The sequence below is a fragment of the Alistipes sp. AM16-43 genome (genome assembly GCF_003435745.1).
In the GTDB taxonomy this organism is placed as follows: Bacteria; Bacteroidota; Bacteroidia; order Bacteroidales; family Rikenellaceae; genus Alistipes; species Alistipes onderdonkii.
Genome location: NZ_QTUQ01000002.1, coordinates 306,338 through 421,680 on the forward strand (window position 1 = coordinate 306,338; position 115,343 = coordinate 421,680).

Consider the following 115,343-nt stretch of genomic DNA (forward strand, 5'->3'; position numbering starts at 1 on the left):
CGGCCGAAGTGCCTGTGACGAACATCTACCGCGACGTGATCCTCGACGAAAAGGACTTCCCGGTGAAGATGACCGCCTATACCCCCTGCTTCCGCCGCGAAGCCGGTTCGTACGGCAAGGACGTGCGCGGACTGAACCGCCTGCACCAGTTCGACAAGGTCGAAATCGTGCAGCTGAGCCTGCCCGAAGCGTCGTACGAGGCGCTCGACGGCATGGTGGCCCACGTGGAGTCTATCGTCAGGTCGCTGGGGCTGCCCTACCGCATTCTGCGCCTGTGCGGCGGCGACATGTCGTTCACCTCGGCGCTGACCTACGATTTCGAGGTCTACTCCGAGGCGCAGAAACGCTGGCTGGAGGTCTCGTCGGTTTCCAACTTCGAGTCGTTCCAGGCCAACCGCCTGAAGCTCCGTTACCGTGACGCCGACAAGAAAACACAGCTGGCACATACGCTCAACGGCTCGTCGCTGGCGCTGCCGCGTATCGTGGCCGCCCTGCTGGAGAATTTCCAGACCCCCGACGGCATCCGGATTCCTGGGGCGCTGATCAACTATACGGGTTTTGATATTATCAAATAAGTTTCTATATTTGCTGACACAACACAACTTTTAACAATAAATTTCAACAAAAATGGCTTACAAAATCACTGATTCCTGCGTTGCCTGCGGCACCTGCATCGGCGAGTGCCCGACCGAAGCGATCTCGGCCGGCGATATCTATGTCATCGATCCCGATAAGTGCATCGACTGCGGTACCTGCGCCGGCGTTTGCCCGAGCGAGGCTATCATCGAAGGATAAGCAACACGGAAAAATCCGAAAAAAAGCACACCCCGAAAAGGTGTGCTTTTTTATCCTCTGCCAGCTTATGAAAAAACTCCTGCTCCTATGCCTGTCGGTTCTCACAGCGTCTTGCGATACGGCGACACGACAATTCGAATCCCGGCTGGACGAAATCCTATCGGGGCACAAAGCCTTCGTCGGGGTCGCCGTCCGCACGCCCGGCGGGGAAACAATTGCGCGCAACGACACCCTGTTACCGATGATGAGCGTTTTTAAATTTCCCGTGGCACTGGCCGTGCTCGACCGCATGCAGCGCGAAGGCATACCGCTCACGCAGCCGATCAGCATCACGCCCGACCTGCTCCTACCCGGCACATACAGCCCGATGCGCGATTCGCTGCCCGCAGGCGGCAGCACGCTGACGCTCGGGCAGTTACTCCGCTACACGGTGTCGGAGAGCGACAACATCGCCTGCGACATTCTGCTGCGGGAAGCAGGCGGCCCCGAAGCCGTAGAGGCCTACGTCCGTTCGCTGGGGATCGGCGGCATCCGCATCGCCGCCAGCGAGGAGGAGATGCACCGCGGCATCGGGAACCAGCGGGTCAACAAGGCACGTCCTTCGTCCGTCTGTACACTGTTCGACCTGTTCCTGCAGGGCAGGCTGCTCAAAGGGGAGTACAACGCTCTCCTGCAACGGTTGTTGTGCGGAACGACCACGGGCGCAAACAAACTGAAGGCCGGGCTGCCAGCCGGAATCGTGATCGGACACAAGACCGGCTCATCCGACCGCACGGCCGAAGGCATCCGCATTGCGGACAACGATGCCGGCTATGTGCTCCTGCCCGACGGACGCCGCTACTGCATCGCCGTATTCGTCACCGAATCGGAAGAAAACGACGCCGCGAATGCGGCTATCGCCGCCTCGGCATCCAGGGCGGCATACGAATATTTCAGCTCGGAATGAGCGGATTATACAACGCGACATAGCAGGAATCCCCGGCCCGGATTTTCGCTTCCGCCCGCTGTTGCCCACCGCCTGTGGCCGCATTGGCAAGCCTGCCCTCCCCTTCCCGGAGGAGAGTTAGCCACGCGGCACGGCAAACCCGGGAAATGCGTCCGACAGGGCATAGAAATAAACAACTACGAAAAATAAAATTATGGACGACCTTGAAAAGATGAAAACCGGCATGTGGCTCTACGCCCGCAAGCCGCAGATCAGGAAGGCACTGCAACGCTGCGAAGAACTGGTCTTCCGGTTCAACAGCCTGCCCCCGAGCCGCGAGGAGGAACGCAATGCGATCATCCGGCAGTTGTTCGGCCGCACGGGCGGCACATTCTGCATCCACAGCCCGTTCCACTGCGATTTCGGTTCGCAGATTTCAATCGGGGAGGACTTTACGGGGAATTTCAACCTCACGATCCTCGACGAAGCACCCGTGACCATCGGCGACCACGTATTCATCGGCCCCAACGTGGGCATCTACACCGTGACGCACGCCCTGCTGCCCGACCAGCGCAACGCGGGCGTCATGCGCTCACTTCCTATCACCATCGGCGACAACGTCTGGATCGGCGGCAACTGCGTGGTCATGCAGGGGGTAACGATAGGTGACGGTACGGTCATCGGCGCCGGCAGCGTCGTAACGCGCGACATCCCGGCCGGGGTCATCGCCTTCGGCAACCCGTGCCGGGTCATCCGGCCCGTCACTGAGGACGACCGGATCACGGAGGTCGTTTAACGAAAAAGCGTCCCTTTTGGGACGCTTTTATTCGGCCGACCCGACACCCCTGAAAAACTCCTCGCGGGAAATTCCGTAATAATCACAAAGACCGGAAAGCATAGAAACCGAAATATTTTGTCTGCCGGTTTCCGCCCTCGCCACATGGATGTCCGTGTTGCAAGGCAGGCGGCGTGCTCGGGCATGGGAAATTTTTCCGGACAGGCGTTGCAAGACCTACGGGGGAAAGAGTACCCGCACCCTTTCCCCCGTAAAGGGGAGGGCTGGCGGCGATCCGGCGGGGCGGCTGCAACGAAGCAGGCGTCACTATTTCCACGCCAAATCAAGCACCGGCCATCCCGCTTTCATCTGACAACCGCCCCGGATGATTCCGGGGCGGTTGTCAGATTATTCGTAAAGCAGGTAACGCCCGCGCAGCTTCCGGAAGCGCCGCACGTCGTCCGCCCAGCGGGCACGGATTTCGGCCTCCGAAGCTCCGGCAAGGATCATTTCACGGACATACCCCACGCCGATGAGCTTTTCGAACATCGGCGTAAAAAACTTATCGCCCAGTCCCAGGTTGCGGCAGGCTTCGATCACATATTTCAGGGTCAGGCCCTCCGCCCGGGCTTCGCCGAGCGGCATCCGGCTCAAATCGACGCCGTGGCAGCGCCTGCCTTCGAGCGGCGGATGTTTGGCTCCCGCAGTCAGACGGGGCGTAAACGAAAACAGGCAGCCGGTCATGTCGGGATGTCCGTAAACCTCGAACGGTTTATCCGTACCGCGCCCGAGGCTCACGACCGTACCTTCGAAGAGGCACACCGAAGGATAGAGGTAGACGGCCCGTTGCGTCGGCAGGTTGGGCGACGGGGCGACGGGCAACTCGTACGGAGTGTCGTGCGTATAATTGCGGCAACGCACGACTTGCAGGTCGCAGCTTGCGGCCCAGCCTTCGCCGACGGCCATCCGGGCGATTTCGCCCATCGTCAGGCCATGCAGCACGGGGATCGGCAACGCCCCGACGCCCGATTTGTATTTCATGTCCAGCACGGGGCCGTCGACGTGGTGCCCGTTGGGGTTGGGACGGTCGAGCACGATGACGCTGCGGCCGGATTCGGCACAAGCGTCCATCATACGGAGCATCGTGATATAGTAGGTATAGAACCGCAACCCCACGTCCTGCATGTCGACCACCAGTACGTCGAACGACCGCATGGCTTCGTCCGAAGGGCGCTTCGTATTCCCGTCGTAGAGCGAGCGGATCGGGATCCCGGTCGCGGCATCCACCGAACTTGCGACATGCTCGCCCGCGTCGGCCGTACCGCGAAACCCGTGCTCGGGGGAGAAAATGCCGGTCACGTCGAAGCCCCGCCCGTGCAGCAGGTCGACCAGGTGTATCGTCCCGTCGGACGCCGCCCCCGGCAGCCGAACCGCAGTGTCCGCCGCAGCTCCCGGCGCACCGGCGCAGAACCGCGCGACGGCCGTATGGTTGGCCAGCACCGCCACGCGCCGCCCTTCCAGCTGCGGGAAATAAGCCGTCGTGTCGGTCATACCGACCAATACCTGCGCCGTGGCCGCAGCGCAAAGGAAGATAACGGACAACAGGGAGATGACAAATTTCTTCATACGGCAAAGATAACAATTTATAACGCCCGGGCTTCCTGCCCGCCGGATATCGCCCCCCCCCGGCAGGGAATCCTCCGGCAGCCTGCCCTGCCTCCGCCCGGCAGCGGGTGCGGCGGGACACAAGGGCCGGCGGCACGGCAGAAGTGGACTGGGCAATAAGAACCGGGCACCCGATACAATACGGATCGTCCGACGGGAAATACCGGCCGTACGCGAACCGGTTGTCGGAACCGACCGCGGAGGAGCTACGCCTCGGCGCCGTATTCCATCAGGTAGGCCTTGATGAAGGCATCCAGGTCGCCGTCCATCACCGCCTCGACAGCCGAAGTCTGCACGCCCGTGCGATGGTCTTTCACACGCCGGTCGTCGAAGACATAGGAGCGGATCTGCGATCCCCACTCGATCTTCTTCTTCGAAGCCTCGAGCGCCTGCTGCGTGGCCATGCGTTTATCCAGTTCCCGCTGGTAGAGCTTCGAACGGAGGATGCGCATGGCATTCTCGCGGTTCATCAGCTGCGAACGGGTTTCCATATTCTCGATCAGGAACTCCACCGGCTCGCCCGTATCGGCGTCCTTGCCGTGGTAGCGCAGGCGCACGGCTGTCTCGACCTTGTTGACATTCTGCCCCCCGGCGCCGCTCGAACGGAACGTATCCCACTCGATGTCCGACGGGTTGACCGTAACCTCGATCGTATCGTCCACGGCAGGCGACACGAACACCGAGGCGAAAGTCGTCTGGCGTTTGTTATTGGCATTGAAAGGCGAAAGGCGCACCATGCGGTGCACGCCGTTTTCGCTCTTGAGGTACCCGTAGGCATACTCGCCCTCGAACTCCAGCGTACAGGATTTCACGCCCACCTCGTCGCCGGCCTGGTAGTCGAGCACCTTGACCTTGTAACCGTGCGCCTCGCCCCAGCGGGTGTACATGCGCAGGAGCATCGACGCCCAATCGAGCGCCTCGGTGCCCCCGGCCCCGGCGTTGATGTCCATGATCGCCCCAAGCTTGTCCTCTTCGCGGCGCAGCATGTTGCGCATTTCGAGCGTTTCGATGCGCTCGAGCGTCTGTGCGTAATGGTCGTCCAACTCCACCTCGCTCATGACCCCTTCCTTCACGAAATCGGGCATCAGCCCCAGGTCTTCGACATCCTTGGCCACGGCATCGTAGTCGTCGACCCATGCCTTGATGGCGGCGACCTTGCGCAACTGCTCGCGCGCCTTGTCGGGGGTGTCCCAGAAATCGGGTTCCTGGGTCTTTTCCTCCTCGTTGCGCAGGTCGATGCGTTTCTGGTCGATACCCAGGCATCGTTCCAAAGCCTCGCGGCGCTGCTCCAACTCCTTTATCTGATCTGCAAGTATCATAAGTTTACCGTATTGACAATTAAATCGCCCCGGGCTTCACACCCAGTTTGCGCTCCACGAACTCCAGCACGAAATCCACCGTGCCGTCGATCCCCAGCACGGACGAATCGACGCAGAGGTGGTAGGTCGAAGCCATGCCCCACGTACCGCTGCTGTAATAGTTGTAGTACGCCGCGCGCCGCGCATCCTCCCGATCCATCCGGGCCTCGGCCTCCCCGGGCGTAATGCCGCACTGGCGGCAGAGCCGCTCGCAACGGTCGGCACGGTCGGCCGCGACAAAGACATTCACCGCCCGCGGATGGTCGCGCAGGATGTAGTCGGCACAGCGGCCGACGAAAACACATGACTCGCGCGCGGCGATGTCGCGGATCACGTCGCTCTGGATCTTGAACAGGGCGTCGTTGCTGAGCACGTTGCTCCCGGCATATTCGCTTCCCACGAACGGCGAGCGCAGGTAAGCGACGAGCGTCGAAAAGAGGTTGCGCGACTCTTTTTCGTCGACCCGTTCGAACACCTCGGGACACAGGCCGCTCTGCTCGGCAGCCAGGTTGATGAGCTGCTTGTCGTAGACCCCGATCCCGAGCCTGCGTGCCACGGCCTCGCCGACGGCTTTGCCGCCGCTGCCCAGCTGGCGCCCGATGTTGATGACGAATTTATCTTCCATAATCGGCATTATTGGAGGTTCGTTGAACGGGCCGCATCCATCTGCGCCCGGAATTTTCGCAACTGGTATACCAGCATGAAGAAGGCTACGACCGACGCCATCAGGTCGGACAGCGGCATCGCGCACCATACGCCCCAACTGCCGTCCCAACGGGTATGGACGTCGAAGATATGGGGCAGGAAAATCAGTCCCGGCATCAGGAACAGCAGCTGGCGCGAAAGCGACAGGAAGATCGCCTTGCCGGCCATGCCGATGCTCATGAAGAAATTGGTCGCCACCATCTGGAACCCGATGATCGGGAAACAGACGAAGACGATGCGCATTCCCTCGACCGCCAGCCGGATCAGCTCGGGGTCGTTCGTGAAGGCCGACACCGCCAGCCGGGGCGCCAGTTCGCCCATCAGGAACCCGGCGCCCGTGACACACGTGGCGCCGATGACCGTCAGCCGCAGCACGCGCAGCACACGGTCGTACTGCCGCGCACCGAAGTTATAACCCGCAATGGGCTGCATCCCCTGGTTGATACCCATGACGATCATCACGAAGAAGAATGCCAGGCGGTTGACGATGCCGTAGGCCCCGATCATCAGGTCGCCGCCATATTGCTTGAGCCCCTTGTTTATCAGGATGACGATGAAACACGCCGCCAGGTTCATCAGGAACGGCGACATGCCGATGGCCAGGATGTCGCGCACGATCTTCCGGCGCAGGCGGTAGATGCCGCGCCGGAAATGGAGCAGTTCGCTCTTGTCCGAAAGAATGTGGAACTGCCAGATGAGCGCGATAATCTGCGCCAGCACCGTGGCGATGGCCGCGCCGCGGATACCCCACCCGAAGCCGTAGATGAACAGCGGGTCGAGCGCCGCGTTGATGACCACCGTATAGATGGTAGCGTACATCGACTTGCGCGGATGCCCCGAAGCCCGCAGCACGGAGTTCAGGCCCAGATACATGTGCGTGATGACGTTCCCCATGAGGATGATTGACATGTAGTCGCGGGCATAACCGATCGTCGCCTCGCTCGCCCCGAAGAAGTAGAGGATCGGATCGAGCAGCAGCAGCGTTGTGAAACCGAATGCCAGGCCGATGATGAGGTTCAGCACCACGACGTTGCCCAGGATGTTCTGCGCCGTTTGGTAGTCTCGCTGCCCGAGGCGCATGGACACCAGCGTCGCAGCACCCACACCCACCAGCGAACCGAAAGCCGCGGCGAGGTTCATCAGCGGGAAGGTCAGCGCAAGGCCCGAAATGGCCAATGGCCCTACCCCGTGGCCGATGAAGATACTGTCGACCATGTTGTAGAGCGAAGAAGCCGTCATGGCGATGATCGCCGGCACGGCATATTGCATGAGCAGCTTGCGGATACGCTCCGTTCCGAGCTCCGTCGCCGCCCCTTTTATCGTTGCAGACATATCATATATTATCAACTCTGTCCGGGCGAAAGCCGGACGAACTACCCAACTATTCCTTGATTACGGCACGCAGGCACCTCCGGAACGGGAGCGGGGACACGCCCGGCATACTGCACAAGGCCATCCCGCCACAGCGGCACACCCGCAGGGGCGCCCGCCCCGACCGTCCGCGCACGGCGGCGACAGTTCCGCCCGGGATCCGGGCTTTTCCGCGTCCCGTTTATTCCAGTTCCCAGTCGCTGCCGTCCTTGCGGTCTTTGACACGGATACCGGCTGCGGCCAGCCCGTCGCGGATGCGGTCGGAAGCCGCCCAGTCCTTTGCGGCACGGGCTTTCAGGCGCTCGTCGAGCAGCATCTCGACCAGCGGGGTCACATAATCGCGCCCCGAAGCCGCACCTGCGGCCTTCTCGTCGCGCAGGCCGAGGATATCGAACGTGTAACGGTAAACCGTGGCTTTCAACTCTTCGAGGTCGGCGGCCGTGATGCTTTGCTGCCCGTCGACCAGCTGGTTGATGATGCGCACCCAGTCGAACAGCGCCGAAATGGCCATCGGCGAGTTCAGGTCATCGTCCATCGCCGCGCGGCAACGGTTTTCCAACTCGGAAGGATCGATAGTCGACGTTTCGGCGGGCTTGACCTTCCCGAGCGCTTCGACGCCCTTCATCAGGCGGTCGAGCCCCTTCTCGGCGGCCTGCAAGGCCTCGTTCGAGAAATCGAGCGTCGAGCGGTACTGCGCCTGCAACACGAAGAAGCGGATGGTCATCGGCGAATAGGCCTGCGCCAGCAATTTATGGCTGCCCGTAAAGAGCTCCTCAAGGGTGATGAAGTTGCCCAGCGACTTGCCCATCTTCTGGCCGTTGATCGTGATCATGTTGTTGTGCACCCAGTAACGTGCCGAATCGTGCCCCAGCGCGGCGGTCGACTGCGCGATCTCGCACTCGTGGTGCGGGAACATCAGATCCATGCCGCCTCCGTGGATGTCGAAGCGTTCGCCCAGGTAACGGGTACTCATCGCCGAGCACTCCATATGCCAGCCGGGGAACCCCTCTCCCCACGGCGAAGGCCAGCGCATGATATGCTCGGGCGACGCCTTCTTCCACAGGGCGAAGTCATAGGAGTGGCGCTTGTCGCCCTGCCCGTCCAGCTCGCGAGTGTTGGCGATGATGTCGTCGAGGTTACGCCCCGACAGACGTCCGTAATTATATTTGGCATTGTACTTCTCCACGTCGAAATAGACCGAACCGTTCGACTCGTAGGCAAAGCCGTCGGCGAGGATCTTCTTGACGAACTCGATCTGCTCGATGATATGCCCCGAGGCATAGGGTTCGATCGACGGGGTCTCGACGTTGAGCGCATCCATCGCACGGTGGTAACGCTCCGTATAGTAATGCGCCACTTCCATCGGCTCCAGCTGCTCGAGGCGCGCCTTCTTGGCGATCTTGTCCTCCCCCTCGTCGGCGTCGTGCTCCAGGTGCCCCACATCCGTTATGTTACGCACGTAACGCACCTTGTAGCCGCAGGACTTCAGGTAGCGGAACATCAAGTCGAACGTCACCGCCGGCCGGGCGTGCCCCAGGTGCGGGTCGCCGTAGACCGTGGGGCCGCAGACATACATGCCCACGCGGCCGGGAGTCAGCGGTTCGAACACCTCCTTGCGGCGAGTGAGCGTATTGTAAAGTACGAGTTTCGATTCCATAAATTGCGAAAAATTATTGTGCAAAAATAAGAAATTTAATCGAGATGCACCAGAATCGCGGAATTAATCGTACCTTTGTGCCAATAATAGTGCGCGTTGGTCTGACGCTTCCCGTTTTTCCCTCCGTATATTATCAACACCGAATTATCCGGCGCACGACGCCGGGACAAAACCGATATGCAATGACATTCCAGGAACTGAACCTGATAGAACCACTCAAGCGTGCCGTGGCCGAAAAAGGCTACACGACCCCCACTCCGATCCAGCAACAAGCCATCCCGCCCGCACTCGAAGGCCGCGACCTGATGGGCTGCGCCCAGACCGGGACGGGCAAGACGGCGGCCTTCACGCTGCCGATCCTCCAATTGCTCGCGGCCGAGCCGCGCACCAAAGGGCGGCGCACGATCAAGGCGCTGGTGCTCACGCCGACGCGCGAACTGGCCGCCCAGATCGACGAATGCTGCCGCGACTATGCCCGCTACACGGACATCCGCCACTGCGTGATCTTCGGCGGCGTCAACCAGCGGCCGCAGGTCGATGCGCTGCAACGCGGCATCGACCTGCTGGTAGCCACGCCGGGACGCCTGCTCGACCTGATCGGCCAGGGTTACGTCTCGCTCGCCGACATCCGCTTCTTCGTCCTCGACGAAGCCGACCGGATGCTCGACATGGGTTTCATCCACGACATCCGGCGAATCCTCCCGCTGCTGCCCCGCGAGCGGCAAACGCTCTTCTTCTCGGCGACGATGCCCGACGACATCGTAAAACTGGCCAATACGATGCTCCGCAACCCGGCGCACGTCACCGTGACACCCCCGGCCTCGGTGGTCGAGACCATCCGCCAGAGCGTCCTGTTCGCCGAAAAGGCCGAAAAACGGACGCTGCTGGCCTCCCTGCTGCGCGAACGCCCCGAGAGCTCGGTGCTGGTATTTTCGCGCACCAAGCACGGCGCCGACCGCATCGCCCGTATCCTCACCAAAGCGGGCATCGAAGGACGCGCCATCCACGGAGACAAGTCGCAGGGCGCCCGCGAACGGGCCATGAACGACTTTCGCTCGGGAGCCTGCCGGGTGCTGATCGCCACCGACATCGCCGCGCGGGGAATCGACATCAGCGAACTGCCGCTGGTAATCAACTACGACCTGCCGGAAGTGCCCGAGACCTATGTCCACCGCATCGGCCGCACGGGACGCGCCGGGCGCGACGGACAGGCCATCGCCTTCTGCTCGGAGGAGGAACGCCCGCTGCTGAAAGACATCCTCAAACTGACCGGACTGGAACTCGACCCGGATTCCGGGGAACTGGCTCCCGCACAAAACAGCCGGAAAAAGCCCGCCGGGAAAAAACCGGATACAGCACAAACCGGAGGGCAGAAGCAAGCGGAGGAAAAGCGAGCCGCACAAAAACAGCCCGCACAAAGTCAGGCCGGACAGAGGCCGGGTAGGCGCAAGCCGCAGGGACAGGCACCCGGCGATCCGAAACCGCAGGGGCAACGAACTGGCGGCAAGCAGACCCCGGACGGGCAACAGCCGCAGGACAAGGACGCCGCGGCACGCCCGGCACGCCGCCGCAACCGTAACCGGGGCAGGCAAAAACCGGACAGGCAAAACGCAGCGGCCGCAAACACGGAACGGAGACAGGATGACCGAAAATCCGGAAGTCAGAAATCCGCCCGGGACAAACGGGAAGCGGTAAGCCCCGAGGCACCCCGAAAAGCGCAGGCGCCGGAGAAGAAAAAGTCCGGCATGGGCAGCTGGCTGTCCGGCATCCTCAGGCCGGGCCGCAAATAACCACCGGGCAGCGTGCCCGCCAGCCACACCACCATCTGGAAATGCCGGAGCGTCGCTCCGGCATTTCACATTTTTGCACATCGCGGCCCACCACCTTGTCCTGGCCAGCCATTCGAAAACGGCCACGCCACAAACCCGCACCGGCGCCAGCAGACACCACGGCAACCGGACGACGGGAAACCGGGGAATCCCGTCCGACTCCGAAAAGCCTTAAAAATAGCAACTTTCCGCCTTCGGCAGGTAATATTGATTGGATTTCGCCGTTAAATGATTACTTTTGCAGGACATAAAGCGAAACATACCGAAAAAATATGACATCCTTCAAACGCTGGAACAACATCGTCGGCTGGGCGGTTTTTGCCATCGCCGCACTGGTATACCTGATGACGATGGAACCGGTTTCGAGCCTCTGGGACTGCTCGGAATTCATTGCAACCTCCTATAAACTCGAAGTCGGGCACCCTCCCGGCGCCCCGCTGTTCATGATGCTGGCGCGCCTGGCGACGCTCTTCGCCGCCGGCAACCCGGACTTTGTGGGCATGGCGGTGAACGGCATGAACTCCATCGCCAGCGCATTCTGCATCCTGTTCCTGTTCTGGACGATCACACACCTGGCGCGGCGCCTCGTGACCCGCGACGGCAGCCAGCTCACCCGAGCCAACGTGTGGGCCATCCTGGGTGCAGGCATCGTGGGTGCCCTGGCCTACACCTTCACCGATACGTTCTGGTTCTCGGCCATCGAGGGTGAGGTCTACGCCCTCTCGTCGATGTTCACGGCGCTGGTCGTATGGCTGATGCTCAAATGGGAGGAGGAGGCCGACCAGCCCCACTCGTCGCGCTGGATCGTACTGATCGCCTACATGATGGGACTGTCGATCGGCGTGCACATCCTCAACCTGCTGACCATCCCGGCGCTGGTGTTCATCTACTATTTCCGCACGACGGAGAAGGTGACCTTCAAGGGCATCGTCTACGCCACGCTGATCGCGGGCGCCATCCTGATCTTCGTCAACAACATCATCATCCCCTACACGGTCTACGTCGGGGCGATGCTCGACCTTTTCTTCGTCAACACGCTGGGGCTGCCCGTCAACTCGGGCATGGTGCTCTTCGCACTGGCGCTGATCGGCGGCATGGGCTGGGCTTCGTGGTACACACACCGCAAAGGCAAGGTCGTGTGGAACATCGTCCTGCTCTCGACGACCATGATCCTCATCGGGTTCTCGTCCTACGCTTCGGTGACGATCCGTGCCGCCGCCAACCCGCCGATGAACAGCAACAACCCCAACAACCCCCACGCACTGATGTCGGTGCTCAACCGCGACCAGTACGGCGACCGGCCGCTGCTGTTCGGCGCTTACTACTCGGCCCCGCCCGAAGGGTACAAGGAAAAGCATTTCTACTACCTCGACGAGGACGGCAAGTACAAGCCCGCATCGGTCATCACGGGATATACCCACGCCCCGGAATTCATCCACTTCTTCCCCCGCATGTGGGATGCGCGCAAAGGAGAGAAGGAGTACAAGCAATGGGCCGCCTACCGCACCAAAACCGAGATCATGCGCGACGAAAAGGGCGAAATCGTCCGCGACTCGCAGGGACGCCCCATGCAGGGCGAAGTGCTCGACTTCGGCACCAAGAAGGTATACGACGACGGGTACGAACCGCGCACGATCGTCGAGCCGACGTTCCTCGAGAACCTCAACTATTTCTTCAACTACCAGCTATCGTACATGTACTGGCGCTATTTCCTGTGGAATTTCGTAGGGCGCCAGAGCGACATACAGCCGACCCGCGTGACGATCACCGACGGCAACTGGCTGTCGGGCATCAAGTGGATCGACGAGAAATACCTCGGGCCGCAGGACGACCTGCCGCGCGAAATCGCCGACAACAAAGGCCGCAACACCTACTATTTCCTGCCATTCCTGCTGGGGCTGATCGGACTGATCTACCAGCTCAACCGCGACCAGCGGAATTTCTCGATCGTCATGTGGCTCTTCATCATGACGGGTATCGCGCTGGTTTTCTATTTCAACACTTCGCCGGGCGAACCGCGTGAACGCGACTACGTCTACGCAGGGTCGTTCTACGCATTCTGCATATGGATCGGGTTCGGCGTACTGGCCATCCGCGACCTGGTCGCATGGCTCACCAGGCGCAACAACGTCACGGCCGCCGTGGCGGCGACGGTAGTCTGCATGGGCGTGCCGACGATCCTCGCGGCGCAGAACTGGGACGACCACGACCGTTCGCACCGTTACATGGCGCGCGATATCGGCTGGAACTACCTGATGTCGACGCTGCCCAACTCGATCATCCTCAACTACGGCGACAACGATACGTTCCCGCTCTGGAACAACCAGGAGATCTACGGCGTACGCCCCGACGTGCGTATCATGAACACCTCCTACCTGGGCGGCGAATGGTACATCGACGAGATGAAAACCAAGGCCAACGATGCCCCGGGCGTACCTTTCTCACTGCCCAAGAGCAAGTACACCTTCACCAACGACTGGGTGCCGGTGGACAACCGCTTCGACCGCGCGGTGGACATCAAGGACGTGATCGAATTCGTGCGCAGCGAAGACCCGCGCAGCAAGATCAAGCTCTCGGACGGGACGATGACCGACTACATCCCGACCAAACGCATCGCACTGCCGGTGAACAAGGAGAACGCCATCGCCTCGGGCATCGTCGCCGAGAAAGACCGCGCCCAGATGGTCGACACGGTCTACATCAACCTGCGGAAGAACTCGATCGACAAGACGCAGCTCATGATCCTCGACATGCTGGCCAACTTCGACTGGAAACGCCCGCTCTACATGACGCAGGTCTACATATTGCAGGATTTCGGACTGATGGATTACCTCCAGTTCGACGGCTACGCCTACCGTTTCGTGCCGATCCTCACTCCCGTGCAAAACCCCTGGGAAATCGGGCGCATCGACGCGGATTACGCGGCGCCGCTGCTCAAGGAGACATTCCGCTACGGGAATCTGGCCGACCCGAGGGTATATGCCGATTACTTCATCCAATACAACCTGAGCGCCTCACACGCCCGCGATGCCTTTGCCCGCGTGGCAAAGGAACTACTGCGGCAGGATCGCGCGCAGGAAGCCGTCGAACTGCTCGACATGGGGCTTGAGAAGCTGCCCCCGTCGCAGATACGCTTTACGGACTCCAACACCTATCCGTTCCTCGAAGCGTACTACGCCGCTTCGGCGATGGGCGTGGAGGATGCGGCCGACAAGGGCGACGCACTGCTGCGCGAATACGCCAGGACGCTGATCGAGTACATCGAATATTACCTGCGTTTCGACGGCGTGCAGGGCGACATGGTGTCGCCTATCATCGACGAGAAACTCGACCAGCTGGGCGACGTCTACTACCTGGCTGTATATGCCGGTCGCAAGGAAATCATCGGCGAGATCAACGCCTATTACCGTTCGCTCGGGGTCGAAGAGGAGAACCTCGTGGATGTGGGCGACAAGCCCCACCAGGTCGATACGACCCTTATCCCGCGCAAAGACACCGCGCAATAGCAACTACCACGGACAAAAGGCGAAAGCCCCTCCTTTGCGGAGGGGCTTTTCCCATATTACGGATCGGGGCTTCCGGGCGGAAACAGTGCAGCTGCAACAACCAAAACCGCCTCATCCCGTCCCCGGGCACCCGCCGTAAAAAGACAGGGAACCCCCGCCTCGGTGGGTTCCCTGCGGTCAAAACGGTATCGGCAGCAACGGGTACACATTTTCAGTGACGCCTCATCCCGCACAGTGAGTTGCCAAGCCGTTTTGGCGCGTTTCCTGTATGATGACAAAGATAGGCAAATTCCCCGATAATGATGTATAAATCATTATCAAATATTGGGGAGGTTTGTTTCTTTGTTAACATGAAACAACCTTGGCGGGACATAACATTACTGAAGGCGATCGCAGGTCGGCTCAGGGAACTGCGTGCAGAAAAAGGTGTTTCCCAGGAAACCGTCTACGAGGACACGGGCATCCATATCGGCAAGATCGAGACCGAGAAATACAATATCACGGTGAGCACCCTCGCTCGCCTCTGCCGCTATTACGGCATATCGCTCGGCGCATTCTTCGACCAGGTAGAAGACAGGTCTGACGCAGAATGACAAGACGCCCCTCCGCGGAGGGGCGTCTTGTCATTTGGTTTCGGGTTTTCCGGCAGGCTGTTCCCGCTGCGGTTTGTCGTTGTCTTTGCTCCTGTTGTACAGGAACCGTTTGATCTTGTGCGTCGGAGTCTTTGCGAAATCGTCCTTTTCCTCGACCACCTCCGAAATCCGCGAGAAGCGGTTGACCTTGGCATTCACGAAATCCATAATCTCCTTCTTGAGCTGCTCGGTCTTTGCCTCCCAGGCCTCCTTCTGGGTTTCCCACTCCTCACGCCAGTTGTCGACCATAGCCTCGATCTCGTCGCGGTTGAAATGCACCAGTGCCACGAGGCGCCCCTCCTGTTCGGTGACGATCGAATCGGCGATATATACGTGCGAATTGAGTACGGTTTCGATATCCTCAGGATAGATGTTCTCACCGCCGGGGCCTACGATCATGTTCTTCAGGCGGCCCTTGATATAAAGCCAGCCGTCCTTGTCGAATTCGCCCAGGTCGCCCGTGCGGAACCAGCCGTCGTCGGTAAAGACCTCCTTCGTCGCCTCGGGGTTCTTGAAATACCCGAGCATGACGCTGGGCGTCAGCGCCACGACCTCGCCCTGCCGGGTGTCGGGGTTGATATTCTCCAGGCGCAACTGTACGCCCGGCGCCTGGGGCCCGGTCGAACCGAGGCGCACCTGCGAAGGTGCGGCGCCCGCCAGCAGCGGCGCGGTCTCGGTAAGCCCGTAGCCGATGGCATAAGGGACTTTCGCCTCCAGCAGGAACTTTTCGGCACCGCCGTCGAGTTTGGCGCCCCCGATGCCGAGGAACCGCAGACGCCCGCCGAAGAGCTTGAGCAGTTTCTTGCCCGCGACGCGGTGGAGGTAGCGGCGCAAGAATCCCACCTTATAGAGCGTACGCCAGAAACCATTGGAATTGAATTTGGCCAGCACCTGGTGGCGGTAGATCTTCTCGATGATGAGCGGCACGATCAGCATGACCGAGGGACGCACGGCACGCAGCGCCGGCATCAGCGCCGAGGCCGTGGGCGGACGGTCGAGGTAAACCACCCTGGCGCCCATCGAGAAGGGATAGATCATGCCTATGGAACATTCGTAGGTGTGCGAAAGCGGCAGCACCGAGAGGAATACGTCGTCGGGCAGTACGGGAAAGATGCTCGACGAGATCCCGACCTGGGCGCAGAGTGCCGCGTGGGTCAGCATCACCCCCTTGGGTTTCGAGGTCGTACCCGACGTATAGATGATCACGGCCAGGTCATCGGGCTTCGGTACGGCCATGGAGCCCTCCCCCTTGACACGCTGAGCGATGACGCCCAGGTTCTTGGTGCGCACCACGACGTTCAGCCGTTCGATGGTCTGTTTCGAGAGTTTGGTAAAGAGCCGGTCGGAAACGAGCAGGGCCTTGGCTTCGGAATGCGCGATGATCATGTCGAGCTCCTCGCCCGAAAAATCGGGCAGGATCGGCACGGCGACCATGCCGGCCGAAGTGACGGCGAAATAGCATACACCCCAGTTGGGCATGTTGCTGCTGAGCAAGGCGACCTTGTCCCCGGCATGGAGCCCCGCACAGGTAAGTATCTCCTGCACTTTTTCGATACGCCGGCCCACCTCGGCATAAGTCACGTCGTCGCCTTCGAACATCGAAAATGCGACTTTCGACGCGAACTTCTCCACGCTGTTGCGGGCCAGTTCGTAAAGTGTATTGATGGTCATAATACGTTTCGTTTTAACTACGTTTCAATAACGCGAAAGTTTGGGGCGAAATTACTAATTTCCGGTTAAAAATCACTATTTTTGAACCAAAATAATAAAATGCTCGACCATCAGTACATCAAAAAACTTGCCGCCGATGCGGGGTTCGATCTATGCGGCCTGGCCCCGTGCCGGCACCTGGTCGAGAACGAGTCGATGCTGCGGGCATGGCTCGGCAAGGGCTACCAGTCGTCGCTGGCCTACATGGAGCGCAATGTCGAGAAGCGTGCCGACCCGCGCAAACTGGTAGAGGGCGCACGTACGGCCGTGGTCTGCGCCGTGAGTTACAAAAACCGCGCAGGCGAGGGCTACCCTCCCGGACACCGCACGAAAGTAGCGTCCTATGCCTGTGCGGCCGACTACCACACGACGATCAAGGGAATGCTCGGCCGGATGCTCGATGCACTCCGCGCCTCCCGCCCCGATCTGTCGGGGCGGGCGTTCGTCGACACGGCGCCGCTGCTCGAAAAACAGCTGGCCGTCGAAGCCGGGCTGGGCTGGATAGGCCGCCAGTCGCTACTGGTGACACCCCGTTTCGGCACCTATGTCCTGCTGGGCGAATTGTTGCTCACGGACGATGCCGACGTCTACGACCCGCCGTTCGAAGGGTCGCGCTGCGGACGCTGCCACAATTGCATCGAAAGCTGCCCGACGGGCGCCATCGTCGCCCCGAAGGTGATCGACACGGGACGCTGTATCTCCTGCCACACGATCGAGAAAGAGCCCACCGAAGGAATCGGCCTCGACGGCTGGATCTTCGGCTGCGACCGCTGCCAGAGTTGTTGCCCCCACAACCAGAAGGCCCCGATGCACACCAACCCGGCCTTCGACCCCGTGTTCGACCCGCTGGCGATGGACGCCGAGGCGTGGCTGGCGATGGACGAAGCGGAATTCGAAGCCCGCATGGGCAAGACACCGCTGACCCGCAGCGGACTGGCACGCATCCAAAGCAACATCGGCAGAGAATAACCCCGCCCCGGCAACATCGCTGGGAGCAGCACCGTCCCGGAGCAAAGCGACTCGGAAGCAATCCTCATCCCGGGGAGGATGGATCACTCCTTCATGCACCGCACGGGCAACCCGAACCCGCGCGGGTCGGAGTAGCGCTGGTAGATACTGGCGCCCGTAAGGCCGAACACCCATGCCCCGAATGTATCCGAGGGCGCCGGGGCGCTTGACCAGTAATATCCCGACGGCGTAAACGAGAAGGTACCGTATTCGTCGTAACGGTAACCCACACCGGGGTAATAGGTCGTATTCGTACCGTCGTAGACGAAATTCCACCCCTGGACGAAAGAGCCCGTAGTGTTCACGTCGCCGCTGGCCACCGTCGCAGTATTGCCTGTCTTGGTGAATGCACTGAAAACATAGGGGTGGGGCATCTTCCATCCCGGCGGACAGGGATCGAAGAGTGTTTTGGTCGTAGTCTGCCCCACGGTATAGCCCGTAGGGTTACCCCAGAGTTCATTGTTGCGGTAATCCGGCCCGTTGCCCTTGCCCCCTCCGTAATACCAGTCATAGGACGTCCCGGCCATGGTCGCGATAAAGAGGTCGGGATGCGCCGTGGCGTACCACGTATTGCCTACGTAGCCCACATACTGGCCGGGGGCACCCGTCGTTTGCACCGGACGCCATCCGTCGATGTAATTATGCGGTACGCTCTGCGCATCGAACACCACCAGCCCCCACGGGAAGGGGTCTTTGCGTCCCCACTGGTAGAGCGGCGCCCGGAACGACCGGGCGTAAGCGCCGTCCTCCTTGAAGATCGCCCCGAGGTTTCGATCCATCATGACGGCCGTTCCGGCTCCGTAAGCCTGTTCATAGGCCGGGTACATCGTATACGTTTCCGCCTGTGCGAGCAGCTCGTCATTGGTCTTGTCGGTAATCCAGATATGCCAGCTCCAGAGCGCCTCCGTAGCTGCGGCATCGGCGAAAAGCCCGATCACGGCATTTCCCCCGAGCGAAACGGGACGCCCCGAGAGGGAAAATCCGATTCTGCCGCCGGCATAGGAGATGCTTCCCGGTTCGATCAGATAGGGGTTGCTCTGCCACAGCAGGCGGGCCTCACCGCCAGAAAGCGAGGCCGAGAGCGTACGTCCCTCGAACTTCTGTACGGCCTGCAGCAAACCGTCGGTAATCACGCCGTTGCCGGCGACCGTCGCATCGAACGAATAGGCCTGCGAGGAAAGCGTGGCAATGTAGCAGTTGGCCGTCTTACCATCCGCCGTCAGGTCTATGACGGGTTGGCGCGCGGTTCCCGCGGCAATATCCTGTGTGATGACTTTCATCTGCCCGGAGCCGATGACCAGTCCCGGCCGCGAATAGGTCGCCGTATAACCGTCGGTCGTATTCACCACGACATAAACCCGGCCGTCGCCGCGCGAATAGTCGGCGGGATTCACCGTAAAATAAGTTTTTACGGGCGACGTCCCGAGTACGGGCGGCTCCGTAAAGGTCAGCCCGCACAGGTTGAGCTGCACGGACGGATAGGTATACGTCGCCGTATTGTTGCCCGCCGGCGCCGTCAGGTCGAACGAGAACCCGCCCGTCATATTGGCCATATCGGTCAGGGCACCGTTCGAGGCGACCGAAGCGGCGTCCGTATTGAAAAGCATTACCGAAGCGATGTTTTTTCCGGCCATTTCTCCCGATCCCGTCAGGTCTGCCTCGATGACGGCAAAAGCGTGCCTGAAAAGCAGGGCACCGAAATCCCCCGTGGCACTGGTCAAGGCACCGGCGACCAGGAAGTCGTAATCCCTCAGGTGCGACGAATCGCCCGTTGCCGCCTGCACCTGCTGCGACGCCAGCGTGAAACCCACGCCGGTCGCATCCGCGGACGTCTGTTCCGAATAGGGATAATAGGCATAGAGCGTGTACTCCGACGCCCCTTCCGCAAGGGTAATGTCTCCGCTGAAAAAACCTCCGGAAGCCGCTTCCTTCCCTTCGAAGGCCAAGGGGACATTCTCCGCAGTAAACGTGTCGCCGCTCTTGACATAGACGCCGATACGGTCGCCCGGCGACCAAAGCACATTATACCCGTCCGGCGCCAGTTCGGTGCGCGTCGACGGGACGCAAGCAGCGATCCGCACGTTGCGCGTCACCGTCCGCGACGGCAGTACATCCTGCAGGCCGTCGTCGGCGCAACCGCACAGCAGCACGCAATAGGCCGCCACAATCCACGTAAACCTATTCATCCCAGTCCTCCCGGTCGAAACCTTCGACCTTTCCCTCTACCGAAGCCGCGAAACCCAGCCCGACACTGACGTCGAGCACCTCGGTTTCGGGTCGCATATACGATTCTCGTCCCATAATAAAAAGCTGATTTGCGCAGGACAACGCATATTCCGTACCAAAAAGAAGCGGGCCCCTTCCGGAGCCCGCTTACGATCGGCACTTACCCTCTTACTTGGAAAGTTCGGCCAGGGCAGCCTTGGCATTCTCGGCAGCAGGGCCGTCGGTCACCTGCTTGAAGGCGGCGATAGCCTGCGGCTTCATCTCCTTGGCATTGTAAGCGGCGCCCAGCAGGTAGTACATCAGGCTCTTGTCGGCCGGATCGGTCTGTACATCGGCAGCAGCCTGTCCCAATTCGATGACCTTGGCATAGTCCTTCTTGTTGGCATAAGCCTGCAGGCGGACATTTTGCGCCAGTGCGCTCTGGGGATTCTTGGCCAGCAGGTCATCGGCCATCTTGATGATCCCGTCGAAATCGTTGGCAGCCTGCATCTTGGCAACCATATTGTTAGTATAGAGCGCCATATCCTCCTTGGCCTTGGCGGCATCTTCGGCATATTTGGGGTGCGTCTTGGCAGCAACGGCCTCGTAGATTTCCATACCCTTCTCGTACTGCGACATGTCGCCGCTGCTCATGGCCATTTCGCAATAGCTCATCGCCAGGTTGAGCGCCATGCCCGTGTTGTCGGGGTCGGCGGCATAGCCCTTGGCGAAGATCTCCGACGCGGTGGCATAGTCCTTATTGTTGAAAGCGTCGCCGCCCTGTATCTGGTAAATCTTGGCAACCCAGCCGTTCGACTTGGCCATCTGGTTCATGTCGCCGTAAAGCTCGGCCAACTCGGCCGACTTCTCGAAGTTCTTCAGCGCCTCGTCGTAATTCTTGGTCTTCAACGCACCGCCGCCCAGCATGAAATAGCATTTGGGCAGCGTCGATTTTGCCGTAGCCACCATCGAAGCGGCGCTCTCGTTGTCCATGCCCTGGTCGATGACCTGTTCGAACTTGGCAGCTGCCTCGGTGAAATTCTTTGCCCCGAATGCGGCGGCCGCCTCATTGTAAATTGCCGTGACATCCTGCGCCGAGAGCGATACGGCCCCGAACAGCGCAATTACCGATACTAATAATTTTTTCATTCTCCTATTCGTTTTTTAAGTTTTTCAGTTCATGTATCCCGGGTTGCGGATACGTTGGATGCAAAAGTATGTTTTTTTTCCTTTTTTTCAAAATCTAAATGCGGCCTAATCGCGTAACCCGGCGAAAAAAGAGGTCATCAATGCCTCGCATTCCCCGCCGAGGATGCCGCGCACGACCGTCGTTTTCGGATGGAAGACCGCCTCGGAATAACGTCTGTAACCTTTCTTGGGATCGTCGGCACCCCACACCACACGCCCTACCTGTGCCCAGCCGATGGCTCCGGCGCACATAATGCACGGCTCGACGGTGACATATAACGTACACCCTTGCAGGTATTTGCCGCCGAGGGTCGACGCCGCGGCCGTGAGGGCCTGCATCTCGGCATGGGCCGTAGGATCGGAGAGCGTTTCGACAAGGTTGTGGCCACGGCCCACCACCGCACCGTCGGCTACAACTACCGCACCGATCGGCACCTCTTGTTCATTTAACGCTTTGCGGGCCTCGTTTAGTGCGAGGCGCATGAATTTTTCGTCGGTTTTCCGCTGTTCTTCCATTTCGGGTATTTTCCGCAAAAATAGACAAACTTTTACAAACGGCCTCGTCGGGCGGCGGATTCTCCCGCGCAGTAGCCGCCGCGGCACGCCCCGCGCCAAATAAAAATCCCGGCCCGCGTTCCGTATTTCGCTTCTTTTATTTAACTTTGCGGGTTGCAAGGACAAAACAAACAAAAAATACAAACCCCTATGTACAGAACCCATACGTGCGGCTGCCTGAGAGCCGAAAACGTAAACCAGACCGTCACCCTCGCCGGATGGGTGCAGAAAGTGAGGAACCTCGGCGCCATGACCTTCATCGACCTGCGCGACCGCTACGGCATTACTCAGGTCGTCATCGAGGAGCACTCGCCCGCCGAAGCCCGCCAAACGGCATGCTGCGTGGGCCGCGAATGGGTCATCCAGGTGGTCGGCAAGGTCATCGAGCGGCAATCGAAAAATCCCAGGATGGCAACCGGCGACATCGAGGTCGCCGCCCAGAAGGTGACCATACTCCACGAAGCCGAAGTTCCCCCGTTCACGATCGAAGAGGTTTCGGACGGCGGCGACGACCTGCGCATGAAATACCGCTACCTCGACCTGCGCCGCCCGCCGTTGCAGCGCAACATGATCCTGCGGCACAAGATGGCGCAGGAAATCCGCCGCTTCCTCGACGCGGAAGGCTTCCTCGAGATCGAAACCCCCTATCTGGTCAACTCGACGCCCGAAGGCGCCCGCGACTTCGTCGTCCCCAGCCGCATGAACCCCAACCAGTTCTATGCCCTGCCCCAGTCGCCGCAGACCCTCAAACAGCTGCTGATGGTCGCCGGCTACGACAAGTATTTCCAGATCGTGCGCTGCTTCCGCGACGAAGACCTGCGCGCCGACCGCCAGCCCGAGTTCACACAGATCGACTGCGAGATGTCGTTCGTCGAGCAGGAAGACGTGCTGGAGATTTTCGAGCGCTGGGCCAAGCACATGTTCAGGGAGGTAATGGGCATCGAACTGGCTGAGCCGCTGCGCCGTATGCCGTGGATCGAGGCGATGGAGAAATACGGTTCGGACAAACCCGACCTGCGCTTCGGCATGGAGTTCGCCGACCTCACCGACCTTGCGAAAGGCCACGGCTTCCAGGTCTTCGACGACGCAGAATACGTCACGGGATTCGCCGCCACGGGCTGCGCCGCCTACACGCGCAAGCAGATCGACGCCCTCACGGAGTTCGTCAAGCGCCAGCAGATCGGCGCCAAGGGGCTGATCTGGATCCGCGTCGAACAGGAGGGCGTAAAATCGTCGGTCGACAAGTTCTACACGCCCGACGAGATCCGGGAGATGGCCGGCCGCTGCGGCGCCAAGGCCGGGGACATGGTCTTCATCCTCTGCGGCAAGAAGTTCAAAACGCTGACACAGCTCTGCGCCCTGCGTCTGGAAGTGGCCCAGCAGTTGGGACTGCGCGACCCGAAGAAGTTCGCGCCGCTCTGGATCGTAGACTTCCCGCTCTTCGAGTGGGATGACGAAACGCAGCGCTATTACGCCATGCACCACCCGTTCACCTCGCCCAAGCCGGAGGACGTACAGTATATCGACAGCGACCCCGGCCGCGTACGTGCCAACGCCTACGACTTCGTGTGCAACGGCACCGAAATCGGCGGCGGTTCGATCCGTATCCACGACTCGAAGCTGCAGGCCAAGATGTTCGAAGTGCTGGGCTTCACGGCCGAACAGGCACAGCTGCGCTTCGGGTTCCTGATGGACGCCTTCAAATACGGCGCACCGCCCCACGGGGGCCTTGCGTTCGGCTTCGACCGCCTGTGCTCGCTCTTCGGCGGCTCGGACTCGATCCGCGATTACATCGCCTTCCCGAAGAACAATGCGGGCCGCGACATGATGCTCGACGCCCCGGGCTGCATCGACCAGGCGCAGCTCGACGAGCTCTGCCTCTCACTGGTAAAGCCGGAAGAGTAACGCCCGGCCGGGTTCCGTGCGATACAGGGTGCCGCCTGACGGCGGCACCTTTTTTTGCCTGCATCCACGGCACCGCATTTGCCTGTTCCGGGAAAAATACCTATTTTTGGATCATAAAACAACACGGATCATGTCAGCTCCCTTAGCCGAAAGACTGCGCCCCCGCACGATAGACGAATATATCGGGCAGGAGCACCTCGTGGGTAAGAACGGCGTGTTCCGCAAGTTCTTCGAAACGGGCAACGTGCCGTCGTTCATACTCTGGGGCCCGCCGGGCGTGGGTAAAACCACGCTGGCGAAGATCGTCGCCACGCAGCTCGACCGTCCGTTCTTCACGCTCTCGGCCGTCACGTCGGGCGTCAAGGACGTGCGCGAAGTGATCGAGTCGGCCCGCAAACAGCGCTTTTTCGACGCCAAGCCGCCCTTCCTGTTCATCGACGAAATCCACCGTTTCAACAAAAGCCAGCAGGATTCGCTGCTGGGAGCCGTCGAGCAGGGCGTCGTGACACTCATAGGCGCCACGACCGAAAACCCTTCGTTCGAGGTGATCTCGCCGCTCCTGAGCCGTTGCCAGGTCTACATCCTCAAATCGCTGGAGGACAAAGACCTGCAAACGCTGCTCGACCGGGCGCTGACGACCGACACGGAACTGAAAGCACGCCAGATCGAAGTGAAGCAGACGGGTGCGTTGTTCAAATTCTCGGGCGGCGACGCCCGCAAGCTGCTCAATATCCTCGACATACTGGCCGGGGCGACGGAGGGCAAACTGACGATCACCGACCAGTACGTCACCGACTGCCTGCAACAGAACATCGCCCTCTACGACAAGAACGGCGAGCAGCACTACGACGTCATCTCGGCCTTCATCAAATCGGTGCGGGGCAGCGACCCCAATGCCGCGATCTACTATCTGGCGCGCATGCTGGCCGGGGGCGAGGAGCCACGCTTCCTCGCACGGCGGCTGGTGATCCTCGCCTCGGAGGACATCGGGCTGGCGAACCCCAACGCACTGCTGCTGGCCAACGCCTGTTTCGACACGGTACACAAGATCGGCATGCCCGAAGCGCGGATCACGCTGGCAGAAACGACGATCTACCTGGCCACCAGCCCCAAGAGCAACTCGGCCTACATGGCCATCAACAAGGCGATGTCGCTGGTCGAGCACGACACCACGAACCGCCCCGTGCCGCTGCACCTGCGCAACGCCCCGACCAAACTGATGGACAAGGCAGGCTACGGCAAAGGGTATAAATATGCACACGACTACGCGGGCAATTTCGCCGAGCAGGAGTTCCTGCCCGAAAGCCTCGCAGGGACGAAATTCTACGAACCCAACACCGGGAATGCCACCGAGGCGAAGATCGCCCAGCGCATGCAGGAGTTGTGGAAGGACAAGTATAAATAATACATCGAAGATTTCCGGCGGCACGCGCGGCATACGCACGATTCCCGGCCCGGCAATCCGCATCAAGACTATAAAATGAAACGCATCGGCATCATATCCGACACCCACGGGACATTCGACGACACGCTGCGCGAATTCCTCAAGGACGTGGACGAAATCTGGCATGCGGGCGACATCGGCTCGCTCGAACTGGCCGACACGATCGCGGCGTTCAAACCCCTGCGCGCCGTCTCGGGCAACATCGACGGAGGGCTCACACGCCGCGTCTACCCCGGCTTCCTCGCGTTCGAATGCGAGGGCGTGCGGGTGCTGATGACCCATATCGGCGGCTACCCGCGCCATTACGACCCGCGCGCAGCGGCAAAGATACAGGCGCTGCATCCCAAACTCTTCATCGCCGGGCATTCGCATATCCTCAAGGTGGTCTACGATCCGGTTTACGACCTGCTGCATGTCAACCCGGGCGCAGCCGGCGAATACGGTTTCCACAAAGTCCGCACGGCCGTGCGGCTGGTGATCGACGGCGCCGACATGCGCGACATGGAGGTCGGGGAGTGGCCGCGGAAATAATCCGCCCCGAAGACGTACCGAAGACGCCCGCCCGAAAATACGCCGGAGAATCCACGCCGGGGCTTCATCCGATTAAGGCGGGCGCCGCAAAATTGCGGCGCCTGCCTTAACACTCCCGGCCGCAGATTATTCGGCGATCTCGATCCGCACCGGGCCGAGTATTCCGGCCTTCGTATCGCCGCGGTAGACCGTCGGCGAAGAGAGGAAGATATTGGCCGTCGTATTGCAAACCCGGATTTCGATCCGGTTGGTACCTTCCTGCAACAGTCCGGTCACATCGAAACGCCAGGGCGACGTCAGCCTCAAACCGGCCTCACGACCGTTGACCAGCACCCGTGCCGTCGAGACGACCTCGCCCAGGTCGAGTGTCACACGACCCGCGGGTTTCTTCGTCAGCGTAAAGTCCCGGCCGTACCACGCCGCACCGGAATAAGTACGCAAGGCATCGTTACGGCACCAGTCGCCGACCGTATAGCGTCCCGCCCCGCAAACCAGCTTCACAGGGCCGTCTATCGCCGCACCGCCGGCATACCCGCGCTCTTCGGTAAGCGTCAGCGACACCTCCGCCGGAAGTTCGGCACGCCGGGGCAACACGGCACTGTAGGTTACGGCGCCGTCGCTGCGGCGTGCGACCTCGGCGACCCGGCATTTCCGGCCGTCGGCACGCACTTCGGGTTTCCGGCCGAAAGCCGTGAATTCCAGCGCCTCCAGCCCGGGCGCCGCCGTAAAGGTGAACCGCGCCCGCGTATCCGCCGTCTTCCGGCTGTCGAACGGCAGCAGCGCCCGGTCGCCGCGGAACTTCATCCGCAACGGGGCCTCGGCCAGCGTCTCGGGCGCGATGTCCGCCGCACCGTCGCGCAGGGCGAACCGCGCCGTGCCGAACGAATCGTAATGCAGCACGATCTCGTTGATGCCCTGCTTCAGGGCGACCTGCGGCGCAGGCTCCCGCCGTTCCCCGCCGACATAGAACCCCACGGGCTGCATCCCGCCCCATTCGGCGTCGTACAACCCGTCGCGCGGGGCATCCACGCAGGTGTAAAGGTAATAATCCTTCATTCCGGATGCCTCGGCCTTGCGAACCATGCCGTTGAAAGCCCGTTCGGTCGCACCCAGGCGGATGAAATCGTCGTACATCTCCGCCTTCAGGCCGTGCCAGCCCTGATGCCCGAAGTCGCCCTCGACGCCCCAGCGCCATGAGAACGCATAGGGCTGCCAGTCGTACCGCACGCCGGCTGCCTCCACGCCCGACGCCGTGCCGGGCAGGTTGTCCAGCACCGTCCGTTCATCCACCGAGGCGGGTACCGCTCCCAGAAGCATGAACCGCTCTCCGAAGGTGAACCGTCCGCGGCCTTTCCGAGCCTCGCCGCCGAGCCGTTCGTATTCGGCATCATAAATACAGGCACTGATCTTTTCGTCCGTCCCCGGCCACTGGTAATCGCCGAAATGGTTGTCCAGCAAGGGTTCCAGCCGGAAATCCCACTCCCCGCCGAGGTCGATCCGCTGCGTGCTCCCCGCGCCGGCGGATTCCGCCCCGACCTCCGCATCGCGGGAAGGGTCGAAGAGGATCAGCTGCATGTCCGTACGCTCCAGCGGCATCACCACCTCGGTTCCGGCATCCGTGACGGCGGCAACCCGCAGCGGGCGTTTCCCGCCCGTCCACGGATCCCACAGCTCCGCGGCTCCCCATGCACGGAAACGGCACGTTGCGCCCCGCCCGACGTTATAGACCGCAAAGAGGTCGCGGCCGCCGATGCGGCGGTGCATGACGTAAGGGGTCGGATCGCCCGTCTTTTGCTTGGCAGGATGCGCCCCGGCATCCGTTGCCGGGCGGAGCAGCGTGAAATCGCGCTGCGTATTGCGGCCGATGAGTGCGGTCGCATCCGCCGGATCGCCGATACGGAAAACCCGGTCGCGCCCGCCCCCGAAGAGATCCGCCACCAGTTCCGTCAACGCCCGGCCGCCGCGCCCCTCCTTTTCAGAGGCCTCCGGCAGCGGGCCGATATTGATGACCATGCCGCCGTCGCGAACGAAGTCGCGCAGTTTTTCGAGCGACGAGTGGCGGATCGCCCGCATGGCGGGAACCACGACCACGCCGAACGACTCCCCGGCCACATGCAACCGGCCGTCGCGCACCTCGGCGCGGCCGAGCGATTCGTAATCCATGTAGTCGAAGTCGATGCCGTCGCGGTAAATCGCCTCCCCAGCGGCAAAGGCGGCTTCGACAGCCTCGTTGCCGTACCCGGCCACCACCGGCTCGACGGGATAGAGGATCGCCACGTCGGCGACGTGGTATCCCTGCGACAGGATATAACTCAGGCGCTCGGTACACTCCAGCAACCCGTCCATCTCGTCCCAGTAAGGCTCGTGGAAATGGTTGCAGGGCGCCGCCCACTCCCACCAGCCCCCCATGGTCGTATAGTAAAGCCCGTGCAGGCTCAGCAGATTCTGCCCCATGGCGAAATTGGCGAAGATCGCATCGGTCAGCTGCGCCGAGTTGGTCGACCACTCGCTGCTGTGGAAACCTTCGAGCCAGACGCGCTGGCGTTCGTAGAGGTGCGAGATCGACGAGGCGACCTTGTTTTTAATAATGTCCTTCTGCAACATCGGCTGGTCGCAACCCGGAGCCTGGTTCCAACGCTGGGTACGGAAATAGTCGCCGAACTCGCCCACGTCGCGGCCACGGCCGCCGTGGTCGCATCCGAAGAGCAGCCCGCGCCGCTGGTGCCACTCATAGACGGGGATGAAGAAGTTTTCCTCGCTCAGCGCCACGCGCACGTCGTTATAGTCCATGCGTACCTTGACCGAACTGTCACCCAGGTCGACGAACAGCGCGTCGATCTGCGGCAGGATGTCGTATCCCTTGCGGCGCATGAACTCGTCGCGGAAAATATCGTTCCAGATATTGCCCTGCAGGTTGAAGTTCAGCTCATCGGAGAAAAAGAAATTGAGCCCCGTTTCCGATTCCCCGGGGAAACGGTCTGCAAAACGTTGGAAAAAGTGCCGCACGTAACTGTGCCCCGCACGAGGGTGCATCGGATCGAGCGAAGGCAGGCGCCGCTCGGCCTTCACTTCGGCCACGAGGGCCCGCGGCCAGGGGTTCTGCCACTCGACCCCGTCTGGCCCCATTTCCGGCAACAGGTCGACCGGCGCCCCGTCGATCCGGCCCCGGGCATCGAGCGGGTAAGCGTTCAGCGAAAGCGGCCGCTGCGCATAAGCCCGCGAGAAACGCTCCCCGCGGCCGAGTTCCAGGCTGTCGAAATGCAGTTCCGAACCGTTGAGCGTCGGGTCTTCGGCCAGCATCTCGTCCACATAGGAGCCCTGCCCCACGCCCAGCGTATAGTCGCTCAGGCTGACGGTCATACCGCGTTTGCCGGCCTCGGTCATGAACCACCCGAAAAGCTCCCACCACGCCGGAGTGAAGAGGTCGGGCTTCGAACGAAATGTCCTGCCGTAGGTGATGCCGCCCGTATCGGTGTGGCAATAGTTGATCTGCAGGCTGCTGATCCGTTTCCGTGCCAGCATGTCGAGCTGCCAGGCGAGATGTTCGCGCGTGAGCGTGTCGCCGATCCACCAATAGAAGGGCACCTCGCCGTAACCTGCCGGCGGGGTTCGGAACCCCCTTTCGAGGTCTATATTCCCCGAACGGTCAGGATAGCCCGGTGGCAGCGGGCGCGGCGGTTGTGCAAAGGTCATGGCGGCGGCGAGCGCCAGGAGAGGGATTAGGATCCGTTTCATATTCTTTTCGGGTTGAAGTCGGTTGTCAACAGCCCCGGACGGGCCTTTTCCACAAAAATACAAAATTAACAACACAAATAAACAAGACCGGCACAATAAAAACACACACACTCCGTTTTATACTTGTAATAATAATTGTTTTTCAGAGAGATAATACACTGGAAAAATCTACATCCGGTTTCGGCAGGGTATCGGTACGGCTTTCAGCCATCGTATCAAAAATAAAACATTCCGAATCATAATTGTATAACGGCAACTGACGCCCGGCACCGGCCGGCAACAGGCAACTAATCCCGGCGCAGTCGGTATATCCCGCACAAGAAGCCGTCCGGTACAGAGCCGCCCGGCACCGCAGGCAGCCCCGGTAACCAAAGCCGGCGAACCCCGCCCCCGCAAGAGCTCTTTCCGGCACCGGCCACAGGGAACCTATCCTGCCTCCGTATACCCTTTCCATAGTACCGGAACTACCCTTCCGGGGGAGCATCTTCTCCCTGCGAAAAAGTCCGGAAACCCGTTCAGAACACATCGAAGCCCGTTTCCAGCATCGCACACCGAGAATTTCAGCCGCACAATCCACTCAGGGACAATGCAATAAATACCGCTCAATAAGTTAACATAATATTTAACAATAACATGCCGTTAGATAGGCGAAGAATCAAAAGTTAGACTATTAAATTTCATGACGACGCAACATGCAAGTAAAAATTTCGAAGACGCTCGAGGGCATCATTGCCCGCGCGGCGTTTAATACGACCAAAGCAGGAATCGACCACTCGCTGAAGGATTTTCTCATGCTGGAGATGCTCCGCGAAGAAGGGTCGCTTGCCTACCAGCTTTTATCCTCCCGTCTGAAGGACTGGGAGCTCTACCAGGTACGCCTGCGCATCGAACGCGAGGTACTCGGGGCAGGGCGGCGCGAAAACACGGGCGCCGAAGAGTTTTACCGCGCCTTTACCGACGAACTGTGCGCCGTATCGGGCGCCGTGCGGAGCGTCTCTACGGCCCACGCACTGCGGGCCATCGTCGGCGACCGCTCGACCGCGACATCGCGCGTACTCGAAATGTACGGCATCACGGGTGAAGTCGTATCCGAGGACATCAAGAAATTCGCCGCCGGCGACGATTTCCGCACGGAGATACAGGTACACATGCTCGATTTCAGCGAGGAAAACAAACCCGAAGAGAAAAACACATCGCACGTGCTCGACAAGTTCGGCGTAAACCTCACGCAGATGGCCCGCGAGGGTAAAATCGACCCCGTCGTGGGGCGCGAGCAGGAGATCGAACGCGTAGTCCAGATACTCTCGCGCCGCAAGAAGAACAACCCGATCCTCATCGGCGAGGCGGGCGTGGGCAAGAGCGCCATCATCGAAGGGCTGGCTCTGCGCATCGCAGGCGGCGAGGTGCCCTACACCATCGCCGACAAGACGCTCTTCTCGCTCGACGTATCGTCGCTCGTGGCGGGCACGAAGTTCCGCGGCGAATTCGAGGAGCGCATGCAGCAACTGCTCGACGAACTGCGCAAAGCCAAGGACACGATCATATTCATCGACGAGATACACACCATCGTGGGTGCCGGTTCGACACAGGGCAGCCTCGACACGGCCAACATCCTCAAACCGGCACTCGCACGGGGCGAACTGCAGACCATCGGCGCCACGACGCTCGACGAATACCGCGAGAACATCGAAAGCGACTCGGCGCTCGAGCGCCGGTTCCAGAAGGTCGTCGTCGAGCCCACGACGCCCGAGCAGACGCTCCAGATCCTGCGCAACATCGCCCCCCACTACGAGCAGCACCACAAGGTACGCTATACGGAAGAGGCGCTGCAAGCCTGCGTGGAACTCACCGGGCGCTACATCACCGACCGCTTCTTCCCGGACAAGGCGATCGATGTGCTGGACGAGGCGGGCTCGCGCATACACCTGCAATCGGCGCGCGAACCGGCCGAACTCCGCCAGATGGAAAGCGCACTCGACCAAGTGCGGCGCGAACGCCGCGAGGCGGTCAAAGAGCTGGTCTACGAAAAGGCCGCCTCGGCACGCCTGCGCGAAATCGCACTCCGTTCGAAACTGGGCGAAAGCCGCAACGAATGGCAGCGGTCGCTCGAAACCAACCCCGTGGAGATCACGGCCGAGCATATCCAGCAGGTCATCACCTCGATGACGGGCATCCCCGCCGAGCGCATTTCGGGCGGAGAGATGACCCGCCTGCAAACCCTCTGCCAGCACCTTTCGCAGCGGGTCGTAGGGCAGCAGGAGGCCGTCGAGAAGATCTCGCGCACGATCCGCCGCTCGCGGGCCGGGCTCAAGGACGAGAACCGTCCGATCGGGGTATTCCTCTTCGTCGGCCCCACGGGGGTAGGCAAGACGCTGCTGGCCAAGGAGGTCTCGAAATGGCTCTTCGACGAACAGCGCGGACTGATCCGCATCGACATGAGCGAATACAGCGAGAAGCACAACGTCGCCCGGCTGATCGGCTCGCCACCGGGTTATGTCGGCTACGGCGAGGGCGGCCAGCTCACCGAGACGGTACGCCGCCAGCCCTATGCCGTGATCCTGTTCGACGAGATCGAGAAAGCGCACCCCGAGGTCTTCAACACGATGTTGCAGATCTTCGACGAGGGACACCTCACCGACGGCTCGGGCCGCAAGGTGGACTTCCGCAACACGATCATCATCATGACCTCGAACGTCGGGTCGCGCGACGTGGTCAAGAAATCGGTGCAGGTAGGTTACAGCACCGTATCGAAGAGTGCCACAGCCTCCGCGACGCCCCGGTGCGAATACCGCAAGGCACTCGAGCAGACCTTCGCCCCGGAGTTCCTGAACCGGATCGACGACATCGTATTGTTCCGCACGCTGGAACTGAGCGATGTGGAGCGGATCATCGAACTGGAATTGCAAGGGCTCTTCGAACGCACGCGCCGCCTGGGCTACAAGGTGAAGATCACCGACGGAGCCAAGCGTCGCCTGGCGGCCATGGGCTACGAATCGCGCTATGGAGTCCGCTCGCTCAAACGTACGCTGATGGACAACGTCGAGGAACCGCTTTCGACGCTGATCATCGACGGCAAACTCCACGAAGGCGACACGGTCGTCGTCGAGTCGGACAAATCGCACGGCGTAAAGCTGCGGGTGGCATGACTCCCGGACGGTTCAGACCCGTCCCGTTAAAAGAGACCGGCTTGCAACCGGTCTCTGTTTTTATGTTTGCTATTTTTTAAATGATAATTCCCCGAAAGATTTTTTTTCATAAATTTGTCCGAATTTAATATTGTTTCACGACACCGACATGCGTCAGATTCTCCTGAAAGCCCTTGCGTCAGGGCTAATTATGTCCTTGTTTCCGTACGCTGCAATATCGGCGCCCCCCAAGCCGGCACATGCCGACAGTTTGCTTACGCTCTTACCGAAAACACCCGATGCCGCCGGCCGGGAACGTATATACGTCCAACTTGCCGACCTGAGCGGCGACAGCCTCGAACTGGCCGCACCCTATTGGGAAGCGGCACTCGCCGAAGCGCACAAGGCCGGGGATACCTACGGATGCAAAGATGCGCTGGACTTTCTGGTTCGCAAATTCGCCGACCGCGACGCCCGGCGGGCCGAGAAATACATCGCCCTCGCAGACAGCATTCTCCCGGGTTCCCGTTACGCCCTGTTCCGTTCATCGCTTTACGCCTACTACCTCTGGAAACAGATGAACGACAACAATTCGATCGAAACGGTAACGCGTGCGGTGGAAGAACTCAAAGGCAAAAACTACGATCGGCTCTCGCCCGAGGAGCGCATCGAATGGGAATTCCTGACAGGCCTGGCCATCGACTTTTCGTCGGTCACGACCGAAGCCTACGACAACATCGCCAAGGCGATCCCCTATGTGGAGCGAGCGCTGGAAAACCTCAGGAAATACCCGCTCGAAGAGCGTCTCCACCTGGAAAAGATTTGCCACGACGAACTTTCCGATCTCTATATGCTCTGCAAGGACAAGCGCGCCGAAGAGCAGATCGGGCAATGTATCGACCTGCACCGCAAATGGCTGGCGATGGACGACCGCTTCGAACGGCCCCACCGCGACACGACGGGCTACATGATGCGCGCCTATGCCAAAATGGTATACCTGCGCGACCTGATCTCCCGAGATAAGCTGAACGAGTATTACCAAAAATGCATCGGGCTGGCCCGCGCCAGAGGCGACATGGCGGAAATATACAGCACGAGCGCCCGGTATTATCAGTGTACGGGGGATTACGAACGGGCCGTGGCTTACATCGACTCGACCATAACCGTCTACAAAAGCAAAGGCATAAAAGCGGACTTAGCCCCTATCTATGCCACCCAATCCTATCTGTACGAAGAAATGGGCGATTATAAAAACGCCCTCAAAGCGGTGCGAACAACCAATAACATCCGCTTCAACGAGCGGGTAGAAGAGGCGCAGAGCAGTCTTGCCGAAATGCAGACCTTGTTCGAGGTGGGCAGGCTGGAATTCGAAAAGTCCCGGCTGACCGGCCGCATACGATTCATCGCCCTGCTTGCGGGCGGCATTCTGGTGCTGCTGCTCATCGGCTGGAGCGTCTACCAGTACGTCATGGTTCGGCAGCTGAAGCAGATAAGGCGGCAACTGACCGATGCCAACGAAGAGATAACCCGCCAAAGCCGCCGCGCCATGGAGAGCGAAAAGATGAAAACGGCCTTCATCAACTCGATGTGTCACGAAATCCGCACGCCGCTCAACGCCATCAACGGGTTCTCGGATCTACTGCTCGAAGGCGACCACGACCACAATACGCGGCGCGAATTCCGCGAACAGATATGGGCGAGCACGACCGCGCTGACCACCCTGCTGGAAAACATGCTCGAATTGTCGAGCCTGGTCAGCTCCGAAGAGCCCTTGCCGCTCGCCGAAACCGATCTCGGCCTGCTGTGTGCCGAGCGGCTGCAAATCCAGCGTGAACTTTCCCAAAACCCGTCGGTAGAATACATCCTCAAGGGGGGGGGTCGCGGCACCTGCGTCATCCCGACCAATGAAACCTATATGACGCGCGTGATCGACAACCTGTTGCAGAACGCCGCCAAATTCACCGCTGCGGGTTCCGTCACGGTCTGCTGCGACAAGGACGACAGCACCCGCAAACTCCGCATCCGCGTAACCGACACCGGCATAGGCATCGCCCCGGACAAGCAGGAATGGGTATTCGACCGTTTCACCAAGGTAGATTCGTTCAAACCCGGGTCGGGCATCGGCCTGTACCTCTGCCGCCTGATCGTCACCCGGCTCGGGGGCGCAATCCGCGTATGCCCCGACTACCGCGCGGGCTGCTGCATCGAAATCACGCTCCCGTACTGACCTCCGGCATGGAATCCGCCCAGAAACGGGCGGATTTTTCATCCCGGGACAGCCCGAGGATTGCAATCCGGACATAAATGGCTATCTTTGCACCCTAATCCGGAAAACCGATGTACAGTTTCTCGAAATACAAAGACCAGTACAAATCCAACCTGCGGCTGGCCCTGCCCGTCGTACTGACGCAATTGGGACAAATCCTCACGCAGGTGGCCGACAACCTGATGGTCGGCCGCTACGGCGGCGACGATCCCGTGCCGCTGGCCGCCGTATCGTTCGGCGGGGCGGTGTTCTTCATCCTTTTCATCGCCGCCATCGGCATCGCGCTGGGCATGACGCCCCTCGTGGGCGAACTCTACGCGCAGGGCGACCGCGAGAAGTCGGCCGGGCTGCTGCAAAACGGCATCCTGTTCTACACGCTGCTCGGGTTCGCGATGGCCGCCGTACAATATGCGGTCATCCCGCTCATGTACGACCTCGGCCAGCCGGTCGAGGTCGTCGACATGGCCATCCCCTACTACAAGATGCTGGTATTCAGCATGCCGTTCGTCATGCTCTTCTTCGCATTCAAGCAATTTCTCGAAGGCGTGGGCAACACCAAGGTCGAGATGGTCGTGACGATCATCGCCAACATGGCCAACATCGGCTTCAACGCGGTGTTCATCTACGGCCGCTTCGGGCTCCCCGAAATGGGTGCCGAGGGTGCCGGGCTGGGTACGCTGCTCTCGCGCATCATCGCCCCGATCCTGATGATCGGCTACTTCTACAACCGCCACAAATACCGCGGCTACCTCGACGGGTTCTCGCCCCGCAACTATTCGTGGGCCACGGTGAAGAACCTGCTGCACATGGGGCTTCCGATCTCGATGCAGATGTTCCTCGAAGCCTCGGCGTTCGTCGGCACTGGCATCATGATGGGCTGGTTCGGCAAGGAGACCATGAGCGCCAACCAGATCGCCGTTACGATCGGCAACTGCGCCTTCATGATCGTCATGTCGATCGGTGCGGCCACCACCATCCGCGTGTCGCACTGCTACGGTGCCCGCAACATCGGGGAGCTGTCGCTGGCGGCCAAGGCGTCGTACCACCTGGTGCTCGCCTGGAACGCTTTTGCAGCGCTGGTCTTCATCACCATGCGCAACATCATCCCGACGTTCTTCTCGACCAACCCCGAGGTGATCGCCATCGCTTCGCAACTGCTGGTCTTCGCGGCGCTCTACCAGCTTTCGGACGGCATCCAGAATGTCTCGGTAGGCATCCTGCGCGGCATACAGGACGTGAAAATCATCATGCCGATCGCCTTCGTATCCTACTGGCTGCTGAACCTGCCGGTGGGTTACCTGTTCGGCTTCACGCTCGGCATGGGCCCGACGGGGCTTTTCCTCGGCTTCTCGTTCGGCTTGTCGGCCGCGGCCGTGATGATGATCGTCCGCATCCGGCGCAGCGTCCGCAAGCTCCGCCTGGGCAATTGAGGCAACGATTTAGGCAGAGTGGCCGCCGGATAAAAAAAATTTCGTATCTTTACGCAAATTATGCCCACAAATGGACACCGAAAAACAATATACGAAAAAGTGTAAACCCGAAATAGGCCGCGGATGCAGTTTCTGCGATTGCGGCGCAGAGTGCGAGGCGAAGCTCTGCGACGGGTGTTTCAAGCTTCACGAAACGGCGTGGCTCGAGGAGTACCCCGAGAATATCCCGACCGACATCGTGGAGGTGCGGTTCAAGAACACGCGCCGCTCGTTCTACCTGAACGCCAACAATCTGCAGCTCAAGCGGGGCGACATCGTGGCGGTCGAGGCATCGCCCGGACACGACATCGGCGTCGTTTCGCTCACGGGCGACCTGGTAGCACGCCAGATGCGCCGCACGGGATTCAACCCCTACAACGGCGAGTTCAAGAAAGTTTACCGCAAGGCCAAGCCCTACGACATCGAGAAATGGCAGGAGGCCATCGCCCTCGAACATGAAACGATGATCGCATCGCGCCAGATCGCCGCCGACATGGGACTCAACATGAAGATCGGCGACGTTGAGTACCAGGGGGACAAGATCAAGGCTATTTTCTACTATATCGCCGACGAGCGTGTCGATTTCCGCGAACTGATCAAGGTCTTCGCCGAGCGGTTCCACATCCGCATCGAAATGAAGCAGATCGGCGCACGCCAGGAAGCCGGGCGCATCGGCGGGCTGGGTGCCTGCGGGCGCGAGCTGTGCTGCGCATCGTGGATGTCGAGCTTCTCGAGCGTCACGACGGGTGCCGCCCGTGCACAGGAGATTTCGCTCAATCCCCAGAAACTGGCCGGGCAGTGCTCGAAGCTCAAATGCTGCATGATGTACGAATACGACACCTATGTCGACGCCCGCAAGGAGTTCCCGCGCCTGCGTGAGCCGTTGCAGGCCATCGACGGTGAATATTTCCTCGTCAAAAGCGACATTCTCGCCGGTACGATGACCTTCTCGTCAAGCAAGGACGCGATGGTCAATGTCACCACGCTGCCCGTGTCGCGCGTGCGCGAAATCATGGCGCTGAACCGTGCGGGCAAGAAGGTCGACCAGCTGCAGCACGCCGACGACATCCGCCCGATAGCCGAGGAGCCGACCTACCGCTCCGAAGAGGACAGCATCACCCGTTTCGACTCGGCCAAACGGCGCAACAAGCGCGGCCGCAACCGGGGCAAACAGAACGGGCAGGAGGGGCAGAACGGGCAGCCTTCCCAGGAAACAGGACAGGAGCGCCGCCAGGCTCAGCCGGGGCAGCAGCCCCAGCAGGAGCGCCCCGAACGCCGCCAGCGGCGCAGCGACCGTTCCCGCAACGGGGAGAACCGTAACGGGGAAGGCCGCAGCAACGAGAACCGGAACAACGGGGAGGGCCGCAACGGCGGTGACCGCCGCAACGGGAACCGCAATGAGGCAGCTCCCCGCAACAATGGCAACGGCAACAACGGAGGCAACAACGGCGCAGAGGGCAATACAAACGGCGGGGAACGCCGCGAAGGTGGCAACAGGCGCAACAACCGCAACCGCCGCCGTCCGGGAGGCGAACGCCGCGAAGGGGGCAGCGACAACGGCAGCGGAAGCAACGGGGGTTCAAACGAATAGACGGTGATACGGGCACGTGACATAGCGGCACGTCGCGCAGCAGCCGGAACGCTTCGGCAGACGGCCGGCATTCCGGGTAGCACTGCCACGCAGGCCGGCGCAATGCAGCCCTGTACAACACAACCCGGCACAACGTGGTTCCATACGCCAGGGTCGGGCAGGGCAGCGTCCGGCACAGCCGCATACCGGGATCGGACGGGCAGCGCATTCCGGAAAGTCCGTCGGGCAGTACTCCTTTCCACCGCGGCCTTTGCCGCAGGCTGCGTGTCACCCCACGGAGCCGCGGTGACCGATGTGGATGCCTCGGGCTGGGACACCCCCGCCGCCATCGTCTTCACCAACACCGATACGACGACGCTGCGTGACATGGATTTGTTCCTGCGCTACGACGACCGCATGGATGAAGACACGCTGACGGTACGCATAGCAGTCGTCACACCCGACTCGCTCCGGCACGAAGAGGCTTTCCGGCTCACACTCCCGGCCGCGCACACTCCGGCCGCTCTGTCGCGCGAGGCCGACCTCCCCTATCGCCGCCGCATCCGCTTCGCCCGCACGGGCGACTACTGCATAACCGTCACCCCCGGCCGCCCGGTGAAGGGCATCGAGGCCGTCGGCATCAATATCGTAAAAAGCGAATAAGAGACAACAATGGGCAAGGACAAGCTCCGCAAGTTCCGCGAGAACCTGACTTTCGACTGTTTCATACAACCCGAATTCGACGAGGTATTCCGTTGCGACCACCCGCTCAAAGGGCATTGGCGCAGCGACTTTTTCCATAACGACAACCCGATCGTACTCGAATTGGGCTGCGGCAAGGGCGAATATACCGTAGCGCTGGCCGAGCGCGACCCGTCGCGCAATTTCATCGGCATCGACATCAAGGGCGCACGCATGTGGCGGGGCGCCAAAACCGCCACCGACCGCAGGATGCCCAACGTGGGGTTCCTGCGCACGCGCATCGAGTTTATCAACGGCCTGTTCGCCGAGGGCGAGGTCGACGAGATATGGATCACCTTCCCCGACCCGCAACTCAAGAGCCGCCGGGCGAAGAAACGCCTCACCTCGCCGCTTTTCCTCGGATATTACGCCCGCATACTGTCCCCCGACGGATGGATCAACCTCAAGACCGATTCGAAGCATCTTTTCGGCTATACGAACGAGGTGGTGCGCCGCTACGGGCTGCCATGCGAAGTCTCGAACGCCGACATCTACGGCACGGGCTACGCCGACGAGGTGCTGTCGGTTAAGACCGCCTACGAGAAACGATTCCTCGAAATGGGGCTTCCGATCACCTACACCCGTTTTTCGCTCGCCGGGCGCCATGAATTCCCGTGGTTCGACTGGGAAGAGGACGAGAAGGCGGAGAAGGACAACGAAGAGGCACGGCTGGTCTGACTCCCTGAAGGGGCGTTCCGCCATCGCTGGCAGCCTCCCCCGTCCGGCAATCCGGCGGTTCGTTTGCGCCTGCGCACCCGGTTTTCCGGCAACAAACCTGCCCCGGCAGCCGGCCTTCGCGCCACAATGCAGACAGGGGACTCCCCGGAAATTCCCAAACAAGGTTACATCGCATATCGCATGTTAATATAGGTATTCTGCTTTTTGGGCGCTATCTACTAATTTTTTAGAAGAAATATTTGTTGATCTAAAAAATTAGTAGTAAACTTGTGTCGAGTTTAAATCATAATGCTCATGGAAAAGCGCATGTATATCGCCCTGATTTTTGTCGCAGCCTTCTTGTGCTCATACGCACAGCAAAGCGACAAGAGCACCTACCTCGCGCACATCCGCCAAGCCGACTCGCTCTACATGGCCGGCGACCCCGCCGGCGCGAGCCGGGCATTCGAAGCAGCCTTCTATCAGACAGAACACATACAACCCTATCATTTATACAATGCAGCTTGCGCTGCGGCTAAAGCCGGAGACAACGGGCTGGCTTTCGACCGGTTATTCAAACGCATAGCCCTTGAAAAGGAATGGTATTCCGATCGCATCGAAACCGACGGAGATCTACAACCGCTGCATGCCGACACACGTTGGCAGCTACTCCTCGACACGCTCACAGCGCGGCAACACCGCGCTGAACGCGACTTCGACATACCGTTGCGCAGGAAATTGCAGCAGATCGCCGCGAGCGACCAGCAGGTACGCACGGCCTATATCCGGGCCATAGAATCGGGTGCAAACGGCATCGTGACGGACTCGCTGATCGCAGAGATGCAGCGCACGGACAGTTTGAACCTGCGGGAAATCTCGTCTATTCTCGACAGTCGGGGCTGGGTAGGTAAAACGAAGGTCGGCGACGCATGCACGGCATTCTTCCTTGTCATCCAGCATTCCGATCCGGCAATACAGGAGCGTTACCTGCCCCTGCTGAGGCAGGGAGCGGTGCTGGGGGACATCCAGCCTTTGCAGGTCGCCATGCTCGAGGATCGCATAGCCGTCAGCAAAGGAGAACCGCAGCGTTACGGATCACAGGTGCTCCGGCATGGCGACGGCAGTTATTACATAGCCCCGTTGCTCGACGCGGAACGCGTGGACGAGTGGCGCAGAGAGGTCGGCATGGGGCCTGTCGCGGAATACCTCAAACGTTGGGGTATCCAATGGCCGGCGCCGGAGGGCTGCAACCGCGCTGGAAACTGAATGACATCGAAAACGAACTAAAAACCACTACCATGGAGAATAAACAACCGGAACTCACACGCGGCGAAGAGGAGATCATGCAGATACTCTGGAGGCTGGGCGATGCGGTGGTCAACGAGATCATCGCCCAGACAAAAGAACCCCGCCCGAAATACACCACAGTCGCGACCTTCCTCAAAATCCTCGAAAACAAAGGTTTCGTCAACCACACGCCCGAGGGCAAAAGCCACCGCTACTATCCGGCCGTAAGCCGCGAAGAGTACGCACGCGGGGTCATGTCGTCGGTACTGTCGTCCTATTTCGACGGCTCGCTGGCACAGATGGTCTCGTTCTTCTCGCGCCATGAGGACATCTCGGTCACGGAGATGGAGGAGATTCTCCAAATCATGCAGAACGCCCGCAAATAATCGCCCGCTCCGCCCCAAGCCCTTACGACCATGAAAACGCTGGCCATATATGCCCTCGAAGTCCTCGCATGCAGCGGCGTGCTGTTAGCGGCCTACACCATCCTGCTCGAACGCAGGGTGAAATTCCGTTGGTGCCGCCTGTACCTGCTTGCCTCGACGGCCGCAGCCGCACTGATCCCCCTGCTACGCATCCCCGTATGGCCGGGGCAGGTCATCGTGGCGACCCCGACCGTAACTGCGCCCGACCTCGCTGACTGGACGGCCGAAGTGCTGCCCGACGCCGAGGCGCACGCCATCACGCCCGGGCATCTGTGCCTGGGGCTTTACCTGGCGGGCGCAGCCCTGATCCTCGGCATCATGTTGTGGCAGGTATTCCGTATCCGGCGCCTCCGGCGCGGCGCGGAGGTCACCCGTACGGGCAAATACAAGATCGTGCGCACGCGGCAGGAGATCGCTTCGTTCTCGTTTTTCCGCACAATCTACATCTGGACCGCAACACCCGCCGCGGAGATGGGGGCGATCCTGGCCCATGAATCGAGCCACATAGCCCACCGCCACTCCCTCGAGCGGATCGTCATGGAAACCATGAAAGCCGCCCTGTGGTGGAACCCCTTCGTATGGATCGCCGCACGGCGGCTGACCGAGGCCGAGGAGTTCGAGGCCGACAGCGACGTACTCACGAGCGGCTACGACAGGGCCGAATACATGCAAACGATCTTCAAGCAGCTTTTCGGTTATAGTCCGGAAATAGCCAACGGGCTGCGTAACTCACTTACTAAAAAACGCTTTAAAATGATGACTACGCAGACAAAAAGCAGGCACAGCCTGCTCCGGCTGGCAGGTACGCTGCCAGCCCTGATCGGGCTCCTGTGCGCATTCTCTTTCACTACGCGCGCCGCAGTGATCGTCGCCCCGGCAACCGGCACCGGTATCGAAACCGCTCCCGGGCAGGAAACACAGCATGCCGGAGATGAAAAAAAGGACAAGACATGCAGGGTGTCGATAGATGTCCGGAACAAGGACAAAGGGGCACTCCCGGGCGCCATCGTACAGGTCGTAGGTACGACACAGGGCACCGTGACCAATGCGGACGGACATGCCGAGATCACCGTCCCGGACGGCAGCAAACTTTTGGTAAGCTATCCCGGCTACGAATCGGCAACGGTCGATACGAAGCGGCATAGCCAAAAGGAGGCCACCGTCGTCGTCTTGCAGCGAACTGAAAACAAGGCCGCAACAAGTTCGTCGGACGAAGGAGCGACCACCACCGAGAAACAGGTCGCCGTAACGGTACTAAAGGATGGCGAACCCCTGCCCGGAGCAGTGATAACGATAAAGGACACGCAAAAGGGCGTTGTCACCGATAAATCGGGACATGCGGAAATCTACGCTCCGCAGGGATCAATACTCACAGTCGCCTACGTCGGTTGCAAACCCCACCTGCTGGAGGTCGGAGAGGCAGCCCGGCAGTTTACCGGGATCACGCTGGAATCCGAAACCCCGGGGACACCGGTGCTTTCGGCCCAGACCGGCAAACCGCTCTGGGTGGTCGACGGAATCAAGGTAAACCCGGATTTCATAAACAAGCTCGATCCGAGCCGCATCGAAAACATAACGGTACTCAAAGACCAATCCGCCGTAGCGACCTACGGGCAGGAAGCCCGCAACGGCGTAGTAATCATAACGACCAAAGGTGATACGGCCCTGCCCACCCCGGGGGACGCCCGCCAGGAGACTGGAAACGCCACGACACAGGCCGAGTTTCAGGACGGCAGCATCCGCGAAACCGGGGAAACGGAGGACGACCAGCCGTTCCTGATCGCCGAGACCATGCCCTTGTTCCCGATGCAGGAGGGCGGCAACCCGGGATACGGTGACCTCAACACTTTTCGCGCATGGGTGCAGAAAAACATAAAATACCCCGCCGAGGCATTCAAGAACGGGGAACAGGGGCGTGTCGTCCTGTCGTTCGTCGTCGAAAAGGACGGCTCGGTAAGCAACATCCAGATTCTTCAAACCCCCGGCAAGGCATTCTCGGAAGAGACGCGGCGCGTCGTCGCAGCTTCGCCCAAATGGAAACCGGGCGAACAGCGCGGCGAAAAGGTGCGTGTGAGATATACGCTGCCCGTTGATTTCAGAATAACTGCTACGGCACAGGACACTAAGACCAGTGAAAACAAAAGTTCCGGGGAAGAACCGTTCCTGGTGGTGGATACCCCGCCGCAATTCAACGGCGGTGACATCAACGAATTCCGCCGGTGGGTACAAATGAACGTGAAATACCCGGCGGAAGCCCTCAGCAAAAACATTTACGGGAAAGTCCTGGTCACGTTCGTCATCGAGAAGGACGGCTCGGTGGGCAATGCCGAAATATTCAAATCGCCCGATAAATCCCTTGCGGACGAGGTACTGCGCGTCATCGGCAAATCCCCGAAATGGACGCCCGGCAAACAGCGCGGAGAGGCCGTACGCGTAAAATTCGGCATGCCGGTAGACTTCGCTGTCCAGACATCCGAAGGCATCCTTCACGACAAGGACACCGCACAGCGGGAAGGTGACATGGAAGAGATTTTAGTAGTCGGCTATGGCACCCAAAAAAAGTAGGCTTTCCGAAGCATCGCACCAACCATAAGCAGCAAACGGCGTCCACCCCGAGTTCAGTGGACGCCGTTTGTATTTAATACGGGGCGGAACCGGAGCCGTTTGCCGCCGGGCGGCGCAGCAATTCTCCGAAACAGCATCACCCGTGCAGGCAGGGCGTAATTCCCGGCCCCCGTTTACCGGACAATGGCATGACCTTCCGGTGGGGCCGCACCGGGCGCGCTGCACAAAAACGGCTACTCCTTCCCGAGCAGCGCCATGACCCGCCGGGCGAGTTGCGTGTTGTCCATTATCCCAGCAATATGCCCCGCACCCGTACCATAAAGGTAAACGGGGACGTAGGTCGCCGTGTGGCTTTTGGATCCGAAAACATATCGGATACCGCTCTCGGAGCGGGTAAAATCACCGTCGCAGCTCGGGATGGCGAGCCCCCCGGTTTCATGGTCGGCCGTCACTACGACCAGCGTCCCCGGCGTGCGGTCGGCAAAGTCCATCGCCGCAGCCACGGCACGCTCGAAATCGCGCATTTCGGCCAGTATCTTCTCCGCATCGTTACCATGCGACGCACCGTCGATTAGCGAGCCCTCGACCATCAGCACAAAGCCGCGGCCGACGGAATCGGCATTATGGGCGAGTATTTCCAGTGCCTTCTGCGTGGCGCAGCGCAGGTAATCTTCGCGCCGGATCGTCTTCGGGATATTTTCATCGGTCACGGCACACAGCAACCGTCCCGCACGAACCGGTTCCGCCTCTTCGAGCGAACCGGCGACCGCATAGCCGCGGCGGCCGAACGCATCGCGATACGAACCGCCCTCGGGGGACTCCTTTTCGAGCCGCCTGCCGGCACCTATGAGCACGTCGATATTGCTCGCCAGCAGGTCGCGCGTAATGGCCTTTTCGTCGCCCCGATCCGGGACATGCGCGTAAAATGCAGCAGGGGTGGCATGCTGGAGATGACATTTCACGGCAATCCCCGCAGGCATCCCTTCGGCCACCGCCCACTCGATGAGCGACTGCAGACGCCCGCCCCGGGGATCCAGCCCCAACGTACCGTTATTGGTCTTGCTCCCGCATGCCAGCGCCGTCCCCGCAGCCGCGGAATCCGTCACCCGGTTGTTGGCCGAATAGGTCGAGATCAGGGCAATACCTTGAGCCCGGTCGAAAGCCGTCGGGGCATAGCCGCCTTCGACGGCGAGCATCGAAACATGCGCCAGGCCCATGCCGTCGCCGATCATATAAATCACATTGCGGACACTGTCGGCGGGTTCCGCAGCCGCTGCGCGGCCTGCACCAAGCAGGCACAACGCCAGAAACAAAAATGCTTTCTTCATATCCTTGTGCAAAGATAACAGGAATCTGCCAACTTTTTACTACATTTACACCACTTTAACCACCTTGCAACATGGATGTAAAGATCGCCCCCGACTGGAAAGAACTGCTCTCTCCCGAATTCGAGAAACCTTATTTCGCCACCCTTACGCAATTCGTACGGCAGGAATATGCCACGCACCGCATCTACCCGCGCGGCAGCAATATCTTCCGGGCCTTCGACAAATGCCCCTTCGACAAACTGAAGGTCGTCATCATCGGCCAGGATCCCTACCACGGCCCCGGACAAGCCAACGGGCTCTGCTTCTCGGTAGGCGACGGCGTGCCGTTCCCGCCCTCGTTGCAAAACATCTTCAAGGAGGTTTCCGACGACACCGGGACACCCATCCCCCCGACGGGCAACCTCGACCGCTGGGCCGAGCAGGGAGTACTGCTCCTGAACGCCGTGCTGACCGTCCGCGCCCACGAGGCAGCCTCGCACGCCGGGCATGGGTGGGAAACCTTCACCGACGCCGTGGTACGCGCCATCGCCCAGCGCAAGCAGGGTATCGTCTACATGCTCTGGGGCAGCTATGCACAGAAAAAAGGCGCCATCGCCGACCCGCAGCGCAACTGCATACTCAAGGCCGTGCATCCCTCGCCGCTGTCGGTCTACCGCGGGTTCTTCGGCTGCCGCCATTTCTCGCGCGCCAACGAATACCTCCGCAGCGTGGGGCAGGAACCCATCGTGTGGTAAATCCGGGATAGCCCCGCGCCCACAAACCGAAACGATGACTACAAAAGAGATACGCACCGATTCCCTGCGGGCATGGCTGCTTGCGGCACGTCCCAAGACTCTGACCGGAGCCGCCGTCCCGGTGATGCTGGGCTGCGGCCTTGCGGCGGCGGACGGCGGGTTCGTCCTCTTGCCCGCGGTACTCTGCCTCGCATTCGCCTTGCTGATGCAGATCGACGCCAACCTGATAAACGACCTGTGGGATTACCTGAAAGGCTCCGACGGAGAAGACCGCCTGGGGCCTGAACGCGCCTGCGCCCAGAGGTGGATCACTCCGAAGTCCATGCGGCGGGGCATCGCCGCCACTACTCTCGCCGCCTGCGCCGCGGGCTGCGGGCTCATCGCCTACGGAGGCTGGTGGCTCATCGCCGTCGGCGCCGCCTGCGTCCTCTTCGCATTCCTCTACACGGCCGGGCCTTACCCGCTGGCCTACCACGGCTGGGGCGACATGCTCGTATTGCTTTTCTTCGGATTCGTCCCGGTCGGTTGCACGTACTACGTCCTCTGCGGCGGCTGGACATGGCAAGTGGCGGTCGTCGCGGCAGCCTGCGGCCTGGTGATCGACACTCTGCTGATGGTCAACAACTACCGTGACCGCGAACAGGATGCCCGCAGCGGCAAACGGACGCTCGTCGTCCGCCTGGGCGAACGGGCAGGACAACGGCTCTACCTGCTGTCGGGATTCGCGGCCGCAGCGCTCTGCCTCGGGCTTTGGGGCGACGGGCGGACATGGGCGGCACTCCTGCCGCTGCTCTACCTGCCGCCGCATGTCGCTGCATGGCGCCGCATGGTACGGATCGGCCGCGGCCGCGAACTGAACGCCATCCTGGGCGCCACGTCACGCAATATCCTGTTGTTCGGACTGCTGCTCACGCTCGGGTTGTTGCTGTAAAGGGAAGCGAAAGGCACAAAAAAATCCCGGACTAACTGATTTAGTCCGGGATTTTACGATCACAATACCGTTTACCCAAGGTAGGATTTCAGCAGTTTCGACCGCGACGAGTGGCGCAGGCGGCGGATCGCCTTCTCCTTGATCTGGCGCACGCGTTCGCGCGTCAGGTCGAATTTCTCGCCGATCTCCTCGAGGGTCATCTCCGACGTCCCGATACCGAAGAAATACTTGATGATGTCGCGCTCACGTTCCGTAAGGGTCTCGAGCGCACGGTCGACCTCGGTCGAAAGCGACTCGTTGATCAGCCCCCTGTCGGCATTGGGCGAATCGGGGTTCACCAGCACGTCGAGCAGCGAGTTGTCCTCGCCGTCGGCGAACGGGGCATCGACCGAGACGTGGCGGCCGGCGACACGCAGCGTGTCGGTGACCTTCTCCTTGGGGAGTTCCAGCTCCGTGGCCAGTTCCTCGGGCGACGGGGTGCGCTCATGCTCCTGCTCGAAGCGGGCGAATGCCTTGTTGATCTTGTTGAGCGACCCCACCTGGTTGAGCGGCAGGCGCACGATGCGCGACTGCTCGGCCAAAGCCTGAAGGATCGACTGGCGAATCCACCATACGGCATACGAGATGAACTTGAAGCCGCGGGTTTCGTCGAACTTCTCGGCAGCCTTGATAAGGCCCAGGTTACCTTCGTTGATCAGGTCGGGAAGGCTCAGTCCCTGGTTCTGGTATTGCTTGGCTACGGAGACCACGAAGCGCAGATTGGCTTTGGTCAGTTTCTCCAGGGCTTCCTGGTCTCCCTTCTTGATCCGTTGGGCGAGTTCCACCTCCTCTTCGACCGTGATGAGCTCCTCCTTGCCGATCTCCTGCAAGTACTTGTCCAGCGAAGCGCTCTCGCGGTTGGTGATGGACTTGGTAATCTTTAATTGACGCATGTTCTTATTTAACCTCCTAAAAAATTAGCTTCTCAAACAAAACCCGCCCGGGTCGTCCTGCTATTCCACAAGCACGTAGCTTGCAGCACGGCCGTTGGGATAGATGCCGTCGATCGAACGCACCTTGTCGGTCATGCGCTCCATGTCGGAGAGCGAATAGACCGGACGGTCGTTGATGTGGGTAATCACAAATCCCTGCTTAACGCGGGCGCGGGCCAGAATTCCGTCGGCCTTGATGCCGACCACCTGCACGCCGCCCTTGATATCGAGCTCACGGCAGAGTTTGGCGCCCGCATCGGCGAACTTACCTCCGAGAACCTCGACCATATCGACGTCTTCTTTGGTAATTAATTCCGTTTTACCTGCTTTATTACGCAATGTAACGTCAATTTGTTTCACCTTGCCGTCTCTTTTTACCGATAATTTAACCTTATCGTTGGGTCGGCGGCGTCCGATCTGCTCGGAGAGCGTCGCATTGTCGTTGATCTTCACGCCGTCGATGTCCAGGATGACGTCGCCCTTGCGGATGCCGGCCTCGGAGGCCGAACCGCCTTCGACGACGCTGCTGACATAGGCGCCGCCCAGCTCCTTGATACCGGTTTCCTCACCCATGTTGTCGATGAAGTCCTGATCGACGATGCCATACCGGATCCCCAGCAGCGCACGCTGCACGATGCCGTACTCCTTCAGATCGACGACCACCTTGCGGACGATCGACTCGGGGATGGCGAACGAATAACCCACGTAACTGCCCGTCTGCGACTTGATCAGGGTGTTGATACCCACCAGTTCGCCGTGTGTATTGACCAGCGCACCGCCCGAATTACCCGGGTTTACCGCAGCATCGGTCTGGATGAAAGCCTCGATGCTGAAATCGTTGGGGATCACGCCCAGGTTACGCGCCTTAGCGCTCACGATGCCGGCCGTGATGGTCGATTGCAGGTCGAAGGGCGAACCGATCGCCAGTACCCACTCACCCAGGCGCAGTGCGTCCGACGAACCGAACGGCACGGTCGGCAGGTCTGCGGCCTCGATTTTCAGCAGCGCGAGGTCGGTCGCCGAGTCCTTGCCGATGAGCTTGGCCTCGAACGTGCGGCCGTCGTTGAGTTTCACCTTGAGCTTCGAGGCCCCGTCCACGACGTGGTTGTTGGTGACGATATAACCGTCCTCGGAGATGATGACACCCGAACCGCCGGCACGCTGCTCGCGGAACTGCGGCCCTTCGTCATACCCCTGCGGGATGCCGAAGAACTCCAGGAACGGGTCGTAACCCCGGCGCCGGGGCATCTCTACCTGCTGTACGGCCTCGATGTTGACGACGGCTTTCACCGCGTTCTCGGCGGCGTACGTCAGGTCAGGGTACTGCTCGGCCTGGTATGACGTAAAATGTGTTCCCAGCGCGGGCGTACGTTCCACCTCACGCTCGATGTATTGCACCGAACCCTCGCGGGGCGCGGCAACTTTCCAAGCCGTAAATCCGCCCGCTGCGACCGACACGGCAACTACTCCTAAAATTAAAAATGCCTTTTTCATAATCACTAATTGGTTCAATAAATTAATCAGAGGCAACTTCCGCCATAGGCTATTAATTTTTTTATTTCGTAGGACAAACGAACTAAAACGTCCGGTTAGTATGCGGATATAGGCAAAAATCGGGACATCCGCGCCGAATGTCCCGATCTGCCGTATCCCGGAGCGTTACAGCCCGAACTCTTTACGGATGCAATCCACCGCGTCGAGCTTCTCCCATCCGAAATACTCGATCTCGCGTTCCACTTCGCGGCCGTTCTCCCAGACCTTCTCGACCTGCTTATAAGGACGGTTGCCGAAATGCCCGTAGGAAGCCGTAGCCTCGAAGATCGGGTTCTTCAGCCCGAAGCGTTTCACGATCGCGGCGGGGCGCAGGTCGAAAAGCCTGCCAATGCGGCGGGCGATTTCGCCGTCGGTCATCCCCTCCAGCGCCGCGGGGCGGGGCGAACGGTACGTGTCGACGTAGATCGACAGCGGCTGGGCGATGCCGATGGCGTAGGACAACTCGACGAGCACTTCGTCGGCGACGCCTGCCGCCACCAGGTTCTTGGCGATATGCCGGGCAGCATAGGCCGCCGAGCGGTCTACCTTCGACGAATCCTTGCCCGAGAAAGCGCCGCCGCCGTGTGCGCCGCGGCCGCCGTAGGTATCGACGATGATCTTGCGCCCCGTGAGGCCGGTATCGCCGTGGGGGCCGCCGATCACGAATTTGCCCGTGGGATTCACGTGCAGGATGTAATCGTCGCCGATCAGACCGGCCAGCTTGTCGCCGGCCCGCTCCAGGCGCGCCTTGACGCGCGGGATGAGGATCGTGCGCACATCCTCGCGGATGCGCTCCTGCATCCGCTCCTCGGCCTCTTTCTCCGTGAGGCCGTTGCCGGGCAGGATGAACTCGTCGTGCTGCGTCGACACCACGATGGTATGCACGCGCAGCGGTTTGTTCGTCCGCTCGTCGTACTCGATCGTCACCTGCGACTTCGAGTCGGGGCGCAGGTAAGTCATCACCTCGCCTTCACGGCGGATGACGGCCAGCTCCTTGAGGATGACGTGCGAGAGGATCAGCGTCGCAGGCATCATCTCGCGGGTCTCGTTGCAGGCATAGCCGAACATGATGCCCTGGTCGCCGGCGCCCTGGTCTTCCTCGGCGGCACGCACGACGCCCTGGTTGATGTCGGACGACTGCTCGTGGATGGCCGACAAGATACCGCACGAATTGCAGTCGAACTGATACTCGCTCTTCGTGTAGCCGATGCGGTTGATGACGCGGCGCGCCACGCCCTGCACGTCGACATACGCATCCGAGCGCACCTCACCCGCCACGACCACCAGTCCGGTGGTGCACAGCGTTTCGCAGGCGACCTTCGAATTGGCATCACGACGCAGGAATTCGTCGAGGATGGCGTCGGAAATCTGGTCTGAAACTTTATCGGGGTGCCCCTCGGACACCGACTCCGATGTAAACAAAAAGCCCATTTTCATACATTTTTAATGGTTAAACGTATAAAATGGGAAAAATTGGCTGTTGGAATAAAAAATAAGCTGTTTTAGCAATTTTTTACTGTGGTTGCAATCAGTCAAATCTTTCCACATTTTCCCGCTTGACAGACGGGACTGCAAAGATACGCAGGATTTTCACAATATGCAAAAAAAACATACCTTTGCATCCGACAATTCTTAACACACCGTATATGAAAAGATTTTTCCTCGCCGCACTGCTCCTGTGCGCCGCCGTGGCCTTCACGGGCTGCGACAACGATGACGACGACCTGTACGACACGCTCTCGGGAAGAGTCTGGGCGGGCGACCTGGGATTCTACCAGGACGGGCGCATCCCTCTGGACAGCTATGTCTATTTCGGGGCGGACGGCTTCGGCACCGACGAGCTCCGCTACGCCGACACGGGGCGCTACCTCGACACGCTCAACATCCAGTGGGACGCCTACGACGACAAAATCTACATCAGCTACGGGCGGGCCGATTACCCGCGCGAACTGCGCAACGTATACATCCGCCGGGGCAGGCTGACAGGCGAACTTTTCATCGACGGGCAATACTACGACCGGGTCACACTCTACATGCAATAGGGTCTTGCCCGGAAAAACCCGGACAGGCCACGATTCCGGGCTGCGCCCGACAGAAACGATCCCGGCAGGTTCCGGACTGCGGAATTCCGGTGCGACGACCGCCTTGCAAACAAGGCCCCGAATATGATTTCGGGGCCTTGTCCATTGTGTAATTCGGGCTCTCCGCACATTCGGGCGCGGGGAACCCGGGCGATTATTTACCGAGCAGCTTCTTGACCTCCGCAGCCACCGTGGCACCATTATAGCCGAACTTCTCGTCGAGCACCGTGTAGGGAGCCGACCAGCCGAAGTGGTCGAGGCCGTGGATCATACCCTTCTCGCCCACCAGCCCGAGCAGGTTCACGGGAAGCCCCGACGTCAGACCGTAGCGGACAACGCCGGCAGGCAGGATGCCCTCCTGATAGGATTTGGGCTGGTCACGGAACAAGCCCTCGCTCGGGACATTCACCACGCGCACCGAAATACCTTCGGCAGCCAGCAGTTCGGCCCCTTCGACAAGCGTAGCGACCTCCGAACCGGTAGCCACCATGACGACCTCGGGTTTGGCCGAATCCATCACCACGTAACCGCCCTTCGAAACCTGCGCGGCCTCTTCGCGGCGGCTCGTACCCAATGCCGGCAGCGTTTTGATGTTCTGGCGCGAGAGCACGAGCGCCACGGGGCGGTGCTCCTCGACGGCCAGTTTCCAGGCCATGACCGTCTCATCGCCGTCAGCAGGACGCAGCACAAGCATCGAACGCTCGTCGTGATGGTTCTTCAGATGCTCCATCAGGCGTATCTGCGCCTCATGTTCGACGGGCTGGTGCGTCGGGCCATCCTCGCCCACGCGGAACGAGTCGTGTGTCCAGACATAGATCACGTGCAGGCGCATCAGCGCCGAAAGGCGCACGGCGGGTTTCATGTAGTCCGAAAAGACGAAGAAGGTGCCGCAGGCCGGAATCACGCCGCCATGCAGCGCCATACCGTTGGCCACGCAGGCCATCGTCAGCTCCGAAACACCCGCCTGGAAGAACTTGCCGCTGAAGTCGCCCTTCGTGAAGGCCTTGGTCTTCTTGAGGAACCCGTCGGTCTTGTCCGAATTGGAGAGGTCGGCCGAAGCCACGATCATATTTTCGATCTTCTCGGCAAAGACGCCCAGCACCGTGGCCGATGCCGCCCGCGTCGCAACGCCGGCCTTTACCTCGATGGACTTATAGTCGATCTCGGGCAGGCGCCCCGAAAGGAACATGTCGAGCTTGCGGGCCAAGTCGCCGTGCTCGCCGCGCCACGTCTTCTCGACCCCGGCCTGGCGGGCAGCCCATGCACGGAGCGCTTCGCGGCGCTCGGCGAAGGCCTCGCGGCTCTCGTCGAACACGAAGAACGGGTTTTCGGGATCGCCCCCGAGGTTTTTCACCGTGGCGGCGAAATCGGCGCCAGCCGCCGTAAGCGGCTGCCCGTGGGTCGACACCTTGTCCTCGAAGCTTCCGCCGTCGGTAGCGCGGGCCCCCTTGCCCATGACCGTATGGCCGATGATGAGCGTCGGGCGTTCCGTTTCGGAGTTGGCCGCCACGAGCGCCTCGCGGATTTCATTGATATTGTGCCCGTCGACCGACAGTACGTTCCAGCCCCAGGCTTCGTATTTCATGGCCACGTTCTCGGTGTCCACCTCATCGACCTTGGTCGAGAGCTGGATGTTGTTCGAATCGTAGTACATGATGAAGTTGCTCAACCCCAGATGCCCTGCGATGCGTCCCACGCCCTGCGAGATTTCCTCTTCGACGGCGCCGTCGGAGATGTAGGCATAGGTCTTGTGCGCCATCCACTCGCCGAAGCGGGCCGCCATGAACCGCTCCGCGATGGCGGCGCCCAGCGCCATGGCATGTCCCTGCCCGAGCGGGCCGGAGGTATTCTCCACACCGCGCATCACGTCCACCTCGGGGTGGCCGGGCGTCACGCTGCCCCACTGGCGCAGCGATTGCAGGTCTTCGGTCGTATAGTATCCAGCCAGCGACAGCACCGAGTAGAGCATCGGCGACATATGCCCCGGATCGAGGAAGAAACGGTCACGGTAGGGGTAAGCCATGTTATCGGGGTCGTAACGCAGGAACTCGGTATAGAGCACCGTCACGAAGTCGGCACCGCCCATGGCGCCGCCGGGATGCCCCGATTTGGCTTTCTCGACCATGGCGGCCGAAAGGATACGGATATTGTCGGCCACACGGGTCAGTTTGGAATTGGTAGATGACATATCAGTCTGTGGTTTTATGGTTTTGTCTTAGGGTTCTCGCTGCAAAAGTAATAAAAAAGATATTATCCAACCTGTTTTAACTCCAAAATATTTGCTTTTTCTATCTTTTTCTTTGCATAAGGCAAAGTAACGGTAAATTTCCGCGCATCCGTCGAGGGAATGTCGAACATCGTATCCATCATGATCGCCTCGCAGATCGAGCGCAGGCCGCGGGCGCCGAGCTTGAATTCGACGGCCTTGTCGACGATGTAGTCCAGCACCGCCTCGTCGAACGAGAGCTTCACGCCGTCCAGCTCGAACAGGCGCTTGTACTGTTTGACGATGGCATTCTTCGGCTCGGTGAGGATCGAGCGCAGCGCCTCGCGCGAAAGCGGCTGCATGTAGGTCAGCACCGGGAGACGGCCCACCAGTTCGGGAATCAGCCCGAAGGACTTGAGATCCTGCGGCGTGATGTACTGCATCAGGTTGCCGCGGTCGATCCGGTCGGCATTCAGGCGCCCGTATCCCATGGCGCGGGTGTTCAGACGCTGGGCGATCTTCTTCTCCACGCCGTCGAACGCTCCGCCGCAGATGAAGAGGATATTGCGCGTGTCGACCTGGATGAACTTCTGCTCGGGGTGTTTGCGCCCGCCCTGGGGCGGTACGTTCACCACCGTCCCTTCGAGTATCTTCAGCAGCGCCTGCTGCACGCCTTCGCCCGAGACGTCGCGCGTGATGGAGGGATTGTCGCCCTTGCGCGCGATCTTGTCGATCTCGTCGATGAAAACGATGCCCCGCTCGGCCTGTGCCACGTCGTAGTCGGCAACCTGAAGCAGCCGCGAAAGGATGCTCTCGACATCCTCGCCCACATAGCCAGCCTCGGTCAGCACGGTGGCGTCGACGATCGTGAAAGGCACCTTGAGCAACCTGGCGATCGTGCGCGCCATGAGCGTCTTGCCCGTACCGGTGGGCCCCACGAGGATGATGTTCGACTTGTCGAGCTCGATGTCGTCGTCCTTGGGGGCGTAGAGCAGCCGTTTGTAGTGGTTGTAGACCGCTACCGACATATAACGCTTGGCGTCGTCCTGCCCGATGACATACTGGTCGAGGAACTCCTTGATCTGCGCCGGCTTGAGCAACTCCTCCATCTTGAAAGGTGCCGCAGCGGCACGCCGCTGCTCCGAGGCCACGTCGTTCTCAACGATGATCTTATAGCCGTTCTCGATACATTTGTTGCAGATATTGGCGCCGTCCACGCCCTGGAACATGATCTCCACATCCCCGCGCTTGGCACCGCAGAACGAGCAGCTGTCGCCGCCCGTTCCGCCCCGATGGTTATTGTTGTTCTTATTCTGTGCCATCACTTCACGCGTTTTGAAAGTACCTCGTCGATCAGCCCGTACTCCTTCGCCTCGCGGGCCGAAAGCCAGTAATCGCGGTCGGCGTCCTTTTCGATCTTCCTGACCGAGACGCCCGAATGCGCCGCGAGTATCTCGTACAGCTCACGCTTGGTTTTCATGATCTCGCGCGCCGTGATCTCGATGTCCGACGCCTGTCCCTGCGCCCCGCCCAGCGGCTGGTGGATCATCACCCGCGAATGGGGCAGCGCCGAGCGCTTGCCCTTGGCGCCGGCAGTCAGGAGCACGGCTCCCATCGAGGCCGCCAGCCCGGTGCAGATGGTCGCCACGTCGGAATTGACGAGCTGCATGGTGTCGTAAATACCCAATCCGGCCGAAACCGACCCGCCGGGTGAATTAATATATATCTGTATGTCCTTTTCGGGATCGACCGATTCGAGGAAAAGCAACTGTGCCTGGATGATATTGGCCGCGTCGTCGTAGATCGGCGCGCCGAGGAAGATGATGCGATCCATCATCAGGCGCGAAAAGACATCCATCGTTGCGATGTTCAGCTGACGCTCCTCGATGATCGTCGGCGACACATACGATGCGCTGACCGACTGGAAGTCATGCAGTTTCAGCGAACTGATACCGCAATGGTTCCGTGCGTATTTTTCAAATTCTGACATATTGTGAAGAGTTTTCATCAAACAAAAGGACTTTGCAAACATCACGCCTGCAAAGTCCAAAGATAAGATTTTTTCCGCAAATACTAAAGTGCCTGGGCCAATTTAGCGAAATCCTCCGCAGATACGGCCTTTTCCGTCACCTTGATCTTCGATTTCACATCTTCCACGACCTTCGTCTCGTAGAGTTTCTCGTAGATCTTCTGGCCCTGATCCTTGTCGGCGAGGATCTTCTCGGCATAGCCGGCGAGCATGTCCTCGGGCGCCGACGGCATGCCGTACTGCGCGAACTGCGCGGCGGCCAGCGACTTGGCCTCAGCAAGCGCCTCCTCCTTGCTCACGGAGAGGTTGTCCTGCTTGATGAAATGCTTCTGGAGGTAGTTCCACGTGAACATCTTGAGGAACTGGCCGAAATCCTTGTCGATATCCTCCATCGAGAACTTGCCTTCGTTGATGGTGAAGAGCCAGCGCTTGAGGAATTTCTCGGGCATCTTCAGCGCGGCCTTCTTCACGAGGTAGTCACGCAGCTGGAGCGTGAAGAGGTAATCGCTTTCGCGGCGGAGCTCCTGCCCGATTTGTGCGTCGATGAACTTATCCAGCCCGGCCTCGTCGGTAACCTCGCCTGCGGGGAAGGCCATCTTGAAGAACTCCTCGTTCAGCTCCGGTTCGGCGAACTTGCGGATCTTGGTGATCTCCAGCGAGAATTCGGGATTGATGCCCTCCAGCTCGTCCTCCTTGACCTGCAGCACGGCGGCGCGCTGCGACGGGTTCTTGTAAAGTTCGTTGACGTTGACCGTGGTCTTGAAGCCCACCTTCTTGCCGATGAACGGCTTGCGCTCTTCTTCCGACATCGAGATCAACCCGACATAAGCGTCGGCCACGTTCATCTCGCCGTTGTCGAGCGTTACGGACAGCGCCTCGTCCGAGGTCACCTCGTCGGCATCGGCCAGGCGGCCGAAACGGCGCAGGTAGTTGGCACGGTAGTCGTCGTGCATCTTCTTGTCGACCTTGATCTTGTGGTAGATCACCTTATCCTTGTCCGAAAGATCGAGTTTGATCTCGGGAGCCTCGCCGATCTCGAACACGAAATCGAACTCCTTGCCGTTTTCGAAATCGAAATCGCCCTGCTCCTCCGAAGGGATCACGTCGCCCAGATAGTCGATCTTCTCCTTCTGGAGATATTCGAACACGGCGTTCGACGCCGTGCGGTACGACTGTTCGGCCAGCACGCCCTTGCCGTACATCTTCTTGACAAGGCCCATGGGCACCATGCCGGGACGGAAACCGGGGATATTGGCCTTGCGCTTGTACTCGCGCAGCTCCTTCTCGACGGCCTGGCCGTAATCCTCCTCGCCCACCGTCACCCGGAGCAGCGAGTTGTTTTCTTCGCGTTGTTCTCTTACGATCTTCATAATGAATGGTTGCTATATTGTTGTTATCCTATTTTCCGTTCCGAAATCGGGTTGCAAAGATAGCGATTTTCACCGAGAAAGCAACAATTTTTTCTAAAATATATGTGTACCAGCCTATTCTGCGGCAGGCAGGTCGCGCTGCACGGTAACAGTATACCCGTCCATCTGGGCGAGGTAAGCTTCGATGCGTCCTGCGGCGAGCTCGCCCTGCGACGGTGCGACGACGGCACCGAGCCGTTGTTCAAACGGCGCCGCGAGCGACGGCAGCAACTGAGAGACGAAATAGCGGGCATCGGCGAGCGCCGCGTCGGTGTACTCGCGTTCGTAGACTGCCGTATACTTTTCGGCCAGCGCCGGAAGCCGGGGATTGAAATTCACGTTGACCAGCATCCCGCCGCCGCGCGGGGCACGCGCCAGCCCGACGATGTTGTCCGACAAAGGCTCCACGCCGCAATCGCCGCCGAGGCCGTCGACCAAAAGCGAAATATCGCGGAACCAAAAGCTTTCGTCCACGGGCATTTCGATTTCGAACGTCACCGTACGCCCCTCGGTGTCTTTGCGGATCCGGGCACCTTCGCGCATGGCGACATATTCGTAAACCTCGTCCCACGAAGCGACCCAGAGCGCGTCGCTGCCGGCTTTGCCATAAAGGCGGTAAACCTTTTCGAGCATCTCCGCATAGCTCCTGTCGCCGCGGTGGATCGTAAGTCCGACCCAATACGGGTTGCCGGAAACCGCCTGTTCGGCCAACTCGGCCAGTTTTTTATCGGGATCGGAATTGTTGCCGCCACCGTAGGTCTGCCCTTTGCGCAAATCGCCGCACGTGTGCAAATAAATGCGGGTCTGCCACGCGAGGGAGTTGCGGGTAAAATGGATCAGATCGGATTGCTGCGCCGCCTCGGCATAGGCCTCGTTACCGTCGGGAAGCCCCAGTACTTTCATCCGCAGCCCGAGTTTTTCACAGACTTTGTCGTAGTCGTCGCGGAAACCCTGCGCGATCAGCGCCGGGTCGGCCTTGCCGTAAACCCGCTCGTCGACGTTGTGGAAAAGCATCGAAACGCCGAAATCGGAGAGCAGGCGCAACTCTTCCCACGAAATATACATGCTGTTGGCACCTGTCCGGACAAGGTCTTTGACATAGGTATTGGCGGGATCATCCGCCCTGCCCCAGGTAGGCCAAACGGAACAGCTGAACCCGAAGCGGCGGTCGTTGCCGCAGCCGTCGGTCATCACAAGCGCATGGTCAGGGACATAACCCGAGGTGGGGATGCCGTCCAAATGGCGGAATTCCCGGTCGTCGATCCACCTGGCATTGATCAAGCTCCAGACGAGGGAGTAAGCCGTGACATAGGAATCGTCGCAGGTAAATGTAAACGCGAAATGTTTGTCGTATTTGAGGGGTGCGAAGCGCAGCGAAACGTCGTCCGGGGACACCCCGTCCGGAAGCGAGAACCGCAGCCGTACGATATTGCCGGCACCCCCGGCACGGCTCAGGCCGAGGGGGGGGGAATCGCCGCATTCGCGGAGGCACAGTCGATTCCGCCCGAAAAACCGACAGCATATACGTCCTGCCGGGGATAGTCGGCCTTTTTCCGGAACCTGACGTCGAGACGGGCACCGAAAGGGGCGGACACACCGACCTCTTTCGCCCACGGCAGCGAAGCGATCTGCTCGGTCTGTGTCCGTCCGTCGGCAGCGATATAAGATGCCTGAAGGGTGAACAGTGCGGTCAGGTCGGCACCGCCGTCGAAACGGTAAGTCAGCGGCGTGGTGTCGGGATCGGTCGTCTGCGGTTGTTTCGGGATACGGATACAAGCCACGATGAATGCAGCAGCGAGTAAAGGCAGAAAGAACCTGGGAAATATTTTACTCATAAGGGACGCAAGGTTTGTGCAAAGATAGGCAAAAAATTCGTCATATGCCGGGTTTTTCGTATCTTTGCATCCGATGTTCAAAAAGAGAAAATGAAAAAGTTCGCAAGCGTTCTGTTATTCGGCCTGCTGCTCGCGTCGTGCGGCGGAAATCAGGCCCGTGCCAAACGCCCCGAGGCTCCTGCCGCGCCGAAAGAATACACGTACAGCGTCCGCGCGGTATATCCTCACCCGACGACCAGTTATACGCAGGGGCTGCAATTCGCCGACGGCATGCTGTGGGAAGGCACCGGAGAGCACGGCGAATCGGTCGTGCAGACCCTCGACCTCGAAACCGGGCGCACGGAGGTGTTCGCACGGCTGCCGCAGGAGGATTTCGGCGAAGGGATCACGCTGCTCGACGGCAAGTTGTACCAGCTCACGTGGCAATCGAACAAAGCCTATGTCTACGACCTGAAAACAGGCAAGAAAATCAAGGAGTTCCGCTACCCCGGCGAAGGCTGGGGACTGACCACCGACGGGCAGAAGCTCTACATGTCGGACGGCACGGCCAATATCTACACGCTCGACCCTGCGACGTTCAAACGCGAGAAACGCACGACGGTGACGCTCAAAGGCATGGCGATCAATTTCCTCAACGAGCTGGAGTGGATCGACGGCAAGTTGTGGGCCAACGTCTACACGACCGACCAGATCGTCATCATCGACCCGACGACGGGCGTAGTCGAAGGGGTCGTAGACCTCACGGGACTGTTGCCCGACGAGGAGGTTACGCCCACGACCGACGTATTGAACGGCATCGCATACGATGCCGCCGGGAAGCGCATCTTCGTGACGGGCAAGAACTGGAGCAAACTCTTCGAAATAGAAATCATCGGAAAGTAAATGGCAAACAAGTTATACGAGGCGCTCGAATCCCGCATCCTGCTGCTCGACGGCGGCTTCGGCACCATGGTGCAGCAGTACGGATTCACGGAGGAGGATTACCGCGGCGAACGGTTCCGCGACTGGAACGTACTGCTCAAAGGCTGCAACGACCTGCTGGCGGTGACACGCCCCGGGGCGGTGCGCGAAATACACGTAAAATACCTGCAGGCGGGCGCCGACATCATCGAGACCGACTCTTTCAACGCCAACGCCGTGTCGCTGGCCGACTACGGGCTGGAGGCATACGCCTATGAGATTTCGCGTGCGGCGGCCGGGGTGGCACGCAGCGCAGCCGACGAATTCACGGCCCGCAACCCGCTCAAACCCCGTTTCGTGGCGGGCTCGATGGGCCCGACCAACCGCACGGCCTCGATGTCGGCCGACGTCGGAAACCCCGCAGCCCGCGAGGTGACCTTCACACAGCTGGCCGAAGCCTACACCGACCAGGCGCGCGGCCTCGTGGACGGCGGCGCGGATATCCTGCTGGTCGAAACCGTTTTCGACACGCTCAACGCCAAGGCCGCCCTCTACGCCATCGACACGCTGGCCGCACAGCTCGGACGCGCAATCCCCGTCATGGTCTCGGGCACGCTGGCCGACGCCAGCGGCCGCACCCTCTCGGGACAGACCGTCGAGGCTTTCTACGCCTCGGTATCGCATGCGCGGCTCCTCTCCGTCGGCTTCAACTGCGCCTATGGCGCCCGGCAGCTGATGCCCTACCTCGAACGGCTGGCCGCGGTGGCCGAATTCCGCATCTCGGCACACCCCAACGCCGGGCTCCCCAATGTCATGGGCGGCTACGACGAAACACCCGAGATGTTCGCCCGCGACGTCGGCGAATACATGCGCCGCGGGCTGGTAAACATCGTCGGCGGATGCTGCGGCACCACGCCGGCACATATCTTCGAGCTGGCGAAGATCGCAGGGAACTACGCCCCGCGCCCCGTGCCGGCACCCAAACATGTCACGACGCTGAGCGGCCTCGAACCGCTGCGCATCGTCCCCGAAGCCAATTTCGTGAACGTCGGCGAACGCACCAACGTCGCAGGCTCGGCCAAATTCGCGCGGCTGATCCGCGAGGGCAACTACGAGGAGGCGCTCTCCGTCGCCCGCGCCCAGGTCGACGCCGGGGCACAGATCGTCGACGTCTGCATGGACGACGGGCTGATCGACGGTGCGGAGGCCATGCGCACGTTCCTCAACCTGATGGCGTCGGAACCCGAGATAGCCCGCGTGCCGGCGATGATCGACTCGTCGAAATGGGAGGTGCTCGTGGCCGGGTTGCAGGTCACGCAGGGCAAGGCCGTCGTGAACTCCATCTCGCTCAAGGAGGGCGAGGCCGAATTCCTGCGCCGCGCACAGGAGATACACCGCTACGGCGCGGCCGCCGTGGTGATGCTCTTCGACGAGCGGGGACAGGCCGACACCTACGAACGTAAGACGGAGGTGGCCTCACGCGCCTACAAACTGCTCACCGATGCGGGATTCCCTACCGAGGACATCATCTTCGACCCCAACGTGCTGGCCGTGGCGACGGGAATCCCCGAGCACGACAGCTATGCCAAAGCCTTTATCGACGCCACGCGCTGGATCAAGCGGAACCTGCCCCATGCCAAGGTCTCGGGCGGCGTGTCGAACCTCTCGTTCGCCTTCCGCGGCAACAACGCCGTGCGCGAGGCGATGCACTCGGCGTTCCTCTACCACGCCATCCGCGCCGGGATGGACATGGGCATCGTCAACCCGCAGATGGTGCGGGTTTACAGCGAGATAGAGCCCGAACTGCTCGAACGGGTCGAGGACGTGATCCTCTGCCAGCGTCCGGACGCTGCCGAACGGCTCACCGAATATGCCCAGCAAGTGCGCACGGTTGCCCAGACGCAGCCCCAGGCTCCCGACGCATGGCGCGCGGGGACGCTCGGCGAGCGCATCGGCCACGCAATGCTCAAAGGCGTGGCGGATTTCATCGAGCAGGATGCGCTGGAGGGTTACGAAACCCTGGGCAGCCCGATGGCCGTGATCGACACGCTGCTGATGCCCGCCATGGAGCATGTCGGCACGCTCTTCGGCGAAGGCAAGATGTTCCTGCCGCAGGTGGTGAAAACCGCCCGCGTGATGAAGCGCGCCGTGGCGGCGCTTACGCCCTACATTGAGCAGGGGGCGGCCGGGGTGTCGAACCGCGCGGGCAAGGTGCTGATCGCCACCGTGAAAGGCGACGTGCACGACATCGGAAAGAATATCGTGGCGGTCGTGATGGCCTGCAACGGATACGAAATAAAGGATCTGGGGGTGATGGTCGAGTCGCAGCGCATCGTCGACGAGGCGGTGGCGTGGGGCGCCGACTGCATCTGCCTGAGCGGGCTGATCACCCCGTCGCTCGACGAGATGGCGCATGTCTGCGAGGAGCTGGAACGCCGCGCCCTGCGCATCCCGGTCATCATCGGCGGGGCGACGACCTCCGACCTGCACACGGCGGTGAAGATCGCCCCGGTCTACGCGGGCGTGGTTGTCCATTCGCCCAACGCCAGCCGCAACAGCCAGATACTGGCACAACTGCTGGGCCCCGACGGGGCGCTTTACGCCGACAAAGTCCGCACCGGACAGCAGGCTATGCGGAGCGAATACGAGCACGCCGAGCGCACGCGCAACCTGATCCCGATCGCCGAGGCGCGCAAAGCCCGCAAGGGCGCCACACCGCACCGTCCCGTCGTACCGGCGCACCCCGGACGGATGGTCTTCCCCGATTTCGACGTGGCCGATGCCGAGCCCTACATCGACTGGAACTTCTTTTTCCCGGCATGGGGGCTGAAAGGGCGTTACCCCGAGATCCTCGACCACCCCGAAAAGGGGGAGGAGGCCCGCAAGGTATTCGCCGACGCGCAGGCGCTGCTGGCACGTATCCGCGACGAGCGACTGCTCACGCTGCAGGCCGCCGTAGGCATCTTCCCGGCGCGTTCCGAGGGCGACGACATCTGGATCACAGACCCCAAGGGCCGCGAACACCGCCTGGCGATGCTCCGCAACCAGACCCGCGGGCAGGAAAACCTCTCGCTGGCGGACTTCATCGCCCCCAAAGGCGATTGGATCGGCTGCTTCGCCGTGACGGCGGGCATCGGGCTGAAGGAGCTGTGCGAAAAATTCCACGCTGCGGGCGACGACTACAACGCCATCATGGCCAAGCTGCTGGCTGACCGCCTGACCGAGGCGTTCGCCGAAGCCGTGCACTCGTTCGTGCGGCGGCAGATGTGGGGCTACGAAACCGGCGAAGCGCCCACTCCCCGGCAGGTCATCCGCGGCGAATACCGCGGCCGCAGGATGGCGTTCGGCTACCCGGCGTCACCCGACCATTCGCTCAAGCGCGAGGTCTTCGACCTGCTGGCGGCTGAGCTGACCACGGGCATGAAACTCACGGAAAATTACATGGTCGATCCCGGGGAGGCACTCTGCGGACTGCTGCTGGCCGACGCGGACTACTTCTCGGTCGGCACGGTCGACACCGAACAACTGCTCGACTATGCCCGGCGCCTCGGGCTTGATGTCGAACTGGTCAAAAAACTCATACCGCATAATATCTAAACCCCATGAATGTCGTAGACATCATCAATAAAGCCATTTCGGAACGCCGTACGCGCTTTGCCTTCGAACTGCTGCCGCCGCTCAAAGGAGACGGCTGCTGCGGCGTCTTCGGAAGCATCGACCGGCTGATCGGCTTCGACCCGGCCTACATCAACGTGACGTTCCACCGCGAAGGCATCAAGCAGGCGGTGCGCCCCGACGGCAGCGTCGAATGGCACGTCGTGCGCCGCCGCCCCGGCACGGTAGGCATCTCGGCCGCCATCCAGAAGAAATACGGCGTGGAAGTCGTGCCGCACCTGATCTGCGGCGGGCAGTCGAAATACGACATCGAGGATGCGCTGATCGACCTCGATTTCCTCGGCCTGCACAACGTACTGGCGCTGCGCGGCGACAAGTCGCAGAACGAAAAGTTCTTCATGCCCCACCCGCAGGGACATACGCATGCCGTTGACCTCGTGCGGCAGATCGCGGCCATGAACCGCGGCCAGTTCGTCGACGGCGAGGTCGAGGAGTGCCACCACTCGAAATTCTCGATCGGCGTGGCGGGTTACCCGGAGATGCACGAGGAAGCCGCCTCGCCCGAGGCCGACATCGCCTGCCTCAAGGCGAAGGTCGACGCCGGGGCGGAATACGTCGTCACGCAGCTCTTCTACGACAACGCGCGGTTCTTCGACTACGTGCGCCGGTGCCGTGAGGCCGGCATCACCGTCCCGATCATCCCGGGCATCAAGCCGTTATCGACGGTGCGCCACCTGACACTACTGCCCCAGACCTTCGGCTGCCATATCCCCGAGGAACTCGGGCGCGAGGTGCTGCGCCACAAGGACGACCCGAAGGCCGTCCGCGAAATCGGAACCGAGTGGGCTGTCGCCCAGAGCCGGGAGCTGGTCGAAGCGGGCGTCCCCGTCCTGCACTACTACCCGATGGGCAAGGCCGACAACATCATCAAGATTGCAAAAGCGATATTTTAAACGACACGAATGAATCCCACTGAATTCCGCCGCCACCTGCATGCACACCCCGAACTGTCGTTCAAGGAACACGACACGGCAGCCTTCATCGCCGACCGGCTCACGGAGCTGGGCATCGAGCACCGTCCCATCGCCCGAACGGGCGTGCTGGCCTGGATCGAAGGACGCGGGAAAGCCGATCCCAAACGCCGCGCCGTAGTACTGCGCGCCGACATCGACGCCCTGCCGATCACCGAACAGAACGACATCGGCTGGCGGTCATGCACCCCCGGCGTCATGCACGCCTGCGGCCACGACATGCACGCGGCGGTACTCTTCGGGGTATTGCAGCAGCTCGCCGCCGAACCCGACTTCCGCGGCACGCTCTTCGGGCTGTTCCAGCCGGGCGAAGAGTGCAACCCGGGCGGTGCGTCGCTGGTGCTGGCCGAAAACCCGTTCGACGGGTACGAGGTGCGTGCCGTGGTGGGCGAGCACGTCGAGCCGCAACTGGAGGTCGGGACGCTGGGATTCCGCGCCGGGAAATACATGGCCTCCAGCGACGAACTGCGCTTCTCGGTGCACGGTACGGGCGGGCACGGCGCCATGCGCCCGCAGTTGAAAGACCCCGTAGCGGCCGCCGCGGAGTTCGTGACGCGGCTCATCGCGCTCAACCACGAGGAGTGCGTGCTCTCGATCGGACGCATAGAGGCCGGAGGTGCCACGAACATCGTCCCCGACGAAGTCTACCTGGAGGGGACGCTGCGCACGTTCGACGAGCGTGAGCGCGAAATCATCCACCAGCGCATCCGTAACATCGCCGCCGAGATCGACAAGCGCCTGGGGGTGCGGATCGCCATCGACATCAGCCACGGTTACCCCTGCGTGGTCAACGACGAACACCTCGTGAAGCAGGCCGCGGCACTGGCACGCGAGGAGAAATTGCAGGTCGAGATGCTCCCGCTGCGCACCACGGCCGAAGATTTCGGCTTTTACTGTACCAAATACCCGTCGCTGTTCTATCGGCTGGGCGTAGGCGCCGCGGCAGGACGCCCCCACACGGCGACATTCAACCCCGACGAAGGGGCTATCAACGTGGGCATCGGCTTCATGAAGCGCCTTGCCCTGCAAATTCTGAAGAAATGAAAAAGCAAACACAAAAAAAGCACCCGGCAAAGGGTGCGAAGAACACCGACAGGGCGGCAGTCATCCTGAGCCTTTTCCGGGAGTTCCCCAACAATAAATTCTCGCTCAAACACCTGGCTTCGGCCTCGGGAGGCGCCACGAAAGAGGGGCGCCGCGAAACATTCGAAATTCTGGGACGGCTGCACGACGAAGGCATCGTCGAGGAGTGCGCACGCGAGAAATACCGCCTCACGCACAAGCACCTGCCCCACTTCGAAGGCGTGGCGGACATGACGGCCACGGGGTCGATCTACGTGCGGGTCGAAGGCGAGGAGAAAGATATCTTCGTCAACCAGCGCAACACGGCCAACGCCCTGAACGGCGACCGCGTGGAGGTGGTCGTCATGCACCGCGGCCGCGACGGGAAGATGGAGGGCGAAATCACGCGCATCGTCGAACGCAGCCGCAAACCCTATGTCGGCATCGCCGAAGTAGGGGCGCACCAGATATTCGTACGGGCGGATTCGCGCCGTATGCCTATGGACATCTACCTCTCCAAACGGCTGTACCCCGACGTGAAGGACGGCGAAAAGGTCGTCGTGCGCATCGCCGACTGGGCCGAAGGGAGCAAGAGCCCCGTGGGCGAGCTGATCGAGCGGCTGGGCATGGCGGGCAACAACGACACCGAGATGCACGCCATCCTGGCCGAATACGAGCTGCCCTACCGCTTCGAGCCCGAAGTCGAGCAGGCGGCGGAGGATATCGACGGCCGGATTACGGCCAAGGAGATCGCCCAGCGCCGCGATTTCCGCAATGTGACGACCTTCACGGTCGACCCGGCCGACGCCAAGGACTTCGACGACGCGCTTTCGGTACGCAAGGTCGGGGAAGGCGTATGGGAGATCGGTGTACATATCGCCGATGTGACGCACTACGTGCGCCTGCACTCGGTGATCGACGACGAGGCCGTAGAACGCGGCACGTCGGTCTACCTGGTAGACCGTACCGTCCCGATGCTGCCCGAGCGGTTGTCGAACGAGCTCTGCTCGCTGCGCCCGCACGAGGCGAGCCTCTGTTTCTCGGCGGTATTCACGATCAACGAAGGGCTGGAGATACTCGACGAATGGTTCGGCCGCACGGTCATCCATTCCGACCGCAGGTTCACTTATGCCGAGGCACAGGAGATCATCGAGACGGGACGGGGCGATTTCGCCGAAGAGGTGCTGACCCTCAACCGGCTGGCCCAGGCGCTGCGCAAGGAACGTTTTAAAAACGGGGCCATCAGCTTCGACCGCGAGGAGGTGAAATTCCAGCTCGACGAGGCTGGGAAGCCCATCGGCGTCTATTTCAAGGAACAGAAGGAGTCAAACCAGATGATCGAGGAGTTCATGCTGCTGGCAAACCGCCGCGTCGCCGAGTTCTGCGGCAAGCGCAAGACCGACAAGGGGCGCACCGTGGAACGCACGATGGTCTACCGCGTGCATGACAAGCCGAGCGAAGAGAAGCTCGACCGTTTCCGGCAGTTCATCCTGCGCTTCGGGCACATCTTCAAGGCCACGGGCGGGCGTGCCGTGGCCAAGGAGCTGAACAAGCTCTTCGCCCAGATCAAAGGTTCGACCGAGGAGAACGCCGTGTCGACGATGGCCGTGCGTTCGATGGCAAAAGCCTTTTACACGACCGACAACATCGGCCACTACGGCCTTGCATTCCCCTACTATACGCATTTCACGTCGCCCATCCGCCGCTATCCCGACATGATGGTGCACCGCCTGCTGGCGCGTTACCTCGCAGGCGAGAAGGCGGCAGACAAGACGACGCTCGAAGATCTGTGCGCCCGCGCTTCGGAACGCGAAGTGATCGCCTCCGAGGCCGAACGCGCCTCGATCAAGTACAAGATGGTCGAATTCATGAAGGAGCGCATCGGCGAGGAGTTCGACGGGCACATTTCGGGGCTCACCGAATGGGGCATCTATGTCGAGCTGGACGAAACCCACATCGAGGGCATGTCGTTCCTACGCGACATCGAAGGTGATTTCTTCCAGTTCGACGAAGCCAACTACGAGATCGTCGGCCGCTCGACAGGCCGCCGCATGACGCTGGGCGACGCCGTACGCATCCGCGTGAAACGTGCCGACCTGCAGAAGCGCCAGCTCGATTTCGAGCTGCTGATAGACAACGGCCGCCCCATGGCCCCCGCACCCCGCGAGGACGGCCCCAAGGTACGCCGCAGCACCCGCCGTAAAAACCGATAGCCGTGCAACGCATCTACGACAAATGCCGGCGAAGGGAGCCGCTCTCACGCGAGGAGGCCTACCGGCTCTACGACCAGGCCCCGTTGCAGGAGCTGGCGCTCGTGGCCGACGAGGTGCGCCGCGCCGTGGTTCCCGACCCGGAGGTGGTGACCTGGCAGATCGACCGCAATGTCAACATCACCAACGTCTGCATCTCGGGTTGCCGGTTCTGCAATTTCCACTGCAAGCCCCACCAGGCAGACCGGGCATTCGTCACCACGCTGGCCGAATACCGCGAGAAGATCGACCGTACGCTGGAGCTGGGCGGCGACCAGCTGCTGTTGCAGGGCGGCCTGCATCCGCAACTGCGCATCGATTTCTACGAACGGCTTTTCTCCGACCTGAAAGCGCTCTACCCCACGCTGCGGCTGCATGCGCTGGGTGCGCCCGAGGTGGCGCACATCGCCCGCATCAGCGGCCTGACGACCCTGGAGACCCTGCGCCGCCTGATGGCAGCCGGCCTCGACTCGCTTCCGGGCGCCGGCGCCGAGATCCTCGACCCCGTCGTACGCAGGGCCATATCGCCCGCCAAGCCGTCGGTCGAAAAGTGGCTCGACGTGATGCACGAGGCGCACTGCCTCGGCCTTCCGACCTCGGCAACAATGATGTACGGCCATGTCGAGACCCCGCACCAGCGTGTAGACCACCTGCTGCGTATCCGCGACCTGCAGGCCCGCTGCCCCGAAGGAAAGTACGGTTTCATCGCATTCATCCCGTGGATCTTCCGGTCGACGGACACCGAATTGGAACGCCAGGGGGTAACGACACGGTTCTCTCCGTTGGAATACCTGCGCATCATCGCCGTGAGCCGCCTTGTATTGTGCAATATCCGCAACATCCAGGCCTCGTGGCTCACCGTGGGCAAGGCCACGGCACAAGCCGCCCTGCACAGCGGCGCCAACGACATGGGGTCGATCATGATCGAGGAAAACGTCGTCTCCTCGGCCGGAGCGCACAACCGTTTCGACGCCGAGGGCATCCGCGGTGCCATCCGCGAGGCGGGTTTCACCCCTCGCCTGCGCGACCAGCTGTACGGGATGCGGGAATATGCCCCGCAGGCCTGAAACCCTCCCGGGCTCGCCAGGAAAAACACAGGAACGAAAAAACGAAAGGAAATGCGTTATTCGCACTTCCTTTCGTTTTTTACAGCAAATCCGGGCACTGTCCGCCTACCGATCGCGGATGGACTCCGGCCCGGGCACGCCTATTCGATTACGGCCGCCCAGCCGCCATTGCGAACCATGTCGATCTTCACGACGGTCGAAGCATCGACTTTCCGCTCACGTTTCTTGTAATCCATGGCCTGCAGGTCGGCATTCACACCGTCCTCGAACGAGGTCATCGTATAACTGCGCCCGGCAGGCAGGAAATCGAGCGCGACCTCGGTGGAATAGGGCTGGTTGTTGGTAATGCCCCCGATGAACCACCGGTCGCCCTTGCGGCGCGCCATGACGACCTGTTCGCCGCACCGTGCACGCAGCACGCGCAGCTCGTCCCAGGTCGTAGGCACCGAGGCGATGAACTCCGTGCAGGGATGTTCGCGGTAATAATAGACCGGGTTGTCGGCCATCATCTGCAACGGGCTTTCGAAGACGACGTAAAGTGCCAGTTGGTAGGCGCGCGTCCCCGAGGCCATCGGGTTCGAACCCGTCGAACGGTTATCCTCGGGCTGAGAGCAGAACATCCCGCCCGGCGTGAAGTCCATGGGGCCGACGGCATTGCGGATGAAAGGCAGGTAATTGCTGTTGTCGGGTTTGCAGCGGCCGCCCTGCTCCATGCCGAGCACCGCCTCGTAGGTCAGCAGGTTCGGGTAGGTGCGGAAAAGACCCTTGGGTGTATAGGAGCCGTGCCAGTCGACGAAGATATGGTGGTCGGCCGCACACTTGGTCACGCGCTCGTAATAGTTGACCATCCACTGGTCGCTGCGATCCATGAAGTCGATCTTCACGCCCGGGATGCCCCACTCTTCGAGCGTCGTGAAAAGGCGTTCCATGTCCTTCTCGACGGCGAGCCATGTCAGCCACAGCACGATCTGCACGTTGCGCTCCTTGCCGTAGGCGATCAGGCCGGGCAGGTCGAGGTCGGGATTGGGACGGAATACGTCGGTCGTCGATGCCGACCAGCCTTCGTCCATGATAATATAGGGAACGCCGTATTTGGCTGCGAAGTCGATGTAGTAACGGTAGGACTCCGTATTGCGCCCGGCACGGAAATCGACCCCCGACAGGCGCATGCCGTTCCACCAGTCCCAGCTCACCAGTCCGGGCTTCACCCACTCCCAGTCGGTATCGGCAGCGGGGGCGGCCAGCAGCCACACCAGCTCGTTTTCGATCAGGTCGGCATCCTCCCCGGCCACGACGGCAAGGCGCCACGGGAAAGTGCGCGTCCCCTGCGTCCGGGCAATATAGGGTTCTTCGGAGAGCACCTTCAGGCTGCGGTCGCCATCGGGGCCGTACTCCTTCGGCACGCGCGGGAAAAGCGATTCGAAACCGCCCCGTCCGTCGCTCCTGACGAACATGCAGGGGTAGTCCCGTACATCGGACTCAGCCAGCAGGAGCTTCTTGCCCCCCCGGCATCCCGACCAGCACGGGCAGGTAGCTCATCTTGTCCGAAGGGGCATACCCGGACATCGCCACACGGGTGTAGGGCTCCTCGTACATCGAACGGAAACCGTTCACCTCGGAGAGCCACGCCTCGCTTCCGGCGGGCAGTCCCAGCCGGCACTCTTCGCCGAGCACCTCGACCTCGCCGGGCAGCGAGGTGACGAAGCGGTAGGCCACACCGTCGTCGAAAAGGCGGAACTCCACCGCGTAGTCGCCGGCGAACCTGAGTTGCACGGCATTATAGCAGTTCCGGACGACGGCATCCTTGGTCGGGTTGCGGCGTTCGAGCATCTCGTCGGCCGAGGAGCGTTTCACGCTGCGCAAACGGGGAGCCTCGCCCAGCGTGCGGTCGTCCAGGGTCAGCGACAACGTACAGGCATCGAGGACTTTGTCCGCACCGCTCCAGACGGTATAACTGATCTTGTCAACCACCTCGATTTCCATGCGGAGGTTTCCGCCGGGCGACGTCGCACCGACGGTCTTGGCCGTAACGGCACCGCCCACAGCCAATGCGCAGCACAATGCCAGAAGTCGTTTCTTCATAATATAATAATTTAGGTCGGATACAAAGATAGCAAAAAAACGACAGGAGAGCCGCGATATTCCCGCGGCCCTCCTGAAAAAAACGAACCTGTTATTTTACCGTAATCGAGTTCAGCAGGTCGACCTTACCCTCGTTCACCAGCTTGAGGATCAGCTCGCCGAACAGCGTGTTCTGCCATGCGAACCACGAGCGGGTGAAATCCGTCGGGTCGTTCACATTGAACGACTCGTGCATGAAGCCCGTCCCGGCATCGGTGGTCATCAGCATCTCTACGCAGCGCTTGATCTCGGCATCGTCCTGCGAGGTAAAGGCCTTCATCATGATGCTCATCGGCCAGGCCATGTCGTAACCGACGTGCGGGCCGCCGATGCCTTCGCCAGCCGAACCGCGGAAGAAGTAGGGGTTCGCCTCGCTCCACACGAAGCGGCGGGTATTCTGGTAGATCGGATCGTTCACGTCCATGTCGCCCAGGTAGGGCATCGCCAGCAGGCTCGGCACGTTGGCGTCGTCCATCAGGAAGCGGTTGCCGTAACCGTCGACCTCGAAGGCGTAGATCGTTCCGTATTCGGGATGGTTGTAGGTAGCGTATTTCTTGAGTGCCGTCTCCACCTCGGCAGCCAGCTCGGTGCACTCGGCAGCCAGCGCGGCTTGTCCGTTGACTTTGGTCAGGATTTCGGCAGCCTTGCGCAGCGAAGTCACGGCAAAGAAATTCGAAGGCACGAGAAAGAGGAACGTCGTCGCATCGTCCGAGGGACGGAATACCGAAGCGATCAGCCCGACGGGATTCACCGGATTGCCCTTGCCCATGTTGCAGACCGTATCGAGCTGGCGGTCGGTCACACGCATGAACGTATAGGGGCCGACACCCTCCTTGCGCTGCTGTTCACGGAACGTCTTGAGAATGTTCCTGACGGCCGCCATCCAATGTTCGTCGAACACCGAATCGTCACCCGTCACCAGCCAGTATTCATAGGCCAGACGCAACGGATAACACAGCGAGTCGATCTCCCACTTGCGTTCGTGCAGTTCGGGGCGCATCTGGGTCTGGTCGCTCATCCACTGATGGTCGGGGTTCGGGTCGTAGGGGTCGAGGAACGCATTGGCATAGGGATCGAGCTCGATGCACTTGAACTGGCGGCGGATCACGCCGGCCAGCATACTGCGCAGGTGCTCGTCCTTGTTGGCCAGCTGGAGGTAGGGCCACACCTGCGCACCCGAGTCACGGAGCCACATGGCATGGATGTCGCCGGTATAAACCACCGTATCGTCCCTGCCGTTGTCGTCCTTGCGGTAGCGCACCGTCGTGTCGAGCGTGTTGGGAAAACAGTTCTCGAACATCCAGGCCAGCTTGGCATTGGAGAGCACGCCCTTGATACGCGCGATCTCGGCCTCGACGGCCTCGGAGCGGAACAGACGCTCGGCCTCGGCCGGACGGTTGGTCGGGGCATATTCTTTTACGATCTTCGCTTTGGGCCTGGCCATCCGCGTATTGTCCATAATCATAACCGCGGCTTCGGTTTCCGGAGCACTGCTGCGGAGCGCCGAGGCGTGTGCCGAAACCGTACCGGCCATGACAAGGGCCGCAGCAAGGCAAGCCCGGGAGATGTTTTTGTTTTTCATAGTCGTTTACAGAATTACTTTATTAAGGTTTTAAGTTATCAGTACAGGATTACGGGGCCGCGCAGGCCGAGCTCCTTGTTGAGCCGCTGCGCCCATTCCCAGCGGGCAGCCGTCGGAGTATCTGCGGCACGGGCCTTGGCATAGTTGGTCAGCACTGTGGTAACACGGATCGTCAGGACATTCGTGCCCTTACGGAGTTTGCCCGCTACGTCGAACGTACGTGCACCGTACCAGCGCACGCCCGCAGGCTCGCCGTTGACGAAAAGTTCGGTGATGCCGTTATGCGTAAGGCCGGCATCGAGCGTATGGTAGGCCGCCGGATCTTCGACATCGACCGTGCGGGTGTATTCGATGGTGCCGGCGAAGCTCTGCAACCAGGGGAACGGCAGGCTGTGCAGATCCACGAGGTCGGTCAGGGAGAATTCCCGGGTACTCTTATCCACATGGTGCGTGGCCCTGACATCCCAGATGCCGTTGAGGGCAATGGGGTTCGCGCTGCGGGGTGCAGGTGCGGGCAGCATTTGGCCGCCGCGGTCTTTCTCGAAGACGATGAATTTCGCCTCGGCAGGCGTCAGGCACAACTCCAGCGTACCGTTCCGCATGTCGAGCATATGCCGCACGCCCGTCTCGGCATCCCAGACCCAGGCCTGCTTGGCAGCTACCTCGGCGGGAAATTCGAGCCGGGTCTGCATGGAACGTTCGATCGAAGAGTTGACGACGAAATAGATATCCCTGTCGCCCGACTTGTAATAGTTCATCATCATAAAACGGTCGAGGTCGGAGATTTTCGCATAAGGGGTCAGGCCGTATTCCGCCTGCAAGGTGCGGTACCAGCCGAGCATATCCCCCTGCGGGGCATCGACACGGACAAAACGGTCGGGCCAGGTCGTCACGACACGGTCGATGATCGCCTTCACACGGGCATCCTTCGCCGCGGCATCGCGGAAGCCGAGCCCCTTGTGGGGCACCTTCCCGATGGCGATCACACGTCCGCCCGCTGCCACGAAGTCGGCGATGCGCGCAGCGGTCCGGGGTTCGAGGCTCTCGACCTCCATCAGCAACAGGGTCTTGTAGCTGCGCGAACCGAAGCGGAGCCGGCCGCCCGCGACGGACGACTGGCAGATGACCTTCTCGCTGACATAGTCGCAGCCGTTGCCGCTCTGCTGGACGGCCTCCCAGAGGTCGTTGGCATAGGCGGGATAGGTGACGCCAGGATAGGGGTCACGCTGCATGCCGTGGATCGACCAGAGGTCTTCGAGCGGCGGCAGGATGGCGATGTCGGCCTGATAGACGCTGTTCTGCAAAAGGGCGGAGACACGCGCCTTGTAATCCATCCACGGACGCACATAAGGCCACCACGTATTGTTCTCGTTGAAATAAGTACCGAACTGTATCCAGCCGAAGAAATCCTTCTGGCGGGGGCTGTAATTGAAGCCGTGGAGCATCGAGTGGTTGACGCCCGAAAGGTTGCTGCGGTCGCCCGTCACCTTGACCTCCTCGAGCGTGGTCTGGAAGATATTGCCCACGTTGGTCTGCTCTTCGCAGCTCACGATGTTGCGGTTGGCCAGAAACGCCCCCGAAGAGACGAACTTGTTGACCATGCTGTAACCGCGCCCCGAAAGGTACTGGTTGGGCTCCATCACCCGGCCGATGCCGTCGTGTATCCACGATTCGCATTCGGGGATGTCGAGATACATCGACGTTTCGATGGGATGGAGCTGGTGGCCGTAGGCCTGGATGCGCGACTTGAGCCCGTTGCGATGGCACCACGCATTGTATACGTCGATGAAGTTCTCCTTGAAGAGCTGCATCTGCACGTGCCAGAAATCGTGGCGGACACGCTCGATCACGTCGCGCGTCACTTCGGGCGAGAAACTGCAGCCGTAAGCCTCACGGACGGGTTCGCCCATGGCTCCGGTACGCTGGAACACATAGGGCAGGAACGGATAGAGCGAGTAACCCATACGCTTCTCGAACTCGGCGAACATGCCGGGCGTCCAGTTGTTGCCTTCCAGCTCGAAACTGTCGCAGAACGCCGCGCGGATTTCCCCCTTGAGTTTGCCGCGGGTGAAATGCATCGCATCGGAAAATTTATCGAGGTAACGCTCCACGGCCTTACCGTCGAGGTGGTTCACCACGGGCCCGCTGGCGCCCGGAGCCCCCAAGATAACACGCGAATAGCCGTTCAGCTTCACGAAAAAGTAGAGGACATGTTCGCCCTCGGGGACATCGACCGTGATGGTATCATTGCCGGCCTGTTCGTCGTACGAAACGCCCTCGGTGAAATGGGCGACATGCTTGGGCATCAGGCGGATGAACAGAAGCTCCTTGGTCGGGTTGCTGCGGGGATTGGCCACTTGGGCGTTGGCCATGCCCAGCACCTCGTCGCGGCCGATGGTAAACCGGCCGCCCTTGACATCGACCGTAACGGGATAGAGCATCTGCACCTGCTCCTCGGGCGCAAGGTATTCGGCGCCGAAGGGCCAGCCCGAGCCGACGATGATGTCGCAGACCATGCCGCGCTCACGGCAGCCGTCGGCAGCCACGTTGACCATGCGGATCCACTCGTCGCTCAGCCATGTCAGCGCGGCACAGCCTACCGTATCGGCGGTCTGGTCGGGGAACTGGATGGTGTTGATCTCCACGCCGCCGATCCCGGCCTTGTGCATCACGTCCAGCTCGCGCAGGATCTCCTGCTCGTTCACACGGGCGCCGTTCCACCACCAGCGCACATAGGGACGATGGCGCGCGTCGGGATTAGCGAATGTTTTATACAACTCTTTTTCGGGGCGGAAAGCCTTTGCCACGGGCAACTTTTCCGCAAAGGCGATCCCCGCGGCGAATACCGCGGCCAATAGTATGAAGAAGATTTTTCGTTTCATCAGGTTGCAGGTTTTGTGCGGTTTATTTCAGTCCGACGCCGGACATGCGGCCGTACATCTCGGCCATGGCACCCTGCGTGAGCAACCACTTCTCAGCCTGTTTGTCCGCGCCCGTAAAATCGGTTTCGAACAGCCCGCGCCCGTCGCGCGCATGATCCCAGGCATAGTCCAGACTGCGCTGCACGGCATCGACATAGGCGGCATTGCCGTCGATGCCATAGAGTTCGACGAGCCCGCGCACCATCACGGCCGAGAACCACACGTTGCCCTTGCGGATGATGCGGAATGCCTCACCGTCCGCGGGCGTGAATTCCTCGAAGAAATAGTCGTAGCATGCGGCGGCCGTGCGCTGCGCGTCTTTCAGGTAGCTTTCATCGCCCGTAGCCTTGTAAAGCAGCGCCCCCGCCTGTACCATCTGGCCGCTGTTGTAGGCAAACTTCGCACGGCCGATATTGCCGTCGAGCGACACGTTATCGAAATAGAGCCCGTCCCCGGTGTCGAGCAGGTGCTCCTTTGTCCAGGCATAGAGCCCTTTGCCCTGCTCGAGGTAGCGGCCGTCGCCCGTCGCGGCATAGAGTTTCAGCGCATAAACCGTTCCCGGAGCATTGGAGCAGGTATTCTTCGAATGTTTCTTCTGTTCGCACCAGTAGATACCACCGCCCAGCACGTCATCCGTGCCGCTCTCGATGAATTTCCAGATCATCTCGGCCTGGGCGAGGTATTTCTTGTCGCCCGTAGCCTCGTAGATATCGCAGAAGTCGATGCCCAGCCACACGTTGTCGTCGTAGAAACGATCCGACGCCGGAGCCGTATTGATATAGGAGGCATAAGCCGCCGGCATCCGCGTCGTGTCGAGGTACTCGGCCAACCCCGGCAGCACGCGGCCGTCGAGCACGCTGCGATAGGAGGCATCCTCCTCGAGGATCGTATTTACAGCCGAGAGCGTTCCCGAGAAGGGCCACAGGTAGGAATAGGGATTCGGACGCGCCTGGTCTTCGGAGGCGAGATAACCCGCCTTGTAATCGGCATTGAACGGATAGTTTTCGCGCAAGAGGCAGCGGTCGGCGACGCCATACGAGGCATAGACCGAATCGAGCGTAGCCTTGGCACGCTCGAGGTTGCGGGCCTGGCTCGGCGACGTCCGGTCACAGGCGGCAAAAGCACATGCGGCAACTGTCGCAGCGGTGAGGAGGAGTGTTTTCTTCATTATCTGTTATCGGTTATTCGTTGGGTATCGGGGTGGTATACCGCGCCTGCTTCGTACGGAGGGCCTTGTTGATCCCCTCGACGACCATCGGCTCCATGAGCGTGTAGCCGTACAGGGTCGGATGGCAGCCGTCTCGGGAGATCCGGGCGTCCAGGCCGCCGGAGCCGTTGTCCAGCGCCGCATGGTAATCCACATAGGGGATCTTATGTTCGGCGGCGTACCGTTTCAGCATCGTATTGAGCTCCGCGACGGCTGCCGCAGGTTTGATCTCGGGACGCCACGAAAACCGGTCGCAGGGCAGCACCGAGCAGAGCACCACGCGGATTCCGTTGAATTTAGCCAGTTCGCACATCGAGACGATGTTGCCGAAGACGTTTTCGAGTTTGATGGCGCCGTTGTTCTGAGCGATGTCGTTGATACCGGCAAGGATCACCACGGCCTTCGGGTTCAGGTCGATGACGTCGCGGCGGAAACGCGCGAGCATCTCGGCGGTCGTCTGGCCGCTGATACCCCGGTCGACGAAGCCGTTGCGGGCGAAGAAGTCGGGATCGGCCCCGATCCAGTTATCCGTGATGGAATTACCCATGAAGACCACTTCGACGGGTTCACCCGTCAGGGCGGCATTCTGCTGTTCGTAACGCCCGTACTGCGCCCAGTCGCGGGGTTGCTGGGCAAAGAGGGAAAACGCCGCGAAAACAGACAGCGACAGGAGTACGATTTTTTTCATAAAGCAATAAGGTTTTTAGGTTTTTCGCTAACAAAATTAGGAAACCCGGAACGATCGGCAGTCCGTATCCATGAAGAAATAGTACACATCCGTGCCAAACACAAAATATTCCGGTTTTTGCCACCTCCCACCGCCGGGACAGAGGCTCCAGAGGGGATTTCCCGGGGACAAAGATACGAAATATGTCTGTTTTCATGCCCAAAATGGCAATGGTTAGTCTGTTTTTACGAAAAAATTTGCATAAATTTGCACAACCAACATAAAATTTCCACAAACCGCAACCCTCCATGAAACGAATAATCTACCTGGTCTGTATACACCTGCTGTGCTGTGCGGCAGCACAAGCCAGCAACCTGCGGCAGATATCGAGCCGCGAAGGCATATCGAACAATGCCATCCTCTCGCTGGCACAGGATAAACACGGGTTCATCTGGGTCGGTTCGTGCGACGGGCTGAACATGTGGGACGGCGAACGCATGCGCCTCTTCCCGAACGACTGGGGCGAATATACCCCCCTGTCGGGCAACCTCATCGAGGAGATCGCCGTGACGACGGACTCGCTTTTCTGGATACGCACGAACTACGGGCTCGACCTGTTCGATCCGGACAGCAAGCACGTCGAACCGCACACCTGTTTCCAGGGTATGTACCGGGTCGTCACCCGCAGCAGCGACGAGGTGATCGTCATCACACAGGACAACAAATTCAGCTACTACGACCGCACGCGCCATGAATTCGCCCCCACAAGGCCGATGCAGCAAGGGCGGTATGCCGACATCCTGGAGATGGTGCTCGACGACGAGGGCAACCTGTGGAGCTTTTCACGCAAGGGTATTTTCTGTATGCCGGTGAAAATTCCCGCCGACGGGCAGGGGGACATCCAGTTCGGGGAAACACAACAGATAGCCCTGCCTTCGCTCCCGGAATTCGCGTTCCGCGAAGGGGACAGGGTTTATTTCATCGACCGGAACCATGTGTTCTACGAGTTCGACATCAAAAGCCGTCAGATCATATATATAAAGGATATGCGTGAGGAGCTGGCCGCCATGGGACAGGTGTCGCGCATCATCAGCGACGGGAACGATTACCTCGTGTCGTTCAGCACCAACGGCGTCATCCGCCTGAAAACCACCCCGCAGAACAGTGTAAAATACGCAACTGAACATATCAACATCACCTGCGGCGTCATGACACTGCTGCGCGATGCCCGGCAGGAAATCGTATGGATCGGCACCGACGGGCAGGGACTTTACCAGCACACACGCAACGCGGTGGCTTTCCGTTCGATCACCTTCAACGACCTGCCCTACAACCTTTCGAAACCAGTGCGTGCGCTCTACATCGACCACGAACGCAGCCTGTGGGTGGGCACCAAAGGCGAAGGATTGCTGCGTATCCCCAATTTCTACCACCGAAAAACCTTCGACGCATCCCATGTCGAACAGATTACCACGGCCAACAGCGACCTGCTGGACAACTCGGTCTACACTTTCGCCGCAAGCAGCCGCAACCTGCTGTGGATCGGCACCGACGGCGACGGGCTGAACTACTACTCCTATGCCGACCGGAGGGTTCACCGCCTCGGCGTCCCCGAGGAGATGCGGTTCATCCACACGCTGCGCGAGACGGCGCCTGACACGCTGTGGGTGGCCTCGGTAGGCTGCGGCATATTCCGCATCACGCTCGGCGGGTCACAGACCCGTCCCGAGATCCGCGAGGTCAAGCGGCTCCACTTCAACGAGGAACTGGAGGTCAAAAAGTTCTTCTTCGCCCTCTACGAACAGAACGATTCGATCATGTGGTTCGGCAACCGCGGAGGCGGGGCCGTACGCTACAACACGCATACGAATACGCACCAGATCGCCAAATTCGACCACAACCGCAGCGCCATCGTCAACGACATCTTCACGATCCACCAGACCCAGGACAAGAGCCTCTGGTTCGGCACGAGCGGCGGACTGATACAGGTCGCCCGCGACACGACGCTCATCCCGGGCATCACCAACACCGTGCACGGCATCCTCGACGACCGCAAGGGCGACCTCTGGCTGAGCACCAACCGCGGACTGGTGCAGTATACACCCCACACGGGTAACGTAGTGACCTACGGATACTCCTACGGCCTGAATACCATCGAATACAGCGACGGGGCCTACTTCACCGATCCGCAGACAGGGCTGCTCTTCTTCGGCGGCATCAACGGGCTGGTTACCGTCGAACAGACCGGCTTCGAGGAACAGTCGTTCAACCCGCCGATCCTCTTCCGCGACGTGCGCCTCAACGACGGAGTGCACAACATCGGCAACCTGCTCTCTGACAAGGGCGTGCTGACGCTGCGGCACGGACAGCGCATTTACGAGATCACGGTATCGGCACTCGACTACGTCAACGGCAGCAACTACACCTATTACACGCGGCTGGACGGGTTCAGCGACCAATGGACGAGCACTTCGTCGAAGCTGTCCTTCGCCGACCTGCCGCCCGGCACCTACCGGCTCGACGTGCGCTACCGCAACAACATCACCGGGGCCACAAGTCCAGTCTACTCACTGGAAATACGCCTCAAACCGGCCTGGTACGCCACATTTCTGGCAAAGCTGCTCTACATGCTGCTGGCGCTGGCCGCCGTCACCATGACCCTGCGCTATTACCTGCTCCGCTACCGGCAACGCAAGGCCGAACAACTGCAACGCCTCGAAAGCCGGCGCAAAGAGGAGGTCTACGAATCGAAAATGCGATTTTTCTCGAACATCACACAGGAGTTGTCCATGCCGCTGACGATGATCTCGGGGCCCTGCCAGCAGATCATTACCTACCGTAAATCGGACTCCTATATCCTCAAATACGCACAGACCATCCGGCAGAACGTGTCGAAGCTCCACGACCTGATCTACATGCTCCACGAGTTCCGCGGTATCCGCACCTCGCAAAACGATGAGAATGAAAACATCGAGCTGGTACCCGTGGCCGAAATCGCCCAGGGAATCGCGGAGACCTTCAGCGAATATTCCGAGCAGAACAGCATCCACTGCAAGCTGGACATCGAGCGCAACCTGGCATGGCCGAGCGACCGAGAAGGACTTTCGACGATCCTCAACACATTGTTGTCCAACGCATTCAAGCACACACCCTACAACGGTTCGGTGAACCTGACGATCCGCAACGACGACGGGGAACTGTTCATATCGGCCGCGAACGACAGCATCGGGGTCAACCTCGACGACATCGAGGCCATTTTCGACCGTTACCGCGTGCTGGATTATTTCGAGCGCAAGAGCGAACGGGGGCTTTCGTTCCAGGGCGACCTGCGGCTGGCGATCTGCCACAGCATCGTGACCCGCATGCACGGCCAGATCACGGTCGAAAGCACCCCCAATGCCCAGACGACGTTCACCGTGCGGCTGCCGCGGCTGAAAGTAACCGCCGAGAACACGTCCGTGAACGACAACATCGTGCCGATCGACACGAACTACGGGCTGCCGCTGCCGACCGTCACGCAACGCGAATTCACGTTCGACAAAAACCGCCGGACGATGTTCGTGGTCAACGACGATTCGGAGATCATGAATTTCGTGGCTGAGCTGTTCGCCCCGGATTACAATATCAAAATGCCCGACGGCCTGAACGCGATGATCGAACTGCTCAAACAGATGCACCCCGACATCATCATCTGCGATGCGCTCTCGGAGAAATCGGACTGCCTGTCGCTCATCAAGTTCATTAAGGAGGGCAAGCTGACCTCGCATATCCCGGTGATTCTGCTCTCGACGGCACAGCAGGTCGACGAACGCATCAAAGGCGTAGAATCCGGCGCCGACATCTGCCTGACGCTGCCCTTCAACGTCGAATACCTGAAGGCCGTGACCGAGCAGCTGCTCAAACGCAACCGCTCGCTCAAGGACTATTACAAATCGTCGATCAGCGCCTTCGAACTCTCCGACGGCAAGATGCTCCACCAGGACGACAAGGAATTCATCGACAAGATGCTGAAGATCATCAACGACAACATTTCCAACACGGAAATCTCTACGAAATTCATCGCCGACGAGATGGGTGTCAGCATCCGCAACCTCTACCGCCGCCTGGAAGGCATCCTGAACCAGACCCCGACCACCATCATCAAGGAGTACCGGCTGGCCAAGGCCGAGCAGCTGCTCACCTCGACCAAGCTCTCCATCGACGAGATCATCTACAAGGCGGGGTTCGTCAACCGGGGCACGTTCTTCAAGTGCTTTGCCGCCAAATACGGCTGCACCCCCAAGGTATACCGCAAGGAGAAGCTCTCCCAGATCAAACAGGAGGTCGACGAACTGCCTGAAGAGCCACAGGAAAAGGCATAGGCAATGTTACCGGCAATGCCGGAATCTCTGCCCGACCGGAGACGGCGTTCCCTTCGGTCAACCCACCAACAAACTCAAGCCCGGCTACTGATGCAGCCGGGCCTGAATCCCTAATTATACCACTTAAAAACTTGTAACTGTCCCATCCCGACGGAAAAACACTCATCCGGAATTTTCGAGTCATGCAAAATTACACATTTCCGGGTTTCGGCAAGTATCAATTCATGCAATATAAGTACAATTCAAGCCACACCCCTGAAAAAAGCAGGGCGGGACACCGGAATGTCCCGCCCTGCGGAGCGATTTGCCACGACGGCCGTTTAGATCGCGCCCGCGATCAGGAACACGGCAGCCACCGTAAGGATGGCGTACAGCTCGGGGAATGCGGCGAGGATAAGCGTCTTACCCATCACGTCGTGGCCGTTGCCGATTGCTGCGATACCGTTGGCACACACCTTCGACTGGAAATACGACGAGGCGAGGCAGACCAGACCCGTCAGCAGACCGGCGCCGAAGATGGCAGCTCCCTGCAACAGGGTCATCGAATCCGTAAGGAACCCTTTGATGATGAAGTAGCCCACGAAACCGTAAAGGCCCTGCGAACCGGGGATAGCCGACAGGATCATGTAGCTACCGAAAGCCCCTCCGTTTTTCTTCATGGCGCCTACCGATGCCATACCGGCGATCGAAGTACCGATACAGCTCGCTACGCCCGAAAGGCCTACCATCAGCGCTACGCCGAGATAGCCCAAAATAATTGCAGTTGTTGATTCCATAATTTTAATTTGTTTTAGTTGTTATTTGTTTTCCGAATTATCTATTTTCTGCAAGGGCTCGAACGAACGCATCGACATTTCGAAGCCCGCGTTTTTGTAGAACTCGACGAACGTCAGACGCATCGGGTGCACGAACGACGAAATGGTCGACATGAAGAGGTTGATGCCGTGGCCGATCAGCAGGATCGGGATCATGATCAGCAGCCGCACGACGATGCCCGAACCTTCAGGCACGAACCCGGCGGCAAGCGCATTGAACACCGTGGCGAGGATACCGCCCGAGAGGCCGATGGCGAACAGACGGATATATGACAACACGTCGGAGAGGATACCCGTGAGGTTATTATAGGTGTCCCACAATCCCAGCCCGAAATTCAGCAGCGGGTTCTTACCCGGCGAATTGAAGAACAGCATCAGCACCGCACCCACGCCGAGCGTCGCATAGAACGCAGGCGAGGAGGTGGTATAGAACGGGATCACCCACCCGGGGTTGAGCATCGGCAGTCCGGCGGCAAGGCTCCCGCCCAAAATGACCAGCAGCCACCCCAGCGAACCGAGCGAATAGCGGAACCCGACGGTGGAGGAGATCATGACGATCTTGAGCACCATGCCGAACATGATCTGCACGAGGCCGATGGCCAGCGCGATCGAGAAGAACTGGCCCTGGAAATCGAAGAAATGGATCGACGGGAACCATTTCGACATGCTGATGCCGAAGAACGAACCGCACAGCAGCCCGAAGAGGATCGTCGACACGCCGCACAGCGTGGCGAACCACGCGGCCTGGCGCATCATGCCGGGCTTGCGGTTCTTGGAGAGCATCCAGGCTCCCAGCAGCGCCAGGATAGCACCGTAGCCGGCATCGTTCAGGCAGATGCCGAAGAAAAGCACGTAGAACGGTGCGAAGAACGGCGTGAGATCCATCGTGCCGTATTTCGGCCGGGCATACATGTCGCCCACCAGTTCGAAAACGCGCGCGAACCGGTTATTCTTGAGCTTCACGGGCGTATCGTCCTCGGGCGTAGGGTCTCCCTTGAGATAAACGACATTGGGATACGCCTCCAGCAGGGCGTCGACCTTGTCGGAGGTCTCCTTCTCGGCCCAGCCCTCCATGACGACCAGCGTACCGTCGGCGGCCTGCTGCGCCGTGGCTTTCACGCGCACGCCCTGCAAGCGTTCCTTCAGCTGCGCAGCGTGTGCCGCGAGCAACTTCTCCGAAGCCGCCACGCGCGAGAATTCGGCGTCGAGAGCCCGCAATTCCTGCTTCGCCTCGGCGATACGGCGTTCCGCCTCGCGGACGTCCATCGAAGGAGCCTTCATCTCCTGCGCATCGAGCGTCACATCCTCGCCCGGGGCCGTCACGACGACGAAATAAGCCGTAGAATCGGTACGGTTGATCAGCGAAAGCGTATAGCGTTCCGACCATTCGGGCCCGAACTTGTCATAGTTGCTCTTCGGGGTGAAGAAATAGCGTAGCACGATGCCCTGCGAAGCCAGCGCCTTCGTACGCTCGGGCGAGAACTCGCCCCACGGCCGCAGCTCGTCGGCCGACTTCTCCAGGCGGGCGATCTCGGCGGCGAGCGCCGTGGCCTTCTGGTGTGCGGCGGCATAGTGCTCATAGGCCTCGGCACCCGAGGCGAAGGGTTTCGCACCGGCCTCGAAACGACCTTCCCCGGCACGGAAATTCCGCAGAAAGTCGGCGGCCTTCGTATGCCCCTCGATATCGAGCAGCAGTTGCCGGTCTTCCTCCGAAGGCTCCCAGCCCGTCGTCGTGATGTCGACAAGGCCCAGTTCGCGCAGCTTCTCGATAAAATCCTCACTTTGGGCCGCATAGAGCACAAAGTCGTATTTTGCCATTTTCGCTATCATAACATCGCGCCCTCCCCGGCCTGTTGCTGTTTGGTTTTCACGATCTTCTGGGCCGACTTGGAAAGGTTCTCCTCGTCTTCCATGAAGCGTTTGATCTTACGTATGGCGTCCTCGTACCCGGGTATCTGCACCTTTTCGTACAAGTTCACCTTCTGAGTGGTTTTACGGCGTGCGTGATCCAGCAACTCCATCTTGCGGTTATACACCTCGAATTCGATTCCCAGCTGCGCCATGCGCTTGAGGATATCGATTCCGTCGGCGAACCATACGGGCGACGAAAAGAGGTCGTAGGGCTTCTCCTCGAATTTCACGTCCTGCAAGACGGGTGTACGCACACCCGCGATCTTCTGTACCGAAAGTTCGACATCAGCGATGCGCAAGAGGTCACAATCAAACTCTCCCCAGAGCGATACCATGTAGTCGTACTCGGCCTTCAGGGCATCGAGCCGACGGCGGTAATCGCCCGCGGAGTCCTTCGCCTTCTTCACCTCGGAGCGCAGGGCCGACTCCTTACTTTTGATCGTAGGGAGCGCCTTCTGCCGCATTTTCAGCTGTTTGCCGAGGTCGCCGAGCGAGGTCTTGTTATATTGAAATTTGATTGCCATCGTGCCTTACGCTTCTTTCCAATACTTTTTGATGAGTTCCTCCTTGATCGCAACTTCCTCCTTGGAGAAATATTTGGCAAAGAGCCCCCATGCCGTGTCGAGCATCTCGGTGATGCCGATATTGACGTCGATCGAAAGGAGTTTCTCCGAATAGTCGAACGCGAATTTCAGCGTACGCTCGTCGTAGTCCGAGAGGTCGAAACCGTTCTCGAGCTTGGTCTTGGCATTGGCGGCATCGGCGTACAGACGCACGCAGGCGTTCATCACCTGCGGATGGTCTTCGCGGGTCTTCTTGCCGATCACGAGCTGCTTCAGACGCGAAAGCGAACGGAACGGGTCGACGATGACCTTGCCCGTGTCGGAATCGTTCCTCAGGAACAGCTGGCCTTCGGTGATGTAACCCGTGTTGTCGGGGATGGCGTGCGTGATGTCGCCGCCCGACAGGGTCGTCACGGCGATGATCGTGATCGAGCCGCCGTTGGGCAGCTGCACCGCCTTCTCGTAGATCTTGGCCAGGTCGGAGTAGAGCGAACCGGGCATCGAGTCCTTCGACGGGATCTGATCCATACGGTTCGACACGATGGCCAGCGCATCGGCATAGAGCGTCATGTCGGTCAGCAGGACAAGCACCTTCTCGCCCTTGTCCACCGCGAAGTACTCGGCGGCCGTAAGCGCCATGTCGGGGACGAGCAACCGCTCCACGGGCGGGTTCTCGGTCGTGTTGACGAACGACACGATACGGTCGAGCGCACCGGCATTCTCGAACACCGACTTGAAATAGAGGAAGTCGTCGTTGGAGAGTCCCATGCCGCCCAGGATGATCTTGTCGGCCTTGGCACGCAGCGCCACATTGGCCATTACGGCGTTATAGGGCTGGTCGGGGTCGGCGAAGAAAGGGATCTTCTGCCCCGTAACGATCGTGTTGTTCAGGTCGATACCGGCAATACCCGTGGCGATCAGCTCCGAAGGCTGGATACGGCGGAACGGGTTTACCGTCGGGCCGCCGATCTCGCGGGCTTCGCCCTCGACGATCTCACCGCCTTCGAGCGGTTCGCCGTAGGCGTTGAAGAAGCGTCCCGCGAGGTTGTCCGACACGCGCAGCTTGGGAGGTTCGCCGTGGAAGACCACTTCCGAGTCGGTAGCCAGCCCCTCGGTACCTGCGAAAACCTGCAACGTCACGTTCTCGCCCATGATTTTCACCACCTGCGCCAGCTTGCCGCCCACGGTGGCCAGCTCGTCGTTGCCGACGCCCTGCGCCCGCAGGGTCACGGTCGCCTTGGTGATGTTATCGATTTTGGTATATATTTTCTGAAAAGCTCGTGTTGTCATGGTCTAAAGCTTATTTTGTTTTTTCACTCACATACTCCTCGATCTGCTTCAGGTAGCCGTTGAACTTCTCCGACTGCCACTGCGAATAGTTCATCTGGCGGAAGAGGTTGATAAGACCCTTGAAGAACTGCGAGCACTCTTCGAAATCGGCGAAGGCGAAATCCTTCCGGCAGATGTCGAGCACCATTTTATACATCATCTTCTGGCGCTCGATCGGACAGTTGGCATCGATGTCGTCGAAAGCGTCCTGCTGGAGGATCACGAAGTCGATCAGCTCCGACTTCCAGAAACGTTCGTGGTACTCCACCGGCACGCCGTCGTCACCCAGGATGTTGATCTGGTCGTTGGCCTCCTTGCCGCGCTGCACGATGGTCTTGCCGGCATACACGAGGTCTACCCAGTCCTTCTCGATATGATCGTCGAGGTATTCGCGGATCTCGGGGTACTCGAGATATTTCGAGTAGGATTCCAGCGGGTCGATGGCCGGGTAGCGCTTCGAGTCGGCGCGCCCCTGCGAAAGGGCGTAGAAACAACGCGCCGCCTTCTTGGTGGATTCGGTCACCGGCTCCTTGAGGTTACCGCCCGCGGGCGACACCGTCCCAAGGAAGGTCACCGAACCGGTCTGGCCGTTGGTGAGTTTCACAAGGCCCGCACGCGAGTAGAAGTTCGAGATGATCGCCGAAAGATCCATCGGGAAGGCGTCCTGTCCGGGAAGCTCCTCCAGACGGTTCGACATCTCGCGCAGCGCCTGCGCCCAGCGCGACGTCGAGTCGGCCATCACGAGCACCTTGAGCCCCATGGCACGGTAGTATTCGCCGATCGCCATACCCGTATACACCGACGCCTCACGCGCCGCAACGGGCATGTTCGACGTATTGCAGACGATGATCGTACGCTCCATCAGGTTGTGCCCCGTCCGGGGGTCGATCAACTCGGGGAACTCCTTGAAAATCTCCACCACCTCGTTGGCACGCTCGCCGCACGCCACCATGATGATGATATCGGCATCGGCCTGCTTCGAAATAGCGTGCTGGAGCACTGTCTTGCCGGCGCCGAAAGGCCCGGGGATAAAACCCGTACCACCCTCGGCCATCGGATTGAAGGTGTCGATGGCACGGACGCCCGTCACCATCACACGCGAGGGGCGCGGCTTCTCGACGTAGCAGCGCACGGCCTGCTTGACCGGCCATTTCTGCACCATCGTGATCCCGTGCTCCCGGCCTTCGTCGTCGGTCACCACGGCAACCGTGTCCGTAACTTTGTATTTCCCGGCCGCAACGATGCTCTTGACCGTATAATTGCCGGTCATCGTGAAAGGCACCATGATCTTGTGGCTCACCCACTGCTCCTTGACCTCGCCCAGCCACGATGCGGCCGAGACCTTGTCGCCCGCCTTCGCCAGCGGGGCGAACTCCCATTGGGCCGAGAAATCGACCGGTTCGGTGATCGAACCGCGCGCGATGAACAGGCCTTCCATCTTTTCGAGGTCGTTCTGCAGACCGTCGTAGTTGCGCGACAAAAGGCCCGGAGCGAGCGTCACTTCGAGCATATGTCCCTCGAACTCGACCCTGTCGCCGATCTTCAGTCCCCGGGTGCTGTCAAAAACCTGGACATAGGCACTGTCGCCTACGACCTTGATGACCTCGGCCATCATTTTGGTATCCCCCGTATATACGTAGCATATCTCGTTCTGGCCCACGGCTCCGTTGGCCTTGACGATCACGATATTGGAGATGATACCATTTACACGTCCTGTAGTTTTCATGAATTATCCTATTGTTTATTTTCTATCAGCCCTTTGCCATCCAGCTCGGCCATCAGGCGCTCGAACATCTCGCGTCCGCGCACCGCATCGAGCTGCGTCCAGCGCGCCACGATGTTGACACGCGCCAGATACGACAGGATGGAATTAATGTCGAAATAGTCGAACGTCGCCAGTTCCACGGCTTCGTTCCAGCGGATCAGGTCGATCTTGTGCTCCTTCTCCACGAGGTTGGCCTCGTCGTTCACGGCAGCGATCATGGCGTCGATGTAGGGCAACTCGCCCCGCAATCCGAAATCGGCAGCCGAGCTGCGCTCCAACTGTTCGACCACATCGCCCCCGCCGACGGTCACCTCCTCGACGGGCCGCCCCGCCGCACGGGCCGTCACGGCGGCCGTCACATTGCGCAGGTTGCGGTCGAACTCCGACCATGCGCGGAGGAAACGGCTCCGGGAACGGCTGCAAGCCTCGTAGTAGGCTCCGAAGAGCGCACTCTCGAAGCGCCCGGCCGTATCGACCTCCTCGGCATCCTCGCCTTCGGGGTCGGCAAAGGCGCGCAACACGCGGGCTACGGGCGCCGGCAGGCGCCGGGGAGCCTTCACCTCCTCTTCCAGCTCCTCGCGTGTGAAGTTACCCAGCGGATTGTGCGCCGAGCGCCCCGCACGCAGCGAAGCGATATTCTCACAGTCGTAATAGCCGTACAACAGCCGCACCGCGTCGGCATCGGCCCCGTCCACCCCTTCGAGGATCTCCCCGACGATGGCCTTGGCATCGAAACCCTTGGTGTCGGCATCGAGCGAATACTCCTTCAGCCCGGCTACCAGACAATAATAATTCGTCGCGAACATAGCGTCACGCCTTAAAAAGCATGTCCGATACTTTCTCGCGCAGGTATTCGCCCAGCAAGGCGTCGAAATCGGCATCGGAGAACGAGATGTAGTAGCCGCCGTCCTTGGCACCTACCTTGAACCCGCTCTTCACCTCCTTCGAATAGCCCACTTCGATACCGGCGGCGAGCAGTTCCTGGGCGCTCTTGCCGAACGCCGCGTCGAGTTTAGTACGCTCCGCCTCGGGCAACAGGGCTTTCAACTCCACTTTGCCCGCATCGGCACCGTTCCAGTTCCTGGCCACGGCGAGCAGCATCTCCTTGATGAATGCGGGATCGAGCGCAGCCTCCTTCACCCCGGCCGCAGTGGCCTTGGCCACGATCATCGAAGCGATCTCCGACTTGATCTTCGCAGCGGCCTGCTTGCCCGCGAGTGCGATCTCGGTCATCGTGTTCTTCTCGACATCTTCGGCCTTGTCGCGGGCCTTCTTGACGATCTCCTCGGCCTGGGCACGGGCTTCGGCGACGATCTTCGCCGCCTCGTTCTTAGCCTCCCCGACCAGACGGTCGGCTTCGGCACGGCCTTTCTCCAGCCCCTCGTCGTAGAGCTTTTTGGTCAGCTCCTGAAGTTTGTTTTCCATAGTGTTATTTAGTTTTGATTATCGTTTTTCAAAATATGCACACAAATATATAAAAGATTATCAGAAAACTGAGGCACACTGCAATAATTTGTCCTTTTTTGACAAAATTCAAGAACAAAAAGAAGAAGTTTCGAAGCGAAATGAAGTGTCTTACGGCCGGGAAACCCGCCGCCCGCCGCAGGCTGCCCCGTAAAAGCCCACCGGCGCCGTAAAAAAACGGACGGCCCCGCGGGAAGGCGGCAGCCCCACAAAAAACGGACGCCGCTCACGCGGCATCCGCCTTATCGGGTTCGCACAGGGGTCACTGGTGCTGGGGACGCAGCAAATCCTGCACGACTTTCACGGGCGAGAAGGTCGTGATGGGCACATCCACGAAGATGGTGTTCCACCGCGACATCGTGCCGTTCCACAAACCGGGCAACTCCTGCGCACGCAATTCGCGGCCACCGCTCGACTTGGACGAGATAAAGCCCGTCGCAGGGTCGGTATAACGCCGCAGGTCGAACTTGCGCCCCTTGGAATCCCGGACGCCGCACACGAGGTCTACGGGATTGAAATGCGTCGCGGCCTTCATCAGCGGCTGGTCGGCGGGTGCGATCTGGCTCGACTCGGCGATCTGGAGCGACTGCGTGCCGTCGGCGTTCGAAGCCCAGAACGGGCCGCCTCCCGGTTCGCCTTCGTTGCGAACCATGCCGCAGACACGGATCGGACGGTCGAGCACGGCGCGCAACAGGGCAGAATCGTAGTCGGCGGGCAGTTTGACGCACAAACGCTGTTCGATGAACTCCACGATCGGCTCCAGCTCGGCACCGCCCACCTCGAGCGCTTTGAGGTACTCGAAAGCCCGATCCTGCAAATCCAGCAGGATGCCGGCCAATACCTTTTTATAGCGGATCGTATCGCCGCGCCGCGCATCGGTCGTCACGTTGTCGATGTTCTTGATGAACACCAGGTCGGCGTCGATTTCGTTCAGGTTCTCGACTAACGCGCCGTGCCCCGCCGGACGGAACAGCAGCGTGCCGTCGTCCTGCCGGAAAGGGGTGTTGTCGGGATTGACGGCAATCGTATCGGTCGAAGGTTTCTGCACCGAGAACGAGATGTCGTAACGGATGCCGAAACGCTGTTCGTACACGGGTACCTTTTCCGCCAGGAGGGTTTCGAAGCCCGCGATGTGCTCGGGCGACACGGTGAAATGGATCCGGGCCACGCCTCTGGCCGCGGCATAGACCGCGCCCTCCACCAGGTGCTCCTCGACCGCCTTGCGCGCCCCTTCGGGATAGGCATGGAAGGTCACCAGCCCCTTGGGCTTCTGCCCGTAGCCGAGCCCGTCCTTTACGATGGCACGCACGGTTGCCTTGTCGTCGGCATCGGGCGGCAGCACGGCCTTGAGTTCCGGCCAGAAGGCGAAGCGCCCGATATTGTCCAGCAACGTGTCGATGCCCTTGCCGCGCTTACCCTCGTTGACGAACTCGAACAACTCCTTGAACATACGGGTCGCGGCACCCGAGGCTGGCACGAATTTCACAATGCCCAGGCGGTCGGCCTCCCGTTCATAACGCGCCACGGCGGCGGCAGCCTCCGCGTCGCCCACGACCATCACCCCGTCGCCGGGCGATGCGGCGCGCACAACCTTCAGGAAGGGGAACCCGCGGCGGAAATTCTCCAGCTGGCGCTCGACCGCATCGGGGGTCAGCCCGTGTTTTTCGATCTGCTGTAAATCTTTTTCGGTAAACATGGTTCTATCGTCTTTAGTTTTTCGTCGGATCGGAATTATCTTCAAAGATAACGAAATAATTTCTAACTTTGCACATCATGATCCGAGAATTTCACCAAACCAGCCTGCGCGGACGCAACAGTTTCGGCGTCGAGCAGCACGCCGCCCGGCTCGCCGAATTCGAGACCGAGGAGGATCTGCACGCGATTTTCGGCGGCGGGATCCCCGACCGCTGGAGAGTCCTGAGCGGCGGCAACAACATACTTTTCACACGGGACTACGACGGGCTTCTGCTGACCCCCGTCTCGCAGCGGATCGCCCTGCTCGGCGAAGAGGAGGGCACGGTACACGTGCGCGCCGACGCCGGGGTCGAATGGGACGACCTGGTGGAGTGGGCCGTACAGCGCGGATTGTGGGGGCTCGAAAACCTCTCGCTGATCCCGGGCAAGGCCGGGGCGGCGCCCGTTCAGAACATCGGCGCCTACGGCTGCGAGGCGAAGGACGCGATCGAGCGGGTACACATGTTCTGTGTGGAAAACTGCAAATGCATGACGCTCGACGCCGCGCACTGCTGTTTCGGTTACCGCGAAAGCATCTTCAAGCACGACCTGCGGGGACGTGTCGTCATCACGGCGGTCGACATCCGCCTTTCGCGCACGCCGCAACCCCGGCTGGGGTACGGCGACGTGGAGCGCGAGGTCGAGGCCCGCGGCGGCACGACGCTGCGCAACATCCGCGAGGCAATCTGCGCCATCCGCCGCGCCAAACTACCCGACCCGAAGGTGACGGGCAATGCGGGGAGCTTCTTCAAAAACCCGGTCGTCGATGAATCCGTGGCGCAACAATTGCGGGCCAGCTGGCCCGACATGCCGCTCTACCCCGCCGCCCTTTCGGGCAAGGCCAAACTCGCCGCCGGGTGGCTCATCGACAAGGCGGGGCTGAAAGGCTGTCGAAGCGGACGGGTCGGCATCCATGAACGGCAGGCACTGGTATTGGTGAACCTGGGAGGCGCCACGGGCGGCGAGATACTCGATTTCGCCCGTATGGTACAGGCCCGCGTACACGAAAAGTTCGGCATAGAGATAGACACAGAAGTCAACATATTGTAATATGGCACTTTTAGAGGCTTTCCAGAGGTATGTCGCCGAGAATGACCTGGCGACGCACGACGACCGCATCCTGCTGACCGTTTCGGGGGGCGTGGATTCGATGGTCATGCTGTCGCTTTTCACCCGCAGCGGCTATTCGGTGGGCGTGGCGCACTGCAATTTCCAGCTGCGGGGCGCCGAGAGCGACGAGGACGAAGTGCTGGTGGAAGAAGAGGCGAAGAAATACGGCGTGGAATTCTACAACAAGCGGTTCGAAACCACGGCCGAAATGGAACGCACGGGCGAGTCGATGGAAATGGCGGCACGGCGCCTGCGCTATGCGTGGTTCGACACCCTGAGCCGCGGTCAGGGCTACACGGCCGTGGCGATCGCCCACCATGCCGACGACTCGATCGAGACGTTCTTCATCAACCTGCTGCGCGGCACGGGGCTGCGCGGGCTGACGGGCATCTCGACGCAGGTGGGCAGGATCATCCGTCCGCTGATGTTCGCCTCGCGCAAGGAGATCCTCGAATATGCCGTGGCCAACCGCATCCCGTTCCGTGAGGATTCGTCGAACCGCTCGACCAAATACCTGCGCAACAAGATCCGGCTCGGACTGATCCCCCGCATCCGGGAGATCAACCCCAAGTTCACGAGCCTCATGAGCCGCAACCTGGCACGCCTGACCGATGCCCAGCTGTTCATCAACCACGGCATCGAACGTATCCGCGGCGAGGCGGTGACTTCGGCGGACGGGTTCGACACGATCCACCTCGACCGCATCGACCCGGCATTCCCGCAGGAGTTCGTGATTTACGAGTTGCTGAGTTCGGCCTACGGGTTCAAGGGCGACGTCGTCGACTCGCTCTGCCATTCGCTCCGGCACGATATGACGGGGCGACGCTTCTACTCGCGCGAACGGGTGGCCTACGTCGACCGCGGCAAGATCGTCGTGGCGCCGATCACCCCCGACGACGCCTGCATGACGCAGGTGGAAAGGGGCGCACAGCGGAGCTACTGCGGCAATTCGGTGCTCTACTTCGAATATACGGACATCGACACGATCAAGAATTTCGGCGTGCCGGAGCATATCGCCCAGGTCGACGCCGACCGTTTGCAATTCCCGCTCACGCTGCGCCGCTGGCGCGAAGGCGACTCCTTCGTGCCGTTCGGCATGACGGGGCGCAAGAAAGTGAGCGATTTTTTGATCGACGCCAAGGTCTCGATGGCCGAAAAACAGCGGCAGTTCGTACTGCTGTCGGGCGGCGAGATCGTATGGCTCGTCGGCCGCCGCATCGACGACCGCTACCGCCTGACGCCCGACACGGAGAACGTGCTGCGTATCACCAAAGAAATCGTCTGACATGGCTAAAAGCGCACTGAAATTCAAGGATTCCGTCGCCGCATACGAACAACTCGCCGGCCAGATCGCCGCACGGCGGTTCGTCCCCATCTACCTGCTCATGGGCGAAGAGAGCTACTTCATCGACGCCATCGCCGAGCAGATAGCCACGACCGTGCTGGGCGAAGCCGAACGGGCTTTCAACCAGCTCACTGTCTACGGCAAGGACTCCGAGGCGGGGCAGGTCATCAACCTCTGCCGCCAGATGCCGATGATGGGCTCCTACCAGGTCGTCATCCTCAAGGAGGCGCAGCAGCTGCGCGGGCTGGACAAGCTCTCGCTCTACACCCAGAAGCCATCGCCGACGACGATCCTCGTAATCTGCCACAAGGAGAAAAACGCCGACAGGCGTTCGGCCTTCTACAAGGGTTGCGCCGCCAACGGCGCGGTGCTCGAGTCGGTGCGCCCGCGCGACTACGAGATCGCCTCGTGGCTCCAGCGATTCATCGCCGGGAAAGGGTTGGCCATTGACACGAAGGCGCTGTCGATGCTGACCGACCACCTGGGCACCGACATTTCGAAAATCTCGAACGAGCTGGGCAAACTGGTCGTCTCGCTGCCCGAAGGCACGAAGCGCATCACCGACGCCGACATCGAGGCCAACATCGGCATCTCGAAGGACTACAACAACTTCGAGCTGTGCAAGGCCGTGGCGACCCGGGACATGGCGCGGGCGCTGATGATCGCCGAGCATTTCGCCCGCAACCCCAAGGACAACCCGCTGCTGGTCACCGTACTGGCGCTTTTCGGGCAGTTCAAGGAGATGTTCGTCGTGAACTACCTCCGCTGGCTCTCGCGGCACAAGGGGGTCGCATTCCCGCCCGACACGGAGCTGATGCGCATCCTCAAGAAGAGCAACGTCTACGTCATCGGCGAGATCAAGCAGAACGCCGTCAACTGGGACAACCGCAAGGTATTCAACATCCTCGGCCTGCTGCGCGAATACGACGCCAAGAGCAAGGGCATGAACGCCGGAGGTGCATCGGACGGCGAACTGCTGCGCGAACTGCTGCTCAAAATCTTCATGCTCTGATGCGGGAAGTCTACCTATACCAGACCGTACATGTCCTCGACGGGGAGTGCCTCTGCCTGCGGGAACACCTGGCCGTACTCGACCGCTGGTCGCGCACGCTCTTCGGGTGCCCGGGGCCACACGACGCCCGGGAGGTCGGGACGGCCGTCGCGGCGGTGGCCGGACGGGAAGCCCCCGGCAGCGACCGTTCGAAATTCGTACGGCTCGTCCTGCCGGCATCGGGCATCCTGCGGCTGGAATTCGAAGGCGTTTCGCTCTACCGCGGCTACGATCTGCGCAGCCTGATGCCCGAAGCCGTGACGCTGCAATACGAACCGCCGCTGTTCGACGCCCCCACCTCGGCACGCGAGGCTGCCGTAGAGCTGGCACGGCAATATGCCGGGTTGCAGGGTGCGAGCGTCGCCGTACGCTGCGACCGCAACGGGACTCTCATGGCGGCCGACGAAGCGGCGCTGTTCGCCATCCGGGGCAAGCGGGTCTACGTCCCGCCGGGCGAAACGAGCATCGGGCGCAGCCTTGCAGTCAGGAGCATCCGCGCCGCCGGGCTGGAACTGGCCGCTTCGCCCGTCGGGCGCGACGACCTGCCGCGCATGGACGAACTTTTCTTCATCGACCACCGGGGCGTCACCGCCCTTTCCCGCTGCGACGGGCAGCCCTACATGGCCATCTTCGCCGAACGCATCGCCGGGGCGCTCCGCGGGCTGTTTCCGAATATGTAGAAACCCACCCGGGAGGGCACGCGCTATCTTCGCCGCAAAACCCGGAAACCATGAAAAAATACCTTTTCCTTTACGCCGTCCTCACAACGGCGCTGCTGGCATACGGCTATACCCGTTACCGCCACGAAACCCGCCGCCTCACACAGAACCAGAATGCCCTGGCCTCGGGCATCGAACACTACCGCACCCGGCTGGGACAGGAGGCAGCCTCGGTGCAGGCATTGCGTCTGCGCTGCGCCGAATTCGAACGCCTCCGCGCCGGGGATGCCGACACCATCCGCCGCCTCGGCATCAGGCTCCGGAGGCTGGAAGCCGTCGCCAAAACAGTCACCGCCACGAGCGTCGACCTGCGCACGCCCGTCCGCGACACCGTCGTCCTGCTCCGCCGGGACACGCTCCGAATCCGCGACACCCTGAAACTGTTCCGCTGGCGCGACGCCTGGGTTACGGTCGAAGGGCGTATCCGCACCGACTCGGTCGCCTGCCGCGTGCAGAGCACCGACACCCTGCGGCAGGTCGTGCACCGCGTCCCGCGGCGCTTCCTCTTCATCCGCTGGGGCACGAAGGCCCTGCGCCAGGAGATCGTATCGTCGAATCCGCATACGCGGATCATTTATTCGGACTATGTAAAGTTCGAACGGTAAATTAATTCGCATTTTTTAATCCGGTATTCCCAAATATTATTACCTTTGTCCGATATGGAAAGGTCTGCTATTTTCCCCGGGTCGTTCGACCCGTTCACCCGCGGCCATGCGGCATTGGTCGACGAGGCCCTCAACCTCTTCGACCGCGTAGTCATCGGCATCGGCAACAACACCTCGAAACAGGGTTTGCTGACCGTCGCCAACCGCAAACGGCTGATCGACGACCTCTATGCCGGGAATACGCGTGTCGAAGCCCGGATTTACACGGGGCTCACGGGCGAATTCGCCGAGGAGATGGGAGCCTGCGCCATTATCCGCGGCGTGCGGAACACAACCGACTTCGAATACGAACGCACGATGGAGGCCACCAACCACCGGATCTACCCCGACATCACGACCGTGATGCTGTTCACCCCGGCGCCCGTGGCCGACATTTCGTCGTCGACGGTACGCGAAGTGCTTTCGTTCGGCCGTTCGGTGGAAGAGTTCATGCCCGTGGGAGTAGATATTAACAAATACCTATAATTATTTTATGATGGAATTCACAGCCGAAATGATCGCCGGATTCCTGGGCGGTGAAATCGTCGGCAACAAAGAGGCGAAAGTACACACCGTATCTTCGATCGAGGAAGGCAAGGCCGGCTCGCTCAGCTATCTTACCAATCCCAAATACGAAGCCTATATTTACACTACCGGAGCGTCGGTCGTGCTGGTCAACCGCACGTTCGAACCCGTGCAGCCGCTTTCGGCGACGCTCATCAAGGTCGACGACGCAGGCGCCTGCGTCCTGAAACTCCTCGAAATGTACAATGCCGCAAAACCCCGCCGCAGCGGCATAAGCCCGCTGGCCTCGGTCTGCGCCGAAGCCCAGGTGGGCGAAGGGTGCTACATAGGCGACTTCGCGGTCGTCGAAGCCGGCGTGAAGATCGGCAACGGATGCCAGATCTATCCGCAGGTATACCTCGGAACGGGCGTAAGTGTGGGAGAAGGCACGATCCTCTATCCGGGGGTCAAGGTCTACGAAGGCTGCCTTATCGGCCGCAACTGCATCCTGCACGCGGGCGCCGTGATCGGCGCCGACGGATTCGGATTCATGCCCAATGCCGCAGGCGGGTTCGACAAGATCCCCCAGTTGGGCAACGTCGTGATCGAAGACGACGTGGAGATCGGCGCCAATACCTGCATCGACCGCGCCAAAACCGATTCGACGGTCATCCGGCGGGGCGTGAAACTGGACAACCTGATCCAGATCGGCCACAACGTGCAGGTCGGCGAGAACACCGTCTCGTCGGCACAGACCGGCATCGCAGGCACCTCGAAGGTGGGCAGCAACTGCTTCCTCGCGGGGCAGGTGGGCATCGCCGACCATGTCAACGTCGGCAACAATGTGAAGATCGGCTCGAAGAGCGGCCTGGACAAGGACGTGCCCGACGGTGAGATCCGTTTCGGCTACCCGGCGCTGCCCGGCATGCAGTACCACCGTTCGGCGACGGTCTTCAAACGGCTGCCCGAACTCGAAAAACGCGTGAACGAGCTGGAGAAGCAACTCGCAGCATCAAAAAAATAACCAATACCTTCGCATTATGAAAAAATTATTTCTATTCGCAACAGCCGCAGTCGTGCTGTGCAGTTGCAGCAACCAGCCCAAATACATCATCGACGGCGACATCGCCGGGCTCGAGGGAACGGTCTACCTGTACCAGGGCGACAGCCTGATCGACTCGGCAGCCGTCAAGGCCGGCAAGTTCCAGTTCCGGGGCAACGCCGGGGCGCCGGCCGTACATTACCTGCTCGACTCGCGCGAGGGACAGCCGCAGGCATTCGCCATGCAGTTCATCCTCGAACCGGGCAATATTTCGATCAAGAGCGACGCCGAGGACGCACAAGTCCGCCATACCACCGGAACGCCGGCCAACGACGCCAGCGACGCCTATTCGGCAGCCAGCCGCACCCTGATCAAGGAATACCGCGACCAGGCTACGACCGACGAACGCCGCGAGGCCATCGAAAAGGAGTTCGAGCAACTGACTCTTACGACAATCGACAACAACCGCGACAATTTCTTCGGCGTGGTACTGATGCCCAACCGGGCCTACGAACTTTCGGGACAGGAAACCCTGGACGAAATCGCCAAGTTCTCGCCCGAGATGCAGCAGACCAAGGAACTGACCGAGCTGAAAACCTCGGCCGAACAAAAGCTCAAGACCGACGTCGGCCAGCCCTACATCGACATCGTGCAGAACAACGCCGAAGGAGAGCCCGTATCGCTCAAGTCGGTGATCGACAACCCGGCCAACAAGTACACGCTCGTGGACTTCTGGGCTTCGTGGTGCGGCCCCTGCATGGGTGAGGTTCCCCACCTGAAGCAGACCTACGACAAGTTCCACAAAAAAGGCTTCGAAATCTACGGTGTCTCGTTCGACCGCGACCGCGACAAGTGGCTCGCCGCCGTCAAGGACAACGGCATGGAGTGGATTCATGTCAGCGAGCTGCAACGGTTTGACAACCAGGCTGCCAAAGACTATGCGGTACAGGGCATCCCGTCGAATTTCCTGATCGACGCCCAGGGCAAGATCGTAGCCAGAAACCTGCGCGGCGAAGACCTCTACAAGAAAGTGGAAGAGCTCCTCGGAAAGTAGCCCGTCCCGAATAAAAAGCCCCTCCGAGCCGCAAATGCCCCGGAGGGGCTTTTCGATAAAACCACCCCGTCTTATGAAAAAAACACTCCTTTTCGCATCGGCCGCAGTCCTGTTATGCGGTTGCGGCACCGGATCCAAATACGTCGTTGAAGGCCACATCGCCGGGCTCGAAGGCACCGTCTACATGTTCGAGGGCGACAGCCTGATCGACTCGGCCGTCGTCGAAGGCGGCAAGTTCCGCTTCGAAGGCCCGGCGGACATCACCGCCCGGCGCACCGTCACCGATTCCCGCGAAAGGGATGCACAGCGGTTCGGGACGATGTTTTTCCCCGAACCGGGGACAGTCTCGATCGAGGACAACCCCGACGCCCCGGCCGGGTCAACGCGTGTGACGGGCACTCCGGCAAACGATGCAAGCGCCGCTTTCCGGGCGTCGGCCATGACGCTGATGGATGAATACCACCGGGAAGGCACCTCCGAAGGACGTCGCCGGGAGATCGAAGACGAACTGGGCGGGCTCCCCCGCAAAACGGCGGAAGCCAACCGCGACAATGCGTTCGGAATCATGGCCCTGGAAGGGATGGCCCCCACGCTTTCGGGACAGGAGCTGCTCGACCGGATCGCCGAATTTTCGCCGGGGATGCAAAAGTCCCGGGAGTTAGCCGCGCTCAGGACGGTTGCGGCGCAACGCCTCAAGACCGACATCGGCCAGCCCTACATGAACATCATGCAGGGCGATGCCGACGGGCAGATCGTTACCCTGACCTCGGTGATCGACAACCCGGCCAACAAATACACGCTCGTGGACTTCTGGGCATCGTGGTGCGGCCCCTGCATGGAGGAGGTTCCCCATCTGAAGCAGGCTTACGACAAGTTCCACGGCCAGGGCTTCGAAATATACGGCGTATCGCTGGACAACGACAACGACAAATGGCTCGGCGCCATCCGCGAGCACGGCATGGGCTGGGTGCAGGTCAGCGACCTCAACGGCTTCGACAACCTCGCGGCGAAAGACTATGCCGTGCAAAGCATCCCGTCGAATTTCCTGATCGACGCCCAGGGCCGGATCGTCGCCAAGAACCTGCGCGGCGAAGACCTTTGCAGCAAAGTCGCCGAATTGCTCGCCGAGTAATCCGTCCTGCGCGGGGATACCCGTCCGCCTCCGCTCAGGGCCGCCGGAACGGTTCTTTGCAAAAAGCCGAAACGCCCCTGCCCGAAAACACGAGCACGGCCTTACGGACATCCATCGGCCCGAACACCATGCAACGCCGGAAATATATTCCAGCACGCAAATTCGGGATGCTTCCGACTACCGGATCTTCATCCGCTGCGGCGAGGCATCCCACATATTGAAATATCGGAAGAAGCGCCTGTCTTTATTCCGAATAACGAAAGGATAACAACCTGCTTAAAAAAATGCAACATCAGGAGACATACCGCATCATGGGCATCGACCCCGGCACCAATTACATGGGGTACGGGGTGCTGGAGATCGAGGGGCGCAACGTCCGTTCCGTCGTACTGGGAGACATCGACCTGCACAAACTGACCGATCCCTATGCCAAGCTACGTTATATCTTCGAGCGGGTCGGGGCGCTGATTGACCAGTACGCCCCGCGCGAAGTGGCGCTGGAATCGCCCTTCTTCGGCGAAAACGTGCAGTCGATGCTCAAACTCGGGCGGGCGCAGGGCGTGGCTATGGCAGCTGCGCTGAGCCGCGGCCTCGCCGTTTCGGAATACGCCCCGATGCGCATCAAGCAAAGCATCACGGGGCGCGGTTCCGCCGCCAAGGAACAGGTCGCCGCCATCGTCTGCCGTATCCTCTCGATAGATCAGCCCCCCAGACGGCTCGATGCCACGGACGGCATGGCCGTCGCCTTGTGCCACCACTTCACAACGGCCAGCCCGCTCAACACAGCTCTGGGCGACGAGCGCGTAAAAGGGCTGGGCGGCGGAAAAAAGGCAGCTTCGAAACGCGGCTCCCAGAGTTGGGAGAAATTCCTGAAAGACCATCCCGACCGGGAGATAAAATAGCCCCCGAATTACTAACCATGAAAATAATCACCGTCCTCCTGTCCGCCGCATTCCTGTTATGCAATTGCGGGGGTTCGAACTACACTGTCTCGGGCCATTACGGCCTCGCACCGGGCGACTCGGTATTCCTCTTCGCCAGCAACAAATCCATAATCGGCTCCGGCGTAATGGCTACCGACACGACGTTCAGGCTCAAGGGCAAGGTCGCCGGCACCGACATCGCCACTCTGAGCGACCGCGACCGGCTCCTGACGCCCACGCTTATCTTTCTGGAAGCGGGCGACATCCGGCTGGAACCCCGCGAAGAGGGCGTGTATGAAGCGACGGGCACACCTTTGAATGACAGCCTGCTGCTGCTAAACAGGAAACTGGAGGCGCTCCGCAACGAATACATCAAAATGACGCCGGCCACTCCGCACGAGGAAGTCGAAGCCATCTTCGCACGCTTTGAGGAGATTCCCCGCGCGATGATGAATGCCAACCTCGACAATATCTTCGGCCTATGGCTCTTCTCAGCCTATGAATTCCCGAATATGCTGCAGGACGACACCCGACGGGCGCAGATAAGGCCCTGTATGACTGCGTTCTCACCCGGAATGCAGGCGCATACGATCATGCAGGAACTGCAAAAGGAACTGGCGGGATTCGAAAACGCGCAGATCGGCCACCGCTTTACGAACCTCACGCTGACCGACACGCAAGGCGAACCCATATCGCTCTCGTCGCTGGTGGAACCGGGACGCTGGGTTTTGCTCGACTTCTGGGCGACGTGGTGCGCCCCCTGCTGCCACGAGATCCCCCACCTGCGCGAGGCATACGCCGCCTACAAAGCCAAGGGGTTTGAAATTTACGCCGTCTCGCTCGACAACGACGAGGCGAAATGGCGGTCGTTCACATCGGCCAACGACATGCCGTGGATCAATGTCCAGGGCATCGATGCGGACAAACGGAGCACGGCTGCCGCAGCCTACGGGATCACGTCGATCCCCGCGAACTTCCTGATCTCGCCCGACGGCATCATCGTAGCGAAGAACCTGCGCGGCGGGGAGCTTTCGAAGAAACTCGCCGAAATGCTGGAATAGCCGCGGCAATAACCCACTGATAATCCGGATAATGTATACTTCCGGCACAAAATGAGACATCTTTTTATTAAAAAATTTACGGAATAATTTGCGTGTTTAGGATTTTCACCCTATATTTGCACCTGCAATTCGGCACCGTAGCTTAATTGAATAGAGCATCTGACTACGGATCAGAAGGTTACAGGTTTGAGTCCTGTCGGTGTCACTCTCAAAATCAACCACTTACAGCGATGTAGGTGGTTTTTCTTTTATTAGCAGGTACACAAATTAAACACATCTTTACAAACTGCGATTGCCCCCTAACCTTACCGTAATTTTCATTTGATACGGCACCTATTCCAGCTCGGGGACGCGAACGAAACGACGACGAAGGCGCAGGGCTGGCCGGCGTGCTTCCGTCTTATTGTTCTAAAAGTTCACACGATACCCCATAAAAACACCACACAAACGCATTAAATTGTTCGATAAGTCGCAGAAACCCACATTAAGAGCTGGCCGGCGTCCGGTTTCATCTCGCACGCGCGCGCATAGATGTCGGAAAATTCAACTGATATACCTGTAAAAGGATTCGTGAGTTCTATTGCCTCGCGCACGCGCGCGTAGTGACGTGCAAAAATTATCCTTGTTTGGGGTTGATTTTCCCCTCGTTGTAACCTCGTTGTAATTCTTTATACCCTTGCCGTAATCTTGCCGTTGTTTCCGTTTTACCCTTGACGTAACCTTGACGTTGTTTTTGTTTTACCCTTACCGTAACCTTACCGTTGTTTTACGCTTTACGCTTGTTTTAGGCTTGTTTTTCCTTGGGGTAACCTTGGGATCATCAAGTCGTTTCAAAGTCGATTTTTCGGTGTCCAAATTGAAAATACCCTCCCCGTAACCACCCCGTAATCTCACCATTTTACCCTTAGCAAAACCTTAGCGGTTTTTAGGGGTTTTATCCAATCGGTATAACGAATCGTTAGAGCGTCGGGAATAACGACGCCGGCACAACCTTTTACCCTTTGTGTAACCTTTGTGTATTTTGGACACAATAGACGCCAACAACCAACCCAGCCGCCCGGATTGACGGCTGGGGCATCCTCGGGGTATATGCGGAATTCCTCAACGTGGGGTGCGGGTGGGTTCGTCGCTCTGTTCATGCACCAACCGGGTTAGTTCTGCATTAAATTCGTTGCCGATCCTCCGTCGCTCTATAAGTTGCTGGAGTACCTCCTTTACCTGTGGAGCATCCGGTTTTATTGCGCCGCTCTCCAATTTGGACACAATCTCTTTCCCTCTGCGTATTACCGCATCTGTCTCCGCAGTTATCTCGTCGTTCCGTCGTAAAATTTGGTCTCTGTTCATAATACAATAGTTTTTTATCGGGTAAGTTTCATTAATAATCCTTTCGGCTTTTGGGCGGCCTTGCTCGGCGATACCTGCGCCCGCAGTTCTTGCAGTTGCATCCGTAGTTCGATAATCTCCATGACTAATTCGCTACGTTCTTGGAGTAATTGAAACCGGGCTTCGCTGGCTTTCATGTAAAGTTCCGAAAGGCTGTTAAAGTCGGAGGGTTTATTCGTTTGTGAACTCATATTCCCTGTTGGTTTGTGGGTGAAACATCAAAACATCGCCACCCCTTTCCCATTCTCGGATCGTGTACCTGCCTTTTGGGAGGTAACCTGCCCGGTGGACGGCTTCGGCCTCGGTGGGGAAATACCCCACCGTATACCCTTCAAAGGATAGTTCGTAGATCATAACCGTAGATGATTAGTTCAACATTAATTGCAAGGCTTCGGATATATCGGGATACTCTTTGCCTTCGGCGTCCCATACCGCCGGAACCAGCACGAGGTCTTGCCTCTCGTCGTTGCACATCTTCGCCTCGTAGTTGATGAAGGCTATATATCCCTTGTGGGTAATCTCAAATCCCCTGCTGAGGCCGTCGCAGTGGAAGGTAATGTAATCGGCCGCTTTGCGGGCTATCGCCCGAAGATCGGACGGGGTTAATGCTGTGGTCATGGTATTAACTTAGTTTGCTGGTTTTGCACTGGTATTGATTGATTGTGCGCCTGCCGGCCAAAATATCACGGCATTCTATAAGCTCTTTTGTTAGTTCGACTATTCGCTGCTGTGCCTTGATAAGGCGATCACCCTGTTCGATGTAATCGCGTACACCTTTCCAATACTCCGCCCGCCAATCTATTTCCGGGGAACTCGTCGTGTTTACGTTCTCTTTCATAATTTTATCGTGATTTTGGTTGAATCTCGCTATTTTTTAGTCGCCGTAGTACGTTCTGCTGTTGCCGTAATAGTCCGCGGGCACTATCAACAGCTCGGGGCGGTACTCCGTGGCCTTCGGCTGCTCCGTCGGGCGGTTCTCTATCTTCGCCGTCATGATCGCCAACTTCTCATTGCGCCAAGCCTTCTTGAGGCAGGTCGAGAACGACATTGAGACGTTGGCGCGTTTCAGATACCAGGCGTTTTTCATGATCTTCGAGAGGTTGTAGGTTGCTTTCATAGTCTTTACGTTTACTTCAATTATTACAATGCAAATTTACGTATAATGAAATTAACAACCAAATAAAAGAGCAAGAAAGTTTACGTAAATTGCGATTTTTTTTGCTGAAATTGTATTTTATGGATATTTTGCCCTATATTTGCACTTGGAGAACTTATAATATATTGCAACTATGTTACAACTTAAGGATTTATTGAGGCGTAAAGGAATGACCGCAAAAGAACTTGCGGTAAAAATTGGCATTAGCGAGGGTGCTTTATCAAAGTCGCTTTCGGGTAATCCAACACTTGAACGCATTGAACAGATAGCCGTCGCCCTCGGCGTATCGGTTCCGGAACTTTTCGCCCCTCAACCGACGAACACAATCACCTGCCCGCATTGCGGCAAACTTATCAAGGTGGAGAAGGGAGAATAAATTATGGGAAAGAAAACAGACCAAATAGACGCCCAAAGCCTCGAACAGGCGCGCGCCCTATTCGAATCGGGGGACATCGACCGCATAGAGGTCGGAACCGTGGCCGGGCTTTGTGAGATTCACCGCTATTTGTTCGGTGGGTTGTACGACTTTGCCGGAAAAATCCGGACGCTGAATATCGCAAAGGGTGGTTTCCGATTTGCAAATTGCCTTTATCTGGGTGCCATCCTCCCGGTGATCGAGCAAATGCCGGAAACAACCTTTGAGGAAATAATTGCGAAATACGTCGAAATGAACATCGCCCACCCGTTCATGGAGGGCAACGGACGAGCAACCCGCATTTGGCTCGACATGATGCTGAAAAAACGATTGATGCAGGTTGTGGACTGGCGGAAGGTGGATAAGGATTTGTATTTGCAGGCTATGGAGCGCAGCCCGATCAATGACCTGGAATTACGCGCCTTGCTCGGCCAGGCATTGACCGACCGCACGGATGATCGGGAGGTGATTTTCAAAGGCATCGAACAGTCTTATTACTACGAGGGATATGAAGCATAAGGATAATGCGCGAGGGTTCATTCGATTGTTTTCTTTAGAATGCCTTGTAATCGCACTTAGTATATTTCCGTTGTTACATACACACGCCACACCACATCAAGCGAATGAAAAGGGGGTCGTGCAGGAAATTGTTGAATCAAGAGATAGTGCAGTAATACTATTTGGGCGGGCACAAAATATGTTTGCACTTCTTTTCGATGATTTTGATATTACCCTACGAAATAACGATAATAGGACAATAATTGCATCAGGACGAGCTAAAATAGGTGATTATATTCGAAACAATTACGATTCCAATTATCGTATGGTATCGTTCATTACCTATAAAATAAAAATTGACTGTAAAGATTATAAATATCGGTATTCAATCTCTGATATTAAAATAACAACCTTTTCTAATTTATTTGAAACCCCACAATTTGACTGGATTTCCTTCTGGTGTGCATGGTCTGATTATGGCTTAATAAACACACCTTATTTTACATATGGGGATGCAAAGATAAAAACCGAGATATATTCTTATACTATTTCTGAAATTTATGCGTCATACCAACGCGATAGCGCTGTGATAAGTAAATATGACGAAGCAGCAAAGCTATATTATGCAGCTCTAAATAAGACAAAACGCAAGTCTGATCGCAAGAATCTATTTGAACAATTAAGGCAAGTAAATTTATCCAAGATGAGTATGAGCAATAAATACAAGGCATTAAAAGCACTGAATACCATTACTCCAATATATATAATAGATTTATGCGATAAGATTAAGGACTATATGGGAATGCATGATGATTTTTGATGTTTTATTAGGCGAATTTGCCTTTGTAGAATAAAGCCGGGATTAATCCCGGCTTTATCTATAACACAATAACGGTTCCATCCTTATTTACCGAATACTCCCCGCTGATATTTACGATATTCAGCACGGCGTAGTCTTTTGCGTTGATCTGGGCTCGTGCGCCGTGCATCAATATGATTGTATGCGTGAATTGAGGCCGAGAAGCCTCGATAGTGGCCTTTGTATCACCGACCAGGCATACATATTCCTTGCCCTTTAGCGTGATGTCGCCAGCGTCGACATATATTTCCAATCCTTGAAGATTGCTTTGGTTCTCCCTGAACACTTCGACTGCGGGGAAGTTGTGACCCTGGCAGAACTCGATCCCTTGTGGGGTAAACATCAGTTTGATTAGGTCGGGGAAGTCTTGGATGCGGTTTATCTTTTTACAAGCGCCCGTTTGTAGTGCCATCGCCCGTATGGCATCTACACTCTTATTGTGTTGAGTTGTCATAATGCTAAATATTTATATATTAATTTATTAGACTATATTTAATTTATAGATTTTCGGTATTTCTTTTTATGCTATTTATCCCATTCTCAATGCGCCCCAGTGTCTTATCCATGTTTTTGGTGCTTACGTTTATTTCCCTAACCTCTAAAAGGGTTTCCACGTCAATACGCAAACTTTCGTAATAAGCGGCTGACAATTCGTCGATTCTCGAATCCATATTCAGACAATTGTGTATTGATTCTATAATTCCTTCGACCGAATCGCGCATTTGAAGTTGTGACATGACAGCGTTTCGGATGTCGGTTACTTTGCCTTGAATGTCGGTGAAACGACCGTTTAATTCATCACCCGTATCTTGCGACATCGTTTGAAAGCCTCGGGATGTTGCTTGTTGTTTTGAGGCTGTATTATCTTCAAAATATTTATCTGCCCAGCCAAAAGAAGCCTCCAAATTTTGATTAAGTTTTTTAATCATTTCATCAATGATGTTCTCCTCCGTTTGGGTAATAATACCATCTTCCCAAAAATCTTCCAACTTATCGCGTATGACTTGCATAGGTTCTTTTATATCGGCCTTCATGGCCTCAATCACCATTTGCTTAATCATGTTTTTTACAAAGTCTTTAGCCGATTTTGCCCTGTCTTCTCCTTGTGCCCAGGCGTCGGCATATGCTTCAGCAAAATCATTGATAGCAGCCTGAATGTCTGAACCGAATATAGCATCTTGCGCCTTTGCGGCATTATCTTCTATAAGGTTTGTTATCTCCTCATATTGTTTCTCCCACTCTTTAATGCGTTTTTTATCTGGGTCTTTCTTGCTCTTTTCTTCTTGTATTTGACGCTGAATTAATAACTTTTGTTGCTCAAGCAACTTATTTTGGTCTTCTATTAACTCTTTCGCATCTGTAGAATACGCTTTTTCTATTGAACGCGATAGCCTGTCGTAAGAACGTGATAATGCATCTATCTGATCTTGGAGTTTTTGTATTTTTCTTTCTTTACTTTTATCCATCCATTTATTTATACTTGTAATAACTCCAAGTATGCTACTGGTCGCCTCTGACGCTGCGCCCATTATGTCGCCACTTTTAAATTTTTCCCACGAAGAATACACATGATTATCAAATTCGGACATCAAATTTGATAATTCAGCCCATTTGCCTAATGTTGTATCAATTTCTGCATCTTGCCCAAAAGATGCCATCATGTCGACAATACTATCCGTCAGTTGTTGCATAGCTTGAATTGTCTGATGAATTGATGTAACAATCATATCAATCATAGAAATCACTCCCGATGCCTTTCCTGCTGCTTTGGACATAGAGGCTCCCATTGCTTGCACATTTTGATCGCCGGTTTTGGCACCTTTGAGCTGCATGGCATCTCCGAGTTTCTGGTAGTTATCAATCAAGCCATTTATTCCTTGATTTTGATATGTTTGAAATCTACCTCTTTCATTCAACTTGTCGCGGTATTGTTGGTCAAGTTGCTGTGTTGCCCTTACATATTCTTCTATTGAAATTTTACCCGCCTCAAGCATCTGGTTTAGCTGATTGCGCAAAGTGTTATATATGTTTGATGCCATGCTTTTAGACATGGTTTCAATCCACGAAAAGAAGGCGATCCAATTGTCTGACTGTTTAGTTTCAATCTCGGCAAGGGCTGCATCGCGCTCTTTTTTCAACCTTTCTCTGTCTCCCTGAGTTGTAGCTTTTCTAATTCTTTCGTCGTAATATTCTTTTGTCGCTTGTAGTTTTTCTCGGAAATTTCCGTATTTTCTCAAATACTCATTCCACGCTTGAATCTCTTTGTTGACAACATCCGATAATCCCTCTGGAGTTATAGCTATACCCGATACACTCGCCCGCTCTTTATTTCGTTGTTCTTTATTGAACTCTTTCAAGGCTTCCGTGTATATTCTAACACCTTCTGCCGCTTTGATATTGTCAGCATAATATACCTTTTGAAGGTCATGATATTTTTCGCCGGCAGACCCATCGGCAGCCACGTTGACTGCGATAACTAAACCTTTGGTGTCTGCGGCAAGAATATTCTGAGCTCCTTCAAGTTTTGAGTGTATGTAATCATCCAATTCCTGTGGAGACAAAATGTCCCCATTAGGCAGGATTGGGGTGACTAAAATCTCAGTCACCTTTCCCTTGGCATCCAAAATACCATATTGGCTGCTGAAAACGGTGGCAATACCCTCTCCGGCATCTTCCCAGCCTTTTTTTACCAATTCCGCCGCTTTAACAAGTGGGCGCGCCAAATGATTTACATTCCCTTTGTACTGCGCAATCATCTGCTGTCCGGCGAGGAATCGTTCAGACGAAGTATCATTTTTATATTGGGCATCAATTTCCTTTTCTTGTAACTCAAGCAGCTTTTTTTCGGCTTCTTGTATGGCTCGGGCACGTTTCTGATAGTCGAGGTCTATTTGCGCAAGTTTCTTGGCCGTGCCGTCCTTCATGGAATCTACCTCCGCCTGCAATGCATCGTCCCGGAGCTTTTGCAATTGCTTGGTGAGCTCCTTTAGATTGCGCTCTTGATCGGATGCGGCTTTTTTTGCTGCGCTTTCGGCCTCTTGGCGGGCTTTTTTCCATTCTGCGTTAAGTTCGGCGGGGGTTTTCCCTATAAATGATTTTTCTGCAACAGATGCTAATTCTTCGCTGCTTTCATCAAGTATTGCAAGATATTCCCGAATATCATTAGGAATATCATCCGGAAGCTCTAATTTCGTGCGGATAGCTTCGCTTGCACGCTCAATGCCTTTTTCCAAACCAGCAATAGCACCACTCAAACCTTCTATAATTGGCGACTTTTTGCTAATGCCCTTACTTTGCAGATCATTTATTTTCGATTGTAATGTATCGATGCGATCTGCATAGGATTGAATACGTTTATATTCATCTGTACCCTCTATTTTTAACTTTTTAATTACATTTTCTGTAATGAGCTCCTGGGCGGCTTTGGCTTGTGCGACCTCGATAATTGCATCGCGCAGGTTTTCATAAGCACCGACAGCATTCCCGACCATAACCTGTTCCGCAGCCATATTGCCGAAGTAAGCGGGGTATATGTCTTGCAGTTTTTTGACCGCTTCGGCTCTTTCTTCATAGGGCCTGGAAAGGTCTGTCGCAGCCCTATACAGCAGGTTCAATTTGGTTAATTCGGATTGAGCCGACACCGAACCTTGAGCCATAGCGGAATTAAAGCGTTCGAGTGCAGCGGCAGAGGCGTCTATTGTCGTTTTACCTTTGAACAGCGACGCTACCCAGTTGGTTATCTCCTTGCCGTAAAGGGTAAGCACGGTTACGCCGGCCACAAGCAGGGTTTGCCAGGATATGATTGACTTTGCAATTTGCTTCCATACAGGTACATACGCCTCGCCTGCCGCCCTTAATGCCCGAACTTCTTTGATTACTTTGGCGACTTCATCAGCCAACATTGGGAAGTTATTGGATATGGCGGAAAAGAAAGCCTGGGGGCCGTATGCCAATGCAGGAAATTCGCGGGCAACCTGCTGAATCTGGAATCCCAGCATATTGAATCCCGAGGCATAGTCGCCTACTTTCCGGGTGTGAACGCCCATCGACGCATCCAGTTCTTTGATCTTCGTGTCGAGCGATTCGATGTTTTTAAGCATCGTTTGCCCTTGCGCCCCCTCACGATCCGCGGCGCTCATATTTTTATACACCGCACGCATACGGGTAAGCGCCTGGGACATTTCGTTGATTGAGCCGATGGCGGTCTGCTCCAATTTGATTTGGTTGGCAAGCTCCCGCCTCAATTGGGATATTTCCTGCTTGTATTCCTCGATAGATACGGCAGCGTCCAATACTTGCGCCCTTTTCTTTGCAGACAATTGCCCGTTCTGCTGCTCTTCCTTATTGAGCGCGGTGACATCCGCTTTTAATCGTGCGATCTCATTTGAATATAGCCTAATTTGGGCTATTGCCTTTGTTTTTTCGTCGTTAGCGGCTTTTAGCTCACCAAGCAGGTCATGGTATGCCGCAGTTTCGGCCTGGGTAGCCGCTGTTCCTGCCGTAGAACCGCCGCCAGCAGTTCCGGTCGTGGCCGAGGCAGTAGCCTTGGACGCCGCATCCATTGCCTGCTGCTCCATCTGGGCGATCTTGCGCATTGCCTGTTCGACGCGAGCCTCCATATCGGCAATATGGCGATTTATGACTTTAAACCCGTCTGAGTTAGACGGAAATTTCTCCAACAACTGATATAACAGTTTCAGCGATTTGATAAAATTATTTAACTTTGCGGTGTCCGCATTTATTTTGAATGATAATGCACTCATTACTACTTATTAAAAAATTCATTAATTTGCTATTCTAAGGGAACTCCGTAGTTGCAAGTTTGGATTACCCGCGTTACGGTAAAAACCATAACGCGGGTTGTTTATTTTAGGGTTCTTTGGCTATCGTTTCGGCTAAACCGAGCATAATAGCGGTTATTTGCGATATGTCCTCAATAGGAAGCATCGCCAGGGTTTTATTGTATGCATCGAACAGCTCGGGCAATGATGCCCGCCGCATTATCCGACGACGCAAAAACCATATTCTGATCCCGGCGAATACATTGCGGCTGCCAACGATAGCCAGAGCGACACTATGCGCCATCGCTGCTATGCATGCTTCGCTCTTATCCGGTTCTTTATTAATATGCCGGGCTGTCATGATCTCCGCTGTGGTCTGAGGGGTCATCCTGTATATCGTGTAGCCTCTCCGGGCAATACGGATGCTGATAAAATCCCTTTTCCTACCATCAGCGGGTAACATATCTGCAAGCTCCGCTAAGGTCTGTATCATAATCTCTTTTTTTACTTTTTCCATGATGTAATACCTTAGTTGTTTTTTTATCTTCTGTTTGTATTTTTAACGTCGTGTAAATTTCTCCACATATCTAAATCCTGGCAGATTGATGGAAAACTCATTGTTATTGCCGATAGAAATAATGCCATTTGTCGTCAGGTAGCCCGACCTCGATACCGCCCGCATGACATTTCCATGCTCACGAAGGTATGCATCCAGTTCTTCGAGCTTGTTCACAATGTCCTGGGCTTGGGCGTATACTTGCTCCTTCGCTTCGGTATCAAGGTAAATAACATGCTGTTCTTTCAGGTAATTATCTACCTTGTCCTCAAATAGGAATATATGCCCTTGAGATATTGAGAATAAATCATTTCGTATATCGCAGTTTCCCTTTGCCTGGGTGTAGCGCCTTTGCCATTGTTCCGCCAGTGCGTATAAGGGCTTTACACTATCCATATATTGTTTTTTTGACAGTGCAAATTGCATCTTGCCCGCCTCCTTCGTTACCTGTTCTTCAATTAATGCCGTAAGATCATTTACATTGGAAAGTCGTGTTAAAATATCGTCGCCGAAAACAATGCCGGCGGCTGTAATTTCATCGATAATTTTCTGAGCGTCGGCAATGAAACTATAATAAGCGCGTCGCTGAGCGGCTATTGCTGATGAATCCTCATAGATAACCTTATTGTTATGTCCCATTTTGAATATTTTTTTAGAATTGCATAGAATCCACTATCTTTCTAACCTGTTGCTTTTCCTTTGCCCGCCGTTCATGGCATTCCCGAAGCACCCGGTCAATTTCTTCTACGGCCTGTTTGCCGTACTTTTTTTCGAGTGCTAATACAGTCTCGCTATTGATTTCATCTGCTGTTTTAATTGTTTTCTCCATGCTTATTTTTTGATTTATTTGTTTATTTCTTATCCGGCCATACCCTCGGTGGTGGTCGCGTTGCGCCCGTAGAAACTGGAGTTTTCGTTTGGCTCGGTTGATCCGGTGGTTTTTCTGACCATCCAGTATTATCATAAGCTCGTCACGGCTTAATTCGACAGTCCACACCGAATAGTCGGCAATTACTGCCCGCCCTTCCGTCCTTCTCCCCATTATCCGCTTGCTAATTATGTTTATAATCCTTACCTTTGCGAATAATGTAATGCTTCGTTCGACAATGCCTTATAAGAGAGAGGGACTATCCCCCCTCTCTTATTCTTTGAGGCAATCCAACGCGTCGGGATGGAGTTCTATGGTGCCTTCGTATGATACCCTAATGACACTACGGTAGTCCGTGTCTTCCGGCAGGATCGCAGTCTTGAAACTCGGATGATCCGCGATCAAAGTATTCAATGCTTCAACCGCACGGCGCACCTGTTCGCATTGCTGAAGTACACGTCCGCGCATTACTGCCACTTCGAGCGTACGCCGTTGGTGCTGGTCGGCCAGCCAGTCGGTAGACAATTTGACCTTATCCCCGCTTACGATAAATGCCTTAGGGTCGAGGGCATCAGCCTCACCGACACGCAGCGCATTTTTGATCGCCTGTTGTGAATTGTCGATGACGCTATTCATGTACTCATTTGCCCGCGCTGTGAGCTCCTCCCGTGTCGTTACGATCTTGATCTGCTTCGCGTCTTCGGCGGCAAGCCGTTTCGCCTGTGTTCGGATCGCCTTGCTGTCAGACAGCACAATGTCCGCAATGCTTTCGGTGGATACGTCCAGGCGCGCCACTTTCAGTTGCTGGATTGCGGCCTCAAGTTGGGGAATAGCGGCTGCGTGGGCTTTAATATACTCTTCGTGCTTGTTTGTCTTTGCTTTCATATTCGATAATAGTTTAGTTTGCATTGGTTCAAAACCGGATATTCGGATTTATGGCCGAATCTTTGGGGACATAACCGGGATGCTCAGCGTCGGGAAGTGCCTGCGCCCACTCTTTCGCTAATGCCTTGTCCTCTTCTTCATACTCGGGGATGTACACACCCCGCTGCTTGTCTTGCTCTTGCATGGTTTAAGTTGTTTTTTTAATGTTTCACAATTACATTTGCCTGTGGCTTTCATAGGATGGTTACGATTTTGGGTTGGGCATAGGCGGCGTGGATCCGCCTATGTTTTTTTTGCCTTTCCTGCCAGCCTCAATAGTCTACGCGCCAATCTTATGGCTTGGGCAGGGCTAAAACACAGCATTGCGCAATTGCCCTGTATGAAATCCGTGTCGTAATCGCTTGCGTCCGGGACGTACAGGATAATTTCGTCATCACCCCTGTGTGTGCCGTTGCTGTCTACAATCGTGGTCGTTACGCGGTCGAGCGTCAGTCCGATACCGTGTTGGTTGTCGATCTTGATCTGCTTCATGTTGTTTTATCCTTTAAAAAATAGTTGTTTCTTGGGTTACTTGCACCTGTCGGCCAGTCATGCACGGAACCTCCCCGCCTCGAAACCGTTGGCCATATAGAATGCGATTTTGTCGGCTGTGTACTTCTCACTGCCCCGGATGCAAAGGGCCGTGCCGAATCCGAATTCCGCTGTTTGCGGATAGCATTCATGCTTTCCTCCGTCTTTGCATACTCGCTTCGGCGCTTTGAACACTTCGTAATAGGTCAATCCATCGGAGGTGGTGCGCTTGTAACAGTACATTCCGTTGACCTTATTATGGGCGATTTTCTCAAACTTATCGCCCAACGTGGCAAATTCATCCGTCAGAGGATTGTATAATATTCGTTTTTTCATGGTGTATTCTTTCAGATTTCTATTTTCCTTCATGTCGTGGGCACTTGTCCCACGTGGGTATTTTCATGCGCTTAAATTGCGTATTGCGTCAAAACGGCTCGGCCTCCTCAGCTACATCCGTCGCGGGGCTGTCGTAGTCGGCTATCCGGGTCAGGCTCTCGTTATGTCGAAAACAAATGCACCCTGTCGCGCCCTCTCGGTTCTTGGTGATATGCATCAGCCCCACCCCCTCGGCCGGAATGATCCCGTATCGGCCCGCGTCTATCTCGGTTCGCCCGTACATCACCGGACGATCGAGGAACAGCACCATGTCGGCATCCTGCTCAATGGCTCCCGACTCCCTAAGGTCAGATAATAGCGGCGTTTTATCGGCTCTTTTTTCGATGTCGCGCGACAACTGCGATATCAGAATGACGGGCACGTCGAATTCCTTGGCCAGCAGTTTGGCCGAACGGCTGATGGCGGCAATCTCACGCTCGCGGGTCGTATTCGGGTTGCGGGTCGAGGTGTCGAGAAGTTGCAGGTAGTCGATAATGACCATACCGCACTTGCCCCGGCGGTGCATCGCCTTGCATTGCGAGCGTATAGCGCCCATCGTGATATTAGCCCGGTCGTTGAGGAAAACAGGCATAGACGAAAGGGTGGCGCCGGCCTTCTCTATCTTCGTCCACCCCGAACCGTCGACATTACCGGTGCGAAACGCTCCCGAATCTACACCCGAGCTGCCGACCAGCATACGCCCGGCCAGCTGACCGGCTGACATTTCCAGCGAGAATATGCACACCGAGACGCCAGACGCGGCCGCAGCACGGGCAAAATGCAACATCGTGGCGCTTTTACCCGTTCCCGGCCTGCCTGCCAATACCACGAGCTGCCCGCCTCTCCAGCCGCCGGTCAATGCGTCAAGCCGTTGCAACCCGGTAGGAATGCCGATACACTCGCCCGCTTGCCTGGCCTGCTGTCGTCGCTCCAGATCGTCGAGGGTAGCTCGCACGACATCCGACAACGGCGCAATGTCATCCGGCCGCGAGACCCGGTCTGCAATTGCGGTTATCGCTGATGTAGCCCAATCCACAACGCCGTCGGGATCCGACACAGCGCGTGCCGCGAGTTCGTAGCCGAAAAGGCATAAACGCCGCCGGGTTTCGGTGTCTGCGAGCTGCCGGGCATGATCCAGCATGTTAGCGCCTGAGCCTACTACGCTGGTCAGTTCCGAGAGGTAGCGCAACATATCCCGGCCTTTGAGTTCCGGCCGTTGTGAAAGCGTATAGAGGTCGATTTTATCGCCTCGCTCCAACATCGAGAGCATCTCGCCGTAGATCTTGCCATTATTTGGGTCAGAAAAGGCCGAAATTCCGATGATCTCCATCAAGTCGGGCAGTTGACCAGGCTCAAGAATCAAGGCACCTAAAACAGCTCTTTCGAG

At 58.8% G+C, this 115,343-nt stretch carries 92 protein-coding genes, 1 tRNA gene and 1 pseudogene (2 of these 94 running past the window's edge); 45 read left to right on the top strand and 49 right to left on the bottom strand.

Going from position 1 to position 115,343, the window contains the following annotated elements; all coding sequences use genetic code 11:
- From serS to DW189_RS04505, 4 genes are all read left to right on the top strand, one after another.
- Positions 1-575, top strand: partial view of a serine--tRNA ligase gene (gene serS, locus DW189_RS04490; protein ID WP_117507015.1) — the 3' end only. Its footprint begins 697 nt before the window's first position; 575 of the gene's 1,272 nt are visible here — the last part of the coding sequence; its start codon lies beyond the left edge, outside the window; it ends in the stop codon at positions 573-575.
- A gap of 52 nt (positions 576-627) precedes the next feature.
- Complete coding sequence (locus tag DW189_RS04495) at positions 628-795, top strand: DUF362 domain-containing protein (protein ID WP_018694847.1); 168 nt, start codon at positions 628-630, stop codon at positions 793-795.
- A 67-nt stretch (positions 796-862) separates the two neighbouring features.
- Positions 863-1,741: a class A beta-lactamase gene (gene bla, locus DW189_RS04500; protein WP_162508142.1), complete on the top strand. Its 879-nt coding sequence runs from the start codon at positions 863-865 to the stop codon at positions 1,739-1,741.
- Between the two features lie 193 nt (positions 1,742-1,934).
- Complete coding sequence (locus tag DW189_RS04505; protein WP_117507017.1) at positions 1,935-2,516, top strand: sugar O-acetyltransferase; 582 nt, start codon at positions 1,935-1,937, stop codon at positions 2,514-2,516.
- Positions 2,517-2,903: 387 nt separating this feature from the next.
- Here the strand turns inward: DW189_RS04505 and DW189_RS04510 are convergent, their stop codons facing one another.
- The 5 genes from DW189_RS04510 to cysS form a co-directional block, all read right to left on the bottom strand.
- Positions 2,904-4,121, bottom strand: a complete 1,218-nt coding sequence (locus DW189_RS04510) for an exo-beta-N-acetylmuramidase NamZ domain-containing protein (RefSeq protein ID WP_117507018.1) — start codon at positions 4,119-4,121, stop codon at positions 2,904-2,906.
- Positions 4,122-4,366: 245 nt separating this feature from the next.
- A complete protein-coding gene (gene prfB / locus DW189_RS04515; protein WP_022332908.1) occupies positions 4,367-5,479 on the bottom strand; it encodes a peptide chain release factor 2 in 1,113 nt (370 codons plus the stop codon).
- Positions 5,480-5,498: 19 nt separating this feature from the next.
- Positions 5,499-6,143 carry an AAA family ATPase gene (locus DW189_RS04520; protein WP_022332907.1) on the bottom strand — a complete coding sequence of 215 codons (645 nt, stop codon included), beginning with the start codon at positions 6,141-6,143 and terminating at the stop codon, positions 5,499-5,501.
- 8 nt (positions 6,144-6,151) lie between these two features.
- Positions 6,152-7,555 (bottom strand): MATE family efflux transporter, encoded by a 1,404-nt coding sequence (locus DW189_RS04525; RefSeq protein WP_117507019.1) that lies wholly within the window; start codon positions 7,553-7,555, stop codon positions 6,152-6,154.
- Positions 7,556-7,775: 220 nt separating this feature from the next.
- Positions 7,776-9,251: a cysteine--tRNA ligase gene (gene cysS, locus DW189_RS04530; RefSeq protein ID WP_018694840.1), complete on the bottom strand. Its 1,476-nt coding sequence runs from the start codon at positions 9,249-9,251 to the stop codon at positions 7,776-7,778.
- Between the two features lie 182 nt (positions 9,252-9,433).
- Between cysS and DW189_RS04535 the strand changes: the two genes are divergently transcribed.
- From DW189_RS04535 to DW189_RS04545, 3 genes are all read left to right on the top strand, one after another.
- Entirely contained in the window at positions 9,434-11,041 is a 1,608-nt protein-coding gene (locus tag DW189_RS04535) for a DEAD/DEAH box helicase (protein WP_117507020.1), read from the top strand.
- A gap of 311 nt (positions 11,042-11,352) precedes the next feature.
- Positions 11,353-14,586 (top strand): DUF2723 domain-containing protein, encoded by a 3,234-nt coding sequence (locus DW189_RS04540; protein ID WP_117507021.1) that lies wholly within the window; start codon positions 11,353-11,355, stop codon positions 14,584-14,586.
- A gap of 350 nt (positions 14,587-14,936) precedes the next feature.
- Positions 14,937-15,179 (top strand): helix-turn-helix domain-containing protein, encoded by a 243-nt coding sequence (locus DW189_RS04545; RefSeq protein WP_055203540.1) that lies wholly within the window; start codon positions 14,937-14,939, stop codon positions 15,177-15,179.
- 30 nt (positions 15,180-15,209) lie between these two features.
- Here the strand turns inward: DW189_RS04545 and DW189_RS04550 are convergent, their stop codons facing one another.
- The gene (locus tag DW189_RS04550) at positions 15,210-16,889 is read right to left on the bottom strand and encodes an AMP-binding protein (RefSeq protein ID WP_117507022.1); all 1,680 of its coding nucleotides are present in this window, start codon (positions 16,887-16,889) and stop codon (positions 15,210-15,212) included.
- A gap of 99 nt (positions 16,890-16,988) precedes the next feature.
- Between DW189_RS04550 and queG the strand changes: the two genes are divergently transcribed.
- A complete protein-coding gene (gene queG, locus DW189_RS04555) occupies positions 16,989-17,897 on the top strand; it encodes a tRNA epoxyqueuosine(34) reductase QueG (RefSeq protein WP_117507023.1) in 909 nt (302 codons plus the stop codon).
- 83 nt (positions 17,898-17,980) lie between these two features.
- On the opposite strand, the gene DW189_RS04560 is transcribed toward queG, so the two are convergent.
- The 4 genes from DW189_RS04560 to DW189_RS04570 all read right to left on the bottom strand — a co-directional run bounded on the left by DW189_RS04560 (position 17,981) and on the right by DW189_RS04570 (position 21,845).
- On the bottom strand, positions 17,981-20,122 hold the full coding sequence (locus tag DW189_RS04560) for a fimbrillin family protein (protein WP_117507024.1): 2,142 nt from the start codon (positions 20,120-20,122) through the stop codon (positions 17,981-17,983).
- Complete coding sequence (locus tag DW189_RS14600; RefSeq protein WP_022332898.1) at positions 20,115-20,237, bottom strand: hypothetical protein; 123 nt, start codon at positions 20,235-20,237, stop codon at positions 20,115-20,117. The genes DW189_RS04560 and DW189_RS14600 overlap by 8 nt, the downstream gene beginning before the upstream one ends.
- Before the next feature lie 93 nt (positions 20,238-20,330).
- Entirely contained in the window at positions 20,331-21,290 is a 960-nt protein-coding gene (locus DW189_RS04565) for a hypothetical protein (protein WP_117507025.1), read from the bottom strand.
- Positions 21,291-21,395: 105 nt separating this feature from the next.
- Positions 21,396-21,845 (bottom strand): nucleoside deaminase, encoded by a 450-nt coding sequence (locus tag DW189_RS04570; RefSeq protein ID WP_018694832.1) that lies wholly within the window; start codon positions 21,843-21,845, stop codon positions 21,396-21,398.
- Positions 21,846-22,034: 189 nt separating this feature from the next.
- On the opposite strand from DW189_RS04570, the gene aspS reads away from it, so the two are divergent.
- The 3 genes from aspS (at position 22,035) to DW189_RS04585 (ending at position 25,764) form a co-directional block, all read left to right on the top strand.
- The gene (aspS, locus tag DW189_RS04575) at positions 22,035-23,789 is read left to right on the top strand and encodes an aspartate--tRNA ligase (protein WP_117507026.1); all 1,755 of its coding nucleotides are present in this window, start codon (positions 22,035-22,037) and stop codon (positions 23,787-23,789) included.
- Positions 23,790-23,919: 130 nt separating this feature from the next.
- Positions 23,920-25,194, top strand: a complete 1,275-nt coding sequence (locus DW189_RS04580) for a replication-associated recombination protein A (RefSeq protein WP_022332896.1) — start codon at positions 23,920-23,922, stop codon at positions 25,192-25,194.
- A gap of 75 nt (positions 25,195-25,269) precedes the next feature.
- Positions 25,270-25,764, top strand: coding sequence for a metallophosphoesterase family protein (locus DW189_RS04585; RefSeq protein WP_117507027.1), 495 nt, complete (start codon positions 25,270-25,272; stop codon positions 25,762-25,764).
- A 126-nt stretch (positions 25,765-25,890) separates the two neighbouring features.
- On the opposite strand, the gene DW189_RS04590 is transcribed toward DW189_RS04585, so the two are convergent.
- Positions 25,891-29,499 carry a glycosyl hydrolase gene (locus DW189_RS04590; protein ID WP_117507028.1) on the bottom strand — a complete coding sequence of 1,203 codons (3,609 nt, stop codon included), beginning with the start codon at positions 29,497-29,499 and terminating at the stop codon, positions 25,891-25,893.
- A 692-nt stretch (positions 29,500-30,191) separates the two neighbouring features.
- On the opposite strand from DW189_RS04590, the gene DW189_RS04595 reads away from it, so the two are divergent.
- From DW189_RS04595 to DW189_RS04635, 9 genes are all read left to right on the top strand, one after another.
- Positions 30,192-32,645, top strand: a complete 2,454-nt coding sequence (locus DW189_RS04595; RefSeq protein WP_117507029.1) for an ATP-dependent Clp protease ATP-binding subunit — start codon at positions 30,192-30,194, stop codon at positions 32,643-32,645.
- Between the two features lie 250 nt (positions 32,646-32,895).
- The gene (locus tag DW189_RS04600) at positions 32,896-34,851 is read left to right on the top strand and encodes a sensor histidine kinase (protein WP_232045486.1); all 1,956 of its coding nucleotides are present in this window, start codon (positions 32,896-32,898) and stop codon (positions 34,849-34,851) included.
- Between the two features lie 110 nt (positions 34,852-34,961).
- On the top strand, positions 34,962-36,320 hold the full coding sequence (locus DW189_RS04605) for an MATE family efflux transporter (protein WP_022332890.1): 1,359 nt from the start codon (positions 34,962-34,964) through the stop codon (positions 36,318-36,320).
- A gap of 70 nt (positions 36,321-36,390) precedes the next feature.
- The gene (locus tag DW189_RS04610) at positions 36,391-37,950 is read left to right on the top strand and encodes a stage 0 sporulation family protein (protein ID WP_117507031.1); all 1,560 of its coding nucleotides are present in this window, start codon (positions 36,391-36,393) and stop codon (positions 37,948-37,950) included.
- Between the two features lie 264 nt (positions 37,951-38,214).
- Complete coding sequence (locus DW189_RS04615) at positions 38,215-38,592, top strand: hypothetical protein (RefSeq protein ID WP_117507032.1); 378 nt, start codon at positions 38,215-38,217, stop codon at positions 38,590-38,592.
- Positions 38,593-38,601: 9 nt separating this feature from the next.
- Entirely contained in the window at positions 38,602-39,348 is a 747-nt protein-coding gene (gene trmB, locus DW189_RS04620) for a tRNA (guanosine(46)-N7)-methyltransferase TrmB (protein ID WP_117507033.1), read from the top strand.
- Positions 39,349-39,642: 294 nt separating this feature from the next.
- Positions 39,643-40,593 (top strand): DUF6624 domain-containing protein, encoded by a 951-nt coding sequence (locus DW189_RS04625; protein ID WP_022332887.1) that lies wholly within the window; start codon positions 39,643-39,645, stop codon positions 40,591-40,593.
- 32 nt (positions 40,594-40,625) lie between these two features.
- Complete coding sequence (locus DW189_RS04630; RefSeq protein WP_117507190.1) at positions 40,626-41,000, top strand: BlaI/MecI/CopY family transcriptional regulator; 375 nt, start codon at positions 40,626-40,628, stop codon at positions 40,998-41,000.
- Between the two features lie 30 nt (positions 41,001-41,030).
- Positions 41,031-43,604 (top strand): M56 family metallopeptidase, encoded by a 2,574-nt coding sequence (locus tag DW189_RS04635; protein WP_117507035.1) that lies wholly within the window; start codon positions 41,031-41,033, stop codon positions 43,602-43,604.
- A 233-nt stretch (positions 43,605-43,837) separates the two neighbouring features.
- Here the strand turns inward: DW189_RS04635 and DW189_RS04640 are convergent, their stop codons facing one another.
- Positions 43,838-44,932 carry an alkaline phosphatase gene (locus DW189_RS04640; RefSeq protein ID WP_117507036.1) on the bottom strand — a complete coding sequence of 365 codons (1,095 nt, stop codon included), beginning with the start codon at positions 44,930-44,932 and terminating at the stop codon, positions 43,838-43,840.
- Positions 44,933-45,003: 71 nt separating this feature from the next.
- On the opposite strand from DW189_RS04640, the gene ung reads away from it, so the two are divergent.
- Together ung and DW189_RS04650 are read left to right on the top strand one after the other, a co-directional pair.
- A complete protein-coding gene (gene ung, locus DW189_RS04645) occupies positions 45,004-45,666 on the top strand; it encodes a uracil-DNA glycosylase (protein ID WP_117507037.1) in 663 nt (220 codons plus the stop codon).
- Between the two features lie 34 nt (positions 45,667-45,700).
- The gene (locus tag DW189_RS04650) at positions 45,701-46,597 is read left to right on the top strand and encodes a 1,4-dihydroxy-2-naphthoate polyprenyltransferase (RefSeq protein WP_117507038.1); all 897 of its coding nucleotides are present in this window, start codon (positions 45,701-45,703) and stop codon (positions 46,595-46,597) included.
- Positions 46,598-46,668: 71 nt separating this feature from the next.
- Here the strand turns inward: DW189_RS04650 and DW189_RS04655 are convergent, their stop codons facing one another.
- The 3 genes from DW189_RS04655 to metK all read right to left on the bottom strand — a co-directional run bounded on the left by DW189_RS04655 (position 46,669) and on the right by metK (position 50,532).
- A complete protein-coding gene (locus DW189_RS04655; RefSeq protein ID WP_010266169.1) occupies positions 46,669-47,529 on the bottom strand; it encodes an RNA polymerase sigma factor RpoD/SigA in 861 nt (286 codons plus the stop codon).
- 60 nt (positions 47,530-47,589) lie between these two features.
- On the bottom strand, positions 47,590-49,062 hold the full coding sequence (locus DW189_RS04660; protein ID WP_117507039.1) for a Do family serine endopeptidase: 1,473 nt from the start codon (positions 49,060-49,062) through the stop codon (positions 47,590-47,592).
- Positions 49,063-49,227: 165 nt separating this feature from the next.
- Complete coding sequence (gene metK / locus DW189_RS04665) at positions 49,228-50,532, bottom strand: methionine adenosyltransferase (RefSeq protein WP_022332880.1); 1,305 nt, start codon at positions 50,530-50,532, stop codon at positions 49,228-49,230.
- A 215-nt stretch (positions 50,533-50,747) separates the two neighbouring features.
- On the opposite strand from metK, the gene DW189_RS04670 reads away from it, so the two are divergent.
- On the top strand, positions 50,748-51,143 hold the full coding sequence (locus DW189_RS04670) for a hypothetical protein (RefSeq protein WP_117507040.1): 396 nt from the start codon (positions 50,748-50,750) through the stop codon (positions 51,141-51,143).
- Positions 51,144-51,336: 193 nt separating this feature from the next.
- Here the strand turns inward: DW189_RS04670 and DW189_RS04675 are convergent, their stop codons facing one another.
- The 6 genes from DW189_RS04675 to DW189_RS14390 all read right to left on the bottom strand — a co-directional run bounded on the left by DW189_RS04675 (position 51,337) and on the right by DW189_RS14390 (position 58,661).
- Entirely contained in the window at positions 51,337-53,370 is a 2,034-nt protein-coding gene (locus DW189_RS04675; protein ID WP_117507041.1) for a transketolase family protein, read from the bottom strand.
- 62 nt (positions 53,371-53,432) lie between these two features.
- Positions 53,433-54,710: an ATP-dependent Clp protease ATP-binding subunit ClpX gene (gene clpX / locus DW189_RS04680; RefSeq protein ID WP_117507042.1), complete on the bottom strand. Its 1,278-nt coding sequence runs from the start codon at positions 54,708-54,710 to the stop codon at positions 53,433-53,435.
- Positions 54,710-55,378 (bottom strand): ATP-dependent Clp endopeptidase proteolytic subunit ClpP, encoded by a 669-nt coding sequence (gene clpP, locus DW189_RS04685; protein WP_117507043.1) that lies wholly within the window; start codon positions 55,376-55,378, stop codon positions 54,710-54,712. The genes clpX and clpP overlap by 1 nt, the downstream gene beginning before the upstream one ends.
- A gap of 83 nt (positions 55,379-55,461) precedes the next feature.
- Complete coding sequence (locus DW189_RS04690; RefSeq protein ID WP_117507044.1) at positions 55,462-56,787, bottom strand: trigger factor; 1,326 nt, start codon at positions 56,785-56,787, stop codon at positions 55,462-55,464.
- 114 nt (positions 56,788-56,901) lie between these two features.
- Positions 56,902-58,221: a hypothetical protein gene (locus tag DW189_RS04695; protein WP_181969288.1), complete on the bottom strand. Its 1,320-nt coding sequence runs from the start codon at positions 58,219-58,221 to the stop codon at positions 56,902-56,904.
- A gap of 56 nt (positions 58,222-58,277) precedes the next feature.
- On the bottom strand, positions 58,278-58,661 hold the full coding sequence (locus DW189_RS14390; RefSeq protein ID WP_181969289.1) for a hypothetical protein: 384 nt from the start codon (positions 58,659-58,661) through the stop codon (positions 58,278-58,280).
- A 90-nt stretch (positions 58,662-58,751) separates the two neighbouring features.
- Between DW189_RS14390 and DW189_RS04700 the strand changes: the two genes are divergently transcribed.
- Genes DW189_RS04700 through DW189_RS04725 form a run of 6 tightly spaced genes read left to right on the top strand, consistent with a single transcriptional unit; the run spans position 58,752 to position 68,585 of the window.
- Positions 58,752-59,543: a glutaminyl-peptide cyclotransferase gene (locus DW189_RS04700; protein WP_117507046.1), complete on the top strand. Its 792-nt coding sequence runs from the start codon at positions 58,752-58,754 to the stop codon at positions 59,541-59,543.
- A complete protein-coding gene (gene metH, locus DW189_RS04705) occupies positions 59,544-63,158 on the top strand; it encodes a methionine synthase (RefSeq protein WP_117507047.1) in 3,615 nt (1,204 codons plus the stop codon).
- A 5-nt stretch (positions 63,159-63,163) separates the two neighbouring features.
- Positions 63,164-64,129, top strand: coding sequence for a methylenetetrahydrofolate reductase (locus DW189_RS04710; RefSeq protein ID WP_117507048.1), 966 nt, complete (start codon positions 63,164-63,166; stop codon positions 64,127-64,129).
- 9 nt (positions 64,130-64,138) lie between these two features.
- Positions 64,139-65,251 carry a M20 family metallopeptidase gene (locus tag DW189_RS04715; protein WP_117507049.1) on the top strand — a complete coding sequence of 371 codons (1,113 nt, stop codon included), beginning with the start codon at positions 64,139-64,141 and terminating at the stop codon, positions 65,249-65,251.
- Positions 65,248-67,482, top strand: coding sequence for a ribonuclease R (gene rnr, locus DW189_RS04720; protein ID WP_117507050.1), 2,235 nt, complete (start codon positions 65,248-65,250; stop codon positions 67,480-67,482). Before DW189_RS04715 ends, rnr begins: the two co-directional genes overlap by 4 nt.
- A 2-nt stretch (positions 67,483-67,484) precedes the next feature.
- Positions 67,485-68,585 carry a CofH family radical SAM protein gene (locus DW189_RS04725; protein WP_117507051.1) on the top strand — a complete coding sequence of 367 codons (1,101 nt, stop codon included), beginning with the start codon at positions 67,485-67,487 and terminating at the stop codon, positions 68,583-68,585.
- Between the two features lie 140 nt (positions 68,586-68,725).
- Here DW189_RS04725 and DW189_RS04730 read toward each other — a convergent pair.
- The 5 genes and pseudogenes from DW189_RS04730 to DW189_RS04750 all read right to left on the bottom strand — a co-directional run bounded on the left by DW189_RS04730 (position 68,726) and on the right by DW189_RS04750 (position 77,104).
- Positions 68,726-70,667, bottom strand: a pseudogene (locus DW189_RS04730) (glycoside hydrolase family 97 protein).
- Between the two features lie 91 nt (positions 70,668-70,758).
- Complete coding sequence (locus tag DW189_RS04735; RefSeq protein WP_117507052.1) at positions 70,759-72,288, bottom strand: glycoside hydrolase family 125 protein; 1,530 nt, start codon at positions 72,286-72,288, stop codon at positions 70,759-70,761.
- Between the two features lie 38 nt (positions 72,289-72,326).
- Positions 72,327-75,170 carry a glycosyl hydrolase gene (locus DW189_RS04740; RefSeq protein ID WP_117507053.1) on the bottom strand — a complete coding sequence of 948 codons (2,844 nt, stop codon included), beginning with the start codon at positions 75,168-75,170 and terminating at the stop codon, positions 72,327-72,329.
- A 22-nt stretch (positions 75,171-75,192) separates the two neighbouring features.
- The gene (locus DW189_RS04745) at positions 75,193-76,377 is read right to left on the bottom strand and encodes a glycoside hydrolase family 76 protein (RefSeq protein ID WP_022332866.1); all 1,185 of its coding nucleotides are present in this window, start codon (positions 76,375-76,377) and stop codon (positions 75,193-75,195) included.
- Positions 76,378-76,390: 13 nt separating this feature from the next.
- Positions 76,391-77,104 carry a GDSL-type esterase/lipase family protein gene (locus tag DW189_RS04750; protein ID WP_117507054.1) on the bottom strand — a complete coding sequence of 238 codons (714 nt, stop codon included), beginning with the start codon at positions 77,102-77,104 and terminating at the stop codon, positions 76,391-76,393.
- 287 nt (positions 77,105-77,391) lie between these two features.
- Here DW189_RS04750 and DW189_RS04755 point away from each other — a divergent pair, with 287 nt between their 5' ends.
- Positions 77,392-81,444, top strand: a complete 4,053-nt coding sequence (locus tag DW189_RS04755) for a two-component regulator propeller domain-containing protein (protein WP_117507055.1) — start codon at positions 77,392-77,394, stop codon at positions 81,442-81,444.
- Between the two features lie 320 nt (positions 81,445-81,764).
- On the opposite strand, the gene DW189_RS04760 is transcribed toward DW189_RS04755, so the two are convergent.
- From DW189_RS04760 to DW189_RS04795, 8 genes are all read right to left on the bottom strand, one after another.
- On the bottom strand, positions 81,765-82,220 hold the full coding sequence (locus tag DW189_RS04760) for an ATPase (protein WP_009597832.1): 456 nt from the start codon (positions 82,218-82,220) through the stop codon (positions 81,765-81,767).
- A 21-nt stretch (positions 82,221-82,241) separates the two neighbouring features.
- Complete coding sequence (locus DW189_RS04765) at positions 82,242-84,077, bottom strand: V-type ATP synthase subunit I (protein ID WP_162851426.1); 1,836 nt, start codon at positions 84,075-84,077, stop codon at positions 82,242-82,244.
- A gap of 8 nt (positions 84,078-84,085) precedes the next feature.
- A complete protein-coding gene (locus tag DW189_RS04770) occupies positions 84,086-84,694 on the bottom strand; it encodes a V-type ATP synthase subunit D (RefSeq protein ID WP_018694793.1) in 609 nt (202 codons plus the stop codon).
- 6 nt (positions 84,695-84,700) lie between these two features.
- Complete coding sequence (locus DW189_RS04775) at positions 84,701-86,023, bottom strand: V-type ATP synthase subunit B (protein ID WP_117507057.1); 1,323 nt, start codon at positions 86,021-86,023, stop codon at positions 84,701-84,703.
- A gap of 10 nt (positions 86,024-86,033) precedes the next feature.
- On the bottom strand, positions 86,034-87,788 hold the full coding sequence (locus tag DW189_RS04780; protein ID WP_117507058.1) for a V-type ATP synthase subunit A: 1,755 nt from the start codon (positions 87,786-87,788) through the stop codon (positions 86,034-86,036).
- Positions 87,789-87,796: 8 nt separating this feature from the next.
- Entirely contained in the window at positions 87,797-88,633 is an 837-nt protein-coding gene (locus DW189_RS04785; RefSeq protein WP_117507059.1) for a DUF2764 family protein, read from the bottom strand.
- A gap of 4 nt (positions 88,634-88,637) precedes the next feature.
- Complete coding sequence (locus tag DW189_RS04790) at positions 88,638-89,252, bottom strand: hypothetical protein (protein WP_117507060.1); 615 nt, start codon at positions 89,250-89,252, stop codon at positions 88,638-88,640.
- A gap of 301 nt (positions 89,253-89,553) precedes the next feature.
- Positions 89,554-90,987 (bottom strand): DUF4301 family protein, encoded by a 1,434-nt coding sequence (locus tag DW189_RS04795; protein ID WP_022331964.1) that lies wholly within the window; start codon positions 90,985-90,987, stop codon positions 89,554-89,556.
- Positions 90,988-91,064: 77 nt separating this feature from the next.
- On the opposite strand from DW189_RS04795, the gene murB reads away from it, so the two are divergent.
- The 12 genes from murB to DW189_RS04855 all read left to right on the top strand — a co-directional run bounded on the left by murB (position 91,065) and on the right by DW189_RS04855 (position 101,815).
- Entirely contained in the window at positions 91,065-92,075 is a 1,011-nt protein-coding gene (murB, locus tag DW189_RS04800; RefSeq protein ID WP_174760544.1) for a UDP-N-acetylmuramate dehydrogenase, read from the top strand.
- Between the two features lies 1 nt (position 92,076).
- A complete protein-coding gene (gene tilS, locus DW189_RS04805; protein ID WP_055203476.1) occupies positions 92,077-93,420 on the top strand; it encodes a tRNA lysidine(34) synthetase TilS in 1,344 nt (447 codons plus the stop codon).
- A gap of 1 nt (position 93,421) precedes the next feature.
- The gene (gene holA / locus DW189_RS04810) at positions 93,422-94,492 is read left to right on the top strand and encodes a DNA polymerase III subunit delta (protein WP_117507062.1); all 1,071 of its coding nucleotides are present in this window, start codon (positions 93,422-93,424) and stop codon (positions 94,490-94,492) included.
- Positions 94,492-95,211: an aminotransferase class IV gene (locus tag DW189_RS04815; RefSeq protein WP_117507063.1), complete on the top strand. Its 720-nt coding sequence runs from the start codon at positions 94,492-94,494 to the stop codon at positions 95,209-95,211. The genes holA and DW189_RS04815 overlap by 1 nt, the downstream gene beginning before the upstream one ends.
- A gap of 50 nt (positions 95,212-95,261) precedes the next feature.
- Positions 95,262-95,855: a DUF6549 family protein gene (locus tag DW189_RS04820; protein ID WP_117507064.1), complete on the top strand. Its 594-nt coding sequence runs from the start codon at positions 95,262-95,264 to the stop codon at positions 95,853-95,855.
- 54 nt (positions 95,856-95,909) lie between these two features.
- Positions 95,910-96,380 carry a pantetheine-phosphate adenylyltransferase gene (gene coaD, locus DW189_RS04825; RefSeq protein WP_022331958.1) on the top strand — a complete coding sequence of 157 codons (471 nt, stop codon included), beginning with the start codon at positions 95,910-95,912 and terminating at the stop codon, positions 96,378-96,380.
- Positions 96,381-96,387: 7 nt separating this feature from the next.
- Entirely contained in the window at positions 96,388-97,422 is a 1,035-nt protein-coding gene (gene lpxD, locus DW189_RS04830) for a UDP-3-O-(3-hydroxymyristoyl)glucosamine N-acyltransferase (RefSeq protein WP_117507065.1), read from the top strand.
- Positions 97,423-97,438: 16 nt separating this feature from the next.
- Positions 97,439-98,494, top strand: coding sequence for a TlpA disulfide reductase family protein (locus DW189_RS04835; RefSeq protein ID WP_117507066.1), 1,056 nt, complete (start codon positions 97,439-97,441; stop codon positions 98,492-98,494).
- Positions 98,495-98,567: 73 nt separating this feature from the next.
- A complete protein-coding gene (locus DW189_RS04840; RefSeq protein WP_117507067.1) occupies positions 98,568-99,626 on the top strand; it encodes a TlpA disulfide reductase family protein in 1,059 nt (352 codons plus the stop codon).
- 284 nt (positions 99,627-99,910) lie between these two features.
- Positions 99,911-100,528: a crossover junction endodeoxyribonuclease RuvC gene (gene ruvC, locus DW189_RS04845; protein ID WP_022331954.1), complete on the top strand. Its 618-nt coding sequence runs from the start codon at positions 99,911-99,913 to the stop codon at positions 100,526-100,528.
- A gap of 17 nt (positions 100,529-100,545) precedes the next feature.
- On the top strand, positions 100,546-101,610 hold the full coding sequence (locus tag DW189_RS04850) for a TlpA disulfide reductase family protein (protein ID WP_022331953.1): 1,065 nt from the start codon (positions 100,546-100,548) through the stop codon (positions 101,608-101,610).
- Between the two features lie 131 nt (positions 101,611-101,741).
- Positions 101,742-101,815: transfer RNA gene (locus tag DW189_RS04855), tRNA-Arg, on the top strand.
- Positions 101,816-102,968: 1,153 nt separating this feature from the next.
- On the opposite strand, the gene DW189_RS14220 is transcribed toward DW189_RS04855, so the two are convergent.
- Genes DW189_RS14220 through DW189_RS04880 form a run of 5 tightly spaced genes read right to left on the bottom strand, consistent with a single transcriptional unit; the run spans position 102,969 to position 104,110 of the window.
- Complete coding sequence (locus DW189_RS14220) at positions 102,969-103,184, bottom strand: hypothetical protein (RefSeq protein WP_147326492.1); 216 nt, start codon at positions 103,182-103,184, stop codon at positions 102,969-102,971.
- A complete protein-coding gene (locus DW189_RS04865) occupies positions 103,165-103,347 on the bottom strand; it encodes a hypothetical protein (protein ID WP_117507069.1) in 183 nt (60 codons plus the stop codon). The genes DW189_RS14220 and DW189_RS04865 overlap by 20 nt, the downstream gene beginning before the upstream one ends.
- A 12-nt stretch (positions 103,348-103,359) precedes the next feature.
- A complete protein-coding gene (locus DW189_RS04870; RefSeq protein ID WP_117507070.1) occupies positions 103,360-103,611 on the bottom strand; it encodes a hypothetical protein in 252 nt (83 codons plus the stop codon).
- A 4-nt stretch (positions 103,612-103,615) separates the two neighbouring features.
- Positions 103,616-103,831 (bottom strand): hypothetical protein, encoded by a 216-nt coding sequence (locus DW189_RS04875; RefSeq protein WP_117507071.1) that lies wholly within the window; start codon positions 103,829-103,831, stop codon positions 103,616-103,618.
- Positions 103,832-103,867: 36 nt separating this feature from the next.
- A complete protein-coding gene (locus DW189_RS04880; RefSeq protein WP_055205049.1) occupies positions 103,868-104,110 on the bottom strand; it encodes a hypothetical protein in 243 nt (80 codons plus the stop codon).
- A 172-nt stretch (positions 104,111-104,282) separates the two neighbouring features.
- On the opposite strand from DW189_RS04880, the gene DW189_RS04885 reads away from it, so the two are divergent.
- Genes DW189_RS04885 through DW189_RS04895 form a run of 3 tightly spaced genes read left to right on the top strand, consistent with a single transcriptional unit; the run spans position 104,283 to position 105,882 of the window.
- Positions 104,283-104,525 (top strand): helix-turn-helix domain-containing protein, encoded by a 243-nt coding sequence (locus DW189_RS04885; RefSeq protein WP_018697239.1) that lies wholly within the window; start codon positions 104,283-104,285, stop codon positions 104,523-104,525.
- Positions 104,526-104,528: 3 nt separating this feature from the next.
- The gene (fic, locus tag DW189_RS04890) at positions 104,529-105,083 is read left to right on the top strand and encodes a protein adenylyltransferase Fic (protein ID WP_018697240.1); all 555 of its coding nucleotides are present in this window, start codon (positions 104,529-104,531) and stop codon (positions 105,081-105,083) included.
- On the top strand, positions 105,073-105,882 hold the full coding sequence (locus tag DW189_RS04895; RefSeq protein ID WP_082426833.1) for a DUF4468 domain-containing protein: 810 nt from the start codon (positions 105,073-105,075) through the stop codon (positions 105,880-105,882). The genes fic and DW189_RS04895 overlap by 11 nt, the downstream gene beginning before the upstream one ends.
- A 58-nt stretch (positions 105,883-105,940) precedes the next feature.
- Here the strand turns inward: DW189_RS04895 and DW189_RS04900 are convergent, their stop codons facing one another.
- From DW189_RS04900 to DW189_RS04940, 10 genes are all read right to left on the bottom strand, one after another.
- The gene (locus tag DW189_RS04900) at positions 105,941-106,375 is read right to left on the bottom strand and encodes a hypothetical protein (RefSeq protein ID WP_055205020.1); all 435 of its coding nucleotides are present in this window, start codon (positions 106,373-106,375) and stop codon (positions 105,941-105,943) included.
- Positions 106,376-106,418: 43 nt separating this feature from the next.
- Positions 106,419-110,684 carry a hypothetical protein gene (locus DW189_RS04905; RefSeq protein ID WP_055205022.1) on the bottom strand — a complete coding sequence of 1,422 codons (4,266 nt, stop codon included), beginning with the start codon at positions 110,682-110,684 and terminating at the stop codon, positions 106,419-106,421.
- A 106-nt stretch (positions 110,685-110,790) separates the two neighbouring features.
- A complete protein-coding gene (locus tag DW189_RS04910) occupies positions 110,791-111,219 on the bottom strand; it encodes a hypothetical protein (protein WP_055205023.1) in 429 nt (142 codons plus the stop codon).
- A gap of 42 nt (positions 111,220-111,261) precedes the next feature.
- Positions 111,262-111,897 (bottom strand): hypothetical protein, encoded by a 636-nt coding sequence (locus DW189_RS04915; RefSeq protein ID WP_018697245.1) that lies wholly within the window; start codon positions 111,895-111,897, stop codon positions 111,262-111,264.
- Positions 111,898-111,910: 13 nt separating this feature from the next.
- Positions 111,911-112,087 (bottom strand): hypothetical protein, encoded by a 177-nt coding sequence (locus DW189_RS14395; protein WP_154654076.1) that lies wholly within the window; start codon positions 112,085-112,087, stop codon positions 111,911-111,913.
- 312 nt (positions 112,088-112,399) lie between these two features.
- Positions 112,400-113,011 carry a hypothetical protein gene (locus tag DW189_RS04925; RefSeq protein WP_055205025.1) on the bottom strand — a complete coding sequence of 204 codons (612 nt, stop codon included), beginning with the start codon at positions 113,009-113,011 and terminating at the stop codon, positions 112,400-112,402.
- A 28-nt stretch (positions 113,012-113,039) separates the two neighbouring features.
- On the bottom strand, positions 113,040-113,195 hold the full coding sequence (locus tag DW189_RS14400) for a hypothetical protein (RefSeq protein ID WP_018697248.1): 156 nt from the start codon (positions 113,193-113,195) through the stop codon (positions 113,040-113,042).
- Positions 113,196-113,293: 98 nt separating this feature from the next.
- Complete coding sequence (locus DW189_RS04930; protein WP_055205037.1) at positions 113,294-113,542, bottom strand: hypothetical protein; 249 nt, start codon at positions 113,540-113,542, stop codon at positions 113,294-113,296.
- 57 nt (positions 113,543-113,599) lie between these two features.
- On the bottom strand, positions 113,600-113,917 hold the full coding sequence (locus tag DW189_RS04935) for a hypothetical protein (RefSeq protein WP_070102190.1): 318 nt from the start codon (positions 113,915-113,917) through the stop codon (positions 113,600-113,602).
- Positions 113,918-114,005: 88 nt separating this feature from the next.
- A protein-coding gene (locus DW189_RS04940; protein WP_117507072.1) for a replicative DNA helicase crosses the window boundary here: on the bottom strand, positions 114,006-115,343 show its 3' portion. Its footprint extends 69 nt past the window's final position; 1,338 of the gene's 1,407 nt are visible here — the last part of the coding sequence; its start codon lies beyond the right edge, outside the window; the stop codon is at positions 114,006-114,008.

Excerpts from the sequence above, each read along its gene's own strand:
- queG (WP_117507023.1), top strand. The coding sequence starts at position 16,989 with ATGCTCGACCATCAGTACATCAAAAAACTTGCCGCCGATGCGGGGTTC.
- aspS (WP_117507026.1), top strand. The coding sequence starts at position 22,035 with ATGTACAGAACCCATACGTGCGGCTGCCTGAGAGCCGAAAACGTAAAC.
- DW189_RS04925 (WP_055205025.1), bottom strand. The coding sequence starts at position 113,011 with ATGAAAGCAAAGACAAACAAGCACGAAGAGTATATTAAAGCCCACGCA.
- DW189_RS04520 (WP_022332907.1), bottom strand. The coding sequence starts at position 6,143 with ATGGAAGATAAATTCGTCATCAACATCGGGCGCCAGCTGGGCAGCGGC.
- DW189_RS04540 (WP_117507021.1), top strand. The coding sequence starts at position 11,353 with ATGACATCCTTCAAACGCTGGAACAACATCGTCGGCTGGGCGGTTTTT.
- DW189_RS04755 (WP_117507055.1), top strand. The coding sequence starts at position 77,392 with ATGAAACGAATAATCTACCTGGTCTGTATACACCTGCTGTGCTGTGCG.
- DW189_RS04765 (WP_162851426.1), bottom strand. The coding sequence starts at position 84,077 with ATGGCAAAATACGACTTTGTGCTCTATGCGGCCCAAAGTGAGGATTTT.
- DW189_RS04905 (WP_055205022.1), bottom strand. The coding sequence starts at position 110,684 with ATGAGTGCATTATCATTCAAAATAAATGCGGACACCGCAAAGTTAAAT.
- DW189_RS04910 (WP_055205023.1), bottom strand. The coding sequence starts at position 111,219 with ATGGAAAAAGTAAAAAAAGAGATTATGATACAGACCTTAGCGGAGCTT.
- DW189_RS04630 (WP_117507190.1), top strand. The coding sequence starts at position 40,626 with ATGGAGAATAAACAACCGGAACTCACACGCGGCGAAGAGGAGATCATG.
- DW189_RS04605 (WP_022332890.1), top strand. The coding sequence starts at position 34,962 with ATGTACAGTTTCTCGAAATACAAAGACCAGTACAAATCCAACCTGCGG.
- rnr (WP_117507050.1), top strand. The coding sequence starts at position 65,248 with ATGAAAAAGCAAACACAAAAAAAGCACCCGGCAAAGGGTGCGAAGAAC.
- DW189_RS04915 (WP_018697245.1), bottom strand. The coding sequence starts at position 111,897 with ATGGGACATAACAATAAGGTTATCTATGAGGATTCATCAGCAATAGCC.
- DW189_RS04570 (WP_018694832.1), bottom strand. The coding sequence starts at position 21,845 with ATGGAAGAACAGCGGAAAACCGACGAAAAATTCATGCGCCTCGCACTA.
- DW189_RS04775 (WP_117507057.1), bottom strand. The coding sequence starts at position 86,023 with ATGACAACACGAGCTTTTCAGAAAATATATACCAAAATCGATAACATC.
- DW189_RS04885 (WP_018697239.1), top strand. The coding sequence starts at position 104,283 with ATGTTACAACTTAAGGATTTATTGAGGCGTAAAGGAATGACCGCAAAA.
- DW189_RS04565 (WP_117507025.1), bottom strand. The coding sequence starts at position 21,290 with ATGAAAAAATTATTAGTATCGGTAATTGCGCTGTTCGGGGCCGTATCG.
- DW189_RS14395 (WP_154654076.1), bottom strand. The coding sequence starts at position 112,087 with ATGGAGAAAACAATTAAAACAGCAGATGAAATCAATAGCGAGACTGTA.
- DW189_RS04875 (WP_117507071.1), bottom strand. The coding sequence starts at position 103,831 with ATGAAAGAGAACGTAAACACGACGAGTTCCCCGGAAATAGATTGGCGG.
- bla (WP_162508142.1), top strand. The coding sequence starts at position 863 with ATGAAAAAACTCCTGCTCCTATGCCTGTCGGTTCTCACAGCGTCTTGC.
- prfB (WP_022332908.1), bottom strand. The coding sequence starts at position 5,479 with ATGATACTTGCAGATCAGATAAAGGAGTTGGAGCAGCGCCGCGAGGCT.
- DW189_RS04740 (WP_117507053.1), bottom strand. The coding sequence starts at position 75,170 with ATGAAACGAAAAATCTTCTTCATACTATTGGCCGCGGTATTCGCCGCG.
- DW189_RS04675 (WP_117507041.1), bottom strand. The coding sequence starts at position 53,370 with ATGTCATCTACCAATTCCAAACTGACCCGTGTGGCCGACAATATCCGT.
- DW189_RS04780 (WP_117507058.1), bottom strand. The coding sequence starts at position 87,788 with ATGAAAACTACAGGACGTGTAAATGGTATCATCTCCAATATCGTGATC.
- fic (WP_018697240.1), top strand. The coding sequence starts at position 104,529 with ATGGGAAAGAAAACAGACCAAATAGACGCCCAAAGCCTCGAACAGGCG.
- DW189_RS04815 (WP_117507063.1), top strand. The coding sequence starts at position 94,492 with ATGCGGGAAGTCTACCTATACCAGACCGTACATGTCCTCGACGGGGAG.
- DW189_RS04650 (WP_117507038.1), top strand. The coding sequence starts at position 45,701 with ATGACTACAAAAGAGATACGCACCGATTCCCTGCGGGCATGGCTGCTT.
- DW189_RS14390 (WP_181969289.1), bottom strand. The coding sequence starts at position 58,661 with ATGAGTAAAATATTTCCCAGGTTCTTTCTGCCTTTACTCGCTGCTGCA.
- DW189_RS04510 (WP_117507018.1), bottom strand. The coding sequence starts at position 4,121 with ATGAAGAAATTTGTCATCTCCCTGTTGTCCGTTATCTTCCTTTGCGCT.
- DW189_RS04820 (WP_117507064.1), top strand. The coding sequence starts at position 95,262 with ATGAAAAAATACCTTTTCCTTTACGCCGTCCTCACAACGGCGCTGCTG.
- DW189_RS04900 (WP_055205020.1), bottom strand. The coding sequence starts at position 106,375 with ATGACAACTCAACACAATAAGAGTGTAGATGCCATACGGGCGATGGCA.
- DW189_RS04715 (WP_117507049.1), top strand. The coding sequence starts at position 64,139 with ATGAATCCCACTGAATTCCGCCGCCACCTGCATGCACACCCCGAACTG.
- DW189_RS04670 (WP_117507040.1), top strand. The coding sequence starts at position 50,748 with ATGAAAAGATTTTTCCTCGCCGCACTGCTCCTGTGCGCCGCCGTGGCC.
- DW189_RS04550 (WP_117507022.1), bottom strand. The coding sequence starts at position 16,889 with ATGACCATCAATACACTTTACGAACTGGCCCGCAACAGCGTGGAGAAG.
- DW189_RS04795 (WP_022331964.1), bottom strand. The coding sequence starts at position 90,987 with ATGTTTACCGAAAAAGATTTACAGCAGATCGAAAAACACGGGCTGACC.
- metH (WP_117507047.1), top strand. The coding sequence starts at position 59,544 with ATGGCAAACAAGTTATACGAGGCGCTCGAATCCCGCATCCTGCTGCTC.
- ung (WP_117507037.1), top strand. The coding sequence starts at position 45,004 with ATGGATGTAAAGATCGCCCCCGACTGGAAAGAACTGCTCTCTCCCGAA.
- DW189_RS04585 (WP_117507027.1), top strand. The coding sequence starts at position 25,270 with ATGAAACGCATCGGCATCATATCCGACACCCACGGGACATTCGACGAC.
- DW189_RS04610 (WP_117507031.1), top strand. The coding sequence starts at position 36,391 with ATGGACACCGAAAAACAATATACGAAAAAGTGTAAACCCGAAATAGGC.
- DW189_RS04625 (WP_022332887.1), top strand. The coding sequence starts at position 39,643 with ATGGAAAAGCGCATGTATATCGCCCTGATTTTTGTCGCAGCCTTCTTG.
- DW189_RS04535 (WP_117507020.1), top strand. The coding sequence starts at position 9,434 with ATGACATTCCAGGAACTGAACCTGATAGAACCACTCAAGCGTGCCGTG.
- DW189_RS04635 (WP_117507035.1), top strand. The coding sequence starts at position 41,031 with ATGAAAACGCTGGCCATATATGCCCTCGAAGTCCTCGCATGCAGCGGC.
- DW189_RS04560 (WP_117507024.1), bottom strand. The coding sequence starts at position 20,122 with ATGAATAGGTTTACGTGGATTGTGGCGGCCTATTGCGTGCTGCTGTGC.
- DW189_RS04850 (WP_022331953.1), top strand. The coding sequence starts at position 100,546 with ATGAAAATAATCACCGTCCTCCTGTCCGCCGCATTCCTGTTATGCAAT.
- coaD (WP_022331958.1), top strand. The coding sequence starts at position 95,910 with ATGGAAAGGTCTGCTATTTTCCCCGGGTCGTTCGACCCGTTCACCCGC.
- trmB (WP_117507033.1), top strand. The coding sequence starts at position 38,602 with ATGGGCAAGGACAAGCTCCGCAAGTTCCGCGAGAACCTGACTTTCGAC.
- DW189_RS14220 (WP_147326492.1), bottom strand. The coding sequence starts at position 103,184 with ATGAGTTCACAAACGAATAAACCCTCCGACTTTAACAGCCTTTCGGAA.
- DW189_RS04595 (WP_117507029.1), top strand. The coding sequence starts at position 30,192 with ATGCAAGTAAAAATTTCGAAGACGCTCGAGGGCATCATTGCCCGCGCG.
- DW189_RS04505 (WP_117507017.1), top strand. The coding sequence starts at position 1,935 with ATGGACGACCTTGAAAAGATGAAAACCGGCATGTGGCTCTACGCCCGC.
- DW189_RS04590 (WP_117507028.1), bottom strand. The coding sequence starts at position 29,499 with ATGAAACGGATCCTAATCCCTCTCCTGGCGCTCGCCGCCGCCATGACC.
- DW189_RS04835 (WP_117507066.1), top strand. The coding sequence starts at position 97,439 with ATGAAAAAATTATTTCTATTCGCAACAGCCGCAGTCGTGCTGTGCAGT.
- DW189_RS04750 (WP_117507054.1), bottom strand. The coding sequence starts at position 77,104 with ATGAAAAAAATCGTACTCCTGTCGCTGTCTGTTTTCGCGGCGTTTTCC.
- DW189_RS04745 (WP_022332866.1), bottom strand. The coding sequence starts at position 76,377 with ATGAAGAAAACACTCCTCCTCACCGCTGCGACAGTTGCCGCATGTGCT.
- DW189_RS04580 (WP_022332896.1), top strand. The coding sequence starts at position 23,920 with ATGTCAGCTCCCTTAGCCGAAAGACTGCGCCCCCGCACGATAGACGAA.
- cysS (WP_018694840.1), bottom strand. The coding sequence starts at position 9,251 with ATGGAATCGAAACTCGTACTTTACAATACGCTCACTCGCCGCAAGGAG.
- DW189_RS04700 (WP_117507046.1), top strand. The coding sequence starts at position 58,752 with ATGAAAAAGTTCGCAAGCGTTCTGTTATTCGGCCTGCTGCTCGCGTCG.
- DW189_RS04640 (WP_117507036.1), bottom strand. The coding sequence starts at position 44,932 with ATGAAGAAAGCATTTTTGTTTCTGGCGTTGTGCCTGCTTGGTGCAGGC.
- DW189_RS04690 (WP_117507044.1), bottom strand. The coding sequence starts at position 56,787 with ATGAAGATCGTAAGAGAACAACGCGAAGAAAACAACTCGCTGCTCCGG.
- DW189_RS04760 (WP_009597832.1), bottom strand. The coding sequence starts at position 82,220 with ATGGAATCAACAACTGCAATTATTTTGGGCTATCTCGGCGTAGCGCTG.
- DW189_RS04895 (WP_082426833.1), top strand. The coding sequence starts at position 105,073 with ATGAAGCATAAGGATAATGCGCGAGGGTTCATTCGATTGTTTTCTTTA.
- DW189_RS04655 (WP_010266169.1), bottom strand. The coding sequence starts at position 47,529 with ATGCGTCAATTAAAGATTACCAAGTCCATCACCAACCGCGAGAGCGCT.
- DW189_RS04545 (WP_055203540.1), top strand. The coding sequence starts at position 14,937 with ATGAAACAACCTTGGCGGGACATAACATTACTGAAGGCGATCGCAGGT.
- DW189_RS14400 (WP_018697248.1), bottom strand. The coding sequence starts at position 113,195 with ATGCAAGAGCAAGACAAGCAGCGGGGTGTGTACATCCCCGAGTATGAA.
- murB (WP_174760544.1), top strand. The coding sequence starts at position 91,065 with ATGATCCGAGAATTTCACCAAACCAGCCTGCGCGGACGCAACAGTTTC.
- tilS (WP_055203476.1), top strand. The coding sequence starts at position 92,077 with ATGGCACTTTTAGAGGCTTTCCAGAGGTATGTCGCCGAGAATGACCTG.
- clpX (WP_117507042.1), bottom strand. The coding sequence starts at position 54,710 with ATGGCACAGAATAAGAACAACAATAACCATCGGGGCGGAACGGGCGGC.
- metK (WP_022332880.1), bottom strand. The coding sequence starts at position 50,532 with ATGGGCTTTTTGTTTACATCGGAGTCGGTGTCCGAGGGGCACCCCGAT.
- DW189_RS04525 (WP_117507019.1), bottom strand. The coding sequence starts at position 7,555 with ATGTCTGCAACGATAAAAGGGGCGGCGACGGAGCTCGGAACGGAGCGT.
- DW189_RS04660 (WP_117507039.1), bottom strand. The coding sequence starts at position 49,062 with ATGAAAAAGGCATTTTTAATTTTAGGAGTAGTTGCCGTGTCGGTCGCA.
- holA (WP_117507062.1), top strand. The coding sequence starts at position 93,422 with ATGGCTAAAAGCGCACTGAAATTCAAGGATTCCGTCGCCGCATACGAA.
- DW189_RS04785 (WP_117507059.1), bottom strand. The coding sequence starts at position 88,633 with ATGTTCGCGACGAATTATTATTGTCTGGTAGCCGGGCTGAAGGAGTAT.
- DW189_RS04710 (WP_117507048.1), top strand. The coding sequence starts at position 63,164 with ATGAATGTCGTAGACATCATCAATAAAGCCATTTCGGAACGCCGTACG.
- DW189_RS04840 (WP_117507067.1), top strand. The coding sequence starts at position 98,568 with ATGAAAAAAACACTCCTTTTCGCATCGGCCGCAGTCCTGTTATGCGGT.
- ruvC (WP_022331954.1), top strand. The coding sequence starts at position 99,911 with ATGCAACATCAGGAGACATACCGCATCATGGGCATCGACCCCGGCACC.
- DW189_RS04930 (WP_055205037.1), bottom strand. The coding sequence starts at position 113,542 with ATGAAGCAGATCAAGATCGACAACCAACACGGTATCGGACTGACGCTC.
- DW189_RS14600 (WP_022332898.1), bottom strand. The coding sequence starts at position 20,237 with ATGGGACGAGAATCGTATATGCGACCCGAAACCGAGGTGCTCGACGTC.
- DW189_RS04495 (WP_018694847.1), top strand. The coding sequence starts at position 628 with ATGGCTTACAAAATCACTGATTCCTGCGTTGCCTGCGGCACCTGCATC.
- DW189_RS04770 (WP_018694793.1), bottom strand. The coding sequence starts at position 84,694 with ATGGCAATCAAATTTCAATATAACAAGACCTCGCTCGGCGACCTCGGC.
- clpP (WP_117507043.1), bottom strand. The coding sequence starts at position 55,378 with ATGTCAGAATTTGAAAAATACGCACGGAACCATTGCGGTATCAGTTCG.
- lpxD (WP_117507065.1), top strand. The coding sequence starts at position 96,388 with ATGATGGAATTCACAGCCGAAATGATCGCCGGATTCCTGGGCGGTGAA.
- DW189_RS04870 (WP_117507070.1), bottom strand. The coding sequence starts at position 103,611 with ATGACCACAGCATTAACCCCGTCCGATCTTCGGGCGATAGCCCGCAAA.
- DW189_RS04880 (WP_055205049.1), bottom strand. The coding sequence starts at position 104,110 with ATGAAAGCAACCTACAACCTCTCGAAGATCATGAAAAACGCCTGGTAT.
- DW189_RS04735 (WP_117507052.1), bottom strand. The coding sequence starts at position 72,288 with ATGAAAAACAAAAACATCTCCCGGGCTTGCCTTGCTGCGGCCCTTGTC.
- DW189_RS04790 (WP_117507060.1), bottom strand. The coding sequence starts at position 89,252 with ATGGAAAACAAACTTCAGGAGCTGACCAAAAAGCTCTACGACGAGGGG.
- DW189_RS04865 (WP_117507069.1), bottom strand. The coding sequence starts at position 103,347 with ATGATCTACGAACTATCCTTTGAAGGGTATACGGTGGGGTATTTCCCC.
- DW189_RS04935 (WP_070102190.1), bottom strand. The coding sequence starts at position 113,917 with ATGAAAAAACGAATATTATACAATCCTCTGACGGATGAATTTGCCACG.